Annotated in this window: 96 protein-coding genes and 4 pseudogenes (1 of these 100 running past the window's edge); 54 read left to right on the forward strand and 46 right to left on the reverse strand. The window is 60.5% G+C overall.

From position 1 onward, the window contains the following. The 4 genes and pseudogenes from IB264_RS24570 to IB264_RS24585 all read right to left on the reverse strand — a co-directional run. A pseudogene (locus tag IB264_RS24570) lies at positions 1–1,326 on the reverse strand (membrane assembly protein AsmA); the annotation flags it as partial. Positions 1,327–1,753: 427 nt separating this feature from the next. Then, positions 1,754–2,701 (reverse strand): isoaspartyl peptidase/L-asparaginase family protein, encoded by a 948-nt coding sequence (locus tag IB264_RS24575; protein ID WP_057208562.1) that lies wholly within the window; start codon positions 2,699–2,701, stop codon positions 1,754–1,756. A gap of 66 nt (positions 2,702–2,767) precedes the next feature. Further along, positions 2,768–4,342, reverse strand: coding sequence for an ABC transporter substrate-binding protein (locus tag IB264_RS24580; RefSeq protein WP_246811818.1), 1,575 nt, complete (start codon positions 4,340–4,342; stop codon positions 2,768–2,770). 76 nt (positions 4,343–4,418) lie between these two features. After that, positions 4,419–4,991 carry a MarR family winged helix-turn-helix transcriptional regulator gene (locus tag IB264_RS24585; protein ID WP_210335667.1) on the reverse strand — a complete coding sequence of 191 codons (573 nt, stop codon included), beginning with the start codon at positions 4,989–4,991 and terminating at the stop codon, positions 4,419–4,421. A gap of 178 nt (positions 4,992–5,169) precedes the next feature. On the opposite strand from IB264_RS24585, the gene IB264_RS24590 reads away from it, so the two are divergent. From IB264_RS24590 to IB264_RS24605, 4 genes are read left to right on the forward strand one after another with little or no spacing between them, the layout of a single operon-like run. Beyond that, positions 5,170–5,871 carry a creatininase family protein gene (locus tag IB264_RS24590; protein WP_192434241.1) on the forward strand — a complete coding sequence of 234 codons (702 nt, stop codon included), beginning with the start codon at positions 5,170–5,172 and terminating at the stop codon, positions 5,869–5,871. A 49-nt stretch (positions 5,872–5,920) separates the two neighbouring features. Further along, on the forward strand, positions 5,921–6,892 hold the full coding sequence (locus tag IB264_RS24595) for an ABC transporter permease (RefSeq protein WP_192434242.1): 972 nt from the start codon (positions 5,921–5,923) through the stop codon (positions 6,890–6,892). Position 6,893: 1 nt separating this feature from the next. Further along, positions 6,894–7,793 (forward strand): ABC transporter permease, encoded by a 900-nt coding sequence (locus IB264_RS24600; RefSeq protein ID WP_057208557.1) that lies wholly within the window; start codon positions 6,894–6,896, stop codon positions 7,791–7,793. Beyond that, the gene (locus tag IB264_RS24605; protein ID WP_192434243.1) at positions 7,790–9,487 is read left to right on the forward strand and encodes an ABC transporter ATP-binding protein; all 1,698 of its coding nucleotides are present in this window, start codon (positions 7,790–7,792) and stop codon (positions 9,485–9,487) included. Before IB264_RS24600 ends, IB264_RS24605 begins: the two co-directional genes overlap by 4 nt. A gap of 203 nt (positions 9,488–9,690) precedes the next feature. Here the strand turns inward: IB264_RS24605 and IB264_RS24610 are convergent, their stop codons facing one another. Continuing rightward, positions 9,691–9,936 (reverse strand): hypothetical protein, encoded by a 246-nt coding sequence (locus IB264_RS24610; RefSeq protein ID WP_192434403.1) that lies wholly within the window; start codon positions 9,934–9,936, stop codon positions 9,691–9,693. Positions 9,937–10,156: 220 nt separating this feature from the next. On the opposite strand from IB264_RS24610, the gene IB264_RS24615 reads away from it, so the two are divergent. Beyond that, positions 10,157–11,488, forward strand: coding sequence for an APC family permease (locus IB264_RS24615; protein WP_192434245.1), 1,332 nt, complete (start codon positions 10,157–10,159; stop codon positions 11,486–11,488). A 38-nt stretch (positions 11,489–11,526) separates the two neighbouring features. Here the strand turns inward: IB264_RS24615 and IB264_RS24620 are convergent, their stop codons facing one another. After that, the gene (locus IB264_RS24620) at positions 11,527–12,351 is read right to left on the reverse strand and encodes a LuxR C-terminal-related transcriptional regulator (RefSeq protein WP_192434247.1); all 825 of its coding nucleotides are present in this window, start codon (positions 12,349–12,351) and stop codon (positions 11,527–11,529) included. 72 nt (positions 12,352–12,423) lie between these two features. On the opposite strand from IB264_RS24620, the gene IB264_RS24625 reads away from it, so the two are divergent. Then, positions 12,424–13,830, forward strand: coding sequence for an amidase (locus IB264_RS24625; RefSeq protein ID WP_192434250.1), 1,407 nt, complete (start codon positions 12,424–12,426; stop codon positions 13,828–13,830). Positions 13,831–14,011: 181 nt separating this feature from the next. Further along, positions 14,012–15,922 (forward strand): adenylate/guanylate cyclase domain-containing protein, encoded by a 1,911-nt coding sequence (locus IB264_RS24630; RefSeq protein ID WP_246811819.1) that lies wholly within the window; start codon positions 14,012–14,014, stop codon positions 15,920–15,922. A 177-nt stretch (positions 15,923–16,099) separates the two neighbouring features. Here the strand turns inward: IB264_RS24630 and IB264_RS24635 are convergent, their stop codons facing one another. Genes IB264_RS24635 through IB264_RS24645 form a run of 3 tightly spaced genes read right to left on the reverse strand, consistent with a single transcriptional unit; the run spans position 16,100 to position 18,934 of the window. Further along, positions 16,100–17,074, reverse strand: coding sequence for an alcohol dehydrogenase catalytic domain-containing protein (locus IB264_RS24635; protein ID WP_192434252.1), 975 nt, complete (start codon positions 17,072–17,074; stop codon positions 16,100–16,102). An 11-nt stretch (positions 17,075–17,085) separates the two neighbouring features. Further along, positions 17,086–17,796, reverse strand: a complete 711-nt coding sequence (locus IB264_RS24640) for an SDR family NAD(P)-dependent oxidoreductase (protein WP_192434254.1) — start codon at positions 17,794–17,796, stop codon at positions 17,086–17,088. 13 nt (positions 17,797–17,809) lie between these two features. Beyond that, positions 17,810–18,934, reverse strand: a complete 1,125-nt coding sequence (locus tag IB264_RS24645) for a glycerol dehydrogenase (RefSeq protein WP_192434256.1) — start codon at positions 18,932–18,934, stop codon at positions 17,810–17,812. An 86-nt stretch (positions 18,935–19,020) separates the two neighbouring features. On the opposite strand from IB264_RS24645, the gene IB264_RS24650 reads away from it, so the two are divergent. Continuing rightward, the gene (locus IB264_RS24650; protein ID WP_192434257.1) at positions 19,021–19,803 is read left to right on the forward strand and encodes a shikimate dehydrogenase; all 783 of its coding nucleotides are present in this window, start codon (positions 19,021–19,023) and stop codon (positions 19,801–19,803) included. 54 nt (positions 19,804–19,857) lie between these two features. Here IB264_RS24650 and IB264_RS24655 read toward each other — a convergent pair whose 3' ends face one another. From IB264_RS24655 to IB264_RS24675, 5 genes are all read right to left on the reverse strand, one after another. Continuing rightward, complete coding sequence (locus IB264_RS24655) at positions 19,858–20,856, reverse strand: ABC transporter permease (protein ID WP_192434259.1); 999 nt, start codon at positions 20,854–20,856, stop codon at positions 19,858–19,860. After that, positions 20,846–22,339 carry a sugar ABC transporter ATP-binding protein gene (locus IB264_RS24660; protein WP_192434261.1) on the reverse strand — a complete coding sequence of 498 codons (1,494 nt, stop codon included), beginning with the start codon at positions 22,337–22,339 and terminating at the stop codon, positions 20,846–20,848. The genes IB264_RS24655 and IB264_RS24660 overlap by 11 nt, the downstream gene beginning before the upstream one ends. A 64-nt stretch (positions 22,340–22,403) precedes the next feature. Continuing rightward, complete coding sequence (locus tag IB264_RS24665; protein ID WP_192434263.1) at positions 22,404–23,645, reverse strand: sugar ABC transporter substrate-binding protein; 1,242 nt, start codon at positions 23,643–23,645, stop codon at positions 22,404–22,406. 88 nt (positions 23,646–23,733) lie between these two features. Next, a complete protein-coding gene (locus tag IB264_RS24670; RefSeq protein WP_025431208.1) occupies positions 23,734–24,723 on the reverse strand; it encodes a transketolase family protein in 990 nt (329 codons plus the stop codon). A 1-nt stretch (position 24,724) separates the two neighbouring features. Beyond that, positions 24,725–25,588 (reverse strand): transketolase, encoded by an 864-nt coding sequence (locus IB264_RS24675; protein ID WP_025431207.1) that lies wholly within the window; start codon positions 25,586–25,588, stop codon positions 24,725–24,727. A 63-nt stretch (positions 25,589–25,651) separates the two neighbouring features. Between IB264_RS24675 and IB264_RS24680 the strand changes: the two genes are divergently transcribed. Continuing rightward, positions 25,652–27,190 (forward strand): aldehyde dehydrogenase, encoded by a 1,539-nt coding sequence (locus IB264_RS24680; protein WP_081789096.1) that lies wholly within the window; start codon positions 25,652–25,654, stop codon positions 27,188–27,190. A 3-nt stretch (positions 27,191–27,193) separates the two neighbouring features. Here IB264_RS24680 and IB264_RS24685 read toward each other — a convergent pair whose 3' ends face one another. From IB264_RS24685 to IB264_RS24695, 3 genes are all read right to left on the reverse strand, one after another. Then, the gene (locus tag IB264_RS24685; protein ID WP_025431205.1) at positions 27,194–27,877 is read right to left on the reverse strand and encodes a GntR family transcriptional regulator; all 684 of its coding nucleotides are present in this window, start codon (positions 27,875–27,877) and stop codon (positions 27,194–27,196) included. 60 nt (positions 27,878–27,937) lie between these two features. Next, complete coding sequence (locus tag IB264_RS24690) at positions 27,938–29,542, reverse strand: GMC family oxidoreductase (protein ID WP_192434265.1); 1,605 nt, start codon at positions 29,540–29,542, stop codon at positions 27,938–27,940. 148 nt (positions 29,543–29,690) lie between these two features. After that, complete coding sequence (locus IB264_RS24695) at positions 29,691–30,326, reverse strand: HAD family phosphatase (RefSeq protein ID WP_025431203.1); 636 nt, start codon at positions 30,324–30,326, stop codon at positions 29,691–29,693. Between the two features lie 193 nt (positions 30,327–30,519). Between IB264_RS24695 and IB264_RS24700 the strand changes: the two genes are divergently transcribed. The 15 genes from IB264_RS24700 to IB264_RS24770 all read left to right on the forward strand — a co-directional run bounded on the left by IB264_RS24700 (position 30,520) and on the right by IB264_RS24770 (position 44,361). Next, positions 30,520–31,164, forward strand: coding sequence for a bifunctional 4-hydroxy-2-oxoglutarate aldolase/2-dehydro-3-deoxy-phosphogluconate aldolase (locus IB264_RS24700; RefSeq protein WP_025431202.1), 645 nt, complete (start codon positions 30,520–30,522; stop codon positions 31,162–31,164). A gap of 58 nt (positions 31,165–31,222) precedes the next feature. Then, complete coding sequence (locus tag IB264_RS24705; RefSeq protein ID WP_025431201.1) at positions 31,223–32,056, forward strand: SDR family oxidoreductase; 834 nt, start codon at positions 31,223–31,225, stop codon at positions 32,054–32,056. A 3-nt stretch (positions 32,057–32,059) separates the two neighbouring features. Beyond that, complete coding sequence (locus IB264_RS24710) at positions 32,060–33,118, forward strand: zinc-dependent dehydrogenase (protein WP_025431200.1); 1,059 nt, start codon at positions 32,060–32,062, stop codon at positions 33,116–33,118. Continuing rightward, the gene (locus tag IB264_RS24715) at positions 33,115–34,164 is read left to right on the forward strand and encodes a galactitol-1-phosphate 5-dehydrogenase (protein WP_192434267.1); all 1,050 of its coding nucleotides are present in this window, start codon (positions 33,115–33,117) and stop codon (positions 34,162–34,164) included. The genes IB264_RS24710 and IB264_RS24715 overlap by 4 nt, the downstream gene beginning before the upstream one ends. Positions 34,165–34,184: 20 nt before the next feature. Further along, a complete protein-coding gene (gene glpK, locus IB264_RS24720; RefSeq protein WP_025431198.1) occupies positions 34,185–35,684 on the forward strand; it encodes a glycerol kinase GlpK in 1,500 nt (499 codons plus the stop codon). A 12-nt stretch (positions 35,685–35,696) separates the two neighbouring features. Then, complete coding sequence (locus tag IB264_RS24725) at positions 35,697–36,644, forward strand: shikimate dehydrogenase (RefSeq protein ID WP_025431197.1); 948 nt, start codon at positions 35,697–35,699, stop codon at positions 36,642–36,644. 11 nt (positions 36,645–36,655) lie between these two features. Beyond that, positions 36,656–37,228 carry a glucose-6-phosphate isomerase gene (locus tag IB264_RS24730; protein WP_018325461.1) on the forward strand — a complete coding sequence of 191 codons (573 nt, stop codon included), beginning with the start codon at positions 36,656–36,658 and terminating at the stop codon, positions 37,226–37,228. Between the two features lie 13 nt (positions 37,229–37,241). Beyond that, positions 37,242–38,165, forward strand: coding sequence for a phosphoglycerate dehydrogenase (locus IB264_RS24735; protein WP_025431196.1), 924 nt, complete (start codon positions 37,242–37,244; stop codon positions 38,163–38,165). Continuing rightward, positions 38,162–39,484: an MBL fold metallo-hydrolase gene (locus IB264_RS24740; protein WP_025431195.1), complete on the forward strand. Its 1,323-nt coding sequence runs from the start codon at positions 38,162–38,164 to the stop codon at positions 39,482–39,484. The genes IB264_RS24735 and IB264_RS24740 overlap by 4 nt, the downstream gene beginning before the upstream one ends. 4 nt (positions 39,485–39,488) lie before the next feature. Beyond that, on the forward strand, positions 39,489–40,274 hold the full coding sequence (locus IB264_RS24745; protein WP_025431194.1) for an SDR family NAD(P)-dependent oxidoreductase: 786 nt from the start codon (positions 39,489–39,491) through the stop codon (positions 40,272–40,274). 19 nt (positions 40,275–40,293) lie between these two features. Continuing rightward, positions 40,294–41,172: a sugar phosphate isomerase/epimerase gene (locus IB264_RS24750; RefSeq protein ID WP_025431193.1), complete on the forward strand. Its 879-nt coding sequence runs from the start codon at positions 40,294–40,296 to the stop codon at positions 41,170–41,172. Positions 41,173–41,279: 107 nt separating this feature from the next. Next, positions 41,280–42,143 (forward strand): MurR/RpiR family transcriptional regulator, encoded by an 864-nt coding sequence (locus tag IB264_RS24755; protein WP_256435871.1) that lies wholly within the window; start codon positions 41,280–41,282, stop codon positions 42,141–42,143. A 10-nt stretch (positions 42,144–42,153) separates the two neighbouring features. After that, positions 42,154–42,942, forward strand: coding sequence for an inositol monophosphatase (locus IB264_RS24760; protein WP_113568908.1), 789 nt, complete (start codon positions 42,154–42,156; stop codon positions 42,940–42,942). A 115-nt stretch (positions 42,943–43,057) separates the two neighbouring features. After that, positions 43,058–44,065: an amidohydrolase family protein gene (locus tag IB264_RS24765; protein ID WP_113568910.1), complete on the forward strand. Its 1,008-nt coding sequence runs from the start codon at positions 43,058–43,060 to the stop codon at positions 44,063–44,065. Beyond that, positions 44,065–44,361 (forward strand): NifU family protein, encoded by a 297-nt coding sequence (locus tag IB264_RS24770; protein ID WP_025431189.1) that lies wholly within the window; start codon positions 44,065–44,067, stop codon positions 44,359–44,361. Before IB264_RS24765 ends, IB264_RS24770 begins: the two co-directional genes overlap by 1 nt. 87 nt (positions 44,362–44,448) lie before the next feature. Here the strand turns inward: IB264_RS24770 and IB264_RS24775 are convergent, their stop codons facing one another. Then, positions 44,449–45,513 (reverse strand): SDR family oxidoreductase, encoded by a 1,065-nt coding sequence (locus tag IB264_RS24775; RefSeq protein WP_113568912.1) that lies wholly within the window; start codon positions 45,511–45,513, stop codon positions 44,449–44,451. Positions 45,514–45,625: 112 nt separating this feature from the next. On the opposite strand from IB264_RS24775, the gene IB264_RS24780 reads away from it, so the two are divergent. From IB264_RS24780 to IB264_RS24850, 15 genes are all read left to right on the forward strand, one after another. Next, on the forward strand, positions 45,626–46,528 hold the full coding sequence (locus IB264_RS24780; RefSeq protein ID WP_192434268.1) for a LysR family transcriptional regulator: 903 nt from the start codon (positions 45,626–45,628) through the stop codon (positions 46,526–46,528). Positions 46,529–46,696: 168 nt separating this feature from the next. Next, positions 46,697–47,638 (forward strand): substrate binding domain-containing protein, encoded by a 942-nt coding sequence (locus IB264_RS24785; RefSeq protein ID WP_246811821.1) that lies wholly within the window; start codon positions 46,697–46,699, stop codon positions 47,636–47,638. 171 nt (positions 47,639–47,809) lie between these two features. Beyond that, on the forward strand, positions 47,810–48,592 hold the full coding sequence (locus IB264_RS24790) for an SDR family NAD(P)-dependent oxidoreductase (protein WP_025431185.1): 783 nt from the start codon (positions 47,810–47,812) through the stop codon (positions 48,590–48,592). 19 nt (positions 48,593–48,611) lie between these two features. After that, positions 48,612–49,766 (forward strand): ABC transporter ATP-binding protein, encoded by a 1,155-nt coding sequence (locus IB264_RS24795; protein ID WP_025431184.1) that lies wholly within the window; start codon positions 48,612–48,614, stop codon positions 49,764–49,766. Positions 49,767–49,814: 48 nt separating this feature from the next. Further along, positions 49,815–51,239, forward strand: a complete 1,425-nt coding sequence (locus IB264_RS24800; protein WP_025431183.1) for an ABC transporter substrate-binding protein — start codon at positions 49,815–49,817, stop codon at positions 51,237–51,239. Between the two features lie 78 nt (positions 51,240–51,317). Further along, positions 51,318–52,283: a carbohydrate ABC transporter permease gene (locus IB264_RS24805; protein WP_025431182.1), complete on the forward strand. Its 966-nt coding sequence runs from the start codon at positions 51,318–51,320 to the stop codon at positions 52,281–52,283. A gap of 11 nt (positions 52,284–52,294) precedes the next feature. Continuing rightward, the gene (locus IB264_RS24810) at positions 52,295–53,152 is read left to right on the forward strand and encodes a carbohydrate ABC transporter permease (RefSeq protein ID WP_025431181.1); all 858 of its coding nucleotides are present in this window, start codon (positions 52,295–52,297) and stop codon (positions 53,150–53,152) included. Between the two features lie 42 nt (positions 53,153–53,194). After that, entirely contained in the window at positions 53,195–54,340 is a 1,146-nt protein-coding gene (locus IB264_RS24815; protein ID WP_113568920.1) for an ABC transporter ATP-binding protein, read from the forward strand. 1 nt (position 54,341) lies between these two features. Next, positions 54,342–54,587, forward strand: coding sequence for a hypothetical protein (locus IB264_RS24820; RefSeq protein ID WP_025431179.1), 246 nt, complete (start codon positions 54,342–54,344; stop codon positions 54,585–54,587). Between the two features lie 14 nt (positions 54,588–54,601). Further along, positions 54,602–55,579 (forward strand): ABC transporter ATP-binding protein, encoded by a 978-nt coding sequence (locus tag IB264_RS24825; protein ID WP_192434270.1) that lies wholly within the window; start codon positions 54,602–54,604, stop codon positions 55,577–55,579. Positions 55,580–55,591: 12 nt separating this feature from the next. Further along, positions 55,592–56,380, forward strand: coding sequence for an SDR family NAD(P)-dependent oxidoreductase (locus IB264_RS24830; protein WP_025431177.1), 789 nt, complete (start codon positions 55,592–55,594; stop codon positions 56,378–56,380). Positions 56,381–56,442: 62 nt separating this feature from the next. Beyond that, on the forward strand, positions 56,443–57,246 hold the full coding sequence (locus IB264_RS24835) for an ABC transporter permease subunit (RefSeq protein WP_192434272.1): 804 nt from the start codon (positions 56,443–56,445) through the stop codon (positions 57,244–57,246). A 2-nt stretch (positions 57,247–57,248) separates the two neighbouring features. Then, entirely contained in the window at positions 57,249–58,532 is a 1,284-nt protein-coding gene (locus tag IB264_RS24840; protein ID WP_025431175.1) for a hypothetical protein, read from the forward strand. Positions 58,533–58,604: 72 nt separating this feature from the next. Beyond that, positions 58,605–60,179, forward strand: a complete 1,575-nt coding sequence (locus IB264_RS24845; protein ID WP_192434274.1) for a Re/Si-specific NAD(P)(+) transhydrogenase subunit alpha — start codon at positions 58,605–58,607, stop codon at positions 60,177–60,179. Between the two features lie 16 nt (positions 60,180–60,195). Beyond that, positions 60,196–61,629 (forward strand): NAD(P)(+) transhydrogenase (Re/Si-specific) subunit beta, encoded by a 1,434-nt coding sequence (locus IB264_RS24850; RefSeq protein ID WP_025431173.1) that lies wholly within the window; start codon positions 60,196–60,198, stop codon positions 61,627–61,629. Positions 61,630–62,037: 408 nt separating this feature from the next. Here the strand turns inward: IB264_RS24850 and IB264_RS24855 are convergent, their stop codons facing one another. After that, positions 62,038–62,580, reverse strand: a complete 543-nt coding sequence (locus IB264_RS24855) for an AAA family ATPase (RefSeq protein WP_192434276.1) — start codon at positions 62,578–62,580, stop codon at positions 62,038–62,040. A 123-nt stretch (positions 62,581–62,703) separates the two neighbouring features. Beyond that, a complete protein-coding gene (locus IB264_RS24860) occupies positions 62,704–63,066 on the reverse strand; it encodes a ProQ/FINO family protein (RefSeq protein WP_192434278.1) in 363 nt (120 codons plus the stop codon). 403 nt (positions 63,067–63,469) lie between these two features. Here IB264_RS24860 and IB264_RS24865 point away from each other — a divergent pair, with 403 nt between their 5' ends. Then, complete coding sequence (locus IB264_RS24865) at positions 63,470–64,420, forward strand: ArdC family protein (RefSeq protein WP_192434280.1); 951 nt, start codon at positions 63,470–63,472, stop codon at positions 64,418–64,420. A gap of 627 nt (positions 64,421–65,047) precedes the next feature. On the opposite strand, the gene IB264_RS24870 is transcribed toward IB264_RS24865, so the two are convergent. The 4 genes from IB264_RS24870 to IB264_RS24885 all read right to left on the reverse strand — a co-directional run bounded on the left by IB264_RS24870 (position 65,048) and on the right by IB264_RS24885 (position 68,318). After that, a complete protein-coding gene (locus IB264_RS24870; protein WP_192434282.1) occupies positions 65,048–65,524 on the reverse strand; it encodes a ProQ/FINO family protein in 477 nt (158 codons plus the stop codon). 121 nt (positions 65,525–65,645) lie between these two features. Beyond that, on the reverse strand, positions 65,646–67,220 hold the full coding sequence (locus IB264_RS24875) for a type IV secretory system conjugative DNA transfer family protein (protein WP_192434284.1): 1,575 nt from the start codon (positions 67,218–67,220) through the stop codon (positions 65,646–65,648). Next, on the reverse strand, positions 67,217–67,516 hold the full coding sequence (locus IB264_RS24880; RefSeq protein WP_192434286.1) for a mobilization protein: 300 nt from the start codon (positions 67,514–67,516) through the stop codon (positions 67,217–67,219). Before IB264_RS24880 ends, IB264_RS24875 begins: the two co-directional genes overlap by 4 nt. A 10-nt stretch (positions 67,517–67,526) precedes the next feature. Next, positions 67,527–68,318, reverse strand: coding sequence for an NYN domain-containing protein (locus IB264_RS24885; protein ID WP_192434288.1), 792 nt, complete (start codon positions 68,316–68,318; stop codon positions 67,527–67,529). A 190-nt stretch (positions 68,319–68,508) separates the two neighbouring features. Between IB264_RS24885 and traA the strand changes: the two genes are divergently transcribed. Then, complete coding sequence (gene traA, locus IB264_RS24890) at positions 68,509–71,823, forward strand: Ti-type conjugative transfer relaxase TraA (protein WP_192434290.1); 3,315 nt, start codon at positions 68,509–68,511, stop codon at positions 71,821–71,823. A gap of 239 nt (positions 71,824–72,062) precedes the next feature. On the opposite strand, the gene IB264_RS24895 is transcribed toward traA, so the two are convergent. From IB264_RS24895 to IB264_RS24935, 10 genes and pseudogenes are all read right to left on the reverse strand, one after another. After that, entirely contained in the window at positions 72,063–72,539 is a 477-nt protein-coding gene (locus tag IB264_RS24895) for an NUDIX pyrophosphatase (protein ID WP_192434292.1), read from the reverse strand. 102 nt (positions 72,540–72,641) lie between these two features. Continuing rightward, positions 72,642–73,631, reverse strand: coding sequence for a carbon-nitrogen hydrolase family protein (locus IB264_RS24900; protein WP_192434384.1), 990 nt, complete (start codon positions 73,629–73,631; stop codon positions 72,642–72,644). Between the two features lie 178 nt (positions 73,632–73,809). Then, positions 73,810–74,079, reverse strand: coding sequence for an alpha/beta fold hydrolase (locus tag IB264_RS24905; RefSeq protein WP_192434294.1), 270 nt, complete (start codon positions 74,077–74,079; stop codon positions 73,810–73,812). Between the two features lie 106 nt (positions 74,080–74,185). After that, positions 74,186–74,509, reverse strand: a complete 324-nt coding sequence (locus tag IB264_RS24910; RefSeq protein ID WP_192434296.1) for an alpha/beta fold hydrolase — start codon at positions 74,507–74,509, stop codon at positions 74,186–74,188. Between the two features lie 51 nt (positions 74,510–74,560). After that, positions 74,561–75,019, reverse strand: a complete 459-nt coding sequence (locus IB264_RS35440) for a GNAT family N-acetyltransferase (protein ID WP_192434387.1) — start codon at positions 75,017–75,019, stop codon at positions 74,561–74,563. After that, positions 75,005–75,439 (reverse strand): annotated as a pseudogene (locus IB264_RS35445) (NUDIX domain-containing protein); the annotation flags it as partial. The gene IB264_RS35440 and the pseudogene IB264_RS35445, both read right to left, overlap by 15 nt. Before the next feature lie 11 nt (positions 75,440–75,450). Next, complete coding sequence (locus IB264_RS35450) at positions 75,451–76,359, reverse strand: GNAT family N-acetyltransferase (RefSeq protein ID WP_192434298.1); 909 nt, start codon at positions 76,357–76,359, stop codon at positions 75,451–75,453. A gap of 77 nt (positions 76,360–76,436) precedes the next feature. Further along, positions 76,437–76,970, reverse strand: coding sequence for a GrpB family protein (locus tag IB264_RS24930; RefSeq protein ID WP_192434300.1), 534 nt, complete (start codon positions 76,968–76,970; stop codon positions 76,437–76,439). A 73-nt stretch (positions 76,971–77,043) separates the two neighbouring features. Continuing rightward, a pseudogene (locus IB264_RS34775) lies at positions 77,044–77,265 on the reverse strand (4-hydroxybenzoate octaprenyltransferase); the annotation flags it as partial. A gap of 121 nt (positions 77,266–77,386) precedes the next feature. After that, a complete protein-coding gene (locus IB264_RS24935; protein WP_192434302.1) occupies positions 77,387–78,145 on the reverse strand; it encodes a S9 family peptidase in 759 nt (252 codons plus the stop codon). Between the two features lie 194 nt (positions 78,146–78,339). Between IB264_RS24935 and IB264_RS24940 the strand changes: the two genes are divergently transcribed. Beyond that, the gene (locus tag IB264_RS24940) at positions 78,340–78,828 is read left to right on the forward strand and encodes an AAA family ATPase (RefSeq protein WP_192434304.1); all 489 of its coding nucleotides are present in this window, start codon (positions 78,340–78,342) and stop codon (positions 78,826–78,828) included. A gap of 119 nt (positions 78,829–78,947) precedes the next feature. Here the strand turns inward: IB264_RS24940 and IB264_RS24945 are convergent, their stop codons facing one another. The 6 genes from IB264_RS24945 to IB264_RS24970 all read right to left on the reverse strand — a co-directional run bounded on the left by IB264_RS24945 (position 78,948) and on the right by IB264_RS24970 (position 94,508). Beyond that, complete coding sequence (locus tag IB264_RS24945; RefSeq protein ID WP_210335670.1) at positions 78,948–80,735, reverse strand: ABC transporter ATP-binding protein/permease; 1,788 nt, start codon at positions 80,733–80,735, stop codon at positions 78,948–78,950. 398 nt (positions 80,736–81,133) lie between these two features. Further along, positions 81,134–81,700: a GrpB family protein gene (locus IB264_RS24950; RefSeq protein ID WP_192434306.1), complete on the reverse strand. Its 567-nt coding sequence runs from the start codon at positions 81,698–81,700 to the stop codon at positions 81,134–81,136. 200 nt (positions 81,701–81,900) lie between these two features. Next, complete coding sequence (locus IB264_RS24955) at positions 81,901–82,893, reverse strand: phosphatase PAP2 family protein (RefSeq protein WP_192434308.1); 993 nt, start codon at positions 82,891–82,893, stop codon at positions 81,901–81,903. A 200-nt stretch (positions 82,894–83,093) separates the two neighbouring features. Further along, positions 83,094–84,404: an HlyD family type I secretion periplasmic adaptor subunit gene (locus IB264_RS24960; RefSeq protein WP_192434310.1), complete on the reverse strand. Its 1,311-nt coding sequence runs from the start codon at positions 84,402–84,404 to the stop codon at positions 83,094–83,096. Next, positions 84,401–86,113 (reverse strand): type I secretion system permease/ATPase, encoded by a 1,713-nt coding sequence (locus IB264_RS24965; protein ID WP_309141671.1) that lies wholly within the window; start codon positions 86,111–86,113, stop codon positions 84,401–84,403. The genes IB264_RS24960 and IB264_RS24965 overlap by 4 nt, the downstream gene beginning before the upstream one ends. A 10-nt stretch (positions 86,114–86,123) precedes the next feature. Further along, positions 86,124–94,508: a calcium-binding protein gene (locus tag IB264_RS24970; RefSeq protein WP_192434312.1), complete on the reverse strand. Its 8,385-nt coding sequence runs from the start codon at positions 94,506–94,508 to the stop codon at positions 86,124–86,126. 2,658 nt (positions 94,509–97,166) lie between these two features. Between IB264_RS24970 and repA the strand changes: the two genes are divergently transcribed. The 3 genes from repA (at position 97,167) to repC (ending at position 100,728) form a co-directional block, all read left to right on the forward strand. After that, entirely contained in the window at positions 97,167–98,342 is a 1,176-nt protein-coding gene (gene repA, locus IB264_RS24975; RefSeq protein WP_025431067.1) for a plasmid partitioning protein RepA, read from the forward strand. Then, entirely contained in the window at positions 98,339–99,331 is a 993-nt protein-coding gene (repB, locus tag IB264_RS24980; protein WP_192434314.1) for a plasmid partitioning protein RepB, read from the forward strand. Before repA ends, repB begins: the two co-directional genes overlap by 4 nt. A gap of 182 nt (positions 99,332–99,513) precedes the next feature. Continuing rightward, entirely contained in the window at positions 99,514–100,728 is a 1,215-nt protein-coding gene (gene repC, locus IB264_RS24985; protein WP_192434316.1) for a plasmid replication protein RepC, read from the forward strand. Positions 100,729–100,834: 106 nt separating this feature from the next. Here repC and fic read toward each other — a convergent pair whose 3' ends face one another. From fic to IB264_RS24995, 3 genes and pseudogenes are all read right to left on the reverse strand, one after another. Further along, positions 100,835–101,932, reverse strand: coding sequence for a protein adenylyltransferase Fic (fic, locus tag IB264_RS24990; RefSeq protein WP_192434318.1), 1,098 nt, complete (start codon positions 101,930–101,932; stop codon positions 100,835–100,837). A 170-nt stretch (positions 101,933–102,102) separates the two neighbouring features. After that, positions 102,103–102,364, reverse strand: a pseudogene (locus tag IB264_RS35455) (hypothetical protein). Between the two features lie 39 nt (positions 102,365–102,403). Then, the gene (locus tag IB264_RS24995) at positions 102,404–103,555 is read right to left on the reverse strand and encodes a site-specific integrase (RefSeq protein WP_210335672.1); all 1,152 of its coding nucleotides are present in this window, start codon (positions 103,553–103,555) and stop codon (positions 102,404–102,406) included. Positions 103,556–103,681: 126 nt separating this feature from the next. Between IB264_RS24995 and IB264_RS34780 the strand changes: the two genes are divergently transcribed. The 5 genes from IB264_RS34780 (at position 103,682) to IB264_RS25020 (ending at position 108,821) form a co-directional block, all read left to right on the forward strand. Further along, the gene (locus IB264_RS34780) at positions 103,682–104,029 is read left to right on the forward strand and encodes a hypothetical protein (protein ID WP_246811823.1); all 348 of its coding nucleotides are present in this window, start codon (positions 103,682–103,684) and stop codon (positions 104,027–104,029) included. 1 nt (position 104,030) lies between these two features. Further along, positions 104,031–104,603, forward strand: coding sequence for a type II toxin-antitoxin system VapC family toxin (locus IB264_RS25005; protein ID WP_192434321.1), 573 nt, complete (start codon positions 104,031–104,033; stop codon positions 104,601–104,603). Positions 104,604–104,901: 298 nt separating this feature from the next. Further along, positions 104,902–106,524 carry an ISL3 family transposase gene (locus IB264_RS25010; protein WP_246811824.1) on the forward strand — a complete coding sequence of 541 codons (1,623 nt, stop codon included), beginning with the start codon at positions 104,902–104,904 and terminating at the stop codon, positions 106,522–106,524. Between the two features lie 16 nt (positions 106,525–106,540). Continuing rightward, on the forward strand, positions 106,541–107,611 hold the full coding sequence (locus IB264_RS25015) for an RHE_PE00001 family protein (protein WP_192434323.1): 1,071 nt from the start codon (positions 106,541–106,543) through the stop codon (positions 107,609–107,611). 82 nt (positions 107,612–107,693) lie between these two features. Next, positions 107,694–108,821, forward strand: coding sequence for a hypothetical protein (locus IB264_RS25020; RefSeq protein WP_246811825.1), 1,128 nt, complete (start codon positions 107,694–107,696; stop codon positions 108,819–108,821). A gap of 52 nt (positions 108,822–108,873) precedes the next feature. Here the strand turns inward: IB264_RS25020 and IB264_RS25025 are convergent, their stop codons facing one another. The 3 genes from IB264_RS25025 to IB264_RS25035 are packed head-to-tail and all read right to left on the reverse strand — an operon-like array spanning position 108,874 to position 112,928. Beyond that, positions 108,874–109,569, reverse strand: a complete 696-nt coding sequence (locus tag IB264_RS25025; RefSeq protein ID WP_210335671.1) for a hypothetical protein — start codon at positions 109,567–109,569, stop codon at positions 108,874–108,876. Further along, the gene (locus IB264_RS25030; protein WP_192434325.1) at positions 109,566–112,583 is read right to left on the reverse strand and encodes a class I SAM-dependent DNA methyltransferase; all 3,018 of its coding nucleotides are present in this window, start codon (positions 112,581–112,583) and stop codon (positions 109,566–109,568) included. The genes IB264_RS25025 and IB264_RS25030 overlap by 4 nt, the downstream gene beginning before the upstream one ends. 54 nt (positions 112,584–112,637) lie before the next feature. Then, positions 112,638–112,928: a helix-turn-helix transcriptional regulator gene (locus IB264_RS25035; RefSeq protein WP_192434327.1), complete on the reverse strand. Its 291-nt coding sequence runs from the start codon at positions 112,926–112,928 to the stop codon at positions 112,638–112,640. A 599-nt stretch (positions 112,929–113,527) separates the two neighbouring features. On the opposite strand from IB264_RS25035, the gene IB264_RS25040 reads away from it, so the two are divergent. From IB264_RS25040 to IB264_RS25055, 4 genes are all read left to right on the forward strand, one after another. Next, positions 113,528–114,028 carry a DUF4365 domain-containing protein gene (locus IB264_RS25040; RefSeq protein ID WP_192434329.1) on the forward strand — a complete coding sequence of 167 codons (501 nt, stop codon included), beginning with the start codon at positions 113,528–113,530 and terminating at the stop codon, positions 114,026–114,028. Then, a complete protein-coding gene (locus tag IB264_RS25045; protein WP_192434331.1) occupies positions 114,009–114,605 on the forward strand; it encodes a hypothetical protein in 597 nt (198 codons plus the stop codon). Before IB264_RS25040 ends, IB264_RS25045 begins: the two co-directional genes overlap by 20 nt. A gap of 6 nt (positions 114,606–114,611) precedes the next feature. Beyond that, a complete protein-coding gene (locus tag IB264_RS25050) occupies positions 114,612–114,923 on the forward strand; it encodes a hypothetical protein (RefSeq protein WP_309141674.1) in 312 nt (103 codons plus the stop codon). Between the two features lie 174 nt (positions 114,924–115,097). After that, a protein-coding gene (locus tag IB264_RS25055; protein ID WP_192434333.1) for a hypothetical protein crosses the window boundary here: on the forward strand, positions 115,098–115,343 show its 5' portion. 165 nt of this gene lie beyond the right edge of the window; 246 of the gene's 411 nt are visible here — the first part of the coding sequence; the start codon lies at positions 115,098–115,100; the stop codon falls past the right edge of the window.

The following is a 115,343-nucleotide window of genomic DNA, read 5'->3' on the forward strand; positions in this document are numbered from 1 at the left end:
GGTGGCGCTGTGCAGGCCCAGGCTGCCGGTCATGTTGATCGTTTTTCTCAGGGCATCCCCCGAGAGGCCGCGAAACGCGAACCGGGTATCGATCGTGACAGACCCGGTCAAAGGAACGGATTGCCCGATCAGATTTGCCACTTTGGCGACATCGAGCCCGCTGCTGGATATGCGGCCCTTGAAGGTCGGCTCAACCTCGCGAATATCGGCAGAGATATTTGCCGCGACGCTGCCGGCATCGATGCCGAGATGTTCTATTCTTGCCGAACCCAGCCCGTCCTTAAGCGTTGCCGCCAAGGCAACGTCTGATGCCGAGATATCACCAAGGACAAGATCCCTGATGTTCACGCCGATATCGGCATCGAACCCGGTCAGAAGCTGCAAACCCGTCGAAGCGCCCGACTTCTCCGATTTCGCGTTGGGTTGCGACGAAGCCGAGGTAGTAGCCTCAAGAAATGCGCTCAGGTCCAACCGGTCGGCGTCGATGTCAGCGAGAAACCGCGGGCGATTGCCGGGTATGAAGAGTGCGTCGAGGCCAAGAGCCTCGTCTCCAACGAGCAATTTGCCGCCGCGGATCTGGTAGCTGCCATTGGTGTTGAGGGCGACTTGTCCGGTGGCCTCGAATGCGGAGAGCCCGGGGGCGGGGGCGGGATCCGCCTCGAAGGAAAGGCTCAGGTCAGCTGGCTGTCGTTCAAGCAACGGGCGCACGGAGGAGATCGCGAGCGTCATCTGGTAGCGCCGTTCCTCGATACGGGCGCTCGCCGAAAGGGAAAGTTGATCGTCGATGTCGGGTACTGCGAGTGAAAGGTCGATATCGGTTATGACCTGCTTCGCACCGGCAGTGCTTTGCTGTCTCAAAGTGCCACTGACAACCGAGACCGAGTCGATTGCACTTCGCTCCAGGAAAGTGACAAGCGCGGCAAGCGGATCGCCTGGTTTGGCTCGGCCCAGCTTGCCGCCTTCTGTGGGCGATGCTTTGCCTGTCTTCTCGTGCAATGTGATGATCGGCTGAACCAGCCTGATCTCCTTGATGTGCAAGCGATCCGACCAAAGGGAGGAGAGTGTCACTGAGCCCGCAACCTCTCCGATTTCCGCTGCGACGCCCGCTTCTTCGCTCGAGAGCACGACAGTTTCGGCAACCACCGCCATATGTGGGAATACGGACAGCCTGACGGGGCCTTTCAAGGCAATTGAGCTGCCTGTTGCAGTCGAGAGCTTTCGGCTGAGTTCGGCGCGCATCCAATCGCTCGAAACGAAGCTGGGCAAGACGAGGATCGAGGCGGCAATGAGCGCACCGAACGCGAGAAGGCCAAGGAAGAATCGCATTATATGTCCCCGTCGCGAATACAACTGATTCGTTATCGTTTTCCGGGGTGGAAAAATTTGCAACTGCCGGTGGACTTGTCCGGTACAATGGAGCAAGTGATCTGATTTGTAAGCGATATGGCAGGGAAAGTGGCAGCGCGCCGCACCCCTGGGGCCATGGGTGCGCCTATCGCGTACTTACAGCATAGTGGATCGCCCGCCCTGCGTTATACCTTTTTGCAGAAAGGATATAACGGATATGAGGACCATCGACTTCGCGAGAGCTTTACCGGTCTTCGTGGTCTGACCCGCCGGACGTGATTGCCGCTATGGCAAAGAAATCTACATTTCTTTCGGACCCGGGGAATGGACGAAGGGTGCTGGAACTACACCGTTCGTCTCTACCTCCCGCGACAAAAGGTGATCACTGCGGCCCCGGATGCTTGGTTTACAAGGCGAGCATGATCTCTTCATGAGAGGCGACATGGAATTCTCCTTTGTCGGTGACCCAGCCGCGGAACATGCCGTCGGTATTGTAAGGAGCGGCGACGGTGCCGTCAGCGCCGACGGCGACCAGTCCTGCGCCGATATTGTGCGGCTTCATGTCCTCCATGATGACCTTGGCCGAGGCCGTCCTGACGTCCTCGCCGAGATAGGCCATACGCGCGGCGACCTCGTGGCCTACGACATGGCGGATAAAGAACTCGCCCTTGCCGGTGCCGGAGACGGCGCAGACGCCGTCACGCGCATAGGTGCCGGCGCCGATGACGGGGCTGTCGCCGATCCGCCCGTCGGGCTTGTTGTTGTAGCCGCCAGTCGAGGTGGCGGCGGCCAGGTGGCCATACTGATCAAGCGCGACCGCGCCCACCGTCCCGTGCTTTTCGGACTCGCTGGCGGCAACCTGCGTGCCGGCGGCGACATGCGCTTTCATCGCGGCCAGCGCCTGCTTGCGCCGTTCGGTGGTGAAATAGGCCTGTTCCTCCACCGTCAGTCCCTTGGCCTCGGCAAAGCGATCCGCGGCGGGGCCGGCGAGCAGGATCGTGTCGCCGTGTTCGAGGACGGCACGCGCAGCAAGCACCGGATTGCGGATATGGCGAGAAGCGCAGACCGCACCGGCGGCGAGCGTCGTTCCGTCCATGATCGAGGCATCCAGTTCATGGATGCCGTTTTCGTTCAGCGCCGCACCATGGCCGGCGTTGAAATGCGGACTGTCCTCCATGACGACGACGGCAGCCTGCACCGCGTCGATGGCGCTCCCGCCGCGTTCCAGGATGGCGTAGCCTGCTTTCAGGGCGCGCCCGAGATCGTGCCGGGCCGCGACCCATTCGGCCTCGCTGAGGTCAAGCTTGGCCATCACGCCGCAGCCGCCATGGATGGCAAGGGCGAATTTCGTCATGGAACTCTCCGATCGATACGAGAAAGGGCACCGGTCTTGACCGGTGCCCTAGGGCAGATTGGCGGATTACTGCTTGGGATGGACATCCATGGCCAGCGTATCCTCGTCCGAGCGCGGGTCGTAGGTCACCGTGTCAGCCTTGGCGCCCCAGGCGGACAGATTGGTGGCCAAAGGCAGGTCGGGCCGGTCGGTCGCCACCAGCAGGTTCGCTTCCTCGAGCAGCGCACGGCGCTTGCCTTCGTCCATCTCGACCGCCGCATCCTCGATCAGCTTGTCCATCTGCGGGTTGGAATAGCCGCGTACGTTGAAGGCGCCGAGCGACTTGGCCGCGTCGTTGGTGTGCATCAGCGACGACAGCATATAGTTGGCTTCGCCCGTTAGCGTGCCCCAGGAGGCCATGTAGAGCGAGTATTCGCCGCGCGTCTTGGCGGGGTTGAACACCGCAGCCGGCACGCCCTGTACCTCGACGGTCACATTGATCGCTGCCAGAATCTGGGCGACGGTCGGGCCGAGTTCCGTCGGCATACGGTCGTTGGCGTAGCTGAGCGCGACCTTGAAGCCGTCGGGGTATCCGGCCTCAGCCATCAACTTGAGCGCCTTCTCGACGTCGAAGGCCGGTGCCGCGATCGTCTTGTTGTAGCCGAAGATGTTGGGGCTGACGAGCTGCGTGGAGACGACGCCCATTCCCTCGAGCGCAAATTCCACGATGGTTTCGCGGTCGAGCGCCAAATCGAAGGCTTCCCGCACCTTCGGGTCGAGGAAGGGGTTCTTGTCGAGTTTCTTGCCGGCATTGTCCCATACCTGCGGGGAGTCCTTGCGGAAGTCGAACTCCAGATAAGGAATGTAGATCGATTCCGTCTTGATCACCTGCAGCGCGGAATCGGACTCGATGCTGGCGAGATCGGTCGCCGGCACCTTGGAAATAAGATCGACCTGACCGGCCTTCAGCTGGGCGACGCGGGCCGCGTCATTGGGGATTTCCTTGCGCACCACCTTGTCCCAGGGCTGCGCTCCGTCCCAGTAGCCGTCGAATTTCTCCAGCACCAGGTCCTGCGTCGGCGCCCAGCTGACGAACTTGTAGGGCCCGGTGCCGATGGTCGCTTTGCCCGTGTTGAAGCCCTCGGCCGAGCTGTCCTTGGTCGAGTAATCGGCCGCCGCCTTGTGGGAGACGACGAACAGGCGAATGAAATCGTTGGGCAGCGTGGGCGCGGGGCCGTTGGTCTTCACGCGCACTGTGTAGTCGTCGACGATCTCGACGCTGGCCACGCGCCTCACGTAAATGGTCGAGGGGTTCGGTCCGGTGACGTTGGGGATGCGTTCGATGGAGAACTTCACGTCCTTGGCGGTGAAGTCGGAGCCGTCGTGAAACTTCACGCCCTGGCGCAGCTTGAACTCCCAGGTCGTGTCGTCCAGCGCCTGCCAGCTGGTGGCCAGCGACGGCAGGATCTCCAGGTTGTTGCCGGAGCGCAGGAGCGTGTCGAAGATATGCTTGGTCGCCTCGGCATTCGCCGACGTCGCGGTGAAGTGCGGGTCCATCGAGGCCGGACCGTTCTTCGTCGCGATCACCAGATCCGCGGCAAGCGCGGCGGCGGGTGAGGACAGGATCGTGGCCACCAGGGCCGCGCGTAGGATGGATTTCATTGGCATTTGGTTCCTCTCTCTTTGTATTGGGTGGCGCATTCGCCACCGTCTGGCATCGTCCGAAACGTCTCGCGGATCACAGGCCTTCGTCCGGTTGGTCGCCATCGATCATCTGCGGCCATTGGCCCGATGCCGTGACCAGCTTGGTCAGAATTTCGGAAAGGTTCAGCCGCTCGGCGGGGCTGAGGCACTCCAGCATGCGCCGCTCGTGCTCGATCATCATGCCCTTGGTGGCGTCCACCGCTTCCCGGCCTTTCCCGGTCAGCTCGAGCGTGATGCGACGCTGATCGTCGGGGTCGGTCTGGCGATCGATCATGCCCAGACGTGTCAACTTGTTTGCCGCGCGGCTCAGCGTGTTCTTCGGAAAGCCGGAGGAGCGCACGACATCGGTCAGCGTCGAGCTTCCGCCCAGATGAAGCGACCACAGCACCACGAATTCGGGGCGCAGCAGGCCAAGCTGCTGCTGAATGTAACCATAGACCGGGTTGTTGAAATGAAGGGCCAGATAGTTCAGCCGGAACGAGAACCAGCAGGGATTGTCCCACAGCTTCGCGTGCATGAGGGCGTCGATTTTGGTGCCGGGCGAGGCCAGGGGTTCCTCCCGGCCGGCCCGCCCCTCAAACAGTGCCTGACGCATCCCCTCGTCCATACCGTTATCTCACACAAAATAGATATTGATCTCAAATGGAACCTTATTTGGCGTAAAACCCTTGCGTCAATCGTAATTTTTGATCCATAAAGAACTAAATTCAAGAAACGGCTCCCCGAGAGATGGTGAGGACGGGCGACGTCCCAGAGGTGTGGCCGAGCAGCGAGAAGGACGGATTATGCGTATTCAGGACATGCATTGGAGCCAGGTCGAGGAGCGGGTGAAGCAGGATGATCGCTGCGTCCTGCCGGTCGGCTCCATCGAGCAGCACGCCTATCTCAGTCTCGCCACCGACATGATCCTGGCCGAGCGCGTCTCCGTGGAAGCGGCCGAGCCGCTGGGCGTGCCGGTCTTCCCGTGCCTGCCCTACGGCATGGCCTCGGGTTTTGCCGATTTCCCCGGCACGGTGACCCTGTCGTTGCGCACCTATATCGGCGTGTTCGAGGATATGCTCGACAGCCTCTATCGCTCCGGCTTCCGGCGCATCCTCATCGTCAACGGTCATGGTGGCAACACGCCGATCAATCCGGTGATCAGCGAATGGATGAACCGCAACCGCGACTGCTCGGTCAAGCTGCATGATTGGTGGCGCGCGCCGAAGACCATGGCCAAGGTGTTGGAAATCGATCCCGCCGCTTCGCATGCGAGCTGGATGGAGAATTTCCCCTGGACCCGTCTGGAGGGCGCGCCGATCCCGAATTTCCAGAAGGAGCGGATCGACTTTGCCGCCGCCGCGCGGGTCGATGCCGGCCGCAAGCGCGAGCGTATCGCCGAAGGCAACTACCACGGCGTCTTCCAACGGCCCGACGCGGACATGCTGACGATCTGGCAGGTCGGCGTCGAGGAAACGCGCCACGAGATCGAGCGCGGCTGGCACTGAAACCTCGGGGGCGCTTTGCCCCCTTATGCGCATCGACCCAGAGGCAGACATGGCATCCTTCATTTTTCGCAGATTGGGACAGGCACTCTTCGTACTGCTGGTCATGTCCATGCTTGTCTTCATGGGCGTCTACGTCATCGGCAATCCGGTCGACGTTCTGATCTCGCCCGACGTGACGCAGGAGATGCGCCAGCAGGTCATCGCGCAATACGGGCTCGATCTACCCCTGTGGGAGCAGTATTTCCAATTCCTGCAGCGCTTGTTGACCGGCGATTTGGGGCGATCCTTCGTCTTCAACATGCCGGTCGTCACGCTGATCGCGCAGCGCCTGCCGGCGACGCTGGAGCTGACGCTGATCGCGGTGCTGTTCGCTTCCCTGATAGGCATTCCGCTGGGCGTCTATGCCGGCTACAAGCCCGACAGTCTGCTCGCCAAGGCCATCATGGCGGTGTCGATCCTGGGCTTTTCGGTGCCGACCTTCTGGATCGGATTGATGCTGATCATGGTTTTCGCCGTGCAATTCGGCATCCTTCCAGCCGGCGGTCGCGGGCAGACGGCGGACCTGTTCGGTATCCCTTTTTCCTTTCTTACCCTGGACGGATGGTCGCATCTCATCCTCCCGGCCGTCAATCTGTCGCTGTTCAAGCTGTCGATGATGTGTCGGCTGGCTGCCTCCGGCACGCGCGAGGTGATGCTGACCGATACGATCAAATTCGCACGGGCCGCCGGCATTTCCGAAGTGACCATCCTGCGCCGCCATGTGCTCAAGCTGATCTCTATTCCCCTGGTCACGGTGTTCGGGCTGGAGCTCGGGTCGACGCTGGCCTTCGCGCTCGTCACCGAAACGATCTTCAGCTGGCCCGGACTCGGCAAGCTGGTCGTCGATTCCATCACCTCGCTCGACCGGCCCGTCATGGTCGCGTACCTGATGCTGGTTTCGGCGCTGTTCGTGGTCATCAATCTGTGCGTGGACCTCGCCTATGCGGCGCTCGATCCGCGCCTGCGGCAGGGGAGGCGCTGAGATGTCGATGGAAGCCAGCGCGGTGAGATCCGTCTCGCCGCTCGCCGAGTTCTGGCACATGTTCCGCCGCAACAAGGTCGCGGTCGCCGCTCTTGCGGTGGTTGTCGCCATCATCCTGATGGCGGTCTTCGCGCCGTTCATCGTGCCGCAGGATCCCTATGACCTGAAGGCGCTGGTGCTGCGCGATGCCCGCCGTCCGCCGGGCTATGTCGGGTCGACCGGCATCCTGCATTTGCTGGGCACGGACAGCCAGGGGCGCGACCTGCTTTCGGGCATCGTCTACGGCCTGCGCATTTCCCTGCAGATGGGGCTGGTGGCCGGCGCCATCGCCTTCTCGATCGGTGCCGTGGTGGGGTGCTTTGCCGCCTATGTCGGTGGACGCACGGAATCCGTCATCATGCGCATCGTCGACATCCAGCTTTCCTTCCCGGCGATCCTGCTGGCCTTCGTCGTGGCCGCGATCCTCGGCCAGGGCAAGTCGCAGCTGATCCTCGCCCTGGTCTTCGCCCAGTATGCCTACTTCGTGCGAACCGCCCATGGCGCGGCGGCCGCCGAGCGCCAGAAGGACTATGTCCAGGCGGCCCTTTCCGTGCCGATGAGCGGCTGGTTTGTCATCACCCGCCACATTCTGCCGAACTCTCTGCCGCCGCTCATCGTGGTCGCCACCGTGCAGATCGCCTCCGCCATTTCCCTGGAAGCAACGCTCTCGTTCCTGGGCGTCGGCCTGCCGCCGACGGAACCGTCCCTCGGCATGCTGATCGCCAACGGCTTCCAGTATCTCATGTCGGGACGCTACTGGATCGCGATCTATCCGGGCGTCGCACTGATCGTCCTCATCATGGCGATCAACCTGGTCGGCGATCAGATCCGGGACCAGCTCAATCCGAGGCTGCGCAAATGAGTGATCTTCTGGATGTCCGCAATCTGCAGACTTATTTCGAGACCGACAAGGGCACCGTCAAGTCGGTGGACGACATCTCCTTCACGCTGAAGCGCGGCGAAGTCATGGGGCTGGTCGGCGAAAGCGGCTCGGGCAAGTCCATCACCGGTTTCTCGCTGATCGGCCTGCTGGATGAGACCGGTCGCATCCAGTCGGGCAGTTCCATCCGCTTCAATGGGCGCGAGCTGGTCGGCCTGCGTGAAAGGGAGCTGCGCAAGATAAGGGGCAAGGACATCTCCATGGTGTTCCAGGACCCAATGATGACGCTGAACCCGGTGGTCAGGATCATCGACCAGATAGGCATGGCGCTTCGGGCGCACGAGCAGGTGTCGGAGGCCGAAATACGCCGCCGCGCGGTCGAGGCGCTGGCGAGGGTCAAGATCGTCGATCCGGAAAGCAAGGTGGACCAGTATCCGCACGAGTTCTCCGGTGGCATGCGCCAGCGTGTCGCCATCGCCATCGCTCTTCTCCATCGCCCGCAGCTTGTGATCGCCGACGAGCCGACCACCGCGCTTGATGTCTCGGTGCAGGCCGAGATCTTGCGCATGGTGAAAGGGCTGGTCGCCGAGATCGGAATATCCCTGATCTGGGTGAGCCACGATCTGGCCACCGTCTCCTCTATCGCCGACACGATAGCGGTCATGCGGCGCGGCAAGATCGTCGAGCAGGGATCTGCGCGGCAGGTCCTGCACAGTCCGCGGCATCCCTATACGCAAGGGTTGCTGGACGCGCTGCCGTCGCGTTCGAAGCGCGGCGAGCCGTTGGCGTCCGCTGCGACGGAAGCAGCCGGCCCGATGGATCTGAGCGGGCTTGGCGGCGCTGCCATCGGCGCCGCAGCCGATACGGCGTTCTTGAGGGCGGAGGCGGTCGGAAAGATCTTCGCCCCGCGCATGGGCTTCCTGCGCGCACTCGCCATGCGCTGGGGGCTGGCGCGGGAGCTCCGTCCGGTCCATGCGGTGATATCCGCCGACCTCACCATCGCCCGCGGCGAGATCCTCGGCCTGGTCGGGGAATCCGGTTCCGGAAAATCGACGCTTGGACGCATATTGTGCGGCATCTATCCGCCGACATCAGGCACAATCAGCATCGGTGGCAAGCCGGTGCGCTCGGCGACGGGTAAGCTCGGCACCCACGTGCAGATGATCTTCCAGGATCCTTTCGCCTCGCTCGATCCCCGTCGTACGATCTTCCAGTCCATGGCCGAGGGGCCGATCGCGCACGGTTTCTGCACGCGCGCGAGTGCTCGCGACTACGTCAACAGGTGGCTGCGCGCCGTCGCCTTCGATCCGGCGCTGGCGGATCGCTATCCGCACCAGTTCTCGGGTGGCCAGCGCCAGCGCATCGCAATCGCGCGGGCGCTCGCCATGCAGCCCGAGGTCATTATCTGCGACGAACCTGTCGCCTCCCTCGATGTGTCGATCCAGGCGCAGGTCATCAATCTTTTGATGGAGCTGCGCCGTAAACTCAACATCACACTGCTGTTCATCAGCCACGACCTGTCGGTCGTCCATCACCTGTGCGACCGCGTCGTGGTGATGCGCCACGGCGAGATCGTCGAACATGGGACTGCGACGCAAGTCTTCACGGCGCCCCGACATTCCTACACGCAGATGCTTCTCGACGCCGTCCCGATGCTGGAGGCCCAACCCCAATAGCACTCGCTGTACGGAACTCGTAATGCCTTGGAGAACCTAACCGAAGTGCATCATGCCTGTTTTGAAGGGTAGGGGTCACAAGCAGACGACACCCTCGTCGAACGCGCAGGGTATGAGTGGGTGAGGGCGGGATCGCTGTGGCTCGCTGCGAATTGGAGGCAAGCTTTTCAGTGGGTTGACCACCAACTCCGTGGCAACCGAGCCTAAGAAGCCGGGCTTTGGCGGGTCACCAGCGCATCGGTCTTGCCGATTGAGCGCGCGATCAGGTGGGCGGCGGCAGGTTTGACTTCGGCCGGTTTCTGGCGATGCCGCCCCCCCTGTTCGGACGGGCGGATCGTGACGAGGATCCGCCGTCTTTCGGCGCGCTTGCCTTGTGGTGCCAGCGGTCTGGCTCGGCCATCATTTTTCCTCCTGCCTTGCTGCGTTGCCTCGCCATCGAAAACGGGCAACTCAAACTTTGGACAACCCATCGTCTATCGATTGACTGTCCGATCGTCCTATCGATCACCATTCTGGTGAGGTAACACCTTGGGGTTATATTCGGCCGCCACCCGCTCCGTCATGCTTCCGTCATAAAAAGACGACGGGCGGACCCGCGTGGAATAGCTAAGTCATCTGCACCGCGCGGTTTCCAAGAAGATCAACAACAACTCTTCGCGGAGGCGGAACATGAACAACACTGTAAAACTTGACCGTACGCTCGGGCTCTGGTCCGTCGTACTCTTCGGCCTGGCCTATATGACGCCGATGATTGTATTCGGCACCTTCGGCGCGCTGGCAACGGCAAGCCAGGGTACGACGGCGATGGCCTATCTCGTGGCCGCCGGAGCAATCCTTCTGACAGCCATCAGCTACGGTGTCATGGCGCGCGTCTATCCGGTTGCCGGGTCGGCCTATACCTATGCCCGAAGATCGATCAACCCGAGCGTCGGCTTTCTCGTCGGCTGGGCGGTCCTGCTCGATTATTTCTTCCTGCCGATGGTGATATGGCTGATTGGCGCTGCCTATCTGACGTCCGCCTTCCCGGCCATACCGGCCTGGGCCTGGATCATCGGCTTCATCGCCGTGACCACGGTCGTCAACGTCGTCGGCATCGCGTTTGCCAACCGCATCAACTTCATCCTGATGCTGGTGCAGCTTGCCGTGCTCGCAGCCTTCGTCTTCCTGGCAGCGCGCTATGTCGTTGCCCTGAACGGTCCCGGTGGACTTGCCTCCATCACGCCTTTCTTTAAGGCGGACGTGCCGTTCTCGGCCTCCGTCGCCGGTGCTGCCATTGCCGCTTACTCGTTCCTCGGTTTTGACGCGGTATCCACACTCACCGAAGAAACCAGGGACGCCAAGCGCACGATGCCGAAGGCGATCCTGATCACGGCACTCGCCGGCGGTCTGATCTTCATTGCCTCGGCCTATGTCACACAGCTTGCCCATCCGGGTTTCGAATTTGTTGCCACCGATGCCGCAGCCTCCGAAATCGCAAAGACGATCGGCGGAGATCTGTTCGTCACGATCTTCCTCGCAACGCTTGTCGTCGCGCAGTTCACCTCCGGTCTCGCAGCCCAGGCCAGCGTCGGTCGCCTGCTCTACGCGATGGGGCGCGACAAGGTGCTGCCGTCATCCTTCTTCGGCAGCCTGCATCCGAAATGGCATACGCCGATGCTCAACCTTGCGCTCGTTGGCATTGTCGGCCTGCTGGCGTTGACCATGGACGTGACGACATCCACTTCCTTCATCAACTTCGGCGCATTCCTGGCTTTCACGGCCGTCAATATCTCAGTGATCGCGCTCTATCTGAAGGAAAATGCAGAGGTTAGACCACTCGGCGCTCTGATCGGTCTTGTCATTCCATCGGTCGCGGCTATCTGCGATCTCTTCCTGCTCTGGAACCTCGACAACAATGCCAAGGTTCTCGGTCTCGTCTGGCTGGTGATCGGCGTTGTTTATCTTGCCTATCTAACACGCATCTTCCAGACGGCTCCGCCGGAAATGGATTTTGCGGAATAGGCTATTCGCTCGGAAGGGGCTCGGCCTGCGGCCGAGCCTCATGTCAGAAACAGACGAAACAACTCCGCTTGGCTCGAAATGTTCAGCTTTGCGTAAACCTGCCGGCGGTGCACCTTGACCGTATTCGGAGACAAGGAGAGGACTGCGGCAAGCGAGAGGTTGGAATGTCCCTTCAGGATCAGCGTGACGATCTCAAGCTCGCGTTTGGTGAGCAACGGATGCTCGATTTTCGAAGTTGGCGACGCGGTCTTGGTATCGAGAGAAAGGCTTGGGGCGTGAAACCAGTGCCGTTTACCCAACGCACAAATGACCGGCGCGGCGGATCTCAGCCGCTTCAGATCGTCCTTGGAAAACACGGGCGCGATGCCAGTTCTCGACAGAGAAAGAACGCCGACAAAGTTGTCTTCGAATTTCATCGTGAAACCGATCTCATCGACGATCTGCGTTGTCGCATAGTGCAACCGGAAATACTCGGTCTGCGTGAAATCATCAGGCGCCAGATCGCGCATCACGATCATGCGCTCGCTGCTGTCGGCACGGGCGGCATCGTAGAACGGGTCGAGCACGAAAGCCCCGGCCAAATAGCGGTCGACGATAATCGAACGCTTGGCGACGATCTTTTCGTTGTAGAGGTCGAAAGCGTGGCCATCCGGAGAATAGAGAAAGCCGTTCATCATTTGAAATGGCGACAGAAGACGAAGAGCCGCGGCCAAGGCATCTGGAAATCCGACCGAGCCGATCGCACTTGCCGCCGCACCGAGACTGGCATTCCAGACGTCAAACGACGGCGTCTCGGTGTTCGATACGGCAGCGGAACTCATCGAAAATACGGACCTTTCCCCGGCAATCCTGAAAACTGACATGGCATCGCCCCCGGCAGCAAGCACGCTTTGCCAGCGAAATGCAATAAGCTCGAAAGAACGGAATCCGCCCTCATGAACAAGCCCCAGAACGTCTCTTCAGCGTGCCATCCGCTGGACCTGCCAGCCACGGAAATTGCAGATGGCATTCGCTCGGGTCAGTTCACCGCTGAGACGATCGTGACCGAATCCGTCCACCGGGCAAAAACCGTCAATGCGACATTCAATGCGTTCACCGTGATCCGTGATGAGGAAGCGCTCGTTTCAGCGCGCAACGCGGACCGGGCAATCGCCGAAGGCAAGATCGGCGGTTCGCTTCTGGGCGTGCCTTTCGCGGCGAAGGATCTGACTCCGACGAAGGGAGATCTGACCACGCTCGGTTCCTGGACTTCGGGCGATTGGGTGCCGGAAGAAACCGCGCTGTGCATCCGCCGGCTTGAGGAGGCCGGCGCCATTCTGATCGGCAAGACGACGACACCGGAATTCGCCTATGCAAGCTTCACGAACAGCCCGCGATGGGGCGCGACCCGCAATCCGTGGGATATGGAGAAGACTCCTGGCGGCTCTTCTGGCGGCTCGGCCGTTGCCGTCGCGACGGGCGTCGTCCCCTTTGCCGAGGGCACCGACATGGGAGGCTCCGTGCGCATTCCTGCCGCTTTCTGTGGTGTGGTCGGGCTGAAGCCAAGCCTTGGACGCATCCCGATGACGATCCTGCCAAGCGTCTTTGACAACATTTCGCATTTCGGGCCATTGGCTCGGACCATCGGTGATGCCATCGCCTTCATGGAGACGGCGAGCGGCCCGAGCGACGAAGACATCATGTCGCTACCCTTGAGTTTTTCCGCAGAGACCGCGCGCAAGGGAAGTCTAGAGGGCAAACGTTTCGCCTTCTCCATGGATCTCGGATATTACCATGTCCAGCCGGAAGTCGACGTTGTCATGCGCGAGACGATCGAGAAAATTCGCAGCCTGGGTGCCACCGTCGATGAAGTACCGATGCATTGGACCCGGGCCGTTAACGACCAATGGTTCGACATCTGGTGCGTGTTCATGTCTTCCTTTTTTGGTGACCGGCTGACACAGCATGAACACCACATGGATCCCGCCGTCGTCTCGATGATCAAGCGCGGGCTGGTTGCCAATGCGACGGACTACAAGCGAGCAGAACTGCTCCGCACCTCGATGTGGCGGGACATGGCAAAGATTTTCGAAACCTACGATGCGCTGCTGTGCCCGACCTGTGCGATCACCGCACCACCCCTGACCGAGTGCGATGACGACTACGTCACGACATTTACGGATGGTCGCTTTGCCGGCCTGGACATGACCTGTCCCTTCAACCTGCTGCCCCAGCTTCCTGCACTGTCCCTGCCTGCCGGAATCGCGTCTAACGGTTTACCGGTTGGGCTTCAGATCATCGGCCGGCGTTTTGCCGACGAGCAGGTCCTGTCCTTTGGTGCCGCAATCGAGGGTAGCTCGTGATGCATTGCGGGGATTGACGTCGCGCAGTTTGGCACCAAGTTTGTGCCGCACGTATTCTCGTGTTTTTTCGGACAACCGGTGAAAACTTTTGAGAGTGTGCTACCACACGCTCAATACGGGTGCGAGGAGCTCTCAGCTTCTTGACGAGCGCTCCAGCGCTCAAGTGGCGAGGGATGAGTGCATGTACACCTCCAAGCAATCACTGCATCTGGTTCATTCCGGAAAGAGATGGCACCGGATCCCCGTCGCAGTCCTCATGGCATTGAGTTTCGGCGCGCTGGTGTTTGTATCCGTGGGCGGAGTTTTGGCGTTGTCGGTGGGCGCTAACATTCGCAATACCTTTGATCTGCTTGGCGCTCAGTCCACTCTCCTGGTCGATGCTATGGAGGACCTACTACGCGCCGAAATGGGAGGCCCCGAGAATGCTGTGGACGGCGTGTCACGGCTCTATTCTTACGGCGATTTCCAGATCGACGAGGCGACGATGTCGGCCACGCTTGCAGGCGCCCTCTCGGCCACGCCCGGCGTAAACGCGATGCTGGTGTGCACCACCGACCTGATCTGCAGAGGTGCGGCGCGCGGCGCGCACGGTGATCAGACCGGCGGGATCCGGCATGTTCCGGCGGAGCCTGAGAAATCTCCCGAAGTCCGAGCTTTCCTTGAAAATCGGCGGTTGATCACGGGGCGCCAGTGGGGTGCGTTCGTAGCCAACGAGTATGGTCTATTCGCCAACGTCTCAGCGCCACTCAAACGCGATGGTGTGACGCGGGGTTGGGTGATCGCCGCGGTGGAATTACAGAAGCTGTCGGAAATCACCCGAGAATTGTCGTCTCGCTTCGGTACGCATGCCTTCATCCTGGAAGGCGACGGAACCGTCCTGGCGGACCCCCGCTTAGCCGATCCGACCTCGGGCATGCTGCCGCTGACGCCGCTTGTCGCATTCGGCGACCCGGTTCTTGCGCGGTACGGTGAGCGGAGGACGGAGACGGAATTCAGCGCGAAGCGCGGTCGCGATATCGAGGTCGCCGAGATCAGGATCGACGGTCAAGCCGGATCCGCCTCACCGTCGGGAACGGACACCTATATCGCTATCACACGCAAGATCACTGGCTACGGTGAGCGGCCGTGGACGATCGGAGCGTATTTCGAGGCCGGGCAGATAGGCGACGAGATTGAACGCGTCATGGGATCGGCTCTTGTGGGACTTGGCGCGATGGTTGCGGCGGTGGTCGTAGCTGTCCTGCTGGGTCGGCGTTTGTCACGTCCCATTCAGGAGATCGCGGGCCAAGCCTCGCGCGTTGCCAATTTCGAACTTGACGAAATAATGCCGTTGCCGCGCAGCAGGGTGCTGGAGTTGGACGAGCAGGCATCTGCCTTCAATGCGATGCTCGTCGGCCTTCGTGCGTTTTCCACCTACGTTCCCCGTTCTCTGGTTGCCAAACTGGTGCGCACCGGACAGCCTGGGATCGCCGAACCTCGCGAAGCAGTCGTCACAGTGATGTTCACCGACATTGCCGGCTTCACAACGCTGTCGGAGCAGATGGATGCTGCCTCCGCGGGGAAGCTCCTCAACCATCATTTTGGCATTCTATGCCGCGCGGTTGACGCGAACGGTGGTGCAGTCGACAAGTTTCTGGGCGACGGAATGCTGGCATTCTTCGGCGCCCCGGACCATCTGGAGGATCACGCCGTTGCGGCCGTCCGCGCAGCCGCAACCATCCGTGAAGAACTGGAGAGTGACAACAGGAAAGGAGCAGCGGAAGGTCGACCACCTCTTCGGGTGCGCATCGGCATCCACACCGGCCCTGTCATTGTCGGCAATATCGGAGCGTCCGACCGGGTCAACTACACAATCGTGGGCGATACTGTGAACATTAGCCAGCGGCTCCTGGAGCTGGGCAAGCTGTCGACGCCGGATGCAGCGACGTGCATTACCATTTCCAGAGCGACTGCCTCAAGGCTCGACGGAAACTTCACAACAATCCCGATGGGTGAGCATCTACTGCGCGGGCGCGGCGAGGCAACAGAGGTCCTCCAGCTTGGCGAGGTTACAGTGCTGGCGCCCGCCCACCTTGACCCGGCATGCATGTAACGCTTTTCCGCGAACTAGCGGAGAGCCGGTCAGTTTGCGGTCATTCGGACGCTCTCAGGAGCGTCGGTGGAGAAGCTGGGAGGCTCGACAGATAGCGGTGCATTGGGGCAGCACACGACGCCGCGCCCGGCTTCGTTTACTCCGACTAGGGCGGGCGTGTTGTCATCTGCGAAGCACCTACAATGCCACGACGCGATTGCCGGGATTGGGGCCGTCCTTCAGGCGTGTCAGCGTGTTGGGCAGATCGTCGAAATTGGCGATTTCGATGATCTGGGGATCGAAGCTGCCGCAGGCAATCTTCTTCGCTATTTCGGTGCCGGAGGCAACGAGGCGCCCCCATTGGCGATCGCAGGCGTGAGCGTGCATCGCATTGAGGCCCACCTCGTGCAGCGAGAGGGTCGTCGAGAACGCGGGAAGCGGGGCGGTTTCCTGTCGGTCCTGGATGCAGACCAGATGGCCGTTCGCCGTCAGGAGCGGCGCTAGGCTCGCCGCATGGCCGCCGCTGACCATGTCGAAGACCGCGTGCAGCGGCTGATGCATCGCGCGCCGTGCCCAGTCTTCCTTCCAGCCGTCCTTGCGATAGTCGGTGACGGTTGCGGCGCCGATGCGATGCAGGCGCTCCGTCTGCGAGGCCGAACCGACTGCATGGATGACCCAGCCCCGTTCGCGCGCAAGCTGAAGCAAGGCGCCGCCGACCGCACCGGAGGCGCCAGTGACGAGAACATGGGCGCCCGGCCAGAGCGCGACCTTGTCCACGGCCTGCTGCGCCGTCAGGCCCGGGCAGGGGAGTGCCGCGGCGGCGGCGAAGGGCAGGGCATCCGGCAGAGGAATGGCGACCCGCGCCGGGATCACCGTGTATTCGGCGAAGGAGCCCGGTTTCAGGAGGTCATTATGATAGGCGATACGCGCGCCCAAGGCGATGTGGGCAACGCCTTCACCAAGGGCTTCCACTTCGCCGGCGCCATCGACGCCTGGAATATGCGGCCATTCCCACGCGTCATGACCCCAGAGTATGAACTTCCAGTCGACCGGATTGAGGCCGATCGCGCGGTTGCGGATCAGAAGCTCACCGCGGCCCGGTTCCGGTTTAGGCCGGTCGCGCAGTTGTAGGACATCCGGATTACCCGTCGTTTCGTGAATCCAGGCTTTCATGCCATACCTCCTCAGCAGATCGAATAGCCGCCATCGATGGGGATCATGGTGCCGGTCACGTAGCCTGCGTCCTTCGACAGAAGGAATCGGACGACGGACGCCACTTCGGCGGGCTTTGCCCAGCGTCCCATGGGAATGCGAGCGTTGATGCGCTCGGCCCGTTCGGCATCGGTACGGGCCTTTTCCGAAATCCTTGTTTCCACCCAACCCGGTGCGACGGAATTGACGCGCACCCCGCGCTTGGCCCAGGCGACAGCCTGGGAACGGGTGACGGCCGCGACCGCCGCCTTACTGGCCGTATAGGCCGGCGCGCCGGGCGAACCGAAGATGGCCCACATGGAAGCAACGTTGACGACGGCGCCGCCGGCCCGTTCGAGCCGGTCGACAAGGGCGTTGGCAAGCGCGAAGCCGGCGGTCAGGTTGACGCGCATCACCTGTTCGAAGGCCTCGGTCTCCCATTCCTGCTGGTGCCGCAGCATGCCCGCACAGTTGACGAGTGCCGAAACCGGCCGGCCTTCCGGCAAGGCGGCGACACTTGCCGCCGTCTCGGTGATGTCGACCGTGTGGAAGGCGATTTGAGCGGGCAGGTCGGCATCGCGATCGAGACCCAGCGCGATCACCTCATAGCCGCTTCCTGTCAGCAGTTCTGCGACGGCCCGGCCTATCCCGGTGCCGCCTCCGGTCACGACGGCAAGGGGCATGCCCCGATCCTTGTTCGGCATTTCGTCTTCCTCTTCAGTTGGCAACGGCTGGGGCCCTAGTGGTCTCCGCCTCGATGGCGAGCATGGCGTCCACCAGATCGTCGACGGTCAGCGTTCTTGGAAAATTGAGCATGTGCGGCACGGCGATCGATGCTTGCGCCACGTTGATCAGGTGCGACCGGTCGATCTTGGCGGTCGTCAGGTCTGAAAGGCAAAGCGGAAGCCCTGCATGGCGGTAGAGCTCGAGGAGCACGGCGGGCATTGCCTCTCGCAGGAGCCGGTGGTGCACGACAAGCCCGTAAGCGACCTGCAGACCGTGCGGCCGGGCAGCGACGCCCGGTATGAGCGGCAAGCCGCGCGTCAGCGCATGGGGCACGGAAAGGCCACCGCTTTCGAAACCGAGGCCCGCCATCAGGATCATGGCTTCGACGGCGGCCTCGAAGGATTCGGTCGTCTCTCCGGACCCGGCAGCGTCATAGGCTGCCCGTCCGTGAGCGATCAGCGTGTCGTAGCATGCCGCGGCGATCGTGCCGGCAAGCAGCGTCGGGCGCGACCGGAACATGGTGACGCCCTTGCCCGCGGCGCAGGCGAGCGCTTCGGCCTTCTTGGAGAGCGCGTCGCCGAGCCCCGCGGCGAACATTGACTTGGGCGCGCTGGCAAGAAGCGCGGTATCGACGACCACGAAGTCCGGGTTGCGGGAGAGATGCCGGACCTCGAGAAGCATCTCATGGTCGTCGTAAAGCACATAGTTCTTGCTTGTCGGCGCATCGTTCGAAGCGACCGTGGGAATGGTGATCAGCCGTAAGGACCGCGTATCGGCCAACGCCTTGCCTGCGTCGATCGCCCGTCCGCCGCCTGCCGCCATGACGATCGACGGCGTTTCCTCGCCGAGCGTTGCGGAAAGCTCGCTGCCGGTCTGTGGTCCAAGCCGGCCCTTGAAAGGAAGCACGGTGAGGGACAAGCCGTTCCGTTCGCAGGAACTGCGGATCGTCTGCTCGACAAGTGGCAGGATATGAACATCGGCCACCAGCACGACGCTCCGGCCGACCTGGCGTGCGAAGTCTCCGATGCGGTGAAGGATTCCACGCCCCTGTATATAGCGCCCAGGGGCTCCGAAGACCCTGAGTTCGGCGTCGAAAATAGTCAAAGGGGAGTTCATGCGGATGCCTCTATGGATATTTCATATATCATATATTATGTTGTCGAGCGCGCAAGCGCCTTCTTTGTAATTTTAAGGATCCATCCATGATTACCGGGCATACCCGTTTCGTTCCTCTGCTCGCCCATCCCTGCCGTCATGTGCGCACACCGCCACTGTTCAACGCCGAATGTGAACGCCAGGGCGAGGACATCATCATGGTGGCCCTCGACGTCGAGCCGGACAGGCTATCGGCCACCGTCGAGAGCTTCAGGGCGATCGAAAACGTCGCCGGTATGGTGATCACCATTCCGCACAAGGGCGCGGTGGCCGCCCTCTGTGACCGTCTTATCGGCGCAGCCGAACTTGTCGGTGCCTGCAACGTTGTTCGCCGCGAAAAAGACGGCAGCCTCACCGGCGGCATGTTCGACGGTGAAGGTTTCGTTGCCGGCCTTCTGCACAGGGGACATGACCCTGCCGGCCGGCGCGTGCTGCTCGTGGGCGCCGGCGGCGCGGCAAGCGGCGTCGCGCATGCGCTGCTGAGAGCGGGCGTGGCCAACCTGACGATCGCGAACCGCTCGCCTGAAAAGGCCGAGGCACTGGCGGGCCAGTTGCGCGGCTTCTTCAGCGCTGCCCAGGTGGACGTCGGCATGCCCGATCCGCGCGGGTTCGATATCGTCGTCAATGGCACCGCGCTTGGCATGCATGCGGGCGATGCGCTGCCCGTCGATGTCGACCGCCTCGATGCCGGGACGGTCGTTGCCGAGGTGGTGATGCAGCCGGACGTGACGCCGCTTCTCGCAGAGGCAAAGGCGCGGGGATGTGTCGTTCACAAGGGGATCCACATGATCGAGCAGCAGGTGCGTCTGCTGGTGGACTTTCTGAAATGAAAAAAAGGTCCGCATCGCGCGTTGCGATGCGGACCAGTTTGCCGGGCGGGAGGCTCACACGCGGCGTCTGGTCCGGGCGCCGATGCCCTGCATCAGCACGGCGAGAATGATGATGACGCCCTTGATGATTTGCTGCGGATAGGCCGGAACGCTCATCAGGTTCATGATGTTGCCGATCAGGCCGAGAATCAGCACGCCGATCATCGTGTTGGTTACTGTGCCCCTGCCGCCCGACAGCAGCGCGCCGCCAATGACGCAGGCCGCGATCGCATCGAGCTCAAGGCCAATGCCAGTGACTGGTGTGCCGACCGCAGTGCGGGCAGTCACGAAGATGCCGGCGAGCGCCGACAGCGCGCCGCAGAGTGTGAAGGCGAGGAACTTGTAACGCCATACGGGAAGGCCGGCGAGGCGGACGGCGTCCTCGTTACTGCCGGTGGCGACGGTCAGCCGCCCCCAGTTCGTGCGGCGCAGCAGAAAGACGAAGAGCGCGATGACGACGGCGACGGCGAGGACCGGCCAGGGCAGACCGATGCCGGGCAGGCCCTTGCTGCCGAAGCCGGTCAGGATCTGCGCGGTCGGCAGGTCGCGCGGAAAGCGCACCGGCTGGCCGTTCGACAGCATATAGGCAAGGCCGCGGCCCATGGTCATCATGGCGAGCGTCGCGACGAAGGAGGCCATGCCGAAGCCTGCCACAAGGGCACCGTTGATGGCGCCGAGCAGTCCGCCGAGGAGCACGGCACTGACAACGCAGACGAGCAGGGCCGTGACGCCATCGAAGGGCAGGGCCGGCATCGCCATGGCGACGCCCATGCCGCCGATCGCCGCGACGGAGCCGACCGAAAGGTCGATGCCGCCCGTGAGGATGACGAGCAGCATGCCTATCGAGACGAGCGCGAGCGGGGCCAACTGCCTGAGCAGGTTGAAAAGATTCTGCAGCGTCAGGAAGTGTTCCGACAGCAGGGTGGAGATGACCACCAGTGCGATCAGCATGATGTAGATGTTGTAGGTGACGAGGATGGAAACGAGGCTTGGAGCCTTCGGATTAGTGGACATGCTTGCGCCCCATTGCCAGTTCGATGATACCTTCCTCGGTGAGCTGCGGTCCGGAGAGTTCGCCGGCGAGGCGACCGGCGCGCATGACGATCACCCGATCGCACATGCCGATCAGCTCGAGCATTTCGGAGGAGACCATGATGATGGCGGCGCCGTTGGCCGCCAGGTCGTTGATGACGCGATAGATTTCGACCTTCGCGCCCACGTCGACACCACGTGTCGGCTCGTCGAGAAGCAGGATCTCGCAGCCCGACACGAGCCATTTCATAATCGCGACCTTCTGCTGGTTGCCGCCTGAAAGCGTCCCGGCCTCCGCGTCGATGCTCGCGGCCTTCAGGTTCAGACGGGAGCGCAGGGCTTCCGTCGCGGCGCGCTCGCGCGCATCGCAAATAAGGCCGAGTAGGCCGAGGTGCGGATTGACTGGCGTCAGCATGGCATTGTTGAGGATCGGCATATGAAGCAGGCACCCCTGCTGCTTGCGGTCCTCGGGCACGAGGCCGATGCCTGCGCGCACCGCTTCGCCGGGCGAGCGGATGGTGCGCGGCTGCCCATCGATGCGGATTTCGCCGTGGGCGATCGGATCCGCGCCGAAGATCGCGCGCAGCAATTCGGTTCGGCCTGCGCCCACGAGGCCGCCGATCCCCAGCACCTCGCCGCGCCGTACGTTGAAACTGATGTCAGAAACGAGTGCTCCAGCTGCAAGTCGGTTGACTTCGAGCGCTACCGCGCCGGGGGTGGCGTGCCGTTTGGGAAAGAAGTCCTTCAGTTCGCGGCCGATCATCAGGTTGACCAGCGCCGTGTGATCGAGTGCTGCGGTGTCCCAGGTTCCAACCGTGGCGCCATCCTTCAGGACGGTTACCCGGTCGCAAAGGCTGAAGATTTCGTCGAGGCGGTGCGAGATATAAATGATGCAGACGCCCTGATCGCGCAGTCGCCGCACAAGATCGAAGAGCTTTTCCGCCTCATGGGTGGTGAGCACTGCCGTCGGCTCGTCGAGCACGAGGATCGAGCAGTCGCGCGACAGCGCCTTGCAGATTTCCACCACCTGCTGGCGTGCGATGGTGAGCCCGCCGGCGATCTCGCCGGGGTGGATGTCGTCGAAACCCATTCGGGCAAGAAGTTTTTCGGCGCGCGCATCCATCGCCTTCCGGTCGACGAGCAGGCCGTGCCCGAGCGTCTCGATCAGGATGTTTTCGGCAACCGTGAGGTCGCGGGCGAGCGAGAATTCCTGATAAATGATCGACACGCCGTTGCGGATCGCATCCTGCGGGTTCGTGATGCTGACGGTTTCGCCACCGATGCGGATCTCGCCGCCGTCATGGGTATAGGCGCCGGCGAGGATCTTCATCAGGGTCGATTTGCCGGCGCCGTTTTCACCCATGAGGGCGTGTACTTCGCCTGCGCGTGCCGAAAATTCAGCACCGCTGAGCGCAGCGATGCCGCCGAATTCCTTGGAAATCTGCCGCATGTCTAGGCGGTTCATTTCTGCCTCCCTCCAAATGCGGCGGGCCGCGCAAGGCCCGCCGCTCCTCATTTCGTGGTGGCGATCAGCTCTTGATGTCGCCGATCGTCTTGAAGGCTGGGACCGTGTAGCGGAAGAACGGGTTCGCCGTGTCTGGATCGATGAACTCGTCGGCGTTCTCTTTCGTCACGATCTGCGAGGGATAGTAGGAGCCGAGCGGCAGGTTGTTGGCATCAAAGCCCTTGTCGAAGATTTGATTTATCAGAGTGACGACGCCTTCGCCGGTGTGCGAGCCGGAGCAAAGGCCGGTCACCAGCATGTCGCCGGACTTGACAAGATCGAGCGCGGTGCGGAAGCCGTCTGCCGCATTCGCGACCTGGATCTTGCCCTTGAGCCCCTGGTTTTCCAGCGCGCGCAGCGCGCCCATGCCCATGAAGTCGTTCTCGGCAAGGATGATGTCGAGCTTGGAGGAATGCGCCGTCAGGATATCCTCAGCCGCATCGAGGCCGCCTTCCTCCGTCCAGAAGCCGACGCCCATCGAGACGACACTGAACTTCATTTCCGGATAGTCGAAGGCGCCGCCGGTCTTCAGCTCCTGGAACTTGTTGAAGCCGGCGAGCATGGCGTCTTCCTTGGAAAGGTTGAGGCCGAGCTGCTGCGCGCGTTCGTAGATGATGCCGGTGATCATACCGTTGACGCGGCTCTCCGAGGTGGAGTTGCCGACGGTGCCGAGGATCGCGGCGGCCGTGATCGGCTTGTCGGCGCCGTAGTGGTGCGCAACAAAACGCCCCGCCTCGAAGCCGTTGCCGTAGGGATTGAAGAGGACGGTCGTGACGATGGGGCTGTCGTCCGGCACGGTGCCGAGCGTTATCACCGGAATGCCGGCATCCACCGCGCGCTGCGCGTCGGCCGCGGCCGCTGCAAGGTCGGTCGGATCGAGCACAATGACGTCTACCTTTTTCGCGATGAAGGCATCAATCTGTGCCGACGTCTTGGCCGGGTCGCCGTCGGCGACCTGGACGTCGAGCTCATAACCGTATTCGGCCGCCTTGGCCTTCGCCGTGTCGATGACGCTGACGAACCAGGGATTGCCAAGCGTGATTTCGGTCCAGCCGATGACGAGTTTCTTGCTCGCATCACGCTGACCTGTCGGCAGCGCCTTGGCGACACTCGAACGGTCGGCCAATTCAGGATCTATGACGCCCGAAAGCGCGGAATTCGGCAGCAGCTTGTAGATTTCATGTCTTTCGGCGGCGCTTGCTGAACTGGTCATGATGGCCAGTGCGGCGGTGCACAGCATGAGCGATGCGGATTTCAGGAACGTCATGGTCTCTCTCCCTCTGTTGAAGTTCGGTCTTCCGCCCCGGATGCCCGGAGCGGGATAGCGCGCCCTCCCGGCGCGGGTCTTCGAGCCGTCAGCGGATGATTTCGCGGACGACGGATTCGATACCGGCCTGGTCGAGTCGGTAATGGGCGTAGAGGTGTGTCGGCGGGGCGATCAGGGCGTATTCGTCGCGGATACCGTGGCGAACGAGCCGTGCGGGGCTGCCTTCCTCCGCCAACACTTCGGCGACGGCGGCGCCGAGGCCGCCGAGGATGTTGTGTTCCTCAATCGTCAGGATGACCTTGGAGCGCGCGGCGGCGGCGAGGATCGCATCACGGTCGATCGGCTTAACCGTCGCCATATCGATGACACCGATGCTGCGACCTTCGGCAGCGAGCTTCTTTGCGACCTGCACCGACGGATGCACCGGCAGCCCGCAGGCGATGATCGTCACTTCTTCTCCCTGCGCATGCTCGATCGCCTTGCCGAAAATGAAATCGGCCTTCGGATCGTAGAGGTCCGGTTCGCGCCCGCGGCCGGTGCGGAAATAGATCGGCTGGTCGTGGTCGACCGAGGCGCGGATCGCCGCTTCAAGCTGCGGTCCATCCGAGGGCGAAACGATCGTCAGGTCGGCGATCGAGCGCATGGTGCCGATGTCTTCCGTCGCGTGGTGAGAGGTGCCATAAAAACCCATGGAAATGCCGGTATGATGGCCGATCAGGCGTACCGGCAGAGCGCAATAGGCGACGTCCATGCGGATCTGCTCGCAGGTCAAAAGACCGAGAAACGAGGCGAAGGTCGCGACATAGGGCATCATGCCCGTGGTAGCGAGCCCGGCGGCGGCCGACACCATGTTTTGTTCGGAAATGCCGAAGCTGACATACCGGTCCGGATAGCGGGCGGCGAAGCGGTTGAGGCCGTTCGAGTATTGCAGGTCGGCGGAGCCGGCGACGATCGGATGGCCGGCTTCGGCCAGTGTGATCAGCCCGTTCGACAGGTGGTCGAGGCCGGGGTTTTTCATGTTCAGTTCCCGGTAGTGCCAGGAATTCGGTGAATTTGGCCGCAGATTGGCTTGGGTCATCTCAGATCACCTTGGAAAGAATTTCTTGACGCGCGGCCTCCGCGTCGGAGGGGTCGAGATAGCCGAGATGCCAGCCGGGCTCGGTTTCCATGTAGGAGACGCCCTTGCCTTTCAGCGTGCGGGCGATGATGCAGCAGGGTTTTTCACGCGAGGCGTCAGCCTTGACCCGGCGCAAAAGCGCCGTCAGCTCGGCGATGTCATGGCCATCAACGACGTGCACCTCCCAGCCGAAGGCCCGCCATTTCTCGTCGAGCGGTTCGATGCCCATGACGTCGTCCACCGCGCCGTCGAGCTGGTAGCCGTTGCGGTCGATGATCGCCACGAGGCGATTGAGCTTGTGGTGAGCGGCGCCGATAGCGGCCTCCCAGACCTGGCCTTCCTGCATTTCGCCGTCGCCGAGCATGACGAATGTAGTGAAGGCGCGGCCCTGCATGCGTCCGCCGAGCGCCATGCCGAGGCCGTTCGACAATGCGTGACCGATTGAGCCGGACGAAAAATCGACGCCGGGAACCTTGCGCATGTCGGGATGGTCGCCGAGCGGGTTGCCGAGCCGGGTATAGCCGTTCAGCACCTCCGTCGGGATGTAGCCGTGTTCGGCAAGGATCGGGAACAGGCCGACGGCGGCATGGCCCTTGCCCATCAGGAAGCGGTCACGATCGGGCCATTTCGGGTCCGCCGAAAGCGACATCACGTCATAGTAGAGCGCGGCAAAGATCTCGGCGGCAGAAAAGACCGAGGTGTAGTGGCCCACTTTCGCGATCTCGATGAGCCGGATGGTTTCAAGCCGCACGAACTGCGCGCGGTCCCGAAGCCTCGCGATCTCGGCGTCCGTGGGTCGTAAATCGTTTCTGACTGGCTGTGTCACGCGTTCTCCTCCCGTCGTGTGCCGATCGACCGGCAACAAGTGCTTGCGATGAGGCGATCTAACATGATATATGATATATGTCACTTACAAAAATGGAGGAGCGACGTGAATCTTGCACTGACAAAGTCGGATGTGGCGGCCATTCGGAGCCGGCTTGCCATCAGGGGGCAGGCCTTCATCGACGGCCGTTTCGTCGATGCGGCATCGGGGGAGACGTTCGACGACATCTCACCGCGCGACGGCAAGGCGATCGCGCGCGTCGCGGCCGGCGATGCGGAAGATATCAATCGCGCGGTGAAGGCAGGGCGGCGCGCCTTCGAGGCGGGCGTCTGGCGCGACCGGTCGCCAAAGGAGCGAAAGAAGGTGCTCCAACGCTTCGCCGCGCTATTCGAAAAACACATGGACGAGCTCGCCGTGCTCGAAACGCTCGATATGGGCAAGCCAGTTTCCGAAAGCCGCAACATCGACGTGAACGTCGTGCTCGACACGTTGCAATGGTATGCCGAGTGCCCCGACAAGCTCTATGACGAGATTGCGCCCACCGGTCCCGGTCAACTCGCGATGATCACGCGCGAGCCGATCGGCGTTGTCGGCGCGGTCGTGCCGTGGAATTTCCCCATGCTGATGGCGACGTGGAAATTCGCGCCGGCGCTCGCCATGGGCAATTCCGTCGTGCTGAAACCGGCGGAGCAATCGCCGCTGACGGCGATCCGGTTGGCGGAGCTTGCGTCCGAAGCGGGCATTCCGGACGGCGTCTTCAACGTAGTGCCCGGCTTCGGCCCGACGGCGGGCAAGGCGCTCGGCATGCACATGGATGTCGATTGCCTCGCCTTCACCGGGTCGGGCGAAGTAGGAAAACTGTTCCTGCAATATGCCGGCCAGTCGAACATGAAGCGCGTCTTCCTCGAATGTGGCGGCAAGTCGCCGAACATCATCCTTGATGACGTTCCCGAATTGCGGGTCGCGGCGGAGCGTGCGGCAACGGCGATCTGCTTCAACCAGGGGGAAGTTTGCGTCGCGCCGTCGCGCCTGATCCTCTCCAGGCGCATCCAGGAGCAGTTCCTTGACATCGTCGTCGAGACAGCGAAATCGATCCGCCCCGGCGATCCGCTCGATCCCGCGACGAAACTCGGCGCACTGGTGGAAAGCAGCCATCGTGACCGCGTCGAAGGCTACATCGCCAAAGGCAAGGCGGAAGGCGCGCGGCTTGTTCTGGGCGGCGACCGGCCGGGCGATACGCCGGATGGCTACTATCTCAACCCGACGATCTTTGCCGATGTCAGTAATGACATGACCATTGCCCGCGAGGAGATTTTTGGTCCTGTCCTTTCCACCATCACGGTGGAGGACGACGAGGAAGCCGTGCGCGTGGCGAACGATACGTCCTACGGCCTTGCCGCTGCCGTCTGGACGCGCGACCTGTCACGGGCGCACAAGATCGCGCGCAAGCTCCGGGCCGGTACGGTCTGGGTGAACTGCTACGACCACGGCGACGCTACAGTTCCCTTCGGCGGGTTCAAGCAATCCGGCAACGGGCGCGACAAGTCGCTGCACGCGCTCGACAAGTACACGGAACTCAAGACCACGTGGATCGAGCTTTGATCCTCACGGGGCGGCTTCGGCCGCCCCTTTCGCTTCCAGCCAGTCGACCATTACGACGCCCACGCCTATATCGGCCTGGATGGCGCGCCGTGCACCGTCCGCGTCGCGCGCAGCAAGCGCCCGAAGCACGTCATAGTGGCCATGTTTGCCGCTGACGAGGACGCGGGGAGGAGTGTGGAGGTGATAGAGATGGATAAGCGGCCCCATCTGCGCCCACATGCCTTCAATGGTCGCATAGAGCATCGGCATTCCCGCCGCCTCGGCGAGCTTGAAATGGAACTCGCGGTTGACGCGCGAGGCTTCCAACGGGTCGCTGGCGGCGGCAGTGGTGAAATCGGCCTGCAGGGCTTCGAGTGCCGCAAGGCTTTTTGCCGATATCTTTACAGCCGCCTGCGCTGCCGCCTCGCCCTCGAGGTGGTGGCGGATCACCTGGATTTCGCGCAGTTCGGAAGGTGTGAGGCTGCGGACCTGAATGGAGGTCGCAGCGCGCATCTCCAGCGCGCGCTCGGTGACGAGACGGAAGATCGCCTCACGGACCGGCGTGATGGAAACGCCGAGCTGGTCCGCAAGGCTTGCGATCGTCAACCGTTCGCCGGGTTCGTATCGTCCGTCCATCAGGGATGAGCGAATGGTGCTGTAGACCTGCTCGGAGAGATTTCCCTTGTTGATTTTCGGTAACTGGCTCATCCGACGACCTGTGACGTTTCCGCGAATCTGGCGTTCAGGCGCCAGCCCGACACATGCGCATCAAGCGTTCGATGGCGCAAGCGGCTCCAGCCCACGCAAGATATCTGAAGCCTTCTCTCCGATCATTATCGCTGTCGCATTCGTATTGCCCGAAATCAGTGTGGGCATGATGGAGTTGTCCACAACTCGTAGATTGCGCAGGCCGTGCACGCGGAGTTCCGGATCGACCACCGACATCGCGTCGCGGCCCATCCGGCAGGTGCCGACCGGGTGATAGACCGTCTTGCCCTTGGAGCGGATATAGGCACCGAGCGCCGCATCGTCGTCGACAGCCTTACCGGGATAGGCCTCGCCATCCTCGACGAAGCCGGCGAAGGAGGGTTGCGCGAGGATGCTGCGGGCGAGTTTCAGCGCCTTGATGGAAAGCCGCATGTCCTCCGGCGCCGTGAGGTAGCGCGGATCGACCAGCGGGTGAGCGGCGGGATCGGTGGACTTCAGCCGGATCTCGCCACGGCTTTCTGGCCTGAGCACGCAAGGGTTCACGGTGGCGCCGGCGCGTTTCACCTGCTCCTGGTCGCTATCCATGAAGACGATGGGGACGAAATGCATTTGGATGTTCGGTTCGGCCTCCATGTCGTCGACATTCATGAAGGCGCAGGCCTCCGTCACATTCGACATGACCGGCCCGGACTTGAAGAGCAGGTATTGCAGCCCGTTTTTGACGGAGCGGAAGAAGCTGTCCTCACCGTAGTAGCCGTATCGCCCGGTGCAGAACCGGATGGCCGGAAACTCGAGATGATCCTGGAGGTTCTGGCCGACGCCTTCCAGGCGGTGTTTTACGGCAATGCCGTGCCGACGCAGTTCCGATTCCGGGCCGATGCCGGACAGCATCAGGAGCTTGGGTGTCTGGACCGCGCCGCCGGCAAGGATGACCTCCTTGTCGGCCTGAACCGTCTCGATCTTGCCGTTGCGGACATATTCGACCCCGCTTGCGCGGTCGCCTTCGAAGAGGATGCGTGTGACGAGGCAGCCCGTGCGGATCTCGAGATTTCCGGATTTCATGGCCGGTCGCATATAGCCGACGGCAGCGCTGCATCGGCGGCCATTGCGGGTCGTCGTCTGGTTGAAGCCGACGCCGCGCTGGCGCGTGCCGTTGAAATCCGGGGTGTAGGGAATGCCGGCTTCCTGGGCGCTGCGCACGAAGGCCCGCGTCAGATCGCTCACCTGCCGGAGGTCCGAAACACCGAGCGGACCGCCGATGCCATGATAGGCGTCGGAAAGCCGGTCATTGTCTTCCGCCCGACGGAAATAGGGCAGGACGTCGCTGTAGCCCCAGCCGTCGGCGCCGAGCCGTGCCCAGTCGTCATAGTCGCGGCGCTGGCCGCGAATGTAGATCGCCGCATTGACCGAGCCGCCACCGCCCAGTACCGCACCCTGTGGCATCACGGGCGCGCGGTCGTTCAGGGCCGGCTGCGCCTCCGTCTTGTAGTGATAGAGAAGGTCGGAATCGAGCAGCTTCACGAAGCCGGCCGGAATGTGGATCAGCGGATTGCTATCGCGCGGGCCGGCCTCGATCACCAGCACTTTGCCGACATTGCCGAGCGCCAGACGACCGGCCAGCGCACTGCCCGCCGAGCCGCCCCCGACCACAACATAATCCACCATTTTTTCCTCCCAGGTCGTTATTATCATATATCATATATCTATTGATCTTGCGAAGCGCCGTCAATGTGTTGGGGTGAAGCTTGGCTACTTTTCGGATCAAATGGGCGATGGGAGCAGGGGGCACACGTTGCCCCAATGGGACGTGCCTTCATTGCGTGCGGAGAACGCGGCTCTCAAGCTCCGTCATCGAGGACAGCCAAAACACGCCTTCCGGCGGGGCACTGTGGCTGTGCGGCACGAAAACCGTTTCGATGTCGGCCGCCAGCGCTGCGGCAGCACCACTGCCGCTGTCTTCCACGATCAGGCATTCGCTGGGCTCGACGCCTAGCAGGTAGGCCGCCCGGAAATAGCCCTCCGGATGCGGCTTGCCGAGGCGGACGTCGTTGCGCGCGACGGTCACGAGCCCCGGCCGCACCAGCCCGGCTGCGCGGAGGTTCACGTCGACAATGGCGCGGTCGCTGTTGGAGACCACGGCCTGCCCTATGCCGGCGGCCGCGAGGCGGTGCCAGGTCTCGACGGCATCCTCATAACCCCTCAGCCGCTCCGACGCGCGGAAATAGTGGTGATGCTTGCGCTGCTCCCATATCAGCGGATCGGCTTCGAGCCCGAAATCCCGCACGATGATGTCGTAGATTTCGTCGGCCGAGCGGCCGACGACCCGCTCCTTGAGATCCGGGGGAGGCAGCAAGCCTGTTTCCGCCATGGCGCATCCCAAGGCCTCGACCGCGATGTCCTCGCTGTCGACGAGCGTGCCATCCATGTCCCACAAGACTGCTTTGATCATATGTCGATGTCGCTTTCCAAGAGAAGCCGGAACGGTGTCCGGCGAGGCCGCCTTTGCAGGCGGTGTGGCGCGTCCGGGCGGGATTTCTCTCGATCGCCGACGCAAAAAATAAAAATCATTTTTTTCGGTATTGTGCAATAACGAATTTCATTCTATCTGTTGGTCACGGTAGGAAATTCGATTGGAGGGACGCATGAATTTGACTGGAGCGGACGTTGTTGCCCGGATTGCGGCGGCGCGCATCTTGCCCGTCGTCGTGCTGGAGCGAGCCGAAGACGCGGTGCCCCTGGCCCGTGCGCTGGTCGAGGGCGGATTGCCGGTAGCGGAGGTGACTTTCCGCACGGGGGCTGCGGCAGAATCGCTGCGGCGCATCCGCGCCGAGGTTCCCAACATGCTGCTGGGCGCCGGCACGGTTCTGACGGGCGAGCAGCTCAAAATGGCCGCGGCGTCAGGCGCGCAATTCATTGTCACACCGGGCTTTAATCCCGCGATCGTCGCTGCTGCACAAGCACTGGGTCTTCCGATCGTGCCCGGCATCAACAATCCGACCGGCGTCGAGCAGGCCATGTCTTTCGGGCTGGAGGCGGTCAAATTCTTCCCCGCCGAGCCGAGCGGCGGCGTGCCCTTCCTCAAGGCGTTGACAGGCCCTTATCCGGCCATGCGCTTCGTGCCGACGGGCGGCATCGGTCCCGCAAATCTGGCGAACTACCTCGCTCTTCCTGCGGTTCTCGCCTGCGGCGGGTCCTGGATGGTGGATGCAAAACTCGTCCGGGAGGGACGGTTTGACGAAATTTCGAGGCTGACAGGGGTGGCCGTCGGCCTCGCCCGAAGGGCCTGAAACGGTTTCATCGATAATCTGAACGCGCCTCGAGAGGGGCACAAAAACGGAGGTTCCAATGCCCAGCAACACCCTGTCGGAGGGGCTATCCCTCAAGGGGAAATCCTGCATCATCACCGGTGCAGCGTCCGGGATCGGCGAAGCCGTCGCCCGCATCTACGCCCAGAACGGCGCAAAGGTCGCCATGATCGATTTCGATCGGGAGCGCCTGACGCGTGTCGCCGGCGAGATCAAAGCTGAGGGCGGTACGGTGCTACCGATCTACGCCGACGTTTGCGAGGAGGAGACGGTCCGCGCGTTCTTCAAGCAGGTGCATGAGGCGTTCGGTTCCGTCGATGTCGTCGTCAACTCCGCGGGGCGCGACAGCCTTGCCCCGCCGGTCACCCGCGTGACGCTGGAGGAATGGAACAAGACAATCGGCCCGAACCTGACGGCTGTCTTCCTCTGCTGCCGCGAAGCCTTCATCTATATGGAACAGCAGGCCGAGGGCGGACGCATCATCAATATGGGCTCCTCGTCGACCCGTGTTGCCTCCGGCCCTGGCCACAGCCCCTACCGCGCCTCCAAGCACGGCATGCTGGGCTTCTCGAAAAACATTCTCCTCGAAGGCAAGGACAAGAAGATCGGCGTCACCGTTCTCAATCCAAGCCACGTGAAGACGCCGATGACCGAGATCATCGACCAGGGCCTCTACGACGGCAATCTGGAAGCCTATGTCGACGGCTGGCTCGACGAGAAGGAAATCAAGGAAGGCATCCATGCTTCCTGCATCGATGTCGACAACGTCGCCTGGCTCGCCCTCTATGTCGCGACCCGCACGCCTGACGTCACCATCCCGACCATCTCGCTCTACCCGACCCACAAGGTGCACCGCTACGGGATGGAGGTATAAGCCATGAAGGCCGCCGTGTATCAGGGCAAGGGCCGGATCGCTCTGGAAGAGCGCCCGCGTCCGGTGCTGCGGGATGACGAGGTTCTGATCCGCGTTTTCGCAGCCTCGATCTGCGGCACGGACCTGAAAGTCCTTCGCGGCGGCCATTTCCGTGTCGGCGAAAACGACACGCGTGTTCTCGGCCATGAGCTTGCCGGGGAAATCGTTGAGGTCGGCCGGCATGTCGGGCATTGGAAGAAGGGGCAGCGGGTTTCGGCGGTGCCGAACATCGGCTGCGGCCATTGCGAGATGTGCCGCCGCGGGCTCAATAATATGTGCCCCGACTACGAGGCCTTCGGCATCGATATCGACGGCGGGTTCCAGCAATACATGACCGTCACGGCCAAGGCCCTTTACGGCGGCAACCTCTTCGAGATACCGGCCGGCATGAGCTACGAGGAGGCCTCGCTGGTCGAACCGCTCTCCTGCTGCTTCAACGCCTGGAAAGACCTTGTCGTGACGCCGGAGGACCGCGTCCTCATCCTCGGCACGGGTCCGATCGCCGGCCTGTTCCTGCAACTGGCGAAAGCCTACGGTGCAAGGCAGGTCATCGTGGTCGGCCGAAGGGCGGAACGTCTGGCGGAAATCGCGCCGCAGGGTGCGACCGATACTGTGGATTCGAGCCGGGTCGATGTGGTGGAGGAGGTGCTTAGGCTGACGGGTGGCCGTGGCGTCGATGTCGCGCTCACCTGCGCGCCGGCGCCCGAGCTTCAGGTGCAGGCGATCGCCTGCCTTGCCCGTCTCGGCCGCATGAATTTCTTCTCCGGCCTCAACAAGGGAACCAAGGTCGAACTCGACACCAACAAGGTGCACTATTGGGGCCTGAAGCTGCTTGGCTCGACCGGGTCGAGCATCGAGGACTATGCCCGGGCGCTGAAGCTGGTGGAAACCGGCAAGATCCGCGTGACCGACGTCGTCACCCATCGCTTCGGCATGGCGGACGCTGTTGACGCCTTCGATCATGCGCTTTCGGGCAAGGGCATGAAGACCATCATTTATCCTCAGGAGGAGAGCCTGCAATGAAGGCGGCTGTATTGCATGCACCGGGGGATCTGCGCGTCGAGGACGTGCCTGTGCCGGAGATCGGACCGGACGAAGTTCTCGTCGAGGTGAAGGCCGCCGGCATCTGCGGCTCGGATATCGGCCGTGTCATGACGACCGGCACCTATCGTTTCCCAACCATTCCGGGCCACGAATTCTCAGGCAGGGTGGAGCGGGTCGGTTCCGACGTCTCCCATCTCAAGCCGGGCGACCGCGTGGCGGTGGCGCCGCTGATGCCGTGCCGCACATGCCAATGGTGTGAGGCCGGCAAATTCCACCTCTGCGACGACTACGATTTCATGGGCTCGCGCAGCGACGGCGCCTTTGCGCAATATCTCTGCGGGCCTGCAACGAACGTGCTGAAGGTGCCCGACAGCGTGTCCTACGAGGTTGCCGCGACGATCGAACCGGCGGCCATCATCCTGCACGGCATCCACAAGCTCGACCTGAAGCTCGGCGATGCGGTGGCGGTGGTCGGCTGCGGCGCGCTCGGCTATTTTGCCCTGCAGTTTGCGAGGCTTTCCGGCGCACGGCCGTTGATCGCCGTTGATGTGGACGACGACAAGCTGGAGCTTGCGCGCAGCATCGGCGCCGATCTCTGCCTCAACCCGACGCGCGACGACGTGCTCGCCCGCGTCCGTGAGGCTACGGGTGGGCGTGGGGTTGCCGTGTCGCTGGAATGCGCGGGGTCCGCGCCGGGGCGGGATCTTTCGATCATGGTCGCGGCCAAGCAGGGCGCCGTCATGCTCTATGGCACCGCCTATGGCGACGTCACCTTCGCGGAAAAGGCTTTCGCCAAGATCGTGCGCGAAGAATTGCAGGTGATCGGCTCGTGGAATTCCTATTCCTTGCCGTTCCCCGGCAAGGAATGGTTTGACATCATTGGTTTGCTTGGCGACGGCCGCCTGACGGTCGAGCCGCTGATTACCCACCGGGCGACGCTTGAGGAGGCGCCGTCCATTTTCAAGGCACTGAAGGACCGCAGCTTCGGCAGGTATCACAAGATCCTGTTCAAGCCGAACGATTGACGCATGCGGGGGAGGAACGAATGGTTGAGCGTTATGTCATGGCAATGGACGAGGGAACGTCCAGTGCAAGGGCCATCCTTTTCGATCGGGGAGGCAACATCGTCTCGCTCGCGCAGCGCGAGTTCCGGCAGATCTATCCGCGGCCCGGCTGGGTAGAGCACGATGCCAACGAGATCTGGGCGACCCAGCTTTCCGTTGCCCGCGAGGTGATGCACAACGCTGACATATCCGCTGCCGAGGTGGCCGCCATCGGCATCACCAACCAGCGCGAGACCTGCCTGATCTGGGACCGTAAGACCGGCGTGCCGCTGCACAATGCCCTCGTCTGGCAGGACCGGCGCACCGCCGGCATCTGCGACCAACTGAAGGCGAGGGGGCTCGAACCCTATGTGAAGGAGAATACCGGCCTCGTCATCGACGCATACTTCTCTGGCACAAAGCTCGCTTGGATCCTCGACAACACGCCGGGCGCCCGCCGCCGTGCCGAGCGTGGCGAACTTGCCGCCGGCACCATCGATACCTGGCTCATCTGGAACCTGACCGGTGGCCGCGCCCATGTAACGGATGCCTCCAACGCTTCGCGCACGCTGCTGTTCAACATCCGGACAGGCGACTGGGACGAGCGTCTGCTTGAAGAACTCAACGTGCCCCGCGCGATCCTACCCGAAGTGCGCGACTCCTCAGACGTCTACGGTCTCACCGATCCGGATCTTTTCGGCGGAGAGGTTCCTGTCGCCTCATCGATCGGTGACCAACAGGGGGCGCTCTTCGGCCAGTCCTGCTTCCAGACGGGCATGGTCAAGGCCACCTACGGAACCGGCGGCACGCTGCTGATGAACACTGGAAACCAAATCCGCTCCTCCGACAACGGCCTGTTGACCACAGTCGCCTGGCGGCTCGGCGGTGAACTCGAATATGCCCTTGAAGGCACCCTGTTTTCCGTCGGCTCGGTGGTGCAGTGGCTGCGCGACGAATTGAAGATCATCCACAGCGCGTCGGAGACGGAAGCTGCGGCGATGGACGTGCCGGATACCAATGGCGTCTACATCGTCCCCGCCTTTACCGGCCTCTCCGCGCCGTTCTGGGATCAATATGCCCGCGGCACCATCGTTGGCATCACCCGCGGGGCCAACCGTAACCATCTCATCCGTGCCTCGCTGGAATCCATGGCCTACCAGATTCGCGACGTCATCGACCGCATGGAGGCCGATTCCGGCATCGCGCTCGCGGAACTGAAGGTGGATGGCGGTGCCGCGATGAACAACTTCGTCCTGCAGTTCCAGGCCGACCAGCTGGGCGTGCGTGTGATGCGTCCGAAGGTCATCGACACGACCGCGCGGGGTGCTGCGTTCCTCGCAGGCCTTGCCGTCGGCTACTGGAAGGACAAGGCTGAACTTCACACCGCCTTCGCGCTGGACAGGGAGTTCACGCCGTCTGTCGAACGGGCGATGGCGGATACGCTTTACCGAGGCTGGTGCCGCACCGTGGACCGGTCGCGGGACTGGGCCGAACACGACTAGGGAACGTCTGTCATGACTTACACACCAGCAAGCCGGCGCACGATGTATTTCATCGGCGTTACCACCGGCAAGTCCTCGATCATGAAGGTCTTTCCGGCGTGGTCGACCCATCTCGGCCTGGATGCCGAGATGAAGGGCGTCGATTTCGCGCCGAACTCGGAGCCATCAGCCTATCGCGGCGCCGTGGCGTTCATCAAGCGCGATCCGCTGTCGCTCGGCGCGCTGGTGACGACCCACAAGGTGAACCTGCTGAAGGCGTCGCGCGACCTGTTCGACGACCTCGATCCCTATGCCGAAACCTTGCACGAGATCAGCTCGATCTCCAAACGCGGTCAGCGTCTGGCCGGCCACGCCAAGGACCCGATCACCGCTGGCGCGAGTTTCGAGGCGATTGCGTCGGAAGGGCACTGGGCCGCGACAGGGGCGACGCTCTGCATCCTCGGCGCCGGCGGCTCCTCGCTCGCCCTGTCGCTCTACCTGCACAACAAGAAACGTGCCGGGGGCGACACGCCACAGCGGATCGTCGTGACGGCGCGGCGGGAGGCTTCGCTGGCCGAGATGCGTCATGTGCATGGCGAGATCGGTTTTTCCATTCCCATCGAATACTGCCTTGCGCCAACGCCGGCGGAGGCGGACGCGGTGGTCGCCGCCCTTCCGCCGGGCTCCATGGTGGTCAACGCGACCGGTCTCGGCAAGGACGGCCCGGGCTCGCCGCTCACTGACGCGGTGCGGTTCCCAAGGGACGGTCTCGTCTGGGAATTCAATTATCGCGGCGACCTCGTCTTCCTCGATCAGGCACGCGCCGCGGCCAGGGATCGCAACCTCATAGTCCACGATGGATGGGTCTACTTCATCCATGGCTGGACCCGCGTGATCGCGGAAGTCTTCGACATCGACATCCCCATGTCCGGGCCGGACTTCGACGAACTGAGCCGCATCGCCCGCGACGCCACAGCCTGAAAGGAACAGACATGACCGTTTTGCCAAGCCTGCACGAATTCAACCTCAACAACGGCCTGAGCTCGACCCGCGAGCCGATCCGCCGCACGCTCTCCAAGATGAAGGGCATGTTCCACGACGAGGCGGCCTTCGATGCTGAGCTCGCCAAGGGCGACAGCCTGCTCTACGAATTCTACGACATGGGCGTTCCCGACAGCGAGAAGGACGTCGCCTACGGCACGTCGATCACCTATCCGGGCAAGGTGGGCGACGAGTATCACATGACCAAGGGCCATTTTCACACGGTCATCGACACCGCCGAGGTCTACTACTGCCTTCGCGGCCATGGCTACATGATGATGGAAACGCCGGAAGGCGAGACGCAATGGCTGGAGTTCCTGCCGGGCAAGGCCGTCTACGTGCCCGGCCGCTGGGCGCACCGCTCGATCAACGTGCATCCGACCGAGCCGCTCGTCACCTTCTTCGCCTTTCCGGGCAATGCGGGCCACGACTACGGCACGATCGAGAGCAAGGGTTTCCGCAAGCTGATGGTCGAACGTGACGGCAAGCCGACCGTCATCGACAATCCCCGCTGGAACGGCTGAGCGGGCAAGCACGATGACCGGTAAGATCGCAGTCACGCCCCGTTCGCTGTCCGGCGCGGGCCATCCTGTCCTGTCGCGCCTGATGGAGCGGGGGTTCGAAATCGTCTATCCGGCGCCGGGCCGGATGCCCTCGGAGGAGGACCTGCTTCGCAGCATTCCGGGTTGCGTCGGCTGGCTTGCCGGCGTCGAGCCGATCAGCGTGCGCGTGCTTGATGCGGCAAGCGGCCTGCGGGTCATCAGCCGCAACGGCACGGGCGTCGACAATATTGACATTCCGGAGGCGCAGGCCCGCGGGATAACGGTCGAGCGGGCAACGGGCGCCAATGCCCGCGGTGTGGCGGAGCTTGCCATCGGCCTTCTGCTTGCTGCCTCGCGCCATATTCCCTGGTCGCACCAGCACCTCAGCCAGGGAGAATGGCGCCGGCGCATCGGTTGCGAAGTAAAGGGCCGCGCGCTCGCGGTCGTCGGCTGCGGCGCGATCGGCCGAGAGGTGATCGACATGGCACTCGGCCTCGGCATGGAGGTCGTGGGCTACGATCCCTATCCCGATCCCCGGTTCGTGCGCGCCGGCTTCCGCTACGCAGGCCTGGAGGAGGTGCTCCGCGATGCGGACGCCGTCAGCTTCCATTGCCCGCCCGGGGAAAGGCCCATCCTCGACGCGGCGATGCTGGGGCAGATGCGCAAGGGCGTCATCGTGGTCAACACGGCGCGTGCCGAGCTCATCGAGGACGGTGCCATGCTGGCAGCACTCGAAAGCGGACAGGTTTCCACGCTGGCGACTGATGTCTTCCACAAGGAGCCGCCCGTAGCCTCGGCGCTGCTGAGCCACGAACGCGTCATCCTCACGCCCCATGCCGGCGGTTTTACCGAAGAGAGCGTCGACCGCGCCACCAGCGTCGCCGTCGATAATCTCCTGAAGAACCTGGTGTGCCCATGACGAACTTGGAGACCCGCCCCCTTGCTGGCGTCGACCGCCTCGAGACAGGCGACGGCGCAACGCTGGCCTGGCTCGGGCAGGCGGGTTTCCTGATCGCACAAGGCGGATTGCGTATCGTCATCGATGCTTATCTCTCGGATTTTCTTGCGGAGAAATACCGCGGCACACGTTTTCCGCACACCCGCATGATGCCGCCGGTCATTGCGCCCGGCGCGCTGACCGGCATCGACTGGCTGCTCTGCACCCACGGCCATACGGACCACATGGACCCCGGCACGATCCCGGCCCTGCTTGCCGCCAATCCCGGTGCCCGCGTCCTGGCGCCCCGAGCGGAGCGCGCGCGCGCCATCGAACGGGGCACGCCCGAGGACCGGCTCGTGCTGATCGATGCAGGGGAAACCGTCGATCTCGGCGGCGTGTGGGCGACCGCCACCCCTGCGGCGCATGAAGACCTGCGCAGAACGGAAGACGGCTACCTGTTTCTCGGCTACGTGCTCACCGGCGGTGGCGTCACGCTCTGGCATTCCGGTGATACGATCCCGTTTCCCGGCCTTGCGGAATGGCTGATGCCGTTTCGCGTCGATCTTACCCTGCTGCCGGTCAACGGCCGCGACGCGGAGCGCGCGGAAAACGGCGTGCCCGGCAACCTGACGCTCGAAGAGGCGGTGGCGCTTGCCGACGCGATCGGCGCGCGCGCCATGCTCGGCCACCATTTCGGGCTTTTCGATTTCAACACGCTCGATCCCTTCGACGGCGCGCGGCGCCTCGCCGGTCTATCACCGCGCGCAGACGTGCTTCTTGTCGAGGTGGATACGGCGTATCGCATTCCCCCGATCGTCCGTGCGCCTCTGTCGGTGCTGATCGTCTGCCGCGGCAATATCTGCCGATCGCCGACGGCCGACGGCATCCTGCGCGCCGCCTTGCCGGGGCATCGGATCGACAGTGCCGCCATCATGGACTGGAACGTCGGCAAGCCACCGCATGGCGAGACGATCTCGGTGGCGGCGGGCCAGGGCATCGGTCTCAACACGCTGGTTGCGCGCCAAATCCAAGAGACAGACTTCGAGGAATTCGACTTGATCCTCGGCATGGACGATCACAACATGGCGGCGATCCGCGCACTGCAACCTGCGACGGGCAGGGCGCGGATCGGGCGGCTCGGCGCATTCGCGGCGCCCGGCGAGGAAACCAGCATCATCGACCCGTGGGGCGAACCCCGCGCGACCTTCGAGGCCGTCTTCGATCAGATCAAGACAGCCTGCGACCGGCTTGCGCAGTTCGCCCGCGCGGGCTGCACGATTAACAGGGAGAGGAAATAGGACCATGGATTTCGGGATAAACGGCAAGATCGCCATCGTGACAGGCGGCGCAACCGGCATCGGCTATGCCATCGCCAAGACTTTCCATGACGAAGGCGCGGTCGTCGTCATCAACGGCCGCGATCAGGCCAAACTGGACAAGGCCTGCGCCTCCATCGGCCCGCGCGCCCACGGCGTCGTTGCCGACCTGATGGCGGCGGAGGGCGCGACACGGCTTTCAGACTTCGCCGGCAAGCTCGGCCCGGTCTCCTTCCTTGTCAACAATATCGGCGTTTTCGACGTCAACGACTTCTTCGAGGTCAGCGACGAGCGCTGGATGGAGTATTTCCAGCACAACCTGATGACGGCGATCCGCATCTCCCGCATCGTCATGAAGGACATGCTGGCGCGCAACGATGGCAGCATCGTCTTCATCTCTTCGGAAGCGGCGATCCGTTCAATCGGCAACATGGTGCCCTATTCGACCACGAAGACGGCCATGCTCGGCCTCAGCCGTTCGCTCGCCGAATTGACGCGCGGCACCAATGTTCGGGTGAACAGCTACATGCCCGGCAGCACGGCGACGGAATCGGTCGAGACCTATTTCGCCGACCTCGCCGTCCAGCAGGGCAAGACGGTGGAGCAGGCGCTTGCCGATTTCTACCGCGACGTCCAGCCGTCAAACCTCACGCAGAAGCTGATCGATCCGGCGATGCACGGGCGCGGCGTCGTGCAGTTGATGACGAACCAGGCGATGAACGGTCTCTGCCACCGCGCCGACGGCGGCACTATCCGCTCGATTTTCGGCTGATGGTTTGAGGGAGGAAGACATGAGCGGCAAACTCGGCATCCACAGTCTTGTCTTCACCGATGACTGGTCGCCCGCGGCAGCGGAGGCGAGCTGCCGCGCGGCCGCCGAGATCGGCTTCGAACTGATCGAGGTGCTGCTGTTCGACCCGGCCGACCTCGACATTCCGCTGACCAAGCGGGCAGCGCGGGAGGCGGGGCTGGAGCTCCGCCTCGGCATGGCGCTCGGCCTCGACGCGGATATCGCCTCTAGCGATCCGGACATCGCCGCGCGGGGCGAGGCCAGCGTCGCCCGCTGCCTGGATATCGCCGCGGAGCTGGAGGCGCCCGCCGTCTCCGGCATCACCTATGCGGCCTTCGCCAACTATTCGGCGCCGGCCACGAAAGCGCAGCGCACTCAGGTCGCGGCAAGCCTTGCCCGTCTCGACCGGCGCGCCGGCGAACTTGGCGTGCGTCTCGGTCTCGAGCCGGTCAATCGCTACGAGAGCTATCTCGTCAACACGCTGGACGAGGCGGCGGACCTGATCCGCGCGTCCGGCGGTTCGAATCTCTTCATCCACATGGATACGTTCCACATGAATATCGAGGAGGGCGATATCGCGGCTGCGATCCACCGCAACGCCTCCCTGCTCGGCTATGCCCATGTCGCCGACAGCAACCGTGGCCTGCTCGGCGGCGGGCATTTCGACGTGCTTGGCTATTGCCGCGCGCTGGAATCGGCCGGCTATCGCGGAGACCTGACGGTCGAGGCCTTTTCCTCCAAAATGCTCGGTGAAGGATTGGTCGGCGGGGTGCGCTTGTGGCGGGAGGCGTGGCGGGATTCGCTCGTGGCGGCGAAGGCCGCCTACGACGTCTTGCGCGTGGCGCGGGCAAGCGCACGGGCCGGATGCACCGTCTGGTAACAAAAAAGAATTTCATTTTCTCTTCGTTGCCGGTTATAGAATTGCGACGACGCAACCGGAGTGATGGGCCGATGGAGAGCTCAACGGACAACAGGCAATCCATCCTCATGCGGATTCGATGGAAGGCGGGGTACATGAACCCCGCACTGCGCCGGATCGCGGACAGGGTATTGAAAGCGCCCGAGGAGATAAAGTCGATATCCATCAAGGATCTGGCGTTGCAATGCGACGTGTCGGAATCGACCGTGACCCGCTTCGTGCGCGAAATCGAGGTTCCGAGCTTCCAGCAGTTCAAGATCCTCATCGCCGAGGAATTGTCGCAGGGCACGGCGGTTTCCCAGCCGCCGTTGGAACGCCATGTCTATGAAGACATCACCGATGAGGACGACGTTGCCTCGGTGCTGTCCAAGGTGGCTGCCCGCTATGCGATGACGGTGTCCGACACGCGGGCAGGGCTTGCCGAAGGGGAGGTGGAGCGCGCTGTCGCTGCAATAGAGGAGGCGGACGTGCTCGGTTTCTTCGCGATGGGCGCCTCGCTGCTTTGTGTGGAAAATGCGCTGCTCCGGTTCATGCGGGTGGGCAAGCGCTGCCTGTTCTTCCGCGATCTCGGCATCCGGCAGATTTCCACTTCGACGCTCGGCCCCAAGTCGCTGGCGATCGGCGTCTCCAATTCCGGGCGCACCATCTCGACGGTCGACAGCCTCCAGCAGGCGAAACTGCGGGGCGCGACGACGCTCGCGATCACGTCCTTCCCGGACTCGCCAATCGTCCGGCACGCCGATATCTGCCTTTTCACGCCCACGGTCACCGGTGTCGTCGGGCCGGGCGAATACCATGAATCGATGGTGTCGAAGATCGCGCAGTTGCAGGTCATCGACGTGCTCTACTCGCTCTATGCGGTGCGCAATTTCGGCCGCGCAATGGAGGGGCTGGAGCGCACCTCCGATGTCACCGCCCTGACCCGTTACTGAAGGAAACAAGATGTCCGATACCTCGTCGCGCCTGGCCACCGCCGAACGCGCCGCGCGCGCGGCCGGCCGTCTGCTGCTCGCCCATTACGGTCGCCGCGATGGGCTCGCCATCGAGCAGAAGGGGCTGAATGACTTTGTCTCCAACGCCGACCGCGAGGCGGAAGAGGCGATCGCCGCCATTCTCACGCCAGCCTTCCCGCAGGACGGGTTTCTCGGCGAGGAGACGGGGGCGTCCGCGGTCGAGGGCGCCGAATTTGTCTGGTGCGTCGATCCGCTCGACGGTACCACCAATTTCTTGAAGGGTGCCCATAATTGGTGCGTGTCCATCGGTCTCTGGTCGAAGGGCGAGCCCGTTCTGGGGGTGATCTACGATCCCCTGCGCGACGAGCTCTTTGCCGGCGCGGACGGGGTTGCGACCACCGTCAACGGTGTGCCGGTTTCGGTCAGCGCTATCGACAGTCTCGACCGGACAAGACTTGGCATGGGCCATAACCATCGCGTGCCGCCGGCGGATTTTGCCGCCGATGCCGAGCGTCTTTTCTCCGCCGGCGGGAGTTTTTCGCAGGTCGGTGCGGGTGCCCTCATGCTGGCCTATGTGTCGGCAGGTCGGGTGGATGGGTATTTCGAGCGCCACATGTGGTCTTGGGATGCGGTTGCGGGTCTCGCGCTCATCAAGGCGGCAGGTGGGCGTCTTACGCGCTATCCGGCCGGTGGTACTTCGCTTGCCACAGGCGGCCTCGTGCTGGCGAGCGGACCGGGCCTGTTCGGCGCTCTTTCCGACCTGTTCGATATTGCCTGAAGGCAGTCTTCCGATAATTCGAAGACCGGCTCTCTTCTCTCCATGATATTGATCCCACTGGCTTTTCAAGCCAGCTACGGCGCTCGCGCGCTATCGGATCGATGGGAGAGACTTCATGAAGGACGGAATGTTTGTCTTTGATGCTGCGGTTCATTGCCAGGATTTCAGCGATGGTCAGATCAAGGACGGGAGCGATGGCAGGCGTGTGCGCATCCTGCGCGAACAACTGACCGGGTTCATCAACCTGACCGGGCGCCGCGGGCCCCCACCGGAAACCAAGACCTTTTCCAACCCGGATCTCGACTGGGCCGTCGACATGCTGTTCGGCAAGGCCGACACGGACATGGCCTGTGCTTGTTCGGTGCCGCTGTTTTCCCATTGGCGTGCCGGCCTCGGCCCCGTCGAACTCAGCCATGCGCTCGCGCAGAAGGACCCGGCCCGCATCGTGCTGACCGGCGGGGTCGATCCGGTCTATCACGGCCTCGGCCCGGCGCTGAAGGAGATGGAGCGACAGGTGCACGAACTCGGCGCCGTCAGCTTCAAGTTCTATCAATATCAGTCGCGCGGCTGCGCCTGGCGCGCCGACGACCGGGACATCGCCTATCCGCTCTGGGAAAAGGCGCTCGAACTTGGCATCAAGATGGTGCAGTTCCACAAGGGTTTTCCACTGGAGCTCGGCCCGGTGGAGGCCTTCAAGCCGAACGACATTCAGTATGCCGCCGCCGATTTCCCGGAGCTGAATTTCGGCATACACCACCTGGGCGACCCCTATGTGGACGAAACCATTTCCATCGCCAGCCGCTTCGAGAACGTCTATTTGATTCTGCCGTTGTGGTTCAATCAGTACTACCTGCAGCCCTACAAGATGCTGGAACGCCTTGGCGAAGCGCTGCTCTACGTCGGCTCGGAGCGCATCTGCTACGGTTCCGAAGCGTTCATCTGGCCGCATGTGCAGACCTATATCGACACGCTCGCCAATCTCGTCATGCCCGATGAGCTTCAGGACAAATACGGCTATCCGGAGATCACCCGCGAGATGAAGGAAAACATCCTCGGAAAGGCGTTCGCGCGCGGCATGGGGATCGATCTGGAAGCCAAGAAGCGCGAACTGGGGCTCGTCTGATGATCGATCAGCACACTCTCGAAGCGGCCCTCGATCGGGCGCGCCCTCTCATTCTGGGCCACGGTGGAGACATCGAGGTCACAGCGGTCACCGAAGAGGGTGTCGTCTGCGTCGCCCTTGCAGGTGCCTGCCGCGCCTGCCCCAACCTCGCCATGACCTTCGTCGGCCCGGTGCGCAGCTACCTCATGGCAGTGCCGGGCGTCTCGGAGGTCCGCTGTGAACAGGTGAAGGCCGGGCCGCGCGCATTGTCGCGGCTCGCAGGCCTTCTGCACGCGTATCCCTATCCCGCCAACTGACGGACCCTGTGCCGCCTATCCCGAAAACGAAAAGCCCGGAAGATCGATACGCGATCTTCCGGCCTTTTCTTGTGCTGGCCTCAAAGTTCAGGGGATGATGCGTTCCGCGCGAAGACGGTCGAAGACGTCGATGAAGGACTGTTCGGTGTCCTGGAAGTCGGTGAAGCCGAGTGCGCGGCTCTTGGTCATGGAGTGCAGGCATTCCATCGGGCGGCCGAGATCAAGGTCCGTGTGCCACGGCGAGGCGAGCCGATCGAGGGCGTTGGGCTGCAATCCGTGCTCGGCGATAAGCGCTTCCCATTGCGGGCCGAGGTCGCTCATTCGCTCCGTCAGCGAGTTGTATTCACCGGGATAGGCGGCCTGCACACCAAAATAGTCGGCGATGCGCTGCCACAGCTGCTCCCAGCGGAAAACGTCGCCGTTGGTGGCGTTGAAGGCCTCGTTTCGCGCGTTGGGCTCGGTGGAGGCCCAGACGATGTGCCGGGCGAGTAGGCGCGCGTCGGTGATGTCGTTGATGCCGTGATAGGCGGTCGGTGTGCCGGGAAAGACGAAGGGCTGACCGGTCGCCTTGCAGATAGAGGCATAGGTGGCGAGCGTCGCGCCGATGTTCATGAGATTGCCGACCGCATAGCCGATGATCGTGTGCGAGCGGTGGATCGACCAGCCAAAACCATGGCGCGCGGCATAGTCCATCGCGACGTCTTCCAGTTCGTAATAGAAATTCTTCTTTTCGAGCCGCGGCGCGTCTTCCCGGAAAGGCGTGACCGGTGTTACCTTGCCGTAGTCCTCGAAGGGGCCGAGATAGTGCTTGGTGCCGGTGACGACCGCGACGTGCTCGACGGTTCCAGCCGCCACCACGCCATCGAGCAGGGTGCGCAGCATGCCGCCGTTCAGACTGATGTTCTCGTCCTCGTTCCGGCCGAGCGTCCAGGTGCAGTAGTAGACATGGGTTGGCTTGAGGTCGGCGAGCGCCCGGAGCGCAGCCGCGCGGTTGAGAAGGTCGACGGCGTGTGAACGCATATAGGATGCGCCGGCTGGCGGACGGCGGCTGAGGCCGGTAATTTCCCACCCGCCGATGTCGTGCAGGTGTTCGGCCACGTTGAGTCCGACAATGCCGGTGGCGCCGGCGATGAGTGCCCGTTTCTGATACATGCTGATGTCTCCTCCGTAAATGTTCGCCCTCGTGTCTGTCATTTCCCGCTTGTGTCGGAAAGCTAGGCACTGTCATAAGTGAATTGACATAAGTTCATGAGTGGAGGCAGCGGTGGCCGGCAAGATTTCCGAGATCGAGGTCTTCGTGAAAGTGGTGGAAACGGGCAGCTTCACCGCCGCCGCCGATGCGCTGCATCTGTCACCCTCGGCCGTCAGCAAGATCATCGCCCGCATCGAGACACGGCTCGGTCTGCCGCTTGCCGTGCGCTCGACCCGCAAGCTGCGGCTGACGACTGAAGGCGAGGATTATTTTGCCCGCGGCAAGCAGATTCTCAAGGATATTTCCAGCCTTGAGCGGGGCGTGAAGGAGAGCGCCGGTCAGGTCGGCGGTGTGCTGCGCGTCAGTTGCAACGTGCCTTTCGGGCTGCATTGCGTGACGCCGCTCGTGCCCGGTTTCCTGGAGGCCTACCCGGAAATCAGCCTGGAGTTCTCGCTCTCCGACAGTACCGCCGATCTGATCGGCGATGGCATCGACGTCGCGATCCGCACCGGCGTTCTGACGGATTCGACCATTCGCGCCCGGCGTGTCGTGGCCTCGCCGCGGCGCGTCGTGGCTTCGCCGACCTATCTCGGCAAGCACGGTGTCCCGACCGAGCCAAGGGATCTGCTGAAGCACAATTGCCTGACGCTCGGCTTCAGCCGCAGCTACGGCAAATGGCCCTTCCGCATCGAGCAGGATGGCATTCCCACCCAACTCGACCTCGCAGTGACCGGCAATCTCAGCCTCGACAATGGTGAGAGCCTACGGCGGTTCGCGCTGGATGGCGTGGGGCTGGCGCGCCTGTCCGAGTTCCATATCGGTCAGGACCTGAAGGCGGGCCGCCTTGTCTCAGTGCTCGACACCTTCAATCCGGGGGACCGCGAGCCGGTCTCGATCATCTATGCCGACCAGTCGCCGCTGGCGCCGCGCATCCGTGCCTTCATCGATTATCTGGCCCGGCACATCGTCTCGTAGGATTTGTGACGAAACGTACAGGATCAAATGACCATATTTCACCGCACCCTCCCGGGCTGTGGTGTTACTCCTTATTGCGAGGTTGCGAATGCCCACAAGGAGGTCGCCCCGCTGCGGGCGCCGGGCATTGGAGCCGCCAGGCATATATGCCTGACAGGAGGATCCGGAATGAATGGTTTGGCCGATCTCAGGATGTTTTCGGAAATCGCCTGCTCTCAGAGCATGGCGAGCGCCGCAAACCGTCTCGGCATGGCGCCGGCGACGATCAGCGGGCGGTTGAAGGCGCTGGAGGATCACTATGGCGTGGCGCTGGTGCGGCGCACGACACGCTCTCTACTGTTGACCGAGGAGGGCAAGCTGCTGCTGGAGCGGGCAAGGCCAGTACTCTCCGGCTTTGCCGATCTCGAGCGCGACATGGGCGGGCGACGCACTGCCGTCTCCGGCGGCCTCGTACTCTCTTGTGCGACGGATATCAGCCGCGTCCAGTTACTCTCGCTGGTCCGCGCATTTGCCCGCGCCCACCCGCACCTGCAATTTTCCCTGCGCTTCGATCCGCCGGGCAGTCTGCATGAAATTCCCTTCGATGTCGCCCTGCGGGTCGGACCGGTGCGGGATTCGAAACTGACGATCCGGAAATTGTTTTCGATGGAAACGGTGACTTGCGCCGCGCCCGCCTATCTGGCGGAGCACGGTGTTCCCACTCGCCCGTCCGACCTCTGTCGCCACGAATGCCTGCGGCTCGACGGGTCCGCCTTCGCTGGCAACGACTGGGCCTTTCAGGATGGTGCCGGCTCAGTGGCGGTTGGCGGGCGTTTCCGGGCGAGCGATCCGGCGACGCTGAAAAACTTTACCGTTCAAGGCCTTGGCATCCTGCGCACGGCATCGGCAGATGTGGAGGCGGAGCTGGCCGCTGGCGTTCTCGTGCCGGTGCTCGGTGACTTCGAGCCGGAGCCGCAGACGGTCTGCCTGCTCAGTGACAGCCGGCGCCGGCTGCCCGCCAGGACCTCGGAGTTCATCGATTTCGCTCAAGCGCTTGCCCGCGCGCCCTCGGCCGGCGGGAGAACCGTGGTGTCGATGCTGTCGGCGGTCGATATTTGTAAAATAATGTAAAATTTATTTTCTTGCAAAATTGATGAAAAGAAATTAGTTCTTTCGGCCAAGGCAAATTCCTTCCGGCCGACAGGGCAGGCGGCCACGTGGTCGCATGGAGGAAACGGACGGACCGTCTGGAGGGGCGGTCCCCTGGGGTTCGATCCCCGGTTGCCATGGGAGGTTTGGGCAATGGATTATGGTCTGAAGGGCAAGCATGTGCTGGTCTCCGGCGGCGCCACGGGCATCGGTCTTGCGGTAGCGCAAGCCTTTGTCGCCGAGGGCGCAAGCGCGACGATAAGCGGCCTTGCCGAGACGGAGGTCGTCACGGCGGTCGCGCAGCTTGGGGACCGGGCACGCGGCATGGCCTGCGACCTCACCGTCGTCGGCGAGGATCGCCGTCTTGCCGATTTCGCGCGGGCAGCGGCCCCCGTTGATTTTCTCATCAATTCCGTCGGCATTTTCGAAGTGCGGCCTTTCTTCGAGACGCGCGACGAGGACTGGTTTCGCTTCTTCGACGTCAACGTCATGACGGGCGTGCGCATGTCGCGGCTGCTGCTGCAAGACATGTTGGTGCGCGGCGAGGGGTCCATCGTCTTCATCAGCAGTGAGAGCGCGGTGAAGCCGCAGGCCTGGATGCCGCATTACGGCGCCATGAAGGCGTGCCTTCTCGGGGTGTCGCGGGCGCTGGCCGAACTGACCCAGGGAACGCGCGTGCGCGTCAACACCATCCTGCCCGGGCCGACCGATACGCAGGCCGTGCGCCGCTACCACGAGGAGATCGCCCGCGAGAAGGGTGTCACCCGCGAGCAGGTGGTCTCCGACTATTTCGACGAAACCGAGCCGACCTCGCTCATCCGGCGGATGATCGCTCCGGAAGAGGTGGCCGCCAGCGTCGTGCATCTTGCAGCTTCCCCCGCGCTGAACGGCATGGCGATGCGGGCCGAAGGCGGCACCATTCGCGCAATTCTTTGATCTTCAACCGGAAAAGACAATGGCTGACCTTCAGATCGACAACCTGGCAAAGACATTCAAAGGCGGCTTTGAAGCGGTGCGCGGCATCTCGCTCGATGTCGCCGACCGCGAGGCCGTATTTCTGCTCGGCCCGTCCGGCGCGGGCAAGACCACGACGCTGCGCCTCGTTGCCGGGTTGGAGGAGGCGGGCGCCGGACGCATCATGATCGGCGGCCGCGACGTGACGCAATGGACGCCGCGCGAGCGCAACCTCGCTATGGTCTATGACAAGCATTCGCTCTTTCCACATCTGAGCGTCTTCGAGAACCTCGCCTATCCGCTGCGCATAAGGAAAATGGCGGAGGGCGATATCCGCCGCCATATCGCCGGCGTCGCCGAAACGCTGCAGATCGAGAAGCTCCTGGAGCGCCGGCCGAACCAGCTTTCCGGCGGCCAGATGCAGCGCGTCGCCATCGGCCGCGCCCTGGTGCGCGATGCGGATGTCTTCCTTCTCGACGAACCGATTTCCCACCTCGATGCGCAATTGCGCGCCCGCATGCGCGTCGAGTTCAAACGCCTCCAGCGCGAGTTCAAGGCGACGATGCTCTATGTCTCGCACGACCAGCTCGAGGCGATGACGATGGCCGACCGGATCGTCTTGATCAACAAGGGGCGCATCGAGCAGATCGCGGCACCTCAGGATCTCTTCGACCGGCCGGAAACGCTGTTTGCCGCCACCTTCGTCGGCGAGCCGCCGATGAACGTCATGAAGGCGGTGATTTCACACGCGAACGGCTGCCACTCGCTACGCGTCGGCGACGCCTATATCGAGGTCGACCACGACTGGATGCAGGACGGCGAAGCGGTGAAGCCGGGCGGCAACTACGTGCTGGGGCTCCGGCCACAGCAGCTCTGCCTCAACCCGCCGAATGCCGAGCACCCCTGCCGCGTGCAGGGCAAGGTCTTCGCCGTCGAAACGCTGGGTTCGCGGGTGGTGTTCGATATCGAGGTGGAGGGCCAGGTTGTCCGCGCGATGACCACGCTTGATGCCGCGCTGAAATACCCGCGCACGATCGGCGCGCCGATAGCATTCCGCATCGATCCCGACTTTGTCTACCTGTTCGATGCCGATACCGGTCGCACCGTGCGGCAGGCGCGCTTCACCCGACGAAGGGCGGCAAGACTCCACGCCTGACCAGGCGTGACGCCGGATATGCATGCACTATCAACGGAGGAGGAGAGAATGAACATCGTGAAATTGAGTGCCGCCACGGCGGCCGGGCTGTCGCTATTGCTGCTGGCCCTTCCGGCCCATGCACAGACAGAGGCGCAGAAGGCACTGGCGGGCAATACCCTCCACTTCCTCGCCCCGTCCATGCCGCAGTTTGCGGCGCTGGCAAAGTTCTTCCCGGAATTCGAGGAGAAATATGGCATCAAGGTCGTCGTCGACGAGGTGCCCTTCGAGAACTATCGGCAGAAATCGCTGGTGGAAATGCAGCAGGGCACCGGCACATACGACTTCTTTGCGGTCGATGTGATGTGGCTGGCCGAATATGCCGCGGCCGGCTTCCTGGAGCCGCTGATGCCCTACGTCAAGAATGCCGACCTGACGGATGCCGACTACGACATCGACGACTTCCTGCCGCGCGTCATCAGCGGCACGGGCGTTTTCAACGACACGCTCTACACCCTGCCGATCGGCGCAGGCCCGGTCGGCACGACTTTCCGCACGGACATCGCGGAAAAAGCCGGTTTCAAACTGCCGGAACGCTTCTCGCCGGAATTCACCACGAAATACATGTTTGACGCGGCCAAGAAGGTGAACAACCCCGAATCCAACATAATCGGCTTCGCCAACATCCCGGGCCGCTGGTTCTGGGGCGTTACCTACCTGCCGTATCTGTTCGCCTATCAGACACCCGAGACCAAGGGCGACGAATATGTCGACAAGGACTGGAAGATCACCATCAACAACGAGCGCACCGTCGCCTCGATCGACTACTTCCTGAGCCTCAAGGAGTTCATGCCCGCTGACAGTGCCAACTGGGGCATCGGCGAGGCAACCGCCGTCTACCAGGCGGGCAACGCCTTCGGCACCTGGAACTACCAGGACTTCGTCAAGGGCTTCTTCGAGGATCCCGAAACGCAGGCCAAGGTCGCCGGCAAGAACGTGCACCTGCACACGCCCGCCGGTCCCGACGGCGTGATCGATCCGTGGTTCGGCGCATGGTCGCTCGGCGTCTCCAAGGACTCCAAGAACAAGGAAGCTGCCTGGACCTTCATGCAGTGGGTGACCTCGAAGGACGTGCAGGAACGCGCCACCCAATACGGTGCCGGCCCGTCGCGCCACTCCACCTACAAGAGCGAGACGCTCGCGAAGTATCAGCCCTGGTGGCCCGGCGTCTACAACTTCATGCTGAAGGAAACCAATCCCGACGAGCGCGTCCGCGTGCCGGAATGGGCCGAGATCTCCGACATCATGGGCGAAGAGGGCAACCGCGTCTGGATAGGCGAGATCGACAGCAAGACGGCGGCTGCCAACATGGAAAAGCGCATGACCGACGCGATGCGCAAAGGCGGCTACTACATTCCTGGCCGCAACGACCTGCCGAAGCAGCAATGGCGTGACCTGACCTACTACGATCGCCTGCCGTCCGAGTGGAACTGACCTCTGAGGGCACCCGGGCATGATCTCATGCCCGGGTGCCAGCTTCCTGCTCCAACTGTAATTCAAAGGGACTGAGACATGTCGATCTCGGAACGCACCACAACAGCCCCGCCGATGACGCTCGGCCAAAGGGGCATCCTGTCCCGTTTCGGCCCTTCAAACCGGGCGGCCTTCCCCTGGGTGCTGATGGCGCCGACGCTGATCATTCTGTTCGCCATCGGCATCTATCCGTTTCTCTATTCGCTCTACATAGCGAGCCACAACGTCATCCTGTCGAAACCCTATCTGCCGCGTATCTTCGTCGGGCTCTACCAGTACCAGGCGCTTATTCAGGATCCGGAATTCTGGCATGCGCTGCGCAAGACGCTAATCTTCACGGTGCAGGCGGTGTTCATCGAATTCTGGCTCGGCCTCGGGCTGGCGCTCCTCTTCCAGCGACAGCTGGCCGGCATCGCCTTCATGCGCGTCTTCATCCTCATTCCGATGATCCTGCCGCCCCTGGTCGCCGCCCTCATCTGGCGCTACATGTTCTATCCCGGCGCCGGCCTGATGACCTATTACGTCGGCGGCATTACCCGAGCCCTCGGCTTTGGTGAAATACCGTTCCTGTCCGATCCGACCGTCGCCTTTCAGACGCTGGTCTTCGTCGATGTCTGGGAATGGACGCCGTTCATGTTCCTGATGCTCTCGGCAGGCCTTGCCTCCATTCCCCGCCAGCCCTACGAGGCGGCGGAAATCGATGGCGCCAGCTCCTGGCGGGTGTTCTGGACCATCACGATGCCGCTCCTTCGCCCGGCGATCCTGATCGCCGTCATCATCCGCACCATGGATGCCTTCCGCACCTACGAACTGATCGTGATCATGACCCGCGGCGGGCCGGGCAACGCGACGACCACCCTCAACGTCTTCCTGACGAAGACCGGCCTTGAATTCTTCGATGCGTCGAAGGCTGCGGCCCTGTCGCTGATCATGATGATGATCATCATCGTGATGAGCTTCGTGTTCATCCGCGTCTTCCGGTCCAAGACCGAAGTCGCCGAGTAAGGAGAGCCGCCATGAAGAAGCTAACCTACAGCATGGAATCGCCCGCGGCACCCCTGGTGCAGCGCAACTGGTGGGTCTACGTGGTGCTCATCCTCGTCTGCCTGGTCAATTTCGTGCCCTATCTCTGGGTGGTCATGACCGGCTTCATGGATGGTGCCTCGGCGTCCTCCGCCACACCCGCCTGGTTTTTCACACCCTCCCTCGAGGCGTTCCACTACCTGATCGTCGAGAAGGGCATCATGAAGAATTTCTTCAACAGCGTGATCGTCTCGCTGGCCTCGACCTTCTTCTCGGTGACGATCGGCATGTTCTGCGCCTATGCGCTGGCGCGCTACGATTTCACCGGCCGGGACGACGTATCGTTCTGGGTGCTGACGAACCGCATGATGCCGCCGGTGGCGGTGCTCATCCCGATCTTCGTCACCTTCCAGACGGCCGGGCTGCTCGACACGCTGGCGGGGTTGATCATCCTCTATACGGCCATGCAGCTGCCGTTCGTGGTGTGGATGCTGACGGGCTACTTCCGCGACATTCCCCGCCGTTACGAGGAGTCCGCCATGGTGGACGGCGATACGTGGTTTTCCGCGTTCCGCAAGGTCACGCTGCCGCTGATGATGCCGTCGATCACGGCCACCTCGATCTTCGTGATGATCCTCTCCTGGAACGAGTTTGCCTTCGCGACCTTCCTCACCAGCACCCAGGCAAAGACCATGCCGCCGGCGATCATGGCCTATTCTATCGGCGCCGACATCCGCTGGAACGTGCTCGGCGCCGCCGTCGTGCTCATCACCGCGCCGCTCATCCTCTTCGTGCTGCTGCTGCAACGCCAGCTGATCAGCGGGCTCTCGCAGGGGGTGGTGCGCAAATGATCCCTTTCCGCAAACGTGCCGACAACAGAATGGAATACGGTCATGGCTGATATCGAGATCAACAGTCTGATAAAGCAGTTCGGCGCGTTCAAGGCCGTCGATGACGTCAACATCACCGTGAACGACGGGGAATTCGTCTTCCTGCTCGGCCCCTCCGGCTGCGGCAAGACGACGACGCTGCGGATGATCGCCGGCCTCGAGATGCCGAGCAGCGGGCGCATCGCCATCGGCGGGCGCAACGTCACCTTCCTCCGCCCGCGATACCGCAATGTCGGCATGGTGTTCCAGGATTACGGCCTCTACCGCCACCTCACGGTCTTCGGCAATATCGCTTATCCGCTCGAAGTGCGCAGCCTCGGCCGCGCGGAGATCACCAGCAAGGTCGAGGCGGTCGCCCGTACCATGCAGATCACCGAAGTGCTTCAACGCAAGCCCGACCAGCTTTCGGCGGGCCAGCTCCAGCGCGTGGCGATCGCCCGCATGCTGGTGCGCGATGCCGACGTGTTCCTGATGGACGAACCGATGTCGCATCTCGATGCCCAGTTGCGCGGGCAGATGCGCGCCGAGCTGCGCCACATCCAGAAGACTGTCGGCGTCACCACCATCTTCGTCACGCACGACCAGCTGGAAGCCATGACCATGGCCGACCGCATCATCGTGATGAAGGACGGCGAGATGTTGCAGTTCGCCACCCCGCGCGAAATCTTCGAGCGACCGGCAACGGAATTCGTCGCAACCTTCGTCGGCGAGCCCCAGATGAATATCCTTGACGCCCGCATCATTCGCCTCGAAGGCAGGATCGTTGCCATGACCGAGCACTTCGCCATCCCGCTCGATGCGGACTGGGCGGAGCGCAACGGGTTGGCCAGCCGGATCGACACGCCGGTCCGCGTCGGTGTGCGGCCGGAGCATATTGCAATCCGGGAAAAGCCGGATGCCGATCATCGTATTGTCGCCGAACTCTATTCCTTCGAGCCGACCGGCGCGGAAAATCTCTACGTGCTTCGGTGCGGTTCCGTCATGGTGACGACCCGCAGCTCCACCACCGAAACGGCTCATCTGTCGAAGGAAGAGGGAAGTTCGCTTGCAGCCCGCTTCGATCCGAACTGGATCTACCTGTTCGATCCCGCGACGGGGCGCACCATCGCGCAGGCCGCTGGCAGTGATGTCTCGAGAGAGGAGATCTAACATGAACCGGTCCAACGTCATCCTCTTCGTCATTCTGGCCCTGCTGCTCGGGTCTTGCACCGTCATGGCCGGCGATGTCTCGCATTGGCCGGCCTCGCTGATCGCCGTCGTGGTGATCGTCTCGCTCAAACTGTGGAACGACCGGGCAAAACTGCTCGCCTGGCCGATGGAGTTCCTGCTGGCGGCGGGCGTGTCAATGATCGTCATCAATCTGGCCCGGCTCTACGTCACGCCGCTGCCCTATTGAGGAGGACCTGTTCCGTGACCAGCCCCGCCCTTGCCGTCCATGCACTTTCCAAGACCTTCGGGCCCAAGCTCGCCGTGGAGGATGCCACGTTTGCGGTGGCACGAGGGGACATCACCGGCTTTCTCGGCCCGAATGGTGCTGGAAAGACCACGGTGATGAACATGATCGTCGGGCTGACCGACCCGGATGCCGGCGAGATCGAGCTGCTCGGCGTCCGGCAGGGCAGCCGCCGCCGGGACCTTCGGATGCTCATCGGCTACCTGCAGGAGAAGCCGCGGATCTATCCCGAAATGACTGCGCGGGGTTACCTGCGCTTCTTCGCCGATCTTTACGGTATTCCCGATGCCGGTGCCCGCGTGCGTGAGGTGATCGAACGCGTCGGGCTTACCAGCGCAGTGGACAGGCGGCTCGGCAATTTTTCCCGCGGCATGCAGCAGCGGACATGTCTCGCCCGCGTGATGCTGCACCGGCCGGAACTCCTCATCCTCGACGAACCGACGCTCGGCCTCGACCCGAACGGCGTCGCCGATATGCGCGCGATCTTTCGCGAGATGAAGGCGGAGGGTGTGACGTTGCTCTTCTCGTCCCACCAGCTCGCCGAGATGGAGCGGGTCTGCGACAGCGTCGTCTTCATGCGGCAGGGCCGTGTTCTTGCCACCGGCCGCCCGGCCGAGCTGCTTCCGTCCGGCGTTTCCGCCGGTAGCCTCCGGCTCGAATTGTACGAGCCGGCGGCGCAATGCCTGGAGCGTATTGCCGGGCTGCCGGAGGTGGAGCGCGTGCGCCAGACCGGCCTGCACCGCGTGGAACTTCTCTTGCACCGCCCCGGCGCGGACAGTCGGGATGCGCGGGCACAGGCGACCCGGCTCTTCTCACAGGCAGGGTACACGGTCCTCTCCATCGATGCGGCAGCGCCCTCGCTGGAGGACGTCTTCATCAGTTTGACCCGGCCGGAAAATCCGGACCGGCAGGAGCCCGCAGGGCTCGTCCATTGAAAAGGAATTGACATGGATCTCGGTTATCGCGGCAGGCGCTGCCTGATTACGGCCTCCACCGGAGGTCTCGGATTTGCCATTGCAAGGGCCATGGCGCGCGAGGGGGCGACGGTGGTCATCAACGGCCGTAGCAAGGAGAGCGTCGCCAAGGCCGCTGGCCGTCTGAGGGCAGAGGTGCCGGAGGCGCTGCTTGAACAGGCCATCGGGAATTCCGGCACGAAGGAAGGCTGCGACGAACTCATCGCGAATTGCGGCGATGTCGACGTGTTGATCATCAATCTCGGCATCTACGAGGCCATCGACATCTACAAGGCCGGAGACGACCGCTGGTACGAGCTGATCGAGGTGAACGTGATGAGCGGCGTCCGGCTCGCCCGGCACTATCTGCCGAAGATGCTGGCGCGCAATAGCGGCCGCGTGGTGTTCATGGCAAGCGAGTCCGGCATCAATCCCGCGCCGGAAATGCCGGCCTACAGCGCCACGAAAACCATGCAGCTGTCGCTTGCCCGCAACCTCGCCGAGACGACCAAGGGCACCGCCGTCACCGTCAATTCGGTGCTGCCCGGTCCGTGCAGCACCGAAGGCGTGGCGGATCTGATCGCTGGCCTCTATCCCGGCGTTCCCACACCGGAGGCGGAGCGTCGCTTCGTCGCCGAAAACCGCCCGACCTCGCTGATCCAGCGTTTGTCGAAGCCGGAGGAAGTGGCCGACTTCGTTACTTTTCTCGGCAGCACGCGCACCGGCATCGTCAATGGCGCGGCGCTCAGGATCGATGGCGGCTTGATCCGCACGGTCATGTGATCGGCCGCGCCATGGAGCATGTCCGCCCCCCTTGCGTCTCCGCAAGACTGCGCCCACCCGGATTGGCTCGCCAGGCCTTTCTGCTGGTCCGCCGGGAAACGGCCGCCAAGTTTGCGTCGCTGTGGTTCTGGCTGGTGGCCAGCGCGCTGTGCCTCATGGCTTATGTCTATGGCTCCGGCTTCGCGCAGACGTTCGAGACCGAATCCGTCGTTGTGACGTCGGATCCGCTGGCCGGGCTGAACATGCTGGTGGTGGCTTTTCTCGGCCTCGTGCTGGGGCTCAGGCTCGCGGGCGGGCTCAGTTGGGAGCGCGAGCACCACACGCTGGAGGTGCTGCTGGTCGGACCGGTCCCGTCGAGCGTGGTCGTGCTGGCGAAATATCTAGCGGAACTGGTGGTCCTTTCAGCGCTCGTCGCCGTCTATTGCCTCTATCTCGCGGTCGCACAACCCCTCGGAGCCGGCGTGACCGGTGCCGGCGATTTCGCCGCGATACTCGCGAATGGCCTGTTCGTACTGCCGATCATGGCGATGGGGCTCGCGGTTTCCGCCATGACGGGATCGGTGCGCATGGCTGTCGTCATCTATCTGGGGCTCGTGGCGCTGCTTGCGGCCTACGAGGTGGCGCTTGGGTTACTGCGGGCGCTGCCAGCGGAGACCATGAGCCTGTTTTCGCTCTTTCTACGGGCGCTGCTGGAAGCCGGGGCACCGCTTTTACACGCGCTGTCACCTGTCGCGGGCATTGCCTTTCTGGCCCAACGGCTTGTCACGCAGGAGGCGCTTTCGGTGCCGCAGTCGCTGGGCGTCGTCGCGTTGACGGCCGGGCTTTTGCTGTTCGCCTGTTTCATCGCCCGCTGGAAGGGAACCTAGGCATGTGGAGAATTCTTGCCGTACTCCTTTTTTGCTTCCCGGCTGTCACCGTCACAAGAGCAATGGAGCCTGAGCGCAGAGACGCCATCATCATCACCGGCCGCGTCTGGGATGGTTTTGGCTTCAAGGACATGTTCCTGCCGTCGCTCTCACCGACGCTGCATCTCCTGTCGGGCGAAGACAGCGCCATTTCCTTCGTGGAGACGCAGGAATATTACTGGCCACTTTCCCGGCAGGTCTATGTCGACCTCGAGAAGAAACGTGAGGACGTCGTCGGCGTCCTCCGGGTCACGCGGGATGGCGTGATCGTCGCGGAGCTCGAACCTTCCTCCTATGCCACCCTTTATCCCGAGGGTGTCCTGAACGGCAGCGGCCAGCTTCTCTGGGGCGCGAACGCCATCGACGCGTACAGTGCCTATCAACAAGAAGAACGGAGCTTTGCCCGTCGTTACGTTGAGGCAGAAGCGCAGCAACGAGACTACGAGCGCAAGCTTTTGGAAGCCGGGGCGGCGCGGCTTCGCGGGGCGCCGGTCGAAGTTATCCAGCCGCCCGATCCGCTACCGAAGCCGAGCCTGCGGCTCGTGACGGCACCCGCTACCGCCTACCGTCTCGCTCTCGGTGCCGGGCAGTACGAGATGGCGCTCACGGTGAACGGAACGCCTGTGCCGGACACCGTGCGCCGTCTCGACGTCGGCGACATAGCCGGTCGTCGCGTCACCGTCGCGGACGTGGTGCCCGAGGAGCGTTGGACACGGCCGATTGCCACGAACGGTGAGGACATGCGCATCTTCGCCCGGCCCGGCTCCACCTTCTATCTCACGCTTTCGCAGGCGGATCGTTTCGACGAGATGGAGTACCTGCCAGTGGTTTCGCCGCAACAGGATGCGGTTGCGGGGCGAAGTGTCTGGGTCCGACGCATGGCGTCACCGGTCGATAACCTGGCTGTCAGCTTCGTGCAGAACGGCGATGGGCAAAATACCCCGCTCGCCCGCTTGAAGGTGATGCAGACCGAGGGGTCCGGCTTCGGCTACCAGGTGCGCGCCGCGAAGGATGGTGAAAAGGAAGATCTGACGGCCTTCGCGGTCTCCGTCCCGGCGGGAGCCGGCGTGTTGCGCGGCGAAGTCCGGTCGGGCGGAGAGGGCATCGCCGCCTTTCGACGGGACGTCGTGGTGGTTCAGCCGCGCAGCGATGGTCTCGCCCTCGGCCTCGCCCTGCTGCCGTTGCTCGGCTGGCTCGGCTCGAAGATGGTCCGCCGGACGGCAGCAAGGGCGGATACGGACAGCTAGCCGCAAGGCAATCCCGAACAGTTCTCAGACACAGGAAAGCCGGCTTCTTACCGGCAGAGGAAAGGCTTTGACATGAAGATAGGGGCCCCGAGGGAGCTTTGGCCGGGTGAGGCGCGTGTCGCGCTGACGCCGGAGTCTGCGCAGCAATTGCAAAAGCTTGGTCATGACTGCGTTGTGGAGACGGGGGCGGGGCTTGGCGCGGGCATTTCCGACGATGTCTATCGGGCGGCCGGGGTGAGCGTGGTGGCCGATGGCGGGGCGCTGTTTTCGGCCTCCGACGTGATCGTCAAGGTGCGGCCGCCGACGGCCGACGAGCTTGGCCGGCTTTCGGGCGGCAAGACGCTGATCTCGTTCTTCTATCCGGCACAGAACCCGGAGCTTCTGGCACGCGCGCAGGAAACGGGCGCCAAGGTGATCGCCATGGACATGGTGCCGCGCATCTCGCGGGCGCAGAAGATGGATGCGCTGTCGTCGATGGCCAACATCGCCGGCTACCGCGCCGTCATCGAGGCGGGCAACAATTTCGGCCGGTTCTTCACCGGCCAGGTGACGGCGGCCGGCAAGGTGCCGCCGGCACGGGTGCTGGTGATCGGCGCGGGTGTCGCGGGGCTTGCCGCGACGGGCGTTGCCGTCTCGCTCGGCGCGCAGACCTCTGCCTTCGACGTGCGCCCCGAAGTCGCCGAGCAGATCGAGTCGATGGGCGCCGCGTTCATTTATCTCGATTTTGCCGGCGGCCAGCAGGATGGCGCCGCGACCGGCGGCTATGCCGCGCCGTCCTCGCCGGAATTCCGCGAGACGCAGCTGGCAAAATTCCGCGAACTGGCGCCCCAGATGGACATCGTCATCACCACGGCGCTGATCCCCGGCCGCGATGCGCCAAAACTGTGGCTGACCGACATGGTCGCCGCCATGAAGCCCGGCTCGGTGGTGATCGACCTTGCCGCCGAACGCGGCGGCAACTGTGACCTCACCGTTCCCGACCAGCGCGTCGTCTCCGACAACGGCGTCGTCGTGATCGGCCATACCGATTTCCCGAGCCGCATGGCGGCGCAATCCTCCACCCTCTATGCCAACAACATCCGCCACATGCTGGCCGACCTGACGCCGGGCAAGAACGGCGTCATCGTCCACAACATGGAGGACGACGTCATCCGCGGCGCAACCGTCGCCTTCGACGGTGCGATCACCTTTCCGCCGCCGCCGCCGAAGATCCAGGCGATCGCCGCACAAAAACCCCGAGAGAAGCCGAAGGAGCTGACGCCGGCGGAAAAACGCGCGCAGGAAACCGCCGCCTTCAAGGTGCAGACCAGAAGCCAGGTCGCCATGCTCGCCATCGGCACGGCGCTGATGCTGATCGTCGGCGCCTATGCGCCATCCGCCTTCATGAGCCATCTCATCGTCTTCGTGCTTGCCTGCTTCGTCGGCTTCCAGGTGATCTGGAACGTCAGCCATTCGCTGCATACGCCGCTGATGGCTGTCACCAATGCGATTTCCGGCATCGTGCTTCTCGGCGCGCTGCTGCAGACCGGTTCCGAGAACGGGCTGGTGACGGTTCTCGCCGCAATCTCCGTGCTGATTGCGACGATCAACATCGTCGGGGGTTTCCTCGTCACACGGCGCATGCTCGCCATGTTCCAGAAGTCGTGATCGGGAGGAATTCATCATGACGATCGGTATCGTTTCGGCCGCCTACATTGCGGCAGCCGTTCTCTTCATCCTGTCGCTCGGCGGACTGTCCGGCCAGGAAAGCGCCAAGCGCGCCGTCTGGTACGGCATTGTCGGCATGGGGCTCGCCGTCATCGCCACGGTGTTCGGGCCGGGCGTCGGCAATGGCGTCGTCGTGGCGCTGATGATCGCCGGCGGCGCGGTGCTCGGGTCTTACGTGGCAAGCCGCGTGCAGATGACCGAGATGCCGCAGCTCGTTGCGGCGCTGCACTCCTTCGTCGGCCTTGCCGCCGTCTTCATCGGTTTCAACGCCCACACCGAGGCGGCTGAGGTCGCCGGTCTCGACGTGGCCACCCGCACGACGCTTGCCGGCTTTGCCGCGATCCTCGCGCACAAGACGCCGGTGGAACTATCGATCATGCAGGTCGAGGTCTTCCTCGGCGTGTTCATTGGTGCGGTCACCTTCACTGGTTCTGTCGTCGCCTTCGGCAAGCTCGCCGGCAAGCTCGACGGCAAGGCGAAGAAACTGCCCGGCGGCCACGTGCTCAATGCGACGGCGGCTCTGCTGTCGCTCGTCCTGCTGGTGCTCTATGTCAATGGCGCGGGCGCCTGGACGCTCGCCCTGATGACGCTTGCCGCCTTCTTCATCGGCTATCACCTGATCATGGGCATCGGCGGTGCCGACATGCCGGTGGTGGTGTCGATGCTGAACAGCTATTCCGGCTGGGCGGCGGCCGCCATTGGCTTCACGCTCGGCAACGACCTTCTCATCGTGACCGGTGCGCTGGTCGGCTCCTCCGGTGCGATCCTGTCCTACATGATGTGCAAGGCGATGAACCGGTCCTTCGTCTCGGTCATCCTCGGCGGCTTCGGCGCGACGGCCGGGCCGCAGATGGAGATTGCCGGCGAACAGGTGGCGATCGACGTCGACGGTTTGGCAGCCGCGCTTAAGGACGCCGACAGCATCATCATCGTGCCGGGCTACGGCATGGCGGTGGCGCAGGCGCAGGGGGCGGTCTCGGAACTGACCCGCAAGCTACGCGCCGACGGCAAGACCGTACGCTTCGCTATCCATCCCGTCGCCGGCCGCCTGCCGGGCCACATGAACGTGCTGCTCGCCGAGGCCAAGGTGCCCTATGACATCGTGCTCGAAATGGACGAGATCAACGACGACTTCCCCAATACCGACGTCGTGATCGTCATCGGGTCCAACGACATCGTTAACCCGGCCGCACAGGATGACCCGAACTCGCCGATCTCAGGCATGCCGGTGCTGGAAGTGTGGAAGGCTAAGCAGGTGTTCGTGTCGAAGCGTGGCCAGGGAACCGGCTATTCCGGCATCGAGAACCCGCTTTTCTACAAGGAGAACACCCGCATGTTCTACGGTGATGCCAAGGACTCGGTCGGGAAGCTCCTGCCGGTACTCGCCTGAGCGAGGCTCTTCGCGGGCTCGGTGGATTGGGTAACGAGAAAGCCACATCATGGCATCGCCTACCGGGCATTGTCATGGTGTGGTCCTGCCTGCCGGGCGATTATCCCTGATCCCGAAGCGATCCAGGGGCGCAGGTTGTAGCGGGCCACATGATGATTTCACGTTAACCACCCTTGATCGATCCAGAACTGACATGGCAGGTCGACATGACCCTATCTATGATTTCAACGATGCGGCGATTCCTTACGGTTTTGCTACGGGGTGCAGTTGATTGAGACAGCGATGGCGTTGCAGAAATCCTGACTTTAGAACGCTGCAAAAGTCGGCTTATCATCTCGTGCATAATTCGGGATTTTCGCGACAGGGCCTCGGCGGCTTCAGGCCCCCGGCGGCCTTCCAGTTTATGCCCTAAACCCGAAATCGTTGGATCCACTCTGCAATTTTGGCCGCAGCATCTGTCGGGGACAGATCTGTAACATCGAGCTCTAGCAAGTTGGCCTCATCTATGCCTGCGAGGACTTTACCCTGTGCGTGATTTCTCCTCGCCATTTCAGCGTCGCGTGGCTTTCTTTTCGTCGCTCGCTCGGCGGCTTCGATACGGCGGATGTTCTCGTCAAGATCACAGTGGAGATGCACCACGAGCAAAGGCGCTCGCTCACGACCGAGACACACAATACGTTTCCACTCTGCGTCTCCCCAATCGCTGCTTCCCGCGAGCACCGTCGTTAGTACGACGGGAATTTCCGCGGGGAGCTTTCGAATTAGGTCATGCGCGATCGCTTCGATCTTCTCGACGGTGTCGATGAACTCCGGCGACTTAAATACCGTCAATGCAAAGGCGACGTTGTAGACACTATGAATGTCCAGCAGGCGGCCAGAGATTCTGGAGATCAGTTCCTGGCCGATTGTGAGCTTTCCCACCCCAGGATAGCCATTCAAGACGATGATCAACGAATTCCCCTTTAGATGCGGTTCCGCGGACATCTGTGTCGGTTGTCAAGGCGGGGTTGGTTGCCATAGGCGGTTCTAGCCCACGAGAGAGTTCATAAGCCACCGCTGGCGCTGCTGAAGTTATCAGCGCCCGAAGCTCTTGTACTTCTCCCTCGCAGCCAACCTGTCTGCCTCTGATACTTCGCCGGCTGGCATTCCATCGATGTCATGGCGCACGGAATCCGGTTGGGCGACGGAAAAATGATATCTCTTCGTGTGCAGATAAGCCCCTGTCGCTCGGCGCAGCGTCGTCACGCTATATTCGGGCTTCAACAGCGGTCTGATGCCATTCCAGAGCCCGACCGCGAACGGTCGAATTGGATCGCCAGCCTTCGTCGGCAGGACTGCTATCGGTCGAGTGAGAAGGGCATTGATCACGTTGGCTTTGGATACATCGACCTCGCGTGCCGGGATTGGGCCGATACCCACTTTCAAGGATTTGGTCATTCAAGGCCTCTCAACTCGCGCTTCTAGCTACCTGCCACCACGAACACTGACAACGCAATCGCCGCTTACACCTGGCGTCGAAAGGCGATGCCGCGCTGACAGGCGTCGTCAGGAACGCACCAGGTCAGGGATCGTTCCTGGCGACTGTGTTCACGCGGAAAGGCGCAATGCGCGGCCGGGACCGGCCGCCCCTTTGTTCATTTTGAAGGGGCCGGGGGGGCGCTGCCCCCTTCGCCCCTGCAAGTGTCCGCCGCCCAGCTTCCTTCGCTCCACTGACGTTACGCTCAGTGCAGCCGGTTCCCCGCGCGGACACCTGCACCCCAATCCCCCGCTGTTCCGCACGAGCTCGGGAAGCAGGAGCGAACGGCTCCCGCTTCGCGAGATCAAGGGAAAGGGCAAGGCAATGGCAAAGAAGACAGTTGCAGTTGAAACGGCAAACACCTCCTCCACTGATATTTACCAGAGCATCACGAGGCGCATCGTTGAGCAGTTGGAGGCCGGAACACGGCCGTGGATGCAGCCTTGGGGTGCTTGCGGCTCGCCCGTCCGTCCGCTGCGCCACAGCGGCATCGCCTATCGCGGTATCAACACCGTGCTTCTTTGGATGACGGCGGCAGAGCAGGGTTATTCCTCCCCGTACTGGATGACCTACAAACAGGCCCTCGAACTCGGCGCGCAGGTGCGAAAGGGCGAGAAGTCCACGCTTGTCGTCTATGCCAACGCCATCGAGCGCAAGGAGACCAACGACGCCGGCGAAGAGATCGAGCGTCGGATCCCGTTCATGAAGGGATACAGCGTCTTCAATGCCGAACAGATCGACGGCTTGCCGGAGCAGTACCATGCACGGCCGAGCGACGTGTCGGCGATCGGCAAGGAGCGTATCGAAGCGGCCGATCGGTTCTTTGGCAATCTCGGCGCCGATATTCGCCATGGCGGCAACAGGGCGTTCTATCATCCTGGCGGCGATTTCATCCAGATGCCGCCCTTTGAAGCGTTCGTGTCGGCCGAGACGCACGCCACCACACTCGGGCATGAATGTTGCCACTGGACGATGAGCAGCACGCGGCTTGACCGCAATCTCGGCCGCGAGAAGTGGGGAGATGAAGGCTATGCCAGGGAAGAACTGGTCGCCGAGCTCGGAAGTGTGTTCCTTGCTGCCGATCTCGGTCTTTCGATCGAGCCGCGCGAGGATCACGCCGCCTATATCGCCTCGTGGCTCAAGGTGCTGAAGAACGACAAGCGCGCCGTGTTCCAGATGGCCGCCCACGCAGAACGCGCCGTCACCTTCCTGCACGGTCTGCAGCCCGATGTTGGTGCAAGCACTGTCAGCGAGCCCGCCCGCGGCGCCGCGTGAGCGGGATGACGGGCGAGGGATATTCGAGCGACGCCTCGTGCGCCGCACCGAATATCCCCACGGCTGCCACCGTGTGCCCGTCTCTACTCTCTCATTGCGGCCGGCGCCATCCCCCGAACGAGGGATGCGACAGAACTAGATATGCAGCAAAAAAAGCGGCCCGCAGCCCCGGCTGCGGGCCGATCTTCGGACAAAGTCCTCAGGAGACGATGATCTACGTGAACTGTGCCAGGACCAGGGTCGAACGAACGATTGAAGTCGCCATCTTCGAAAGGTCGGATCCATCGCGAAACAGCGTGAAGGGAAAGCCTTCCAGATCTCATCGAAGTCAAGGCCGCTGAGTACGGGGACCTCCGGGATCGTTTACCGGAGCGGCTTGCCGGGCCTAGGCTTCCCGGATCCCGGCCTATGGCCGTCGCGATGCTGATCCTCCGAGACGAGGCTTTTAACCGGTCAAGCCGCGCGCGAACTGGCTCTGGCAGCAAAGCTGCCGGCGCCTGGTACGCTCATTCTTTGCTGATGCCCCGAAGCCGAATAGCTTCGTGGGCGAGCTAAACGCGGCGGGCTAAGACATTACCCGAGACGAGCAGCGCTGCCGCTCCCGACCGAAAATGCCGCTCCCCTGATTTAGCGCGGCGGATTGTTCCGATTGAGCAGCGTGGCCCGTATCATATCCGCCTTCGAAAGAGGGACGGAGCGGGCAACCGTGGGCGCTGTTGAAGGCGCCTTTCGAGCGTCATCGCGCTTTCTCAGGCTTTCAATCTTCTGCTCGGCCGCCAACCTGTCGGCTTCCGATACCGAGCCAATCGGCATTCCGTCGATATCGTGGCGAGCGGAGCCTGTCAGCGCGACCGCCAGATGATACCGCTTTGAGTGGAGATAGGCTCCGGTCGCGCGGCGCAGCGTCGAGACGCTAAGTCCAGGTCGCAGAAGGGGTCTGATTTCATTCCAGAGCCCGAGCGCGAATGGTCGGATTGGATCGCCTGCCTTCGTGGGAAGAATTGCAATCGGTTGGGTGAGGAGCCCGTTGATCGCCTGGGCTTTCAGCACATCCGTGTCCCGTGCCGCAACTGGGCCAGAGTTGTCTCTCGGCGATTTGCTCATGGAAGGTTTCTCACACGTCACTTTCGGGACCTGTAGCAACGGATATGGGCAATGTCACGGTTGAGGACGCGTCATCTGAAGGTGAAGGCCAAGATTTTGGATAGGTGTTCGGCCTCGTCACTCATGCCGGATCGAAGGCTCCCTTGAACTCCGGGTCCGCATAATATCGAAGCTTCTGGACCCAGGCCGGCCGCTGCCCCTGCCTCAGGAGGATCATCCTGTCTTCCGGTAGTCGCATGATTTCATCGGCATTAATGAGATCACGAGCCGAGATGTGTTCGGACGACGAGTTCTTGCCCTCGCTCCAGGACCTGGTGATGTACTGGGCATCGGTCTTGCCGATCGAGCGCGCGATCAGCTCTGCCGTTTCGATATCATTGACGCCAAAGACCTGAAGGACTGCGGCATTCGACAGAAAGGTGCCGGCGCGCCCACCATAGGTGGCGCGCAGCTGATGGGTATCCTGGAGGATCGGCCAGAGCTGGACACCATAGCCGGCCATCAGGCCCATGGCGCGCTCAATCGGGGCCAGGTGGCCGAGGGCGGCGAACTCGTCGAGCAGGTAGAGCACGGGCCGGGTAGGGGAGACGGGATCGCGCGCCATGTCGGTGAGGCTCTGGGTGATCAGCAGTCGCAGCCACCTGGAATAGGTGGAGAGCCGATCGGGTGGCAGGACCAGAAACACCGTTGCGTTGTTGCGCTTGAGATCGGCGAAGCGGAAATCCGATCGGCCGAGCACGGCGGTCATGCGCGGGCTGTCGAGGAAATGGGTATGACGCTGCGCGGCCGACAGTACGCCGGCCGCTTCGCGATCGGACTTGCCGATATGGCGATTGGCGGCACGCGCAATCAGCCCATTGGCTTCATCGACGTCCTGCATTCGTGCCAGCAGACCAAGGAAGCGTTCCGGGGCAAGCGTGAGATATTCGCGCAGCGTTGCAAGTGTTCGCCGCCCCGGAGATTCTGCGACAGCGATCTTCAGGATCAATCCGGCAATCAAGGCTTTCGCCTCGTCGTTCCAATGGGCATCACCGGTCATGCCCGGTTCGTCAAACACCAGGGCGTCGGCGAGCGTGTTGGCATCTTCCGCGATATCGAGGCCGTCGGCATCAAGCATTTCCAGCGGGTTGAAAGCAGAGGAGCGTTTGCCGGTCACGCCGAAGGGATCGAGGATATGAACCGGCCCGAACTGCTCGCGCGCACGACCAGTGACCCTGGCATTTTCTCCCTTCGGATCGACGCAGATTACCGATCGGTCGGCTGTCAACAGATTGGGAATGATGGTGCCCACGCCCTTGCCGGTTCTCGTCGGCGCCATGGTCAACAGATGGGCTGGGCCATTATAACGCAGCAGCTTGTCCGTCGTCGGATCGCGGCCGATCAGCAGGCCTTCATCTGTTGTCGAAAGCTTCTGCAGTTCCTTGCCCGTTGCCCAGCGGGCGGAGCCGAACACAGAGGCGATAGGCGCATCCGTCATGAATGCCGCGAGAAAACCGACTACGCCGAACACCAACGGTACGTGTTTGGCGACAGCATGGACGATCTGGCTGATCTGCCCGTGCTCAAAGCCACCGATCAGATGGATGAGGGAATTGGCGAGCAGGAGCAGGGCTGCAAGCAGAATGCCGAAGATCGTGCATGCGACCGCCAGTACGGGAGCCTTGACGATCGATTTCAGGAATCGGAAAAACGTCATTCCGGATTTCCGGGGCTCATCCCTTCAGGCGTTGACGTCGGCACGAGGATGTCGTCGAACAGGGCCTTGTCGCCATCACGGGTGAGAAAACCGGGCAGCTCTTTGCGCAGCCAGTCGCCCAAGCGACGGGTGAAGTCTGCATCGTTGGAATTCTCCAGCCGATGCAAGACGAGTGCCCCGAGCAGGACCTTGCGCCTGGTGTCCTGGGCGCGTTCCTGTTTTCCCAACCGTGCCTTGAGCGTCTTCTTGCGTTCTTCCAGCTCAGCAATCCGCTGTTCGATCGTCTTTCGCGCCATCTTCATCCCTCTACTTCGGATTGCCGGCCGATGCCTTTTTGAGACGAACCAGGATTGTCTTGGAGTTGTCCGCGGCCCGCTCGACATCGACGAGACCAGAGGCTCTGACGAGATCGCTCAGCCTCGGAAAGCCGTAGTTGCGTGCATCGAAGTCGGGCGCTTGTTTCGCCAGGTGTCCGCCCACTTGCGATAGTTTGGCTCGACCGTCTTCGTCGGCCGTTGCGATTATGGCCTTCGTCAGCATCGCTCGTGCCGTCTTGTCGAGACCCGTCTTTCGGGGCACGGGCTTCGCAGCGGCAGGTTTGGTCTCGGCCGGTTTCTGGCGATCGGGAACCACTGCTTCTTCGATCTCTTCGGCCGGTGCATTGAGCACATCGAAATAGACGAACTTGTCGCAGGCAGTAATGAATGGACGAGGGGTCTTGCGCTCACCAAAGCCATAGACCGTGACAGCCTGTTCACGGATGCGGGCAGCAAGCCGCGCGAAGTCGCTGTCACTGGAGACGATGCAGAAGCCGGAGAACCGGCCGGTGTAAAGCAGGTCCATGGCATCGATGATCATCGCGCCGTCGGTTGCGTTCTTTCCCGTCGTATAGGCGAACTGCTGAATTGGCTGGATGGAATGTTCGAGCAGGCATTCTTTCCAGCCCTTGAGGTTGGGGCCGGTCCAATCGCCGTAGATACGTTTGACGCTGGCCGTCCCGTAGTTGGCGATCTCGGCCATGAGGCCGACGACAATCTTCGGTGAGGCATTGTCGCCGTCGATCAGCAGTGCCAGTGTTGCGGAATTGTCTATTGCCATTTGACCCTCCACCGGTTGCATTGAGACTAAGCATTTCGGCGGTTTGCGCAACCCTGAATTGGCTTGATGAGCGTGCGTCTTGCGCAATCCCGAACGCAGGGAGCGAAGCGAACGAAGTGCTAAGGGCGCACTTACGAGTTGCTGCGCAACTCAGTGCTTGGTATGGTTGTGCGACTTTGGAGGGTGTCGCTTGGCCATCTACCATTGCAGCATGAAGCCGATCGCAAGAAGTGGCGGCCGCAGCGCGGTTGCCGCCATCGCCTACCGCACCGCGACGAAGATCGTCAACGAGCGCGATGGCATCGTGCATGACTTTACGCAGAAGCGCGGTGTCGAGCATTCCGAAATCGTTCTTCCCGATGGCGTCGAGGCGTCGTGGGCATTGGATCGCTCGGCGCTGTGGAATGCGGTCGAGCGGGCGGAGGTTCGCAAAGATGCTCGCGTTGCGCGCGAGTTCGAGATCGCACTTCCGCATGAGATGAGTGCGGCCGATCGGTTGGCACTGACACGCGACTTTGCGCGGGATCTTGCCAACCGCTATGGCGCCGCGGTCGATTTCTCCATTCACCAGCCGCAGGGTGAAAGTGATATCCGGAATTTTCACGCGCATGTGGTGATGACGACGCGGGTGGTGAGCGAGCGGGGGCTCGGCGAGAAGACGCTGATCGAGCGCGAAAACAAGTGGCTGTTGAACCACGACCAGCCGACCTCGCACATGCAGCTTCGCGATATCCGGCAACTCTGGGAACACCAAACAAACCGACATCTGGCAAGGCTCGGACTGGATGTCCGGGTCGATCATCGTTCGCACCTGGAGCGCGGGCTCGAGATCGAGCCGACGGAGCATATGGGTGTCCATGCTTCTCAGATGGACCGGCGTGGCCTGGACGTGTCGCGAGAACGGATTGACGGGAAGGCGGCGCGATCCAATGCCGATTTGATCCGCAGACAACCGGAGCAGGTTCTGACGATCATCACCGGCGAGAAGAGTGTGTTTGATCGCCACGACATCGCCCGGGCACTGCATCGTTACATCGACGATGCGGACGGGTTTCGCAATGCCTTTGCGGCCGTCATGGCATCGCCGGCATTGGTCGAGTTGAAGGCGGAGACCGAGAGGGAACTGGCGCGGTATTCGACGCGGGAGATGATTGAGATCGAGCGTGCCATGGCCGCGAGCGCCGAGCGAATGGGCCAGTCATTGCGCCACGGCGTCGATCGCCAGCATGTCGATCAGGCACTGCGCGTCCAGGACGATGCCATTCGGACAAGGACCGTGGCCTCGCTCTCTGGAAAAGTCGAACGTGGCGAAATGCTGCTTACCGATCGGGAGCGGGCGATCGAGCGTTCCGGGTTGAGCCAGGAGCAGAGTGTCGCCGTGCAGTACATCACCGGATCGGAGCAGATCGCAGCGGTGATTGGCTTTGCCGGCGCCGGTAAGTCCACCATGCTTGCCGCTGCGCGCGATGCCTGGGAACGGCAGGGTTATCGCGTCCATGGCGCGGCCCTTGCCGGAAAAGCGGCGGAGGGATTGGAAGAGTCCTCCGGCATTGCGTCGCGCACGTTGGCGTCATGGGAGTACGGTTGGCAGTCGGGCAGGGGGCAGCTTGGCAAGGGTGACGTTCTCGTCATCGACGAGGCCGGCATGGTCGGAAGCAGGCAGCTTGCGAACTTCGTGGCCGAGAGCGAAGCGCGTGGTGCGAAACTCGTTCTGGTTGGTGATCACGAGCAGCTTCAGGCGATTGGGGCAGGGTCTCCATTCCGCGCGATTGCCGAGCGCGTCGGTGCGGTCGAACTTTCAGAAATCCGCCGGCAGAACGAGAGCTGGCAGCGCGAGGCGTCGATCGCGTTTGCTACCCATCGAACGGGCGAGGGATTGGCGATCTATGCCGATCGTGGCGCGGTCCAATTCTGCGATAACCGCGACGAGGCGCGAGCCGCTTTGGTTCGCGACTACCTCTCCGACCTGGACGAACGCTCGTCCGGCTCGCGGATTGCATTGGCGCATCGTCGGGTCGATGTCCGAGCGATCAATGCCGATGTCCGTCTGTCGCTTCAGGAGCGCGGGCGGCTGGCGCGCGGCGAGGATGAGCAGGGCGGGCTGGGTCGTGAAGTCATCTATCAGACCAATGACGGCAAGCGATCCTTCGCACCAAGTGACCGCATCGTGCTTCTCGAGAACAACCGCGATCTCGGCGTGAAGAACGGCATGCTGGGCACCGTTGAGGCCGTCGAGCCGGACGCACTACAGATACGTCTCGACGGCGGCGGGCAGAACAACGCCCGTACGGTGTCCATACCCGTCAAGAGTTACCAATCCTTTGATCACGGCTATGCGACCACCATCCACAAATCCCAAGGGGCAACCGTCGATCGCGCCTTTGTTTTGGCATCGACCACCATGGACCGGCATCTGACCTATGTGGCGATGACACGGCACCGCGATCATGTGCAGCTCTATGCCGGTCGTGATGAGCTGAAGGATATGAAGGCACTCAGCGCCAGCATGAGCCGATCGGGGGCAAAGGAAACCACGCTCGACTACACCAGCACCTTTGCGGCGCGGCGGGGGCTGGCTGATGCGTTCGGCGTCGCAAGCGAGATCACTGTCACCCTTTCGCCTGGTCGGGCGGACGAGCGGCCGGCACTTCGCTCCGGTGCTGACGAGGAGCGCGCTCATTCGGCCGCCCCTCAGTCTCCAGCCATCGACGAGGGGCAGCGAACCGGGCAGGGTGTGGTGAGGGCGGTCGAAGAAGTTGACCCGCTTGTGCCAGCACTGACGAAATATTCCCGCAGCGTCGAGGACGTTGCTCGCGAAAAGGCAAGGCCCGACTTCGAGCGAGCGATGGAAGCGGTGCGGTCCATTGGCCGCAATGTCTATGCCGATCCGGACGGTGTTGCAGTCAAGCTCAGCGTCGCCCTTATGGACAAGGGCATGGAAGGTCAGACTTTGGCGACATCGGTCGCCGAGCGTCCGGAGCAGTTCGGGGAGCTGCGTGGCAAGACCGGTCTTCTGGGTGACAACAAGGAGCGCAAAGCAGCCCGACATTATGCCAAGGCGCTCAGCAATCATGTTGCAGCAGCGGGAAGAACCTGGACGCGCCGGCTCGAGGCGGAACGTGGATCCGAAACCTGGCAGCGGGAAAAGCGAGATGTGGTCGAAGTTCCCGGATTGACCCGGCGCAGCGAAGAAATCCTCAAGCAGCTCGACACACTCCCCCAAGCCGAGAAACAGAAATTCCTCGAGTGGCTGTCCGGCACGTCAGAAGGAAAGCAGGCGCTCGAGGAGGCCAAAACAGTTGCCAAGGCGCTCGAGCAGCGGTTTGGCAGCGCCGATGCGCGCGACCTCAAGATGGAAAACATGCGGCTTGGGCCGGCGCTCTCCACGAAACTTGATCGCATCAAGGATGTTGCGCGTATCGTCGATCGGGCGCAGCGGGCTGAGCTGACCCGCAAGTACGAACTCACTCGCGGGTTGAAAAAGGGACTGGGACTAAGGATGTGAACGTCACAGCTTCGAGGACGGCGTGTCTTCGAATTGTTTCAGTTCGCCAGGGATCTGCCGCTCTGGACGACGAGTTCTTCATGTCGTCTCTCGTGATCCCAGCGAGGGAGGGCCGCTTCATGGCAATCGGCGTCCTGCGCAACGGCGTTGTCGCCGTCGTGTTCGGAACGGAAGGCATTTCCATCATTTGCGACACGAATTTGAGCGCGATTCCAGCTCGCGATATTTCCAGTGAACAGTCAGGATTTCTCCGACATTTCACGGATAAGAAGATGTCGAATCGGCTCTCGTTGCACAAATTCGGCATGCACATGCTTCAGAACATGGCGTTGCCCCGCGAAAGGCACCATCCCCAAGGCCGTTTCGAATGGAATCCATCGAAATTCGCTGTGTTCGTCGTTGATCACAACCGCCGCCTCGGCATCCACAAAGCCAACGAAGACCGGCAGCATGCTGATGGCATTGCGATCAGCCTCGTAGAATTGCTCGCATATGTCTGCGGAATAAAGACGATCACAGCTCAAGCCGGTTTCTTCGCTGACCTCCCGTAACGCGGCTTCCCACGCTTTCTCTCCGTCCTCTATGCCGCCGGCGATCTGGCACCATTCACCAATTAGCGTATGATTTCGGCGCAGAAGCAATACCTCACACCCAACACCGACCTTGCGGAGAAGGACAACCGACACGGCGAAGCAGCGGATTGGAATTTCGGCCATGAGCCGCACTCTCCTTCGGCGGGATGCGTAACAGTTTCTAGGATTTCCGCGACATGAACATGTTGTCGGGGCCGAAGGCCAGCCCCGATCGCTGATGATCAACTAAAATAGGTTTCTGCCATCACTTCTTGGATCACCTTCTATGTGAAGAGGTGCGTAAAGATCGCTGCGAGCCTTTCTCCGCCACGGCCGCGCAAGACTCTCCGGGTTGGTTTTGATATCCGCGACAGCGATGGCGGGTAACCCGCTCATAGGGCACTGCACTGCCCACTGACCATCCGCCGAAGCGATGCCCGAGGGAGCGGCCGTGCTCTGGGGTGCGAGGGTGGAAAAGCTGACCCAGTAGGTATTACTTGCGGCATGTCCCAATGCCTCTGCTGCAAATGCCGGAGCATTAGAAGGAGTCTCTCCTGCAGTCGAAAACAAGACACAATCGACGTCAAGGTTCTCGTATTCGACGAAAATCCCCGGATAGTGCACCTCCATGCCCAGCGCGCAGCCGAAGCGCAGTCCATCCACCTCGAAAGTCACGGGGTTTTTCCCCGGCGAGTACATGAACGAGATTTTCGTGTTCGATAGCAGGCGCTCATCGTAGCGGGTCAACAACTCACCGCGATCGGAGACAACGTAGAGGCTGTTGTGTGGCCGGTGCGGCGAGGTGAGCTGATGAACGGAACCGAATATCGTCCAAAGTTTAAGCTCGCTAGCAAGTCTTCTGGTCGCTTCCAGTTCCTCGCGCAAAGCACCCCATTCGAAGCGCGTCCAATCGGAAGGCCCGATTTCTCTAGGTCCGGTTTCGGACATGATCCGTTTATGTGGCCAGCAGGTTGTCCCTTCCGGGAAATGTAAGAGGCGAGCCCCGGCCTGATGGGCGTCACGCATGAGGCGACGCATCTCCGTTCCACTGGCATGAAGCGCCGAAACGTCACGAGGATCATTGAACAGGGATGTTTGGGCTACAGCCATCCGTATTGAACGGATCGCAGGCTCGTCCGGAGGTTGGCGGATATGTTGAAGAGCTGTGGTGTAAGATTCGCCGGTTTTGGCAGCACGGGCACGCACACGGCGTTTAAGATTTCCGTTTTGGGTCATAATCTGGCCTTTCACGTCCCGGACGCAGTTCCCCAGCAACCCATCCGGCACGATCGGACCAAGACAAGGGGCCCGAGACGGAAGTCCCTTTGCCTCCGTTCAAGACCATGCTGGGGAAGGTCTGGGAGGTTGGGCGCAGGCCACGCCGAAACGAAGATGTCCAGCGGCCCTTGATTCGTCAAGCGGTCTCCAAAACTTGGCGAATAATCGAATTGATCGCCTCCGGCTGTTCCATCGGCACGTAGTGACCGCAATCCGGGATAATATGCAGACGGCAGTGTTGAGCCATCTTTGCCTGTTTTCTGCTGGTCTTGAGCCTCGGAGCAACATCCTCCGATCCGGTGACAACAACCACTGGTCCCGGGAAACTCGAGAGAATGTCATCCCGGCTTGGGCGCGTATGAAAATTCGTGACTCCCTGCGCCACGTCTTCCAAAGGCTGGCGCATCGTAATGCGCTTCGCCCTCTCGATTGTTCCAGGCGAAGCCGCGTTCGCGAATAGAGGCTTCCAAAACGCGCACCACGCGGCCTCAAGTCCCTTTTCGTGCAGCGTCTCAAGCGAGCGCCGAAGCATGATACACGGGGTCTAATCGCCGCCATGCCTTGGTTCCGATAAGAACGAGGGCGGGGACACGATCGGGCGCAAGAGCGGCAACCTCCAGCGCGCAAGACCCGCCGACAGAGCAGCCGACGACGACAAGGCGCTGGGCCGTCGTCAGCGCCAGCGCTTTTTCTGCCCAAGATTCAATACGGTCCCCGAATGAATAGAGAGTTGGGGCGTAGGTTGCTCCCGGCAGGAGTTCCATCTGCTTGGCCCACATGGTTCCGTCCAGAGGGAGCCCATGCAGGAGCAACAGTTCCAGCTTACTGTCGACCATCACCCATCCTAGCGATCAAGATTCGCAAAAATCCCGGAGCGGCGGAGCGCATCATTGGATCGCTTTGTGCAGCTGCACACTTTTGAAATTGCCAGCTTCGAATTCGAAAGGTGAAAAGCCGAGTTTCTGATAGAATCCGACCGCATCTGGAGCGGAATGCACGAGAAGATCCCTGATGCCGAGCGAAAGCGCTAGGCGTTCAACTCGCTCCAAAAGGGCTGTTCCATGACCCCGCCTTTGTAAATCAGGTGCTATCGTCACCAGACGTACGATCGCCCTTCCATCTGGCTTCTGATCGAGACGAACGGTCCCGATTGGCTGCCCATCAAGCTTGAAAAGCAGGGAAAGATTTCGCTCTTTGATCTCCTCCGGCCCATCTGGGATATAATCGAACCGCCCTCTGGCTTCAAAGAGCACCGTCCGCCGCAGCCGATGATAAGCTGACTGGTCGTCGGCGCTCTCGGCAAGAAAGAGATCGTAGCGACCTATCGACGGCAGTCGATCGAGCATCTCTCCCGAGCCAAGGTCAAGGCGCGCCCCCGCTAGAGCGATGTCGATCCAGAAAAACCGGAACAAAATAGGTGCCCCGCCGCCGGACGGCGTGGTCTCGAAATGGGTCCAGGTCTCAGGGAGATTTTCTTCAAGCGGCAAATGAAAGTATGTGCGATGAAGGTTGTGACGCTGCCCGTCTCGCTCGAAGGTGCGATGGCTGTCTCCCAACAACCGAAACCCCGTTCGATCAACAAGCCCGGTTTCCTCACGAAATTCGCGGCGGGCGGCATCAATTACCTGCTCCCCCACTTCGACTGTGCCTCCCGGTACTTGTAGAGGAACTTCAGGAAAATCGGGTTCGTCAAACACCAGAAGCCCCCGGGAAGTGGTTGCGTAGATCAGGGCTTTCTCAATCAAACATCTCCCTCCATAGCCAATTGGTGTTTGAATCAGTGAGGAGTTGAGGATGGCTGCCTCAGAAACTCGCGATCAACGATCCCCATTATTACGTCGTCGTGCCATGATCCGTCGACAAAAGCCGCTTCCCGCTCTCGCCCCTCGATGATGAAACCACATTTCTCGTAAGCGCGTATAGCCCGCTGGTTGTATGCGAGCACGCGAACGCCGATGCGATGCAGGTCTAGATCAGCGAAAGCGTATTGCAGAAGCAGTCGGATAGCTTCGCTCCCATATCCCTTACCGACGATGTTTGCATCATACATCCCGATTGCCATGGACGCTCGTCTGTCGGTTTGATCCACCCTGTCCAGCCTGATTTCGCCGGCAAACTCACCATTGACCTCGATTACCCAGGCATACGGGTTGCTGATGATGCTTTGGACCCAGCCTGTTGCCTTTTCCCGGCTCATGGGTTTCACAGCCGTCTTGCTTACCCCGAACATCTGGATAATCTCGGGGTCGTTCCCGAGGGCGAGGCGGGCCTCGATGTCATCAGAGGTGGCGGTTCGAAGGAGAACGTTGCGTCCCGGAATAGCAGGAGCTGTCCGCGTTACCATTGGCGGCACAACTGTTCCGTGATGAAAGATCATTCTCCATTGACCATCGATCAGCTTCCAGACGGAACTTCGGAGGGTTGTTCTCTCGGGCAGGCCACCATCTGCCTGCCTCACGCTGCGGTACAGGACCAATACCGCATCTATGGCGATCATCCTCGCGCTAAAATCGCGAACCTCCGGCAACGTGACACGATCTGAAGGCCCTTCCTGAGCTAGGGAATCGATAGTTAGATGCTTGTCGTAGACCCTCCCGGAACTGCCAAACTCCAGAAAATCGTCCGCAAGCCGCGCGGAGACAGCTTCCCGGGAAGAGCGAATATCTGGCCTGTGCCTCCTGCTCAAGCTGCCGAAATAACTCTATATCGATCTCATCTGCCATCTCAGCCTTCGCAGAAATCATGATTTCACTCGACAACTTATTACGAGGTTAGCGGTGGGGCATCGTTAGCAGCGGTACGAGCCCGTTCGACCACGTCGCTGATGAAGCCACTCTTTTCCGCCGTATAGCGATCTCCGTCATAAGGAAACTGCCTGGCAAGCCGCTCTTTGAGATGGGCATAGGCTTCGGCGACATCGCCATGGTTTCGCAGGTAGTCGCGAAACGCAAGGCGACGCCGGTGCGTTTCGTTGTCAGGCGGGCAAAGGTAGACCCGCTGCTTTGGCGCGCTCCCGCTGTGCAGGAAGGCCCAGACATCGTCACCATAGCGGTTGCCGCGAGGATTGTATCCTGCCTCGATCAGAGACGCGCTCGCAGCTGGAATATCGGCAAGGCCATTCAAGGTGACATCAATGTCGATAAGAGGTTTTGCCGGCAGACCAGGCACTGAAGTACTTCCAATATGGTCAATGGCAACAACCTTGTTTCCCAAAAGCTGGCGAAGCTCGGATGAAATTGTTGAGAAATGCCTGGGCCAGTTTTGATCGTAGGGGACGATTTCCACCAACGTCGCCATATCACTGCCCCGAGCCGTTCTTTTTTCCGGTGAACCAGGGCTCACCCTGAAGCGCCCGGCGAAGGGGCGTATTCACAAGAGCGCCGAGGGAAAACACCGTCAAATGCACTAGGTCAGTAAAACCGTGCGATGCCTGAATGAGCGCCGCCCAGCAAGGGAAAAGTGTGAGCCATATGCCGACTGGATGATCCAGTCGCGCAAGTCGGGTGTAGGGACGCCAAGCCTGTGGCAGACGGCGATGCACCCAATCCCCATGTTTGATGTCGCTTAGGTCTGGGCGTTTTAAAGTATTCATCTCTGAAATCCGATGGCCATTGTCGTGCAGAAAAAAGAGAATTCGCGGTACGGCGATGACCGCTATTGGCGCGCGTTCCGGAAGTCCCACCTGGTCCGCAGTCGGCCCAGCAGCCATCACCTCAGTGATACGTAGAAGTCGAAGCGAACACTCCCATGAGAAAATCTCGAAGGATTGGCATGGCTTGTTGCCGTGGGATGCGATGCCCACACTCAAAGGTACGGAGCGTCACTGGCGCCCCGGCCTTCGAAAGGGTTCCCGCAAATCTCTTGGCCTGATCAAACGGCGCACGGTCATCGGACTTGCCATGCAACAGCAATGCTTCTGCACGGATGTTTTCGCAATGATAAATTGCAGAGCGATCCAAAAATGCTTTGGGCGACAGCCCTGCCTCGTTCTCAATGGCCTGTTGTACGCCCCGCGAACTGTTTCGATAAACTTCTTCGAGATCGTAGACGCCGCTCGACAATATCATTGCTCGAAGGTCGGGTACCCGTGCGGCAACCATCGCCGAAGCGACCGCCCCCCGACTGTTTCCGTAAATCACAATACGAGTAGGATCGACTGTCGGCTGCCTCTTGAGGAAGTTTAAGGCAACCAAAATTGCTCGCTGAGTATCCGGTCCGCAGAAGTCGGCGGGGCCGCCAGATGCACCAAAACCTGGTTGAGAAACTGCAGCCGCCGTTACATTCAGGCGAGATGAGAAATAGAGCAACGATCCGTCATCAACAGCTTCTCTTCCGCCGAGAAAAAGTCCCCGCTGATAGCCATGCACGAAAAGTAGCGCACCAGCCGGTTTTGCCGCTGAGGGCTGAGCCAAGAAAAGCTCAACAGCAGCACCATCGCCCCGATCAATCAAATGTTCCGTTATCGCCGACATCGCCATCACCGGGTTGATCTTGTGAGCGAGGATACGGGGGCATGACATCCTGTCAATGACTGATACTAGCGCGTTCCGGCCGAGACCTCTCCCCACTATCGACCATTGCGGTCAGGATGTTTACAACACCCCCGGCAATTCGACATTGATGTCTTTATCATCACCTGCGGCCCAACTTTCAGCGAGACGAACGAATGATGGACAGAATTTTCATCATGGGAAACGGCGGAAGCGGCAAGACGTGGTTGGCCACACAGCTAGCCCACAGGCTGCAACATTCAGCGCATCACCTCGATGACTTCCATTGGATGCCGAATTTTGCCGGCGAGCGTCCGCGCGACGAGCGTGACCGATTGGTGGCCCGGGCTATGGACGGCAGCTCTTGGGTCATGGAGGGCATTTACGGTTCGATCATCCGGCAAGTACTCCCGCGTGTAACGACGCTAATCTGGCTCGATGTCTCTGACGACGAGTGCATTTCCAACCTTTTGCAAAGAGGTCAAACCGGTGGAGGGACGGAGGCGCAGTTCGAGGAACTAATGGAATACACTCGCGGTTACCGACTTCGGAAGGACCACTTAAATTCGTTCGATGCTCATCAATGGTTTTTCGAAGAGCATCCGTTGCAGAAGTTGAAGCTGTGCCATCGCTCAGAGATCGTAGACTTTCTAGCGACAATTTGAAACGAATGCCGTTGATTGCCCTGTATCTCGCAGAAGCTATCATGTTATTACCCATCGGAGATTTGTAAACGCCGGATCTCGGCGACAAAGAGCGGTTCCGGCTTTGGGTGAAATGCCCCCTAAGCTCGCTCGGATGAGCGACTTGCTTCGCTTGACTGCGATTTCCACATGTCCGCATACTGACCCTCACGCTCAAGCAACTCAGCATGCGAACCTCGTTCAATAATTCCGCCCGCGCCGAGCACGATGATTTCGTTGGCGTCCACAACGGTCGAGAGCCGATGAGCAATAATCATCGTCGTGTGATGGCGGCTGAGTTCTCGCAGGTTGTCCTGAATTTCACGCTCTGTCGCTGTGTCGAGTGCGCTTGTCGCCTCATCGAAGATCATGATTTGCGGTCGTTTGAGAATAGCGCGCGCGATTGCGACCCTCTGCTTCTCTCCTCCGGACAGCTTCAGCCCCCGCTCTCCGACGCGGGTCTCGTAGCCGTCTGGTAGCCCTGTGATGAAAGAATGGATGTGGGCAGACCGAGCAGCCGCCTCGATCTCCGCTGCGGTCGCATCTGGTCTCCCGTATCCGATGTTGTATCGGATCGTGTCATTGAAGAGGATCGTGTCCTGCGGGACGATGCCGATGGCCGCGCGCAAAGACTGCTGTGTGACACTTCGGATATCCTGGTCGTCAATGCGGATGGCTCCGCCAGTCACATCGAAGAAGCGGTAGAGGAGCCGTGACAGGGTGGATTTTCCGGCTCCTGTGGCTCCCACTATGGCGACTGTCTGGCCGGCGGGAATTTTGAAGCTGATGTTGTCGAGGATTTGCCGACGGCCGTCATAGCTGAACCTGACGGTAGCAAACTCGACCCGACCCTCTTTAATCTCAAGCATGTGAGCATTCCTCCCGTCTGAAACTTCCGCCGAGGTACGCAGAAGCTTCAGCATGTCCTCCATGTCGATGAGGGACTGGCGGATCTCACGGTACATCAGGCCGAAAAAATTCAAGGGCTGATAAAGTTGCAGAAGATAGGCGTTGACCAGAACCAGGTCGCCAAGGCTCATTTCGCCGGCCTTGATCCCCTGCGCCGCCATCAGCATGACGGCGACAAGCCCGGCTGAGATGATGAAGGTCTGGCCGATGCTCAGCACGACAAATGTCCACTGGCTCTGAACGGAAGCCTGTTCTTGCTGTCGAAGGGCGTAATCCAGTCGCCCGGCTTCGTGCTCCTCGTTGCCGAAATATTTGACCGTCTCGTAGTTGAGGAGGCTGTCGATAGACCTGCTGCTCGCCTCGGCGCTCGCATCATTTAACAACCGACGAAAACGGGTCCGCCAGGAGGTCATGACGATCGTAAAACTGGCGTAGACAACGACCGTTGCCAATGTGACCAGACTAAAGCTCGCTCCGAAAAGGTGCCACAGGATGGTGCAAACGACAGCAACCTCCAAGGCGATCGGCAGGAGAGAGAACAGGACCCTCGACAGGATGACGGAAATGCCTTCAGTCCCGCGCTCGATGGCGCGCGCCAGCCCACCCGTCTTGCGTTCGAGGTGAAATCTCAGGCTGAGTTGGTGTAGCTGCCGAAAGACTCGCAACCCCAGCAAGCGCGTGGCGTTACCGCTAACCCGCGTGAAGAGCGCGATGCGCAATTCGTCAAACACGGTAGCCATCAGCCTTGCGCCGCCGTAGGCGAGGACGAGTCCGATCGGCGCGGCAATAATGGTCGCGGCGCTCCCTTCGAGATGATCGACCAGGGCCTTGTATGTGAGCGGCACAAGCGAGGTTACCGCCTTCGCGGCGATCAGGCATAGCAGTGAATAGACCACCGCGCGGCGCAGCGCCGGAGCATTCTTCGGCCACAGATAGGGCAGCAAATCTCTAACAGTGTGATGGGGAGTATTGCTCATCATGATTTCACTCGTCTCTAGGTGAAAGTCTGACGGGGCGCACACCTAAGCGTTGGGCGTAAAAAAGGCCCCGTCAGGAGCCTGCTTTCCGCGCATGGGTGCTTTCGCCGGATGGTTATACCATCCTGCCCATGCGCGCTATCACCACCACCAGAGCCGTTTCCATCCTCATCATTGATCCAGCAAGCCAGAGTTTAGTCGCATCGTCAATGTACCCGCGACCACAGCTGGCAACTGGTTAGCGAGAATCCCGAGTCTTGGTCGGGTTTTTGGGCTTGAATATTGCAACGCAGGCCGCAGTCACGACGCGCATCGGACGCTCATATAGGGGGCAGCTACGGTAGGGGGCGAGATGACGCTTTAGCGATTTTGCGAGGAAGCTTGTGCCGTTGAGCTCCACCCTATGCATCGGATGTGCCCGGACTCCAACCGACTTCCGACGCCCAGAGGTCCGCACGTCGGATAATTCGCCAAAGGTGGTCCGACTTACCCTCGGTGTAGGCTGCCCTATTGTCGCGATATCGACCGGCGAGCGCTCGCTTTAACGCCACGTACGGAGCGTGCTCCTCTGCATGGCTCCGCATGTAGTCGCGGAATAAAAGCGACCATTGCTCATGCCAGCTTCCTGATTGGCGGACATGGATATGGGTGCGCTCATCATCAGGGCGTTCTCGGAAATAACGTTTCGTCAAATCAGCATTGGCTTGCCGCCACACGTATCCGATGGTCGCCATCCTTTCTGTCAGGATCTCGATTAGCTGTAGGTCTGCAACTGAAATCTGAATGTCGATGATCGGCTTTGCAGCCAGACCTTCGATTGATGTTGAGCCGACATGGTCAATACGGAGAGCATGATCCCCCAAAGTTTGGCGGATCGCCGCTGCCTTGAGAGCAAATTTATTGGGCCACCTCGGAGACCAATCGCAGATCTCAATTTGTTGTGTGGAAGACACCGCGTCTTTGCCCATTCTTAAAGCTCCTCGCCCTGCTGCAAAATGCCGGCGACTGCGCCCTTGTTGATATCGAATTTTAAAAACATTGTAAAAACAATAACTTAGTCGCGTAAATACTATTATGGAACCGTCGTTCATTTCTCGGCCGGGGGCTCAAAGTCCTGAGACACCCTAGATTCCTTCGCTAACCCGAACTCAGGCTCGCCGGGGGATTATTAATTGTAAGGAGCCGGTTGGATAAGCCGCCCGGTTTGCCGCCAAATGAGCAGCGCCGCCGCGGCTGCCACATAACCATCAACGGCGTAATGCCAGCCCGTGTAAACTGAACCGTAAAAGATCATGGCTGCGAACATCCAACCGACAAAACCAGCCCATCTGTTCAAGGACGACAAGAAAAGCGCATTGAGCACTACGAGGCCCACATGCACGCTGGGCATAGCCGAAATTCCGCTACCAAGCCCAGTCTGGTCTGCTTCGTAAAGTTCAAGCAGGTAATTCGCGTTTTCGCGGACGCGGTAGCTATGGCCGAGCTCGTCCATCACAGCTTTCAGGCCATAAAACCGCTGCTCTCCAACAAAGTGATCGTAGTATATAGGCCCCACTGAGGACAATGCGACGGCAAGCACCGTGCCGACGGCAAAGAGTGTCAAAGAATGGGCCCACAAGTAGCGAATGCGACCCAACCGGTCCGACCAGAGCGATACGAAAAGCACCGTTCCGAACCACTGTAGGAACCATATAAGGTCGTAGCACCAAAAGACGACCATCGACCAAGTCTCGTTGTCGAGGCGGTGAGCCAGCTTCCAGCTGGGTGCTCCGTGTAGCCATTCGTCCAGATCGGCCAGCCAGATATCGGCGTAATAGGGCATGATGGAAGGTATCGTAGTTTTGTAGGTCGAGAAGGCAGTTAATCCCACGAAGAAAAAAGCCATAACTATGCCGAAGGTGCACCAGCGTTCCCTAAGGACACCGATTGCATAGCGTGTCGGGGTCCTCCCACCAAATAGAACGACCATTGGCCCCAAACCGATAATAAACAACGTAGGTATGCTGACGAGGAATTTGGTGGCGTAGATGCCGCCCAGACTCGCAAAGGACGATGGCTGAAGAATCAGCGCGAAAATTGCGTAGACAGCCACAAGGACAGCCAGTCGTGTCGACCACTTATCCAATTTATCGCTTTGTGCGACGGCAATATTAAACGTCATCCCAAATCCTGGACCCTTCTGCGACAATGCAGGGTTGTTATCAGCGCAGCCTTACGATGCGGTTTACAGAGCTCCTTGATGTAATCTTGTGCAGCAATTTGAGCGTTATTAGCGCTCTCCCATGTCGCTAGAGCGCCCGCAACTAAACGGCCACCTGCGCCTACGCTGGGAGTGCCACGCATCTGTGTCCGCGCGCGCTACTAATCCTCCCGCATTGCCCTTGCGATTTGATCGGCAAGCGGTTTAACGAGATAGGAGAGCGCCGAGCGCTCGCCCGTCTGAATAAACGCCTCCACCGGCATGCCGGCGTGAAGAACGAGGCTACCGAGGCGAGCAAGCTCTGGCTTCGCTATCCGGACACGCGCCGTGTACCAGGTCTCGCCAGTCTGTGGGTTCGAGCTGAGATTGGCGGCGATGGTTGTAATCGAACCGATGATCTCAGGCGTGGTGCGCTGATTGAATGCGGAGAACCGCAACACTGCGTCCTGACCTATATGCAACTGGTCGATATCGGCTGGCTGGACCTTCGCTTCGACCACCAGGCTATCGTTGACGGGGACGATCTGCATGAGGGTCTCGCCGGGCGAGATGACACCGCCAACGGTATGAACCGCCAGCTCATGGACGATGCCGTCCTGTGGAGACAGAAGGTCGATACGTTTGAGTTGGTCGGTTGCCGTCACTTGCTGTTCGGTGAGTTCGGCGAGTTTATTGTCGACGTCCCGCAGTTCCGTCAGAACCTCGGATCGACGATCTTGGTCGAGCTGCAGGATTTGCAGCTCGGTTTCGGTCGTCCGCGTGGCGGCTCTTGCAATCTCGGCCGTGAGCTGGCCTCGTTCGCCCGATAGCTGCGCCTTCATGCGTTGCAGCTCTGCAAGTCGCGAGAACGGCATCAGGCCCTTGTCGTGAAGTGACGCAATGCCCGTAAGCTCCTGGACGATGAACTTCAATTCATCATCCTTGGCCGCGCGCCGCGCCGTCAGTCCATCGGTCTCCTGCTGCAACTGTCCGATGCGTTGCTTCAGCTGGTCCTTCTGACCGTCGATCGTCTGCCGGCGCGCCACGAACAACGCACGCTCCGACTGCACATAATCAGCGACTTCGGCCTGATCGAGTTTGGCTCGCAAATCCGCTGGCACCTTGATCTCAGTTGTGTTGTCCCGCTCTGCGACCAGACGCATGGCCCGCGCATTCAATTGGTCGATCTGTTTGGTAACAATCGCAAGGTTGGCACGCGTCACCGTATCGTCGAGTCGGATCAAGAGATCGCCGACCTTGACTTGCGCACCGTCGCGTACGCGAATGTCTCCAACGATGCCGCCTTCCCGGTGCTGGATACGTTTCACGTTGCCTTCGACGACAACGGTTCCCATGCCGACCACCGCTCCGGAGAGCTTGCTGGTCGCCGCCCATCCACCAGCACCGATGAGCAGGACGCCGATCGAGCATCCGGCCCATAGCATGTAGCGGGTGATGGCCTTGGAGGCACGGCTGGTTGCTTCACTCATCATGCGCTCTCCGGCACAGCGCGCACTGTCGTCTTGCGCAGGACTTCATCACGCGGACCAAAGGCAACCATGGCGCCCGCCGCCATCACCAGAACCTGATCGACCGCGGCAAGCGCGTTTGGCCGATGGGCAATGACGACAACGATCGATCCCGACTGCCTAGCAGCGATAATAGCGTTGGTCAGGCCAGCCTCGCCTTCTGCGTCGAGGCTGGCATTGGGTTCATCAAGGACAATGAGGAAGGGTTTGCCAAACAGTGCCCGGGCAAGACCGATGCGCTGCCGCTGTCCGGCCGACAGAATTGCACCCCCTACCCCGATGCGCGTGTCGTAGCCTTCCGGCATCGACAAAACGAGCTCGTGGACACCTGCCTGTGTTGCTGCCTCGATGATTGCCATCGGATCGGCATTAGATGCAAAGCGGCAGATGTTCTCGGCAATCGTGCCGTCGAACAGCTCAACGCCTTGCGGCAGGTATCCAATCGATGGCCCCAACGCTTCCGGGTCCCATTGGCTGAGCTCTGCCCCATCCAACCGAATTGTGCCACGAATGGCCGGCCAGATGCCCACTAGGCCACGGGCAAGCGTCGACTTCCCCGAGCCACTGGGGCCGATAATCCCAAGCCCCTGCCCTCGCTCAAGCCGGAACGCAACGTCTCGGACGATCGCTGCGTTGGCTCCGGGAGCCGCAATCATCAGGCTGGATACATCCAACGCTTTCTGTGGTTTTGGGAGCGGCATCGGCTCACGCTTGTCAGCAAAGGTCTTGAGCACGTCTTCCAATCGACGCCGGGCCTGGCGCGCGTTGACGAAGGTGCGCCATTGACCGATCGCCTGTTCGATCGGCGACAGTGCCCGCGACGTCAGGATCGACGCTGCGATCATCGCGCCTGGTGATGCCAGTTGGTAGATTGCCAGCCATGCCCCGAGCGCCAGCACGGCTGATTGCAGAGCGAGCCGGAAGATCTTCGAAACGGTGGAAAAGCTGCTCGTCGCGTCGCTGGTTTGGCGCTGCTCTTCGACATAGTCTGCATTCGTCGCGTGCCATCGGGCCGAATAGGCACCGCTCATACCCATCGCCTGCAATGCCTCGGCGTTGCGCCGACCAGCTTCGATGAATTCGGCCCGCGCAGATGAGAGCTGGGCAAGTCGCTGCATGGGGCCGCGCAAGACAATCTCGCTGGCTACGGTCAAGACGATCAGGAAGACCGCGCCTGCGACCGCCAGCCAGCCGAGATAGGCATGAAACAGAAAGAGGATGGCCAGATAGATCGGCAGCCACGGCATATCGCAGATCGCGATCGGCCCCTGCCCGCTCATGAACTGTCGGATTTGATCGAGGTCGCGAAGCGGCTGCGAAATCGCTTCCTTCCTGGACATTCTGAGCGGCAGTTTTAGGACCGCATCAAAGGTCGGGCCACCCAGCTGCTCCTCCAGTTTCTGTCCGATCTGGGTGAGAATGCGTGAACGAATGACCTCGAGAAGCCCGAGAAAGGCGTAAAGCCCGATTGCCAGTATCGACAGGGCAACCAGTGTCGGCACGCTACGGCTCGCCAGGACGCGGTCGTAGACCTGCATCATAAACAGCGGTCCGGTCAGCATCAGCAAGTTGGTGACTGCACTGAGCGCCGCCACGCCGAAAAAGGCCTGCCGGGTGGAGCGCAAGGCGGCGGCGACCAGGGGTCGCCGCCGATCAATCATATTGGATGCCACGGGTCAGATCCTATGCAACGAACCGGACGTCATCGGCGTGAAGGTTCGCAATAGTGACGTTCTTCAGCGTGATGGTGTTGTTGGCGTCATAGCTGATCAGCGTATCGGCGCCGACCTGCGAAGCAGCGGTCAGCACTGCTTCAAACGTCGAGAACACTGCGTTATCGAAGGAAAGGACATCATCACTTGCAGCACCGGTGACGAAGTCGGTGATCGTGTCCTTGCCGAAGCCTGGTTTGAACACGAATGTGTCGCTGGCTGCACCGCCGGTCAGAGTGTCGTTGCCGGCATCTCCGAACAACGTGTCTGCCGAACTCGCTCCTGCGAGGGTGTCATTCGCGGCAGTCCCGCGGATCCATGCGGCCGACTGAATTTGGGCTCGATCCCAAACCGACCCGTTGGCGAACTCGATACGATCAAGTCCCCAGTCCTCGGTTGTCTTGTAGAACTGCCAATCGACCGTGATGACTTCGTTCGTACTGTTGACGCCGATCGTCATTGTCTCGCCAGATCTAGTAAAGGACAGCTCGTCGGAGTTGAGGTCCGTCAGGCGAAGCGTGTCAACTTCTGCCACGGAGCCGGATTTTTCCTTTATGCGATCGTTGCCGTCGGCACGTGCGTAGACATAGGTGTCACTTCCAGCCCCGCTGTTGAAGGTGTCGTTGCCAGCTCCCCCAATCAACGTATCGTTTCCGATGGTGTCTGAGATGGTGTCATTGCCGACGGTACCACGGATCCACGCGGCTGACTGTATCTGGGCACGATTCCAAACCGAGCCGTTGGCGAACTCGATACGATCGAGTCCCCAGTTCTCCGTTGTTTTGTAGAACTGCCAGTCGACCGTGATGAATTCACTTGAGCCGTTAACGCCGATCGTCAATGTCTCGCCAGATCGCGTAAACGTCACATCGCTGGAGTTTAAGTCTGTCAGACGAAGCGTATCGACATCCGTGAGGGAGCCGGATTTCTCCCTTATGAGATCGTTGCCGTCGCCACGTGCGTAGACATAGGTGTCACTTCCCGCACCGCTGTTGAAGGTGTCGCTGCCAGTTCCTCCGATCAGCGTGTCATTTCCGCTGGTGTCTGCAATAGTGTCATTGCCGGCAGTGCCGCGAATGGGCGCAGCGTTCATTAAAATTGCGTCCAGGCTCCAGTCATTACCACCAAGAACGGTCCCGTCCGCGAACACGATTTTCTCGACGCCACCCGCCTGATTCAGCTGGTTCTTCAGCGTGATCGTTTCACCCGTCGGAGCGACCTTGATGATCACGTCATTGAGTGCATTGAAGAGTCGTTCGAACGAAACATCCGCACGAGTTACATTGGCCAGCAGCAATGTATCAACGTCACTACCGGTTGTCGCCTCGTCAATGACGTCGTTGCCATCTCCCAACCTGTAATTATAGGTGTCGTTGCCAGCGAGCCCCTGCAACACGTCATTGCCGAGGCCGGCACGGATATCATCAGCGCCAGTGCTTCCAACGATGGTTTCGTGGCCGTTAGTGCCACCGACAAAAGCGACATTGCTGTTCAACTGAACCCTGGTCCATGTAGTGCCTTCGGAGAAAACGACCTTCTCGAGGCCCCTGTCACCGGCGCCGTTGAGCGTTGCCTTGATGAGGATCGATCCGGCGTCGCCTGCACCCGGTGCACTCTCGGCGACCATCAACGTAACGTCGTCACCGTTGCGCACCAATGTCACGTCGGCGGGGTTGATGCCCTGCAGCAGCAACTGGTCGGCTGTGCCGCCCGTGGTGCCATCGGTGATCGTGTCATTGCCGTCGCCGCGGGCATAGACATAGGTGTCGTTGCCCTCTGCGCCGTTGATCGTATCGTCGCCACGTCCACCGGTGATGACGTCTGCGGAAGCGAAGCCGGTGATGACGTCATTGCCTGCAGTATTCGCTTGCGCCAGCAGCAAGACGCGGATGTCAGACCTGGTCCAAGTAGTACCGTCGGCGAAGATGACCTTCTCGAGGCCTCTGTCGCCGGCACCGTTGAGCGTCGCCTTGATGAGGATCGATCCGGCGTCGCTTGCACCCGGTGCACTCTCGGCGATCGCCAGAGTGACGTCATCGCCGTTGCGCACCAGCGTCACATCGGACGGATTGATGCCTTGCAGCAGCAACTGGTCGGCTGTGCCAGAAGTGCCCTCGGTGATTGTGTCATTGCCGTCGCCGCGGGCATAGACATAGGTGTCGTTGCCCTCTGCGCCGTTGATCGTATCGTCGCCACGTCCACCGGTGATGACGTCTGCGGAAGCGAAGCCGGTGATGACGTCATTGCCTGCAGTATTCGCTTGCGCCAGCAGCAAGACGCGGATGTCAGACCTGGTCCAAGTAGTGCCGTCGGCGAAGATGACCTTCTCGAGGCCTCTGTCACCGGCGCCGTTGAGCGTCGCCTTGATGAGGATCGAACCGGCGTCCCCGGCACCCGGCGCGCTTTCGGCGATCGCCAGAGTGACGTCATCGCCGTTGCGCACCAGCGTCACATCGGACGGATTGATGCCTTGCAGCAGCAACTGGTCGGCTGTGCCAGAAGTGCCCTCAGTGATTGTGTCATTGCCATCGCCGCGGGCATAGACATAGGTGTCGTCGCCTGCGCCGGCATCCAGCGTATCATTACCCTTGCCCCCGCCAAACAGCCCGGAAGCGCTAGTCCCCACAAGAATGTCGTCACCATCGGTCGCAGAGGCGTAGATCGACCACTGGCGAAGGTACGCGGCATCCCATCGAACGCCATTGTCGAAGACGATTTCCTCGACGCCGTACTGATCATAATGGCGGAATGCACCACTGCTGCCCGTCAATCGGATCGACCCGCCGGCATCATCAGCAATAGAAACCAACAGGTCGCTGCCAGATCGAACAAGGGTAACATCTGCAGGCGCCAAACCTTTCAGACGCAGGATGTCCGCTGTGCCTTCCGCATCAGCCTCCAGAATGACATCGTGGCCGTCACCGAACGTGAACACGTAGGTATCGTTCCCAGCGCCACCTTCCAGCCGATCGGCGCCGATCCCACCCTCCAGCGTATCGTTGCCGATATACCCAAGCAGGGCATCGTCACCAAGCTCGCCAAAGAGGGTATCGTTGCCAGACCTTCCGTCGATAACGTCGTCGCCGCTACCACCCGACAACTTGTTGACGTTTGCGTCGCCCAGCAAGCGATCGTTAAACTGCGATCCAACGACGTTCTCGATGTTTGATAATGTTGCGATCTGACGCCCGTCTGCCGACGGTGCGAAAGCTGTTCCGGACGTTCTCGCTTCGCCGCCATTTGCCACCAGGTCAACCAGTACACCAGAGCCGAATTGATCGAAGGCCGCAGTGTCCACGCCGTCTCCGCCGTCGAGAGTATCCAGCTCTCCTTCGGGCATCACACTCACTGCGAGCGTGTCATCACCTCCATCTCCGAACAGGAGATCGCTTCCGAGGCCGCCGTCGATGTAATCGTTGCCGGCCCCGCCGCCCAGACGTTGGTCGAAATGTGATCCGATGATCCGATTTGCCGCTCCATTGGCCTGGTAGAAGAGCGCTCCATCTTGTGCCCAATAGAGGATCTCATTGCGCGACCAAGACTGGCCATTTCCAAATACGATCCTGTCGATTCCGTAACCACCACTCAAGGAGAGTTCGTCTAGAATGGTTTCGCCACTTGTCAGGATGTTGATCAGGATTCCTGATCCCAAAACGGACAACCTTAGATCCTCGATGCTTATACCTTGAAGGAGCAGTGTATCGATTTCTGCGGTGCTATTGCTGCTTTCATAGATGGCGTCATTGCCGTCACCAAGGCGATAAACGAAGGTATCACTGCCGTTTGACCTGCCTCGGGAAGCTATGCGATCGTCTCCCAGATCGCCGAAGTAAACGTCGTCGCCGTTTGCATTGATCTCAATCGAGTCATTGCTAGCGCCGCCCCGAACCCATGCGTGTTCAAATACCTTGCGCTTGTCCCACATGGTGCCATCGGCAAATCGAATGGCGTCGATGCCATAGCTATTGTCCGAAGACTGCCATCGATTGGAGTCCCTTGCCGTGATGACCTGATTGGTTTTCAGATCTCGTATAAGAAGATCCGCCCCTACCCTCGACAGTTCGACATCGGTCGGCAGGAGGTCGACGAGGACCAGGGTGTCAGTCTCGTAGGCCATGGAGTACGCGTCACTGATGACATCGTTGCCGTCGCCACTAGCATAAATGAACGTGTCATTACCGTTGCTGAAATCGCTGCCACGCTGCTGCGAGATGATGAGATCGTCACCATCATTGCCGATGAATGTATCGTCACCACCAAAGTCAGCCACCAGAGCATCCCGCCCCTCGGTGCCACGGATCCAGGCTCTCTGCCAGATTGCCTCTCTGTTCCACGAAACGCCATCGACGAAATCAATCCGGTCAATTCCAACGGAAGCAGCTAAATCACGGGCCCTGCCAAAGAAGCCATTGCTCTGGATAGTTTCACCAGTGCTGGTCACACGGACGACAAGGTCGTATCCCACTCGAGCCAAGGTCACTTCGCTCGACGCGATGTCGGTGAGGCGCAGAACATCGACTTCGGCGGTCGATGCCGTTTCCTCGATGATCACATCGTTCCCGTCACCGCTGGCATACAGGAACGTATCGCTACCGCTGTTACCCACGAAGAATCCGGAAACGATGACGTCATCTCCGCGTCCACCCACAAAGATGTCGCTGCTGGCATTCTGAGTCCCATATTCAACCAATGTGTCAGAGCCATCCCCGCCGGATACCAGGTCGTTGCCGAAACCTCCATTCAGGTAGTCGTTGCCGCCGCCGCCGAAAAGTCTGTCATCTCCGTCACCGCCCTCAAGGGCATCATGGCCCGATCCAAGGTCGCCGACCTCGGTTTCGGAATCGCCGTATAGAGTGTCATTGCCCGTGCCTCCGACCAAAAGGTCGTGACCGGCTCCGCCGATCAGCGTGTCATTCCCCGATCGGCCGTCAAAGTAGTTATGGCCGGTATTGTTGATCCACGACGGCCAAGAGGCGATCAAATCAACGAGGCTGCCGCCAGGGCTTCCGGGAATTGGTTGGGCCGTCCCAGGTTCGGGCAATCCCTGCTCAGAGGCTGAGTTGTAGTAGGCGCCTCCGATCCGTTCGTTGTTTTCATCACCGAAGAGTATATCGTTGCCACTTGAATCGAGCTTAGCGTAGTTTTTCACGATGACTTGAATGTCGTAAAAGTTGCCGGTTCTTCCGAGCTCATCGACAAACGAGATCCCCTCGAGAGCCGATCGGTAGGCAGTACCGCCGCCACCACCGCCGCCGCCGCCACTGCCGGCCATCCTGGATTCAACTTCCGCTATTCCACTCTGGAGATCGGCGAATACGAGCTCCTCTGCTTCTGAAAACTCAGACGGGAGGTCGTTGCCGCCAAACCACTCGAACCAGTATTTGAAATCGAGATCGAAACCGACGTTTACGATCGATTTCATGAGCGTTTCACGGTTGAAGGTCACGCCGTCGGCAAATTCGATGCGTTCGACCCCATGGGTGGTTTTGTTCCAATCGTTCTTGATGTTTGTGACAGAGTAGAACTGATCCTGAACCTCGATCGTTTCGCCCGTCGCCTTGATATTGATAACCAGCGAAGTTCCGCGACGAAATAGCTCTACCTCGCCGCTTCGGATGTTTTGTAGAACGATGCTATCTGACGCGGGCGTTGCGTCCGCTCCACCGTCGACGATCTTGTCATTACCGTCGCCAGCGCTCCAAATGTATCGGTCTGAGCCTTGGTTACCATCGAGCGTGTCGTTGCCACGCCCGCCGACGAGAACGTCATCTCCTTTGGTTCCGGCTATGGCATTTGCATCACCGTTGCCGCGCAACCAGGCTTCGGAAACAATAGCTGCCTTGTTCCAGATAACACCATTCTCGAACTCGATGCGATCCACACCAAGATCACCGAACTCGCCGGCGGTTTGTCCCGGATTGAAGAATCCTTCGCTTCTGACGAATTCTCCCGACGACTTGATCAGGATCACAAGGTCTGCACCGACGCGCGAAAGCTCGACATCAGCAGGCAAAAGGCCGACAAGCTTGAGAGTGTCCGTGCCGGAGCTATACAAATATCGATCGGCGATTGTGTCGTATCCATCACCAACAGCATAGAGCACGGTGTCATTGCCACCGCTGATCACAATCCTGTCGTCCCCTGCTCCAGCTCTCAGCACATCGTCAAGCGCGGTGTCTTGGATTTCATTGTTGCGATCATCGCCGACGGCGGTTGTCAGCTTTGCGATATCGGCACGGGACAACAAGGTGCCGTCCTTGAGCATGATCCGGTCAATACCCCGGTTCTCTTCACCCCAATTGCGGAAGAACCCTTCCGAAAGAACTGCATCTTCCGTGCCTGCAACGCGAATGCGCAAGGTCTCGCCAACGCGCTCAAACACCAAGTTGGCAACTGCCAAGTCGGCCAGCACCAGTGTGTCGATTTCTACCGTCGATGTCGACGTGTCACGAATGAGGTCTGTGCCGTCGCCAGCCCGATAGATGAAAATGTCGTTGCCGACGCCGGAAATGAGGATGTCCTCCCCTCGCCCGGCGTCAAACAGATTGTCGCCCTCAATCCGCACCAGGCCGTCAGCACTGCTCGAGCCAAAAGCGGCGTTGCCCTTCACAATCGCTGTCGCGATCTCTTTCAGCACAGGATTCGACAGGCCGGCCAATGCGGGCTCGGCAACTGTGAGATAGTTTGTGCGATTGCCCGCAAATATCGTTGGCGCGACGCCTTCCAGACCGCCCAAACCCTTTGCCAGGAATGCCGCTGCAGCGCCTATATCCTGCGGCAAGAGTTGCGTGAGGAGCGTCAACACTTGCCCGACATTGCCATAGGTCGGGGCACTGCCTTCTTCCGGCTTGGAGAAATCGAGCACAGCGTACGCGAAATAGGGGCTTGAAATAACGCTGTCAAAATCGCCGCCCCGTGACAGCACGCTTCCGCCAACCTGGCTGAGGAACGCCGTCAGCAGCGTGTCGACGACCTGATCAAAGCTTGCTTCAATTGCCGACCCGGTGGCTGCGGTGTTTGGAGACGTGCTGATTTCCTGCCCGCGCCCAATTTCTTGGTACTGGCTGCCGAAAAACTTCTCGACAAAGACGAGGTGCTGGGCGTTGACATAGGCACCACGGGAGTTATCGCCCAGCGTGTCGACGCCAGCCCATTTCAGAAGCAGGCTTTCAAAGCCGCTACGAAGTTCATCGAGAGACAGCGTCGAGGCTTGATCGGTAAGCGCCGTCCATGCGCTGCGGAACGCAGCGTCTTGCGTCGCCTTCCAGGCAATCGAATTGATCTGACCGGTACCCGGCAACTGTGGAAGCAGATTAACACCATCCGCCACGACGAAGCCCGGCGTATTGTCGCCTCGAGTGTTCTGTCGATCCGTTTCGAAATAGATGGTTTGGGCCGAACCCATAGTGCCGTCCGTGCGGATGAAACCAGCCTCAAACCCGATGCCATGGCCATTGTTGGTGCCGATCACGTCGGTACGGTTGAGCGAAATCGACGCAATGCCAGCCTCGGCAAGCGTCATCAACTCGCCGGCGTCGGACACACCGTCCTGGTCCAGGTCGCGCCAAACGCGAAGTTGTGCGAATGCTGCATCCTTTTCGTCGATCTTGCCGTCGCGGTCACCATCGAGTGTTTCGAGCACGGCAAACCCGTCCTGCGACGGCGAGCCGAACAGCTCCTTGGTCCCATCGACCGAGCTATTGTTGTTGGAGTCGATAACCAAGATGCCGTCATCAGCAGACACCCAGCCGGTCTTCTCAGCAAAACCATCGCGATCGTAGTCGAAGTGGACATTCGATTCTGCCAAGGAAGAAAGTTCAACTCCGTCGCCATCCAGATCTATTACGAGTGGATCTCGCAACACTTGGAGTAAAGGAGAGATTAGGAAACCCCAAGCCAGAGCCGCCAAAGCGGCTTGCGGCCCGAACAATGCCAGCCCCACCAAGGCGGCAACAAGCGCGGTCCTGATTGGTTCGAGAACAGCTTGTCCCGCCAATTCGAGTGGCGTAACGGTGGTGTTCGTTATGCCAGCCCCATAGCCGAGATTTGATACTAGTCCGCCCTGGACACCAATTACTTCTCCATCCGAGTTGCGGATGAGGCCCGCGCTGGCAATGCTCGATATAGACTGGTAGGATCCAGCGCCGGTTATGTCAGATATCCCGATGCCCGGCTCGAAAACGAAAAGGTCAAATGACCCATCGAGAGGCACGACTCCCGCACTGAGCCCTTCGAAATAGGTTTCCACGAAGTACCAATTTCCGGTCGCTCCATCCCGGACTAAGGAACGCTGAATTGAAACTTCAGCGCCCTCCCCGAAGGAAACGGAAATGCCAATTCCAATGGTTTGTGCCATGAGCCTATACCCCCCAAATAATCCCAATGCTTGTCAAAACAAAAATTGTCACCAATAATGTATAGCCGACGTAGTCTTTCCTTGATGTAGGGCTTATCCAGCGGTGAATCCGCGTATCTCTTAGATTGAACGAAATAATAACTATATAAGTTAGCACGATTCCGATCAATAACGATAATGGCATGGCATTTACTCTTCATATAAGTGATAGAAGTTCTCGAGTTAGCAGAATAGCTGACCCCCGAAGCCGGATTACAGTGACGGAAAAGAAAGACAACCCTAAATATATCTAGCGACTTAAACGCACGTCTTGCAAGTCAAAAGTTCATCCTGGTCATATCCTCGCGTCGGAAATTCCAGCATTCTTCCTGCTGCCAATTGGGAAAATCATTTACAAACTTGACGCTCGCCAGCGTCGGTGGCTTGCGTCAAGGTGGCGCCGGCGCCTGTTCGCGAGGCACGCACTTCGAAACTGCTTCCGGGGTCCACCTTGAGATCCCCGCGTCCACGGAGGCCGGTGGGTTTCATGAGCTATGAAACCAGGCTCATAGCGGCCACACGAAAAGCCCCCCGGCATGGACTAAGGTTGTTGGTCACGTCCGATATCGCGCCTTGTTATCACAACCTTGCTGTGATCAGCTAAGGGGCCTTAAGGTGTCGTTTCAGAAAATCTGAGCGAATAATTGGGAAGCCAGTTAAATACTGGCGCTGGCCCAATGTGCGCGTTGAAGCTCGGTCCGAGCAGTGGCTCGCGACGGATAAGGCCATAAAGGTCGTGAACGATCACCCTGATCAGGCTTCGGATATGCTCGTTGGAAGCAGTGTTGCACCTATGATGTTTCCATCAACGTCTTTTGATTTGGTCATGGCTTAGGCGAGGGGATCCTGTAGATCCCCTCCCCGCTTTGCACATCTGCGCCTGCCGTCGACATTGACCCTTTGGCAGACGAAGAGGCTAACCGACTTTACGAAGCTGCTGAATGACGATCATGTCCCAAGGAGTTCTCTAATGGCGGTTGTCAAGCTGGGCTCTGCTTGTATCGCTGGTCAAGGTCATGGTTCTCTTCGAGGTCGGCTCTTTGACCGCCTCATCGTGGCGTTGGATGGGCTCAGTCGACCAATGTGGTGTTCGCGGTTACCTGATAATCCGGCACTCGCACTCGTGGGATCGGTCATCTCCTGACGGGCAAGAAAGCAATGTGGCCGACAAACCCATGTTTTGGCCGCGAACGTCTCGCTCGAAAGCTTTAGAAGGCATTCCCCGTTTCATCGGCTTCCCTGCCACCTCTTGGGCGGTGCCGATTGTCGAAACGAACGTCGCGCGAAGCGCCTCCAGACAGTCCACCTCCGCGCCCTAGTAGTTTTCGGAATTGGCGGGATGCTTTATCTTGTTGGCTGGGCCAAGTGCAGAAACTTGCTCCCCTTTGCGTCTACTAGTTGTCCCGCTATTGCTTGGGAAAGTCGTGGATACTCGATGTCGAGGCATAGTAGGACTGCGAGTAAGACGTGTTCAAACTATCGTTTTCCATGACGGCGAAGGAGTCCGGCAGGCAGGATGCGGAGGCAAATGCCCAGTATCCGGCGGTATTGATGTCGATAAAAGCGCCGCTTGGCCACATGGTCGGTTATGTTGCCCACAATCTCTCCCCTCTCGCGCGACATGCATTCGCGCGATCATGTTTCGCGCGGGGAACTTCGCAACTTCGATCACTCCGCGTGAGTGCCGGATGCGAAATGGCCGGGCGCCAACGGTCAACGTTCCCTGACGGAAATTTGGGTTGCCCATATATAGACGAGGCATGGTGAGCCGTCTTCGCCTGTTGTTCCCCGCGGGGAACTTTCAACACTTCCGCTCGAGAGCCGGTCCGATGGCGCGTTGAGTTCATTCCTTCCGCAAACCCACCCGAAGCGTTTTCTCTATTGTTCGATTCAATCGGCCTAGGCGCTGAGCTGTACACTGGCAGGGTCTTCCAAGCCCTCGCCTTTTGAGGATGGCCCATTTGAAGGTCTAGCGATAGAACACTTGGCATCTCTGATGCAAAGCGTCCGTAACAAGGTGTACCGTGGAGTTGTCAGCTATGCCCCAACCGATCGCCGGACACAGCGAAAGCTCGACGTGATCGGGATCGTTAGGTGCCCAGTCATCCGGAATGTCATCGCTGAACGGAACCGGGGCACCGTTGCGAACATCCTCCAGTGTGTGTCGTGAAATGCGGCTGATTGCACCCCTTGTAGGAGGCATCGTAACCTCCGGCTGCAGTTGTGCCGCCCTCATCTGCGATCCACTGTCTTAAGGTGAGACGGGGAGCTCCGCATTGAGTGGGAAGCCGGCCGGTCTCGACCGCCACATTGGGTCGTCGCGTTACGGTTCATTGGGGCGAAGGACCGACCGCGCTGATTTGATGGGGTGCCGGCTACCTTGGTGGCCTACCTTGTTGCCCATGCGGCAATAGTTCCCCGCGGGGAACCGGCCGGCAACCTCGCGAGACGCGATGTCTTCGATCCACAACCCTATTTGATGAAGTCACCCGAATCGGAGTACCCGTTAGTTGCGGAGAAAATCCGAAATTTCGGTTTTTCGAGTAGTTACGTGGTTGTTAGCTAAACGTTAACCACAAGAGCGGTTAAGTGACGGAACTGCCACCGGGGATTCTCATAATGACACGACATCTCAGCAGCCTCTCTTTCATGGAGAACTTTTCCAGCAAGCTAGAGCTGGCGTTGAACAATCTGAGCATGGCCCAGTTTCCGCCGGACGCCCGGCGCAGCATGCGCAAGTTTACGTCGACGGAAGTTGCCGCCCTCCTAGACGTTACCGAAGCCTATATCCGCCAAGTCGCCGCCAAGGAGCAGGGGCCGTCCCCGGAGATCTCCAACGGCCGCCGCCTTTATACGCTGGAGCAGGTCCTTGAACTGCGTCTCGCGCTCGCCGCCAACGGGCGCAAGAAATGGATGAACCCGCGCCGCACCGGCGACGAGCAATGCCAGATCATTGCAGTCACTAACTTCAAGGGCGGCTCGAGCAAGACATCGACGACAATTCATCTTGGTCACTACCTGGCGCTTCGTGGCTACCGCGTGCTTGCCGTGGACCTTGACCCGCAGGCATCGCTCACAGCACTTCACGGCAACCTTCCCGACTTCGATTATAGGGGAGGGGACACTCTCTATTCTGCAATCCGCTTTGACGAACCGGTTCCGACCAGTTCGATCATCCACCAGACGCACATCGCCGGGTTCGACGTCATTTGCGCCGGTCTGGAACTCACCGAGTTCGAAACCGCCGTCGCGCTCGAAATGCGTCGGGCTGGTGGCACAGGCTTCCTGCTGCGCGTTTCCCAAGCGCTCGACCAGGTTGCCGACGACTATGACTTCATCCTGATGGATTCGGCGCCGTCGCTGAACTTTCTTACGCTGTCGTCACTGACGGCGGCCACCGGGGTCGTCATACCTGTTCCCGCACACATGCTGGATGTCGACTCGACGGCGAAGTTTCTCGAACTTGCGGCGTCCTACATGCAGATCCTCGACGAAGTCGGGACAGCCGCCCAATGGGATTTCGCAAAGTTCCTGGTCACCAAGTTCGAACCCAACGATCATCCGCAGGCAAATATGTCCGCCTTGATGCGGCAAGTGTTTGGTGAAGACCTGCTGTTGAATTCCGTTATCAAGTCGACTGCCGTCGCAGATGCGCTGACATGGAAGCAAAGCCTCTATGAGGTGCAGCGGGCACGGTTCTCAGCGCCGAAAACCTACGACCGCGCGATGGAGTCGATCAATGCGGCCAACGCCGAACTGGAAAGCCTCTTCTGGAAGGCTTGGGGGAGAGAATGAGCAGAAAGGATTCTAAGGGCCTGTTTGCCAATGTTCTCGGTCAGCTCGAGAATGGGCCAGACAGAGCCGCGGTACAACGTTCGACCTCACCGCATTTGATGAAGGTCGCCGCTGGCGTGCGCCATATCCAGGAGCGCAGCGAGCTTGCCGAGCGGTTGCTCAAGGACGGCGGCCAGGTCATCGAAATTGATCCGGACGACATTTTGGATTCGGCGATCCCCGATCGCTTTGCTTCCGCATATGACGCGGAGAACATTGCCGAATTGATGCAGTCGATGCGAGAGCATGGACAAAGCACGCCCGGCCTCGTGCGATCGCTCGCAGGGGAGGCCAAGGCGTTTCAGATCGTCTTCGGCCGGCGGCGGCTTGCTGCGGCGAAGCTTCTCGGCATCAAGTTCAAGGCGATCGCACGAGATTTAAGCGACGAAGATGCCATCGTTCTCCAGGGCGAGGAAAACAGCAATCGCAACGATCTCTCATTCATTGAACGATGCCTTTTTGCCCAATCGCAGGAGGTTGCAGGCTACGGTCGCGATATCATCTGCAAGTCGCTCAGCACCGGCAAATCGCATGTGTCGGAGATGATCCGGCTCGCAACCGCGTTGCCGCGCGAGATCGTCCAGGACATTGGACCGGCACCCGAAGTCGGCCGTCGTCGTTGGGTCGATTTCGAAACCAAATGGTCAGCGCATGCGGCGCCGCTCGAAGCCGCGAAGAAAGCGCTCGGCAACGACGAAGTCCGCAATGGCGATAGCAACCTTCGCTTTGCCAGCGTCTTGGAAGCGCTTTCCCGCGAGAGAGAACTATCACATGTGACAGTTGACGCAGGCGAGCTGGTTTCGCACGGTCTGATGCTCGGCCAAGTGAGCCACGGAAAATCCGGCTCAAAACTTGTTTTCAACAAGTCCGTTCCTACTGGGTTCGTGGACTTCGTTGCGAAGCAAATCGAGAGCCTGCACGATCAATTCATGCAGCAGAGTAGCCAGTAAGGGCTGTACAGGTTTAATTCGGAGGATAACCGCAAAAGAAAAAGGCCCCCCAAACGTTTCCGTCGTGGAAGCCCTTCTCGTATGTAGCAATCTGAGAATCGCATTTCCACGAATCCCCGTCAAGAGTCTTTGGCATCGTTTTGGTGAGCAGGTTTCTTTTGCCTTCTAAGAGGTGAAGGAAAATGCAGGTTGGAAGTGTGACGACGCCCTTTGGGCGGCGGCCGATGACGCTTGCCTTGGTGAAAAGGCAGCTGAATTCAGCTGAAATCAAGCCAGGCAAATCAGTCGAGAAGTGGAAAGTGTTCCGCGACGCCTCTGAGGCCAGGGCGCTGCTCGGTATCCAGGATCGCGCGCTCGCCGTTCTTGATGCCCTTTTGACATTCTATCCGGAAGCCGAGCTGGCGCAGGATCGGGCCATGATCGTGTTCCCGTCCAACGCACAGCTCTCGGTGCGTGCCCACGGCATTGCTGGCGCCACGCTGCGCCGTCAGCTGGCCGCTCTCGTCAACTCCGGCCTGATCGTGCGCAAGGACAGTGCCAACGGCAAGCGTTACGCTCGTAAGGACCGGGCAGGGGAGGTCGAGGATGCCTATGGCTTCGATCTGTCGCCCTTGCTCGCCCGTGCCGAAGAACTCGCGCAAATGGCGCAACAGGTGGCCGCCGATCGCGCGCAGTTCCGTCGGACCAAAGAGACGCTCACTGTCTGCCGGCGGGATGTTCGCAAGCTCATTTCTGCTGCCATGGAGGAGGGTGTTTCCGGCGACTGGGGAGCGATTGAAGCGATGTATGTCGAGCTCGTGGGCCGTATTCCGCGCACGCCTGTCATCGGTGATCTGGTCGGGATCCTCGACGAAATGGAGATGTTGCGGGACGAGATCCTCAATCTGCTGGAAACGCAGATGAATTCGGAAAATATGAGCAGCAATGATGCTCCAGTTGAGCGTCACATACAGAATTCAAATACCGAATCCATCCATGAACTTGAACCTAGCTCTGAAAAAGAGCAGGGGGCGAAACCTGGGGTAAAACGGCAGCCGAAACATGAGCCGATAAAAGCGTTTCCGTTGGGTATGGTGCTGCAGGCCTGCCCGGAGATCGCGATGTATGGACCGGATGGAGCGATTTCGAGCTGGCGCGAGCTGATGGCGGCCGCGGTGGTGGTTCGATCGATGCTTGGCGTCAGTCCGAGCGCCTATCAGGATGCCTGCGACGCTATGGGGCCGGAAAATGCGGCCGCGACGATGGCTTGTATCCTGGAGCGAGCAGCGCACATCAATTCGGCCGGCGGCTATCTGCGAAACCTGACGGAAAAGGCGCGGCGAGGGGAGTTTTCGCTCGGACCGGTGCTGATGGCGTTGATGCGGGCGAACAGCGCGCCGGGGCGCAAGGCGTCGTGACGCAGAAAGTGAACGAATCGTCCAGATTGGATCGGGTGGATGCCACCTTTTGGGGAGGCGGCACTTTCAGCTGTGCCGAACCTTACCCTGCATCCGGACACGAGCATCAGACTTCATTGCGGTCGTTTCCGGTGAGGAGTTCGAGCAGAGCCGGATTGATGTAAAGGTTCTCGCGGCCAGATTTTACCTCCGTGAGAATTCCGGCATCGACCAAGGCCTTCAGGTAGAGCGCTGCGGCTTGACGCTTTGCTATGCCGGCTGAAACGACGTCTGAGATTCGGCAATAGGGGTTGACGAAAATCACCTCCGCCAGCTCGCGGGAATAGATCTTGGGCAGATCGCGACGCATCCGCGCGCCTGTCTCATCGAGGAGATCGCGGATCGCATGGATCTTCTCGTTTGACCATTCCGCAGTTTCGCGGATGCCCGCGAGTATATAGAGGATCCAATCCTCCCAGGCGCCGTCGGTCGTCACCCGCTGGAGCCGATCGTAGTAGGCTCGCTTGTTCCCAATGATGTAGCGGCTGAGATAGAGCACGGGTATGTTAAGCAAACCCTGGTCGACGAGGTAAAGGAGATTGAGGACACGCCCGGTTCGACCGTTGCCATCGATGAAGGGGTGAATCGCCTCAAACTGGTAGTGCATGACTGCGAGCCGGATCAAAGGATCGATGTCTTCGGCCTCGTGGATGTAACGCTCCCAATTCGAAAGCTTTTCCCTCAAGAGATCGCGACCTTCAGGAGGCGTGTAGATGACTTTTCCCGTGGCCTCGTTGTAGAGCGCGGTTCCTGGCGTGGCGCGTATGTCGAGGTCAATTCCCTTGATCGTCCGGCAGACTTCGATTGCCATCGCGGTTGAAACTGGCCGCTCTTTAAGCAACTGATAGCCTTGGTGCAGCGCGGTGCGGTAACGCAGAGCCTCTTTTGTTGCGGAGTCGGGCGAGTGTCCCGCATCTCCGGCAAAGCGGAACATGCGATCCGTCGTCGTAACGATGTTTTCGATCTCTGAGCTCGCTTGTGCCTCGAGCAACGGGATAGAATTGATCAGCACCGACTGGTTTGGAATGAGTTCTCCGGCTACCTTGAGTTCCGCCAGAGCTGCGCGCGCGGCAATGCAGGCTTTGAGGACAACTTTCGTTTCAATGTCTTGGCCTGGCGGCAATGCTGGCAGATCGTTGTAGGGGCGGTCGGGCCAGAACGGCATACTAACTTCCTTTGGTCCGGCTGAACTTGTCTTCGGATATGTCGTTGGCGACGACACGTCGCCTAAACGTGTCGATGAAATCGGATTTTATCGACATATTTGACTGCTTTCAATCGATAATGTTCCGTCACGTCAACCGTATCTAGCTTTGACTATTTTCAGCTCGGCCATTATCTGGCGGCGACTCCAGAGCGCGCCAACGGAAGCGGATACCCGGCAAGGGCGGAGAATTTTTGTGCCACATCCAAGGCTGTGGTCGGATCTACGTGCATCTCGTCGAGGAACAAGACCTGCAGGTTTTAGTGTACCTCCGAAAAGAAGGAAAAGACCGAGGCATCGAAAGAGAGAGCGCTGGCTGGGTCTGATATCTTGGACGCTAGTTGCTCAGCCGGCGTTGACAGCCGCAGGACTATTTCCTGCAACAATGGACATCTTTCTGAGCCACAGAACGCTTCGGCTTCCGAAGTTTTGCTACGTAATCAACCGCGCTGCCCGTCCGTGTTTGCGCTCTGCGTCGTTGTAATAGCGCGCCGCTTGCGTCACCGATTTGTGCAGCGACTGCTGCATGGCTTCAGGGAGCGGGATGCCCCGATTGGCAGCCTCGGTCAGATAACCTGACCGCAAGCCATGCGCGGAAAATAGCGTCGGGTCGAGCCCGGCATGTTTGCAGCGGCCCTTCAGGATCAGGTTGACCGACTGCGGCGTCAGCGCCCGCTGGTCGATATTCCCCCATTGGTCAATGCGTCGGAACACCGGCCCGTCTTCGATATTGGCTGCCTCCAGCCAACGTTTCAGCGCAACCACTGGCCGGCCGATCAACAGTACATGTTCGTCGTCATCACTCGTCGTCGTCTTCGTGCGGCCGAGCCGGATCGACAGGCAGGGGAGGGGAGGGGATTTCTCGTCGTTTGGATCGGTCCGAACCGGGTCCTCATCGTTGAGATCCTCAACGCACAGCGCTGCCACTTCAGATCGGCGGCGTCCGCCGGAGGCGAACGCCGCCAAAAGCAGCGCACGATCGCGTAGATCGACCAGACGCTCGCCGGCGCACGCGAGCAGAAGCTTCGCCAGGATATCGCCCGTGACCGCCTTTTTGCTCTTGCGTTGCCGCGGCCGTGCACTGGCGCGAACGGCCAGTCGCAGGGCGGATTTCAGCGAAGGGCGGTCAAAGGAACCGATGAGGCCGCGCCAACGGGTGAGGATCGACCAGCTTGTTAGCCGGCGTCGAACGGTTTCCGGGGCGTGTGGTCCTGTGGCGCGCAAGAGGCGTTGGGAGCGCAAGCCGCTTTCCACCTCTGCCGGCATGCCATGGCTTGTATCTTCGGCACGCTTAGCCGGGTCCCAGAGGTGATGGGCGATGAATTTCAACAGCAGGCTTTCGGGCGCCGGCCAGGGGAGGGGAGTACCAGTGGCAAGCTGGCACCAGGCTTCGAGATAGCCGAGATCCGATGCGAGCGCTCTCAGGGTATTGGCGCCCATGCCGTCCTGGGCAAGGTGTTTCAGCGTCGCAACATCGTCGTCCGTGAGCAGGGAAGCGAGCTGGTCACGGCGGTCAAAGGGCAGGATTGCATCGAGCGCATCGAGCTGCTCAGCCCGAACCAACACCGCGTCAGTGGCTTTCATTTTGGTCACCGCCGAACTCCTTGCGGGCTATTGATTACCGGTATCCCTCGTTGGCTCCGGCTTGAAATCGAGGATGAACAGCATTATGTTAGACGAAATTTGGTTTTGTCAGACATGAGGACCGTTATGGGAAAACATAGCAGTGCCGGAGAGCGGACGGCGGAAAAAAAGGCGGTGCTGGAAAAGGTCGTGGGCAAAGTGAAGGCCGGCAAGTTTGCTGCTAGCAGCAAGGCGCGTGTTGATGCGGTCATGAAGGCGGCTGAACATTCCGGTCTCCTGGGCGAAAAGAGTAAAAGGATCGGCGGGAGGATCAGTCCCGCTCTCATCGAACAGGCAAAGAGGCACACCGGCATCGAAACCGACACGGACCTGATTGAGTTCGCATTGGCGGCGGTAGCACTTGACGACGATTTCGGATCTGTTTTTCGCAAGACACGCGGCACGGTCGACCCTGACTTGAAACTCGGATTCTGACTTGTCCGATTTTGATTTCGATGCCGCCTTTCGCTGGGCAAGGTTTAATCCCGGCCGGACCCTTTCAAGGCGCCCAGACAGAGAGCTGCCTTTCCTCGAGGAGCCGGCTGAAGCCGGCCTGGAACTGCTCCTCGACACTTGTGTCTACATCGATGGCTTGCAAGGGCGAGCGCCAGAAGTTGTGGCGAGCTTGCTTGATATCCGCCACAGCAATCACTCCACCATCGCCATCCAGGAGTTGATGCACACCGTCGGCGTGCTCGATCCGGTGCACAAAGGCACGAAAACAGCCATTCAACAAATCAGGACTACGGTTAAGGCGATGCCGGCCCATCGCGTGTTTGCACCCGATGCGGATGTTCTGGGGCGGGCCGCTTTACTGTCCGGCATGCTGTGTCGTCTGCAGGGCTACCATCGCGATGCGCGGCTGCGAGCTCTTCACGACTGCGTCCTGTTCCTGCAGGCGCAAAAGCTTGGTCTTACCGTTCTTACGGCCAATGTGAGCGACTTCGATTACCTGCTGCAACTGATGCCGAATGGCCGGGTCCTCTTCTACCGGTCAGCAACCAATTGATTGGGCAGCGCGTGCCGTTTTGGCCGCCAAATCGATCACTATCGATACGCAGAACCTCTCGATAGTGATGTGCCATGAGAAACGTTGTCCGGATGACGGAAGTATAAAGCCAATTCATTTCCGTTTGAAAACTTTAGGACGTTAATTCAGATGGTTAAACATTCGTTAATCCGCGCAGTCCGCGTGCTGAGCGTAATCGGGGCAGGTTTGGTGTGGCTTGTCGCTTTGCATTTAAACGGGGTCTTCCTCAATTTCTGTGGTTAACAGAGTGTTAGCGCCTCGACTGCTATCTGCGGGGATGCGAGCGCAACTGAAATGGTCACCCGGCCCAGGGGTCAAGGTTCTGGGTATTACCCTTCAAGATGAAGAAAACTGGGTTGTTTCTGCCGCTGCGAAACCTGTCGGTATTTGCCCGGATTGTGGAACGCAAAGCCGGCATCGGCACGGCTGGCACAACCGCCGCCTCCAGGACTTGCCTGTTCAGGGTCAAGTTGTGAAAATCGAGCTCGCACTGAACCGGTGGCAGTGTAGACACCGGAAATGCGGGCGACGAACCTTCACCGACAGGTTGCCTGAGATTGCTTCACCCTATATGCGACGAACTCAACGGATGGCTGAGATTGTGGGCTTGGTTGGCCACAGGATGGGCGGTCGTCCGGGAGAGCACTTGATGTATCGGCTCGGAATGCCGGTCAGCGACGACACGATCTTGCGGCAATTGAAGCGCGATAATCTGGCGTCCGTACAAAAAGACATTCGGGTTGTGGGCATTGATGATTGGAGCTGGCGGCAATCCTCGCGGTACGGGACGATCATGGTCGATCTTGAGCGTCATTCGGTCGTCGATGTTTTGGAGGACCGCAGCGTCGAGAGCGCAAAAGCTTGGTTGCAAGAGCGTCCGACGATCGAGGTCGTGAGCCGAGATCGCTGTGGTTTGTATGCTCAGGCAGCCCGAGAGGGCGCGCCCCAGGCCCGCCAGGTGGCTGACCGTTTTCATCTGGTCCAAAATCTCAGGGAGGCAATCAAGGAACAGATGAGCGTGTACGGTCACGCCAATGTTAGACCCATTCTCTCAGAAGATGCTATCGCCAGCGCCAGGTCACAACAGCGCCGTGCCCGCTTGGCGCACAGGCAATCTCGTCAGGAAATATTCGACACGTTTCAAGCTTTGCGGCAGCAGGGCCTCACCTACAGCGAGATTGCAAGGCGGACCGGATACGAGCGCCGCAGCATCGCGAACTGGCTTACTTCCAATGCACCCCGAGACAGAAACCGGGCGACATTGAATCCGACATCGCCACTGTATTTTGAAACATTTCTGGCTGAATGCTGGAGGAATGGAAACCGCATTGGGCGCCATCTGTTTTACGATATCAAGAACCGCGGTTACACGGGCAGCCGCTCCAATCTGGAGCGCCTGTTGAAAGTGTGGCGTGAGGTCGAAAACATTCAACCCGACGAGCCGCCTCCGGAGACGGATGTTTCAGAACCCGTTCGCGATCCTGACACGGGCCATATGATCTCGTCTGTGGTGGCAGCAGCTTTGTGTATAAAGCCGCGCGGCTTGCTGACAGATCGCCAGGCCAGAAAGGTCATTGCATTGAAGCAGGGCTCTCGAGCGTTCGCCATAATGCGTGGCTTGGCCATGCGCTTCAACGGCATCTTGCGCAGCAGGAGCCCGGATGCGCTGGATGAATGGATCGACGATGCCATAGACACCGAGCTCACGGCAATTATGCGCTTCGCCAGCGTTTTGCGCCGGGATGTTGATGCCGTCAAAAATGCAATCGAACTCCCGTGGAGCAACGGTCAAGCCGAAGGGCAGATCAACCGCCTCAAGATGCTGAAGCGAGCAATGTACGGTCGCGCCGGCCCACAACTGATGAAGGCGAGAATGCTGCCACTGAATCACAGAAATTGAGGATGAACCTGATTAAGTGCAAAACGACACCCGTCTCGATGAGCGCATCGCCCGCTCAGCCGTCGGCGAAGGCTTTCTCGAACGCGCGCATTTTGTTGATGCCTGCGCTTCGCTGTGGATCGATGGCGAACTCGTCCACCTCGAGGATCTCGTGCTTCACGACGCCGGCCACGACATCCGCACCCCGACCCACGAACTGACCATCGCCCGCGACGTGTTGCGCACCCGCCGGCGGATCGCCGGCCAATCCCCGGATTGGGCGCTCTCTGCCGACGGCATCCGCTCGCTGCGGAAAACCTCGGAGATCGGGTTGGGCGGCGGGGACGAGGCGACGACCGCCGATGCCATCCGGCCGGCGGCCGCGATCCACGCGGAAGGGGAGGGGGAGGAAGGTGACGACGTCGAAATTCTCCTCGGCGTCGACTATGCCGCCATCGATGCGGTACTTGCCCGATCGGAGGCCGCAATCGAAAACGCAACGCGGCCCGGCCGCGCCAGCGCGGCAGACAGAGACGCACTAGTCTATGATCTCGACTGGGACGAGGATGCCCGGCTGGAGGAATGGCGCGGCGTGCTGCGCCAGGCCGAGAACTTGCCGGCGGTGCTGCAGGCGATCGTCGCCCTCGATGCCTGGAACGAGCTTTCCGTCCTCCAGCACGCGCCCTGGCTTGGCCGGCAGCTGGCCGCTTCGATTCTGCGCCAGGCCGGCGTGACCACCGCTGCCCATCTCGCCGCCTTCAATACCGGCCTCAGAACCATCCCGGTGGATCGCCGCCGACATCGCGATCGCGCGACCCGACTGCTTGCCATCGCCGATGGCCTGCTTGCGGCCACCGAGCTCGGTCTGAAAGAGCATGACCGGCTGGCGTTGGCCCGGACACTGTTCGAGCGAAAGCTGGACGGACGCCGGACGTCTTCAAAGCTGCCGGAACTGGTCGAGCTGGTGATGGCAAAACCATTGGTGTCGGCCGGGATGGTGGCGAAGGCGCTCGATGTGACGCCGCAGGCGGCGCGGCGGATCGTTTTGGAACTTGGCCTCAGAGAAATGACGGGGAGGGGGAGGTTTCGGGCGTGGGGGATCGTTTGAACAAGGTTTGTTGCCCCTTTACTACGGTTTCTGGAATATCGAATCTGTGTATCGCGGCCGCCCTGGTCGTGCGTAGTGAGCAATGAGCAATAAGCAAATTGGGTTTTCGATGAGATCTCCTTACGGCAATAGCGGCCTCGCAATGAAATTTGTCGAGCTTGACGGTAATCCGCCGCAGTCGGTGACTGTGGCCGGGATGACATTCGACCCGCTCGATTACGATCAATTGGCCGCTGCTCGGCTAAACCAGCCGGTCTCGGTCCAGCTCAATTGGCGCTATGCGAAGATTCTCGACACGAACATCGAAGGGGCCGACATCGAGGGCCTTACACGCGGCAACGCAACGCTGGAGAGCACCCATAGTTCAACTGCTGTCAGCTTGCAGGAAGGAGGCTGGCTTCCGCCGGGACTCGCGATCGCTGCTGGCGGCCTGACGATTCTCCCAGACAGAAATGTGGTCAGTCTGATCAAGGGGCGGTACGACAACGGGTTGGTCGTAGGGGAGGGAATGGATTTCATGGACCTCTTGGCAGAGCACGACGTACGTATCAATCCCCTGCTCTACGCTATCGAGGGTAATAGCCGGGCGATCCCTGATCGTGTTGTCGTCGAAGCACAAATGGCAGAGGTCGCAGCGTTCTTCCGCAAGGCCCTTCCCAAAGCAGAGCTTGTCGTGGGTGATCGAAGCCTCGAAGGTGTGTTGGGTCTGATCGAGGACACGAGAGCAGGTTTTGAAACGAAGCGCCGTTTTCTCCTGCATCTTGCCCCGCTTCTTTCAGCGCCCACCAGCCGTCGTCAGTTCGCGTCGAGATGGCGCGACGTGCTTGAAGCCGCCGACCACTACGGATTGGCGCGTGATGCTCTCGTCGTTGTTGCGGCGCTCAGTTCGGTTGCGGTCCCTAACTCCGGGAGCGCGGCGAAGAAGATCCTGAAATTCCGAAAGGGGTATTCTGACCAAGACGCCTATAATGCGCTAGCCGATCTTCGTTCACTCGAAATTCTGATTCACCTAATCACCCTGTTCCCAAGGGACCGGCCAGCCATCTTTACGGCGGATAAATCTCTGGCGCTTTTCTGGACCGGCCTTCGGGCACATAATTTCCGGCGGGAGAACCTTCGGGTCACTTGCGGCCTCGCGCCAGTTGACCAGTTATTGCCCGGTCAGACGATGGAGCTATGGCAAAATGACAGCGCATCGCGATCAGACTGAGAGAACAGCAACAGCGCTCTGGCGTACTTCGATGGCGGCCGGTCCCAAGTCGTCAGGCAAGCCAGAGATGCCAGATGGAGATGTCGCCTGGGACGGAGGTCGGATGTGAATAGCCGAAGCTTCTTCCGTGCCTGCTGCGCGCGAGGTCCAATGGTGAGTACGAAGCCGCAAGCGGGATTTCCGTGGTCAGATATCCGGAAGGCGTGAGTGTCATGGCATGCGTTAGGAACGGGGTTAGCTTCGACGCGATCGTGGACTTGTCCCTGACATAAGCCAGCATGAATGCTTCTCGCGTTGCCCAGCCGTATTCTCCCTCCACGAAACGACGTACGCCATTGTCGCAATAAAGGACTTCGGTTTTCTTTGCGTCGATGAGCTTCGCTTCAACAATCAGGGGAAAGTTGCGGTCCCGGCTGGAAAGATGGATCGATAGATCGGGTCTTTTTTCAAGATGCGATCCATCAAAACTCAGTGTTTCCTTCCCCCGGACGACATTGAGAACAAGCTGGCCCCAGATCGGATCTTGATCGATCAGCCGGTTGAGCCTCGTCTCCATGAGCGCCGTTACTTCCGCTTCGGTACCTGATGTCACGGTCGCACCAGCCGTTGCACTAATTTCAGTGAAAGCTCGCGCCAGCTGTTCAGCCACCACTTCCAAGATCGTGCCATCTATAGCCTGAATAGGCAGACTGAGCCCGCGGGTAAGCTCTTCGATCTGGTCCGGGCGGGGGCGTATCGATGAACTCATGCCGCGGGCCGACCTTTGAGCATCTCGATATTCGTCCAGACAATTTGCTGCGCAAGAGACAAAGCCTGGCTTTCGCTCCAATATCGACGCTGGGCAAGTCGCCCGATCAGCAGACCGCCCTCCCGGACGTGCAGGATGATTTCAGTTGCAGCGAGATCGTCGGCAGCCAGAAGCAAACGCTTCCAGTCCATGCCCGGAACATCTTGCGCTGGGCGATCGTCATTGACCCTTATCGACAAGCCATACCAAGGCGAGTTTTCGGCCTGATTGATCAGAGACACGCTGATCGTCGTGCCGAAGCGCTGGCCCCAGGGCTTCAGTGCGCCTTCAACGATTTCACAGAAGTTTATTTGTTCTGCGGCAGGCGGCGGGATCTGGGCGTTATGTCTATTGCTGGTGAAAGGCAGGTTGAACTCTAGCGTATCGGAGATGAGCTTCCTATCGCGCGCGCTCAAGCCGTAGACATCTGCAACCCACTCGTCGGCATCATGCCATATGCTCGCGTCTTTTTTCAGATTCTCGTAAATTGCGTCCATCTGAAATAGTAGAGACGAATCGAGCGTCCGGTAATCAGGGATCGGTATGCGATCAAGCATTGCCTTTTCGACAGCCTCTCGTTCAACACCAAATCGACCGCTGGTGACCAGGGTCATCCACACCGTAAACTGGCTGCCGAGGACGAGTGCGAGATAGCGGGCCAAACCTTTCGGGTCTCCAAATCCGTGGGTGCTGTAGCCATAGAAGCTCTGATTGAAAACAGAGTCTTCTTCAACGACAGCTACGCCTATCCGACCGGAGTGGACCGGCGGAGCTTCGTGCACGACAACCAGCGGACCCTTAAATATTTCTTCCGAGCGCGGATCATGAATGCGCGGATGGGTGAACCGGCCGAGCGAGTTGGTATCGATCGCCACCGGGGAGAAGGACAATGCGGTGATCTCAGGTTTGCCGATAAGATATCGCGCATCAACACCGGGCAGGCCATCGCCCGTTTTGCGCGTGCGGCTGCTGTCCCGCAGTCTTTGATATCCATTGCCGCTGCCACGGAGCAATCCGCGGTCAGTGAGCCCGATAGCCTGCGTCCAGAATTCCCTAAGTGTTGGAAAGCCCTTAGACCTGATCCGCTCGACCAGTCCGAGATCCGCTTTTGTCCCACGAAATAGGATCTTCAAGATTTCCGGGGTGTCGATAAGCTGCTGAGTGGGAATGAGCTCGGCATTGAGTGCGTCAACGCGCATAGTGCCGGCTTCATTCATGCTTTCTTCAATCCTCGGACTGATCAGCCGAAAACTGGATCCTGGACCGGGTTTCTTGTTCGTGGCTATCAGCACGCAGAATGGCGCTGACACTTCCGGCCAGACCTTGGTGTGTCGAAGCTCCACCCCGTTGATCACGGAGGTGACATCCAGCGCTTCGAAGAGCGCTTGCCGGGCCGTGGTCATGCCATCGCCCTGCTGGAACAGCAGTCGGGCGTGCAATGCAAAGGCGATCTGTCCTTCTGGTTTTGCCCATTGAATGGCGCGCCAAACGAAAGGAAGGTCCAAGCCCTCGTTGGGAAGCGGCGGTGACGTTACGGAAACCCCACGTTCCGCTGCGATGCTGGACACAAGCTTTCGAACGAACTGCCAGTGCGACAAGCCAGTGCCGCTGGACCAGGGCGGATTTCCTATGACGAGATCGTATCGACCCAAGTGCTCATCGCCAACCAGCGGTCCAAGGCTCCCGAGCTCGAAGCCCTCCTGACCTTCTGCGCCTACGATCAGATGTAGCACCTTGCCACGAAGATCATCGAATTTCAGCTTGTCGACCGGTTTTGGCTCTGGGTCCAGCTCGATCGACAGAAGGTAGAGACCCAGGGCAGCAAACCGAAGTGCAGCCTCGTTGACGTCGAACCCGGTAATTTGATTGTAGAGAATATCACGAAGAGCGCGCGTTCCCGGCCGCATTTGCTCAACACGCCATTTTTGGGCGACCAATTCACGAAACGCTGTCAGTAAGAAGACGCCAGCTCCTGCCGCTGGATCTAAGACCCGCGCAAGGTGCGCTCTGTTCGTCCGCTGCAACGCTTTGAATGAAGCACGTACCATCAGATCTGCTATGGGCCGAGGAGTATAGTAGCCGCCTTCCTTGCGCTGGCGTGCATTCGCATGGCGTCGCAGATAGAGTTCGTAGGCTTGGCTTAAAACGCCAACGGGTATGTGGGCGAAGTCCAGATGATCCCATCGTTCCTGCCAGCCGAGGAAAAGTTGGCCATCGGGGGCACGGCGAAGGATATCTCCCAGGACGGCAAAGGCACCTGTGCCAAGTCGCTCGTAGATTCCATCCGAAAGGGGGAGTAGGTCTCCGTTGAACGTTCGATCGAGCCACGATGACGTTCGCTTCGCGACGTCGCGACTATCAAACAGGCTGGCGCCTTTGTCAGTGCCAAGGACATCCGCTGGCAACAGGTCGCGATCGGCGAGAAAACGCGTGAAGAGCGCACGCCCGACCAAAGAAATCGCATCGTCATCGCCAATGGATTCTGACGTGATCAGCCTCGAGATCGATCCGGTCAGAAGTTTCAGGACGACATTCGAGATCCAATCGCGATTGCTGACAGAAGCTTTGGGGCGCTGATTGCCGAGACGTGCGAATGCAATCGCCTTTTCGTCGTCACTATCACCCCATTCAACCTCGACATCCGCCGGAGCCTTATCGTCCAAGGCGATGCTATAGACCTCAAGGCGGCCTGGCTCGACTACGCCAAGATAGGGAGCGTCTCCGCGCATGGCGAGAAGTCGTCTCACCTTGCGCAGGTGTTCATCGTCGACGAGAGTATCTCGGTCAATCAGGAACATAAGCGGAGCGCTCTGCCACTCGTAGACACCTGCGACAGTGCGCAGGATACCGTGGCCGTTACGGCGTGCCGTCACCAAGGTAGCATATGGGAGCAACTGCGGACCGTCTGCATCGAAAGCGTGAAGATCGGTGGCGCGGGCGCCAAATTCAGCAGCGATCGCGATGAGGTCAGCCATGCTGAAGCCTTTTACTTATCGCGGCGACTTTCAGGGCTTTTTCAAAGGCAGGCGTCATGGGTCAAGATCCAGATCTGCCTGGCGATCGCCGCCGAAATGGCCACTTCGGGCCGCTCCGCGTGGTCTCTTGGGTGCCACATCCACTTTCGAGACAAGCGCCCGGAAGTCGCCACCGAGTTCCCGGATCCCTGCCAAGAGCACGACGATGACAGCGAGGTGTGTTGGAAGTTCACCGGTGCGCGCATAATTGGAAACCGAGTTAGGGTTCATTCCGATGAGTTCAGCGAACGCGCGGATGCTCAACCCGGCCTTTTCCAATTCGCGGAGAAATTCCGAATAAAGCATACGCGCGCGCCACACACAATTTTATGTACTATATCACATAAATTTATGTAGGTAAATTCCCTCGCGGGTCAGTTCAAACTGTAATTGATCAGGAAGCTTTGTTCTATGATCTTAGGCAGTGACATCTTTCGAAGGTGGGTGGAAACTCTCCAAAAGCGGTTCGGGGAATAGTCGGTCAGCATCGTAAAGGTTCAATCGATACAGCTGCATCAACCTTGCAATGTCATCTCGCCAGCGCGAGCAACGGAGCGCATGGAGCGCGGGCAGTCGGTCTCGCTTCCCCTCGTGCCACTATGTTAAGGCCCCTGCGGCTGCCCTTCGCCCGCTTCCCACGCGTCGAGAATTCCTGATATCCCGGCTTGTGGCCGCCGCTTTGGCTAATTTCTCCGATGCTCTTCATATTTGCAGGCGCGCTTGGTGCGATTCAAGCCGACGTCCGTCGCCGCTGCGCCTCGTGCTCCAATCGATGAAGTCGATGCCAAACACGAAGCCTCCTCCGGCGCTTCCCAAACTCGCACAATCGATGTTCGAGACGTTGGACATTGAAGAGGATATTGTTTTTCACATGGTGGCTGACGGTAAACAGGACGGGGACCAGCGTGAAGAATGGCGTTCGCGATGATTTCGAAAACAAATACATGGGCAAATTCCGGGCGCTGGCCGCTCCGCATGGCTTGTTCGTCGAGTATGAACGCGACCGTGCTGGCCGGGACATCGGTCTGCAACTGACGCGAACGAACCAAGCTGGCGACGGCAAGATCGTCACCCCGGCCTTGATCTGGTTCCAGATGAAAGGAATCATGGCCGGCACACTGGCCCTTGCGGACTACCAGAAGTCGGAAGAGGTCGTCCTCGACCTTGAGGTCGCCCATTTGAGGTTCTGGTACCTCAACATCCAGCCAACCTATCTTGCCGTCTATGTGGAGAGCGCCGATCAGTTCCTGGCTATCGATCTGCAGAAATGGGTGGAGCGTCACACAGAAAACGGTGCGCGTAAAAGTCGACAAGAGGAATGTTCTCGACGGCCATTTCTTCCAAATTGTGTTGGACCGCAACCTGATCCCCGTTCTCAGGAGCACATTGCGTCCGGAGGACGATAAGGACATCGCCCGCTTCCTTCGTGACTCCTCCGTAGTGCAATGGCTGCACAACTGCCGAGAGGAGGGACGGGATGCCCGTCAAACTGTTATCAAATGGATGTCGAAGATGAGGGCCGAGGTGTATTTCCAGAGCAAGGCTCAGGAGGGGGAATGGGAATCATTCCGCACCCACTGGCAATTCTCTATGGGCGATTTATCTTCTACTTTCCCTTACTTGGCGTTCACGCCGGCGCTCGAGGCATTGCCCGTCCGGTGGTCTGAAACGGACGAAGATTTCGACGGAACCCCTTTCGAAGTGTGGCACGAGAGTTTCTCCGTCACCGACACCTCCACCGGTGACGAGCTCAATGACGAAGAGTTCGATGGAGAATGCCTACTTGATCTTGGCAACGAAAGGTATTCCTACGGTGACGTGGGCGGAGGCGAGATGATCGAACATCGGCTTGCCATCGATTTGAACGAGATCGGGGAGCGATGGGCCGCGACCTTGCAGGTGCTCGTGGAAGCCGAGGTAATGTCGGTGGAAGCCGAACCACATATGATCAGCGTCGCGCCATGGCACGCGCGCGATGTGTAGCTGAATATCCGTGCGAGCTCGACATCTCCCAAAGTAGGAGAGAGAACCGGCTCTTCTGATCAGGTTGAACCATGCGAAAACCCGAGGGTGGGAACGGCGAGGCTTGCCAAGGTCCTTCGCATTGTTGCCAATTGGTATCGCAACCCCATGCGGCCTAAGCCTGGCAGACCGGTAGGTTCGAAGGTGGAAACGTTTCAAGCCGGCAGCCCGGCTGGGCAGATAGCTGCCTGGACCGTGGAGATGTCGATGCGGCAACAGATCCATTCGAGCAAGGTCCCCTCCGCGATGGCGCGGAGGAGGCCGAAGCCCCTGACATAGGAGGCGCATCGACCCGGTTAGATCTGTCTCGCATTTGGGGTACTCCGCACTAGACAGGCGATTTGCGCATTTTCCAGTGGCATAAGATCGGTAATTCGATCTACAGATTGTAATATGAGCGAAGCACAATCACAGCCATCCGAATTGGACCGCCTGAGCGGGTCCCTAAATGCTATGCTCCTCGATGAGTTCTCCAAGGAGGTGCTCAAAGGGTCACTGATGGCCTACAAGGCGCTCGACAATCCTCTTCGCCTGTCGCAGTTCTCGGCCGGAATTCGCGAACTGATCGGTCATACCCTCTCGACCCTTGCAGCTGACGATGACGTCAAGGCTTCCAGTTGGTTCGTGGTCGAGACACCGGATGGCCGGCCGACCCGCCGGCAGCGCGTCAAGTTCGGTCTTCAAGGTGGGATGACGGAT

Source organism: Ensifer sp. ENS11 (assembly GCF_014851895.1).
GTDB classification, from domain to species: domain Bacteria; phylum Pseudomonadota; class Alphaproteobacteria; order Rhizobiales; family Rhizobiaceae; genus Ensifer; species Ensifer canadensis.

Excerpts from the sequence above, each read along its gene's own strand:
- IB264_RS24760 (WP_113568908.1), top strand. The coding sequence starts at position 42,154 with ATGTCCGATACCTCGTCGCGCCTGGCCACCGCCGAACGCGCCGCGCGC.
- IB264_RS24810 (WP_025431181.1), top strand. The coding sequence starts at position 52,295 with ATGAAGAAGCTAACCTACAGCATGGAATCGCCCGCGGCACCCCTGGTG.
- IB264_RS25035 (WP_192434327.1), bottom strand. The coding sequence starts at position 112,928 with ATGCTTTATTCGGAATTTCTCCGCGAATTGGAAAAGGCCGGGTTGAGC.
- IB264_RS24640 (WP_192434254.1), bottom strand. The coding sequence starts at position 17,796 with ATGCCGAACAAGGATCGGGGCATGCCCCTTGCCGTCGTGACCGGAGGC.
- fic (WP_192434318.1), bottom strand. The coding sequence starts at position 101,932 with ATGCCGTTCTGGCCCGACCGCCCCTACAACGATCTGCCAGCATTGCCG.
- IB264_RS24805 (WP_025431182.1), top strand. The coding sequence starts at position 51,318 with ATGTCGATCTCGGAACGCACCACAACAGCCCCGCCGATGACGCTCGGC.
- IB264_RS24585 (WP_210335667.1), bottom strand. The coding sequence starts at position 4,991 with ATGGACGAGGGGATGCGTCAGGCACTGTTTGAGGGGCGGGCCGGCCGG.
- IB264_RS24700 (WP_025431202.1), top strand. The coding sequence starts at position 30,520 with ATGAATTTGACTGGAGCGGACGTTGTTGCCCGGATTGCGGCGGCGCGC.
- IB264_RS24880 (WP_192434286.1), bottom strand. The coding sequence starts at position 67,516 with ATGGCGCGAAAGACGATCGAACAGCGGATTGCTGAGCTGGAAGAACGC.
- IB264_RS24860 (WP_192434278.1), bottom strand. The coding sequence starts at position 63,066 with ATGACCAAATCCTTGAAAGTGGGTATCGGCCCAATCCCGGCACGCGAG.
- IB264_RS24575 (WP_057208562.1), bottom strand. The coding sequence starts at position 2,701 with ATGACGAAATTCGCCCTTGCCATCCATGGCGGCTGCGGCGTGATGGCC.
- IB264_RS24945 (WP_210335670.1), bottom strand. The coding sequence starts at position 80,735 with ATGATGAGCAATACTCCCCATCACACTGTTAGAGATTTGCTGCCCTAT.
- IB264_RS24795 (WP_025431184.1), top strand. The coding sequence starts at position 48,612 with ATGGCTGACCTTCAGATCGACAACCTGGCAAAGACATTCAAAGGCGGC.
- IB264_RS24995 (WP_210335672.1), bottom strand. The coding sequence starts at position 103,555 with ATGAAAGCCACTGACGCGGTGTTGGTTCGGGCTGAGCAGCTCGATGCG.
- IB264_RS24790 (WP_025431185.1), top strand. The coding sequence starts at position 47,810 with ATGGATTATGGTCTGAAGGGCAAGCATGTGCTGGTCTCCGGCGGCGCC.
- IB264_RS24695 (WP_025431203.1), bottom strand. The coding sequence starts at position 30,326 with ATGATCAAAGCAGTCTTGTGGGACATGGATGGCACGCTCGTCGACAGC.
- IB264_RS24670 (WP_025431208.1), bottom strand. The coding sequence starts at position 24,723 with ATGACCCAAGCCAATCTGCGGCCAAATTCACCGAATTCCTGGCACTAC.
- IB264_RS24645 (WP_192434256.1), bottom strand. The coding sequence starts at position 18,934 with ATGAACTCCCCTTTGACTATTTTCGACGCCGAACTCAGGGTCTTCGGA.
- IB264_RS24590 (WP_192434241.1), top strand. The coding sequence starts at position 5,170 with ATGCGTATTCAGGACATGCATTGGAGCCAGGTCGAGGAGCGGGTGAAG.
- IB264_RS24950 (WP_192434306.1), bottom strand. The coding sequence starts at position 81,700 with ATGGGCAAAGACGCGGTGTCTTCCACACAACAAATTGAGATCTGCGAT.
- IB264_RS24690 (WP_192434265.1), bottom strand. The coding sequence starts at position 29,542 with ATGGTGGATTATGTTGTGGTCGGGGGCGGCTCGGCGGGCAGTGCGCTG.
- IB264_RS34780 (WP_246811823.1), top strand. The coding sequence starts at position 103,682 with ATGGGAAAACATAGCAGTGCCGGAGAGCGGACGGCGGAAAAAAAGGCG.
- IB264_RS24605 (WP_192434243.1), top strand. The coding sequence starts at position 7,790 with ATGAGTGATCTTCTGGATGTCCGCAATCTGCAGACTTATTTCGAGACC.
- IB264_RS24685 (WP_025431205.1), bottom strand. The coding sequence starts at position 27,877 with ATGAGCCAGTTACCGAAAATCAACAAGGGAAATCTCTCCGAGCAGGTC.
- IB264_RS24905 (WP_192434294.1), bottom strand. The coding sequence starts at position 74,079 with ATGCGCCAGCCTTTGGAAGACGTGGCGCAGGGAGTCACGAATTTTCAT.
- IB264_RS24940 (WP_192434304.1), top strand. The coding sequence starts at position 78,340 with ATGATGGACAGAATTTTCATCATGGGAAACGGCGGAAGCGGCAAGACG.
- IB264_RS24655 (WP_192434259.1), bottom strand. The coding sequence starts at position 20,856 with ATGTCCACTAATCCGAAGGCTCCAAGCCTCGTTTCCATCCTCGTCACC.
- IB264_RS24770 (WP_025431189.1), top strand. The coding sequence starts at position 44,065 with ATGATCGATCAGCACACTCTCGAAGCGGCCCTCGATCGGGCGCGCCCT.
- IB264_RS24785 (WP_246811821.1), top strand. The coding sequence starts at position 46,697 with ATGAATGGTTTGGCCGATCTCAGGATGTTTTCGGAAATCGCCTGCTCT.
- IB264_RS24750 (WP_025431193.1), top strand. The coding sequence starts at position 40,294 with ATGAGCGGCAAACTCGGCATCCACAGTCTTGTCTTCACCGATGACTGG.
- IB264_RS24745 (WP_025431194.1), top strand. The coding sequence starts at position 39,489 with ATGGATTTCGGGATAAACGGCAAGATCGCCATCGTGACAGGCGGCGCA.
- IB264_RS24635 (WP_192434252.1), bottom strand. The coding sequence starts at position 17,074 with ATGAAAGCCTGGATTCACGAAACGACGGGTAATCCGGATGTCCTACAA.
- IB264_RS24710 (WP_025431200.1), top strand. The coding sequence starts at position 32,060 with ATGAAGGCCGCCGTGTATCAGGGCAAGGGCCGGATCGCTCTGGAAGAG.
- IB264_RS24955 (WP_192434308.1), bottom strand. The coding sequence starts at position 82,893 with ATGACGTTTAATATTGCCGTCGCACAAAGCGATAAATTGGATAAGTGG.
- IB264_RS24660 (WP_192434261.1), bottom strand. The coding sequence starts at position 22,339 with ATGAACCGCCTAGACATGCGGCAGATTTCCAAGGAATTCGGCGGCATC.
- repC (WP_192434316.1), top strand. The coding sequence starts at position 99,514 with ATGCAGGTTGGAAGTGTGACGACGCCCTTTGGGCGGCGGCCGATGACG.
- IB264_RS25025 (WP_210335671.1), bottom strand. The coding sequence starts at position 109,569 with ATGAGTTCATCGATACGCCCCCGCCCGGACCAGATCGAAGAGCTTACC.
- IB264_RS24625 (WP_192434250.1), top strand. The coding sequence starts at position 12,424 with ATGAACAAGCCCCAGAACGTCTCTTCAGCGTGCCATCCGCTGGACCTG.
- IB264_RS24630 (WP_246811819.1), top strand. The coding sequence starts at position 14,012 with ATGTACACCTCCAAGCAATCACTGCATCTGGTTCATTCCGGAAAGAGA.
- IB264_RS24865 (WP_192434280.1), top strand. The coding sequence starts at position 63,470 with ATGGCAAAGAAGACAGTTGCAGTTGAAACGGCAAACACCTCCTCCACT.
- IB264_RS24870 (WP_192434282.1), bottom strand. The coding sequence starts at position 65,524 with ATGAGCAAATCGCCGAGAGACAACTCTGGCCCAGTTGCGGCACGGGAC.
- IB264_RS35440 (WP_192434387.1), bottom strand. The coding sequence starts at position 75,019 with ATGCTCGATCGACTGCCGTCGATAGGTCGCTACGATCTCTTTCTTGCC.
- IB264_RS24850 (WP_025431173.1), top strand. The coding sequence starts at position 60,196 with ATGACGATCGGTATCGTTTCGGCCGCCTACATTGCGGCAGCCGTTCTC.
- IB264_RS24765 (WP_113568910.1), top strand. The coding sequence starts at position 43,058 with ATGAAGGACGGAATGTTTGTCTTTGATGCTGCGGTTCATTGCCAGGAT.
- IB264_RS24910 (WP_192434296.1), bottom strand. The coding sequence starts at position 74,509 with ATGGTCGACAGTAAGCTGGAACTGTTGCTCCTGCATGGGCTCCCTCTG.
- IB264_RS25030 (WP_192434325.1), bottom strand. The coding sequence starts at position 112,583 with ATGGCTGACCTCATCGCGATCGCTGCTGAATTTGGCGCCCGCGCCACC.
- IB264_RS24755 (WP_256435871.1), top strand. The coding sequence starts at position 41,280 with ATGCGGATTCGATGGAAGGCGGGGTACATGAACCCCGCACTGCGCCGG.
- IB264_RS24970 (WP_192434312.1), bottom strand. The coding sequence starts at position 94,508 with ATGGCACAAACCATTGGAATTGGCATTTCCGTTTCCTTCGGGGAGGGC.
- repA (WP_025431067.1), top strand. The coding sequence starts at position 97,167 with ATGACACGACATCTCAGCAGCCTCTCTTTCATGGAGAACTTTTCCAGC.
- IB264_RS24730 (WP_018325461.1), top strand. The coding sequence starts at position 36,656 with ATGACCGTTTTGCCAAGCCTGCACGAATTCAACCTCAACAACGGCCTG.
- IB264_RS24895 (WP_192434292.1), bottom strand. The coding sequence starts at position 72,539 with ATGGCCGAAATTCCAATCCGCTGCTTCGCCGTGTCGGTTGTCCTTCTC.
- IB264_RS24930 (WP_192434300.1), bottom strand. The coding sequence starts at position 76,970 with ATGGCGACGTTGGTGGAAATCGTCCCCTACGATCAAAACTGGCCCAGG.
- IB264_RS24830 (WP_025431177.1), top strand. The coding sequence starts at position 55,592 with ATGGATCTCGGTTATCGCGGCAGGCGCTGCCTGATTACGGCCTCCACC.
- IB264_RS24900 (WP_192434384.1), bottom strand. The coding sequence starts at position 73,631 with ATGACCCAAAACGGAAATCTTAAACGCCGTGTGCGTGCCCGTGCTGCC.
- IB264_RS24735 (WP_025431196.1), top strand. The coding sequence starts at position 37,242 with ATGACCGGTAAGATCGCAGTCACGCCCCGTTCGCTGTCCGGCGCGGGC.
- IB264_RS24595 (WP_192434242.1), top strand. The coding sequence starts at position 5,921 with ATGGCATCCTTCATTTTTCGCAGATTGGGACAGGCACTCTTCGTACTG.
- IB264_RS24680 (WP_081789096.1), top strand. The coding sequence starts at position 25,652 with ATGATATATGATATATGTCACTTACAAAAATGGAGGAGCGACGTGAAT.
- IB264_RS24815 (WP_113568920.1), top strand. The coding sequence starts at position 53,195 with ATGGCTGATATCGAGATCAACAGTCTGATAAAGCAGTTCGGCGCGTTC.
- glpK (WP_025431198.1), top strand. The coding sequence starts at position 34,185 with ATGGTTGAGCGTTATGTCATGGCAATGGACGAGGGAACGTCCAGTGCA.
- IB264_RS24705 (WP_025431201.1), top strand. The coding sequence starts at position 31,223 with ATGCCCAGCAACACCCTGTCGGAGGGGCTATCCCTCAAGGGGAAATCC.
- IB264_RS25020 (WP_246811825.1), top strand. The coding sequence starts at position 107,694 with ATGAGCAATAAGCAAATTGGGTTTTCGATGAGATCTCCTTACGGCAAT.
- IB264_RS24960 (WP_192434310.1), bottom strand. The coding sequence starts at position 84,404 with ATGATGAGTGAAGCAACCAGCCGTGCCTCCAAGGCCATCACCCGCTAC.
- IB264_RS24615 (WP_192434245.1), top strand. The coding sequence starts at position 10,157 with ATGAACAACACTGTAAAACTTGACCGTACGCTCGGGCTCTGGTCCGTC.
- IB264_RS24740 (WP_025431195.1), top strand. The coding sequence starts at position 38,162 with ATGACGAACTTGGAGACCCGCCCCCTTGCTGGCGTCGACCGCCTCGAG.
- IB264_RS24600 (WP_057208557.1), top strand. The coding sequence starts at position 6,894 with ATGTCGATGGAAGCCAGCGCGGTGAGATCCGTCTCGCCGCTCGCCGAG.
- IB264_RS25010 (WP_246811824.1), top strand. The coding sequence starts at position 104,902 with ATGCGAGCGCAACTGAAATGGTCACCCGGCCCAGGGGTCAAGGTTCTG.
- IB264_RS24715 (WP_192434267.1), top strand. The coding sequence starts at position 33,115 with ATGAAGGCGGCTGTATTGCATGCACCGGGGGATCTGCGCGTCGAGGAC.
- IB264_RS24840 (WP_025431175.1), top strand. The coding sequence starts at position 57,249 with ATGTGGAGAATTCTTGCCGTACTCCTTTTTTGCTTCCCGGCTGTCACC.
- IB264_RS24845 (WP_192434274.1), top strand. The coding sequence starts at position 58,605 with ATGAAGATAGGGGCCCCGAGGGAGCTTTGGCCGGGTGAGGCGCGTGTC.
- IB264_RS24935 (WP_192434302.1), bottom strand. The coding sequence starts at position 78,145 with ATGTCGGCGATAACGGAACATTTGATTGATCGGGGCGATGGTGCTGCT.
- IB264_RS24620 (WP_192434247.1), bottom strand. The coding sequence starts at position 12,351 with ATGTCAGTTTTCAGGATTGCCGGGGAAAGGTCCGTATTTTCGATGAGT.
- IB264_RS24875 (WP_192434284.1), bottom strand. The coding sequence starts at position 67,220 with ATGACGTTTTTCCGATTCCTGAAATCGATCGTCAAGGCTCCCGTACTG.
- IB264_RS24580 (WP_246811818.1), bottom strand. The coding sequence starts at position 4,342 with ATGAAATCCATCCTACGCGCGGCCCTGGTGGCCACGATCCTGTCCTCA.
- IB264_RS24800 (WP_025431183.1), top strand. The coding sequence starts at position 49,815 with ATGAACATCGTGAAATTGAGTGCCGCCACGGCGGCCGGGCTGTCGCTA.
- IB264_RS24775 (WP_113568912.1), bottom strand. The coding sequence starts at position 45,513 with ATGTATCAGAAACGGGCACTCATCGCCGGCGCCACCGGCATTGTCGGA.
- IB264_RS24650 (WP_192434257.1), top strand. The coding sequence starts at position 19,021 with ATGATTACCGGGCATACCCGTTTCGTTCCTCTGCTCGCCCATCCCTGC.
- IB264_RS24885 (WP_192434288.1), bottom strand. The coding sequence starts at position 68,318 with ATGGCAATAGACAATTCCGCAACACTGGCACTGCTGATCGACGGCGAC.
- IB264_RS24725 (WP_025431197.1), top strand. The coding sequence starts at position 35,697 with ATGACTTACACACCAGCAAGCCGGCGCACGATGTATTTCATCGGCGTT.
- IB264_RS24820 (WP_025431179.1), top strand. The coding sequence starts at position 54,342 with ATGAACCGGTCCAACGTCATCCTCTTCGTCATTCTGGCCCTGCTGCTC.
- repB (WP_192434314.1), top strand. The coding sequence starts at position 98,339 with ATGAGCAGAAAGGATTCTAAGGGCCTGTTTGCCAATGTTCTCGGTCAG.
- IB264_RS24665 (WP_192434263.1), bottom strand. The coding sequence starts at position 23,645 with ATGACGTTCCTGAAATCCGCATCGCTCATGCTGTGCACCGCCGCACTG.